This is a genomic window from Embleya sp. NPDC059237, assembly GCF_042754105.1.
Classification (GTDB): domain Bacteria; phylum Actinomycetota; class Actinomycetes; order Streptomycetales; family Streptomycetaceae; genus Embleya.
Genome location: NZ_JBHZAE010000010.1, coordinates 194,683 through 296,449, shown reverse-complemented (window position 1 = coordinate 296,449; position 101,767 = coordinate 194,683). Strand labels below are relative to the sequence as shown.

Here is a 101,767-nt window from a genome sequence, read left to right as displayed (position 1 = left end):
GGACGTCCACGCCGCGTTCGTCGCGGGCGGCGGTGACGTTGGACGGCTGGAGGTCGTAGCCCCAGGTGGCGTGGGGTTGCGTGTAGTCGCGGAGCAGGCTGAGGAGCCCGCCGTCACCCGCGCCCAGGTCCACGGCCGTGTCGAGGCGGAGTTCGATGGCGGAGGCGACTACGGAGCGGGCCGCCAGCCACAGGCGGTCGCGGTGTGCGGGTTGCTCGAGGTGGGGTGCGCGGTCGCGGTCGGCGTACCAGTCCGGCCGGGTGTACTCGGGGATGGTGCCCTCGGGGAACAGGCGGTGCTCGGTCACGGGTTCGCCGCCCGGATGGCGGTGGCGTCGCGGTCGAGGCCGCCGGCGGCGACGAACGCCTCGTAGGTGGCCTGGTCGGCGTCGTAGACGGCCGGTGCGTTGACCTCGTCGTAGCGGTCGTCCCATGCGGCTTTGCCTGCGGAGGGGTGGACGTGTTCGACGATCACGTTGGGCATCCAGGTGATGGCGTCGAGGGCGTGGCCGAGGTCGAGCCAGTAGTTGTCCAGGTACAGGTGGATCAGCCCGGTGGGGACCATGCGGCCGAGGGTGGTGACGATGTTGCTCGTGAGGGCGACGGCGGTGGGTAGGCGCTGCCGCATGAGGAGGTCGTCGCCGTAGACCAGGCCGGCGCCGTGTTCGGCGCGCAGGCGGTCGAGTTCGGCGAGGAACGCGGTGTCCCAGCCGATGGTGCGGGGGCGGTGGTCGTCGCCCATGAATGCGATCGCCCGGTAGTGGGTGGCGTGTTCGGTGGCGAGGGCGTTGAGGGTGCCGCCGAGGCGCAGCCGGGGTCCGGTCTGGAGGATGACGGCCGGTTCGTTGTGGGCGTCGACCAGGGCGCGGTAGGTGGGGAGTTCGGGGTCGTCGTCGTCGACGCCGAGGAGGAGGTCGGTGGACGGTCCGCAGTGCCAGGTGTCGAGGAGTTCGGCAACGGCGTGGGGTCGGCCGCGGGTGGGGACGAGGACGAGGAGGTCGCGGGTCACTGCTGCTCCGTCGGGTGGCGGGCGCCGGGGGTGGCGGGGTGGGTCAGCGTTCGGTGGGCGTCAGCCGTGTTCCGTCGGCGCGGTACCAGCCGACGCCGGTGAGGAACACCTGTCTCGGCTCCGCCATGACGGCGAAGTGGGGGGTCATGGATTCCGCGTCCTCGGGGACGTTGTGTGCGAGGAGCCGGACGTGGACGGTGCCGTCGTCGTCGACGCGCGCGTGGAAGGCGACGGCGTCGAGGAGCGGGAGGATGGTCAGGACTTCCGGGAGCACGTCGCGGTGGACCGTCATGGTGATCGGCTTCTCGGGAAGGCGCTTCACGGCCGGTCCGCAGTGTCCGTTGCGTACTCCACGACGTGGGCGCCCAGGCCCTCGTGGGTGCATCCGAGGAACATGATCGCAAGCTCGTCCTCGTCGGCGGTGTGGACCTCGAGGTCGGGGTGTTCGGGGAGGGCGACGCCGGAGCGGGCGAAGGATTTGCGGGCCAGGTCCTCGATGAGGGCGGCGGGCATGCCGTCCGGGTAGAGGTGGACGGCGTAGGGGATCCGGCAGCGGATGCGGCGGGTGGCGGTGTCGGTCACGGTGCTCCGTCAGGTGATGTCGAGGATGCCGACGGGTTCGACGACGAGTTCCGGTGCGGCGGTGATGCGCAGCCAGACGGTGTGGCTGCCGACGGCGGGCGCGGCGGTGCCGCCGGGGCCGACGAGGATCTGGGCGCGGGGCCCATCCCACTCCCCCGCGATCCAGTCCGTGTCGCCGGGGCGTGTGTCGCGGTCGACGAACGCGAACTCGACGCCCCAGGCCGGGTCGGGTGCGGTGCCGGCTCGGGCGACCGGGACGGCGAGGTGTTTGCGGGTAAGGCGGTTGCGACGAACTTCGACGAGGGTGATCACGGGGTGCCTCTCATGCGAGGGCGCCGAGGGTCCACGGGTCGGTGAGCGCGCCCAGGCTGATGTCGTGGCTGTGGTCGCCGGCCGTGAGAATCACGGGGTTGCCGACGCGCTCGGCACTCGGGATCGCCGCCGGCCGCAGGGTGACGGACCCGGGCGCCACGCCGGGCGCGCCGACGGTGGTCGTGGGCGGGACCGTGTCGGGACGCAGGATCGCCGCGCCGGGGTCGACGGTGGGCGTGCCCAGGGTCGTGGTGGGTGCGATGGTGGTCGGGCCGAGGGTGATCGGAGCCGGTGTGACGGCTGGCGCTCCGACCGTTGCCGATGCGGGGATGCCCTCGGGACTCAACGTGATGGCCCCGGGGGTGAGCGTGGGCGTGCCGAGGGCAACCGTGGACGGGATGGCGTCCGGGCGCAGTGTCGCGATCGCGTCCAGGGTCGGGGAGCCGACGACCGCGGTGGGCGCGATGCCTTGCAGGCTCAGGGTGACGGGCTCCGGGCCGACGGTCGGGGTGCCGAACGCCGCGGTGGAGGGAATGCCGGCGGGTGCCAGTGTGACCGGGGCCGGGGTGATCGTCGGAGTGCCGAGCGCCGCGGTGCTCGGGATGCCGGTCGGGCCGAGGATCGTGCCGCCGGGGTCGACGTCGGTGACGGTGATGTCCGACAGGTAGGCGTTGGCGTTGAACGTCTGCCGGGGGGCGACGCGGGTGGGTCCGTATTCGTAGCGGCCCTGGCCGTTGGGTGAGGTGATCGCGGCGGAGGCGGGCGCGGTGATGATGCCGTTGGTGATGCCCGAACCGCCGGGGCCGGTGGAGAAGTACGCGGCGATGCCGGTGGCGTAGCGGTCCGGGTGATGGATGGACACGATGTAGCGGGTGGCCGCTTCCAGGCGGACGGGCGCGGCAAGGGCGACCGTCTGCCAGCCGACGCCGGAGACCGCGAACGTTGCTGCGGTGCCGACAACTTCGGCGTCGGTGTCGACGACGTAGACGGAGCCGGTGATCGTGCCGAGTTCGGCGACCGTCCCGCGCCAGAAGTGGAGGTGGGTGGCCCAGCCGGTCGCGGACAGTACGAACTCGGTGCCCAGGCTGACGGGCGTCTGCTCCGAGGAGCTGGTGGTGAGGCCGTCGGTGGCGGGCCAGATACGCGAGGCGGTCACGGGCGGGTCACCCCCGGCAGGCTCGGGCTCGAGGTCTACAGGGCGAAGATCTTGGATGCCGAGTTGTCCCAGGCGATGTCGACCTGGGCCGAGTTGGGGGTATACGGGAGTCCGCTGCCCGTGTCGATGTAGGCAACGAGGCTGGACGTCGAGGCGGTTCCGGTGTCCTTGTAGATCACGATCGCCTCGACGGTGGCCCCGACGACGTTCGGGATGCTGACGTCGGCCGCGTCGAACACGCCGTTCGCGACGGTCTTGGAGGCGAGCGCGCCGGAGGTGGCGATGCGCGCGGGCGCGGGGATGTCGGAGAGGTTGGCGTGGCTCGCGCTGTAGGTGTAGGCGCCGGTGTCGACCAGGACGGCCTTGAGGGTAACGGAGGTGAGGTCGAGGCCGGCGGAGAGAAACGCCTGCTTGGCCAAGGGGTAGACAACGTTGGCCATGGGGCCCTCCGTCGGTGCGTGCCACCCGGATTTCGGGGGCGGGGTTCGATGATCAACGCCTGCCGCGGCGTTGCCGCCGCTAGCCTGGCGACCTTGTCGCGCGTCGAGGGGTGGGGACCGTGCTGGGCAGGGCAATGGCGGCCGTGATCGTGGTGGGGCTGACGACCGCGGGCTGTGCGGACGGTGGCGACACCGATCCGAGGCATCCGTTCGCGAACGCGCCGATCGCAACGACGTCTCCCCCGCGCATCCTCGTGGTCCCCACCACAGCGGCGCCGACCGCGCCGGCGGAGAGCCCGCTCCCGCCGTTGCCGACCGCGCCGGGCATCCCGACCGAGGTGGACTCGACGGGCCGGGTCGGCGAATGGCTGCGCGTCCAGGGCGCAGCGGTGCGCGTGCGGCGCGTGACCTATGACCCGTGCCTGTCCGACCTGTTCCCTGCCGGGCCGGGTCGGACCTACGCGCTGGTGGAGGTCGACGTCCGCAACGACACGTACCCGGGCACTCCGATGTACGGGGCGTTCGACTGGGAGTTGCAGTACCGCAGCCAAGGCGCCCAGCAGAAGGCCAACGTGGGGGTCGTCGGCTGCCGGGAGTTCGAGCACACCGGCGGGGTCCTCACGCAGGGCACGTCGGCGTCGACGATCCTGCCGATCGAGATCCCGGGGGACGCGCGGGACATGGTCCTGGCCTACGACGGCATGACGTTCTTCGGCACGGGCCCCAGGGTGCGTATCAGCCTGGGGCGGTGAACTCGTGGGCGGGCGCGGCTCGACACGGTACCCGGGCCGCCACAGCCTCCAGGTCGGGAGCGCGGGCGCCCGCCCACGAGATCGATCGACGCCCCGCCTCGGGGGTTACGGGGCGCCGGGTTCAAGGTCGCGGTCAGGCCGCGGTGGCGAGTTGTTCGGGTAGCGGCGGGGCCTTCATGGGCCCGTTAGCGGCCGTCCGGGGTTGCAGCTCGCGAAGGTCGTAGCGGACGGCTCCGCGCCCGTTCCCGTGCTTGGTGATGCGCCCTTCGAGGCCCCAGCGGCGGATGGTCGATGCCGGCCGGCCGGTCCAGGCCGCGGCGGCCTTGTCGTCGACGAGGTACTGCTCCAGGGACACGAGTTCACCCCCGGACATGCGAAAGGGCCGCCCTTGCGGACGGCCCCGTGAGTGCAAGATCACCAGTAGAGCAGAGACTATGTTCACTCGCTCTCGGGCGCAAGTCTGCGGACGAAGCCGCCTGGGCTAGGCTCGCCCTTCAGATACTGCCAACGAGGCGGTGACCACGTCTCGCGCTCGCCCTGTTCGTCAGCATCCATGCGCATCAGCAGTGCGTCGGATTGCGCAGCCTGAATAGCCGCCTCGATGACGAACAACCGCCCGAATTGATAGTCCTGGAAGTTGAGTTGCCCAGGGACAACACGGCCTGCGTCGAAGTAGATCTGTCCCTCTGTACCTCTCTCCAGGCGAGGCGCTAGGAAGCGGAGGCGCGCGAACCTGCGATAGTCAATGCCCAAACTCATCAAGCGCATGGCGTTCTGCAACTCCAAGGTGGCCTGCGCCTGGCCGTATTCCCGGTGAGTGGGTTGGACCATGTCATACCCGCGCCCGGTGGAACGCGGGACCCGTGCGGGTCCCGGCAACGGCAGGGTGGGGCCGAACCAGAAGGGCGACTGTCCCGCCGGACGCCAACGGGTGTAGTGCCAGACGAGTTCCTCGACAGCGGCCAGAAGCGTTGCCATCGCTGCCGGTAGATCTCCGGCGTCGGCGTAGCCACCGGCCTCGGCCAGGTGGGCTACCGTTTCCGGGCGTTGAACAAGGTCACTCAGGTCGACGCTCGCGAAATCGACGTCCAGGGCGAGTGAGCAGGCGTCGGTAAGGAACGTGGTCACGTCCGCCTGCACTTGCGGGATGGCCCTCGGCGATGGGTGCGTCCCATCGTGCTTGAGACTGTTGCGCATCGTGTTGAGACGCCCCATGGCGTTCTTGCTGGGAAGGACGTCCGGCGCCAGGACGCGATCGAGTTCCGTCCAGTACTCGGCAAGTGCCGCCTTTGTCTTCATGTTGACGCCGAGATGATCCGCTGCAAGTTTGACAAACAACTCGACGGCATCATGGAACGACAGAATGGCCGTTGCCGACAATGCCTCCGGGCGGGAGGCTTGTTCGACGCCCTGTTCGTATAGGTGCCTAATGAAGGCCAATCGCTGTATCGAATGGCTGTCAAGCGGAGGCCCGTTCACGGTGGCACCTTTCGTTGGAGCGTTGGGGAACCCGATCGACCTCAGCCTGCCGGCCCGAGGTCGATCGAGCACCGAATTCACCGTGTGATGCACTCCGCTATGACACTCACGAGGCTGTGCGCTGCTCCCACGGCCAGGTCGCGCTTCGGCCGGACTCCAGGAGCGGGATCATCCGGAAGGCCGCGTCGGTCAGGCCGCCGAAGGTGTGCCGGTTCGCCGCCCCCGACGGGGCGTGCCCGGTCCGATACCCGGCGAGGTTCCAGGTGTAGACGGGGACGTGGGCAGGCACGATCGAGTCGACCGTGAGCCCGGTCCGCGTCCACATGTTGCCGGTCTGCTCGTCGGTGACGATGAGGACGCGGTCGTGGTCCTTGTAGTGGTCGCGGACGGCGGCCGGGGTGTCGGTGCCGTCCTCCATGCGGAAGCGACCCATGACGGTCAGGACGGCGTCGCTCCGGTGGAACGGCACGGTGTAGTTCTCGATTCCGTAGCCGACCAGGTCGGCGTCGGCCGCGCGCAGCGCCAGCGCCGAGCCGAACAGCTTCGCCTGGTCGGCGAGCGTGATGTCGCTCGTGTTCGCCGTCGAGAAGGGGTAGCCGGGGAACATCGACGGCGACTGGTCGACCAGAACGAGGGTGCGGCCGGGAAGGGCCGGCACGTTCGCCAGCGAAGCCCGGAGCGCCTTCTCCAGGGCGTGACCCCACCGCAGGGACTGCACGGCGGTGTGCGCCGCGTAGAACCGGAAGGGGAACTGACGGGACCGAGCAACCTCTTCCGGGTCCGCCAGACGGGCCGCGACGGCCTCCGCAGCGTCGTCCGATACCCCGGCGCGGTCCATGTTCCGCAGGTTCCGCAGGAGCGCCATGTAGCGCATCGACGGGATCAGCGCCTCCCACAGCCGGCCCTTGTCCACCTTGTCGCCCGCGAGCGACAGCGCGGCCTCCCAGGTCACGCCCGCGCGCCGCAGTTCCTCGGAGTCGAGCAGGATGCTCGGATCCTGCGCGGCGAACTCCTGGAAGGCGGCGTTGCGGGCGAGCGTCGGCAGCACGTCGGGGTCGGGGACCGAGCCACGCTCGTGGCGCCGGTTCAGCGAGTGCGCGAATAGGTCGCCCTGCCACGGCCGGTCCGGCGCCGGTGCCGCGTGCACCAGGTTGAGCACGTCGCCGAAGCGGTAGCCCTTGCTTCCGGTGTCGTACTTGAGCAGCGAATGCTCGGTGTACAGGCGGCGAACGGCGTCGGCGATGCCGCGCTTGATCGGCTTGGGTACGGCGCGGCCGTAGCGCGCGGTCCAGTAGCCGAGGAGTTCCCCCGGCTCGTCGGCGCGAGCGAGCGCCGCGTCCACGACCTTGCGCGAGTGCCCGGTTCCGCCCGTCGCGGGCACTGTGCGGGTGCCGACCTCGGACATGGTGGCGGTGCGTGCCGACGTGGTCGGGGCACGGTCCAGGCCGGCGTCGAGACGAGCCTTGACGGTCTCGGCCGCAGCGACCAGCGCTGCGCTGCGCATGTTCGCCTCGTGGCGGAGCCAGCGCACGAACTCGACCATCCATGCCGGGTCTTCGACGGCGACGGTGCGCACGAGCGCGGTGTAGCGGTCGTCGCGGTCGCCGCCGGCTTCGTAGAACGTGTCGGTGCCGACGAAGTTGGCGACGGCAAGCAGGAACAACTCGCTGCGCGCGTCGCGGAGGTGGCCGACACTGCCCTGGTGATTCGTCGTGGTGCGCCCGGTGGTGGTCACGGGCGAGAGGACGGCGGGGCGTGCGGAACGGGTGTTGAAGCGGGTCATGGTGGCGGTCCCCAGGCGGGTGGGGGAAGGATCGGCGTGGGTGGGTGCCCGAGATCGAGGCGGCTGGGCTTTCAAGGCGCTCTAGGCCACTGAGCTACAGACGGCCTTGCGGTCGTCCGCCGGGATTCGAACCCGGGACCTCCCCGTTATCAGCGGAAGAACTCCCGGCCTGCGCACCGGGCACCCCCGACGCTGTCCTCCCGAGGTCGAAGCGGCGACGGAGGAAGGGCCCAATGCTCTACCACCTGAGCTACCGGCTGCCTGGGCAACCGGACGGGACTCGAACCCGCGACCGTTGGATTGAAGTATCCGTCGTCTGCGCACCGGGAGGTGCGTATGAAGTTGTTGTGCTTCCCGAGATCGAACGGGCGACGGTTTGCCCCTACCAGTGGGCAACCCTCCGCAAGCGGAGGGGTGGATTCGAACCACAACTCTGTTGAAGTACCCGTCGCCCACGCACCGGGTAGGCACGTGAAGCTGTCGAGGTCCAGAGATCAGTACGGCATTCGGTTCGTTTTCTACCAGAAGAAGTAACCGGTCGCCCTCGCACCTGAACGTCATCACTCTAACCCGACGCCGATCCGGTGGACACGCGGTTTTCCCCTCCCCCTCCGATGGCTGGTCCGGTTGAACTCGCGGCGTGTTCGGGCGGGTTCGCGCGCGTGCGCGGGGCGGGGGCTGGGGCCCGGGGCAGGGGAACGGGGATCGGGGAACGGGGAGACGCGCGTTACCCCTGACCCCCTTCGCACCCCCTTCCTGAGGGGGTTCCCGAGGGGGTTGCGGAAGGGGTTCCTTCGGAGGATTCGGAGCGTCCGGACCGAACCCTCCGAATGCCCCTGGCCTGCGAGTTCGTATGTCGGTGCGGGAATGGGTGCACGCGTGCCGCCGGTTGCGATGGCAAAAACGGGAGGGGGCACCGGAACCCCCTCCGGAGGGGGTTCCGCAGGGGGATGGGCAGGACGCTGCGGAACGCCTTCGCGGGGAGTGCGTCGAGCGCGCCCGGACCGACCGAGGCCAGGTCCGATCAGGGGGTGATGTCGCCGCGACCGACCACCTGGGCGGTGTAGTCGGCCGCCTGGACGACCTCGAACCGGCCGTGTGCGCCGGTCTCGTCGACGTGGAGATCACCGCGCGCACCGACCGGGGCGACGGCAGCCAGGGGGTACTCGGAGCTGATCGAGGCGGACCACCGCTCCGGGGCGCCCGCCGGGCGCTCGGCGCCGGGCGGATACCAGTCCCGGATGTCGGCCGTGCCGTCGACGGCCAGCCCATCCAGCACGATCAGGACGCCGACCTCGAACATGTCCATGATCATGAGTGTGTGGCGCAGCACCGAACGCCGCCACCGGGCAAACCCGGTCGGCGACGCTCGGGGCCGTGACGCCCTCAGTTGGTTGGCTCCAGGAACACAGCCAGAACGGATCCTTCGGGCGCCCCGTCGTCCTCGGACCAGCCGCTTCCGGGCCGCGCCATCTCGTCGGCGAGCTGTTCGTCGGTGAGATACCGCTCGCCCTGGTAGGTGCTTTCGGCGAAGTACATCCCGTCGGAGATCCGCGCAAGGGGGCTGTACCCGTTCCCTTCGCCGTCCTTGGCGAGGATCACGGGCGTGTCGTTCGGGAGGTCCGCCAGGGCGGCCACGGCCCGGCGGAGGGCCCCCAGCGTGCGTGCGTCGTCGCTGTGCATGTCTGTCCCTTCGAGGGGTGGGTGAAGTCAGCGGCGGCCGGGTCCGGCGACCACGGCCGCAGCGAGGGTGCACCAGCCCAGGTGCCAGGACTGGTCCATGGCGGCGGCACCGGTCCCGAGGCAGCCGTGGCCAGCACCAACCTTGTAGAACTCGCCCTTCCCGATGCCGTTGGCGATCGCCTCGAGGGGCGACCGCCGATCGACCAGGTAGTGGGTCGCGGCCGATACGGCAAGGCCGGCCGCGGCCCGACGCCAATGGACGCCGAGGCCGAGGTAGCGGTCGGCGGCGGCGAGCGCGGCGGCCTGGCCGAGGGTGTAGGTGACGACATGGGCGGCGCACGCGCGATGGCCTTCGGCGCCGGGCCGGCCCTTGGTGAGGGCTTGGCGGTGGGTCTGGGTCCAGTAGTCGCCGACATGGTGGGCGCAGACCAGGACGGCCGCGACGGCGCCGAAGCGGGCTGCTGCTGTCGTCATTCGAACTCCTCGGACGAGTGGGCGTAGGCGTCCACACTGGCTGCTCCGATCGGGGCCGGCCCAGCGATCCGCATTTGTGCGGGATGCGTGCCGAGACGACCGAGCCGTGCTACGTGGATGCCGGCCGTGCAGGGGCGAGTTCCTGATGGGTCCCGGCGTTCACGACGACGCCTCGACCCGCCTTGGCCACGCCCTCGCAGTAGCAGCAGAGCATGTCGACGACGACGAACCGCCCGCGCGCCCGGTCCGGCAGTCGGCCTTTGCAGTCGAAGCACGCGTATCCGCCGCCCGGGGTCTCTCGAATGTCGGAGGCGTACATGCGCGGGCCGCAGGGGCAGTGCATCTCCCGGCCGTTGTGGGCGACCCAGTGAACGCGCCACAGCGCCGCGTCGGGGTCGTGCGGGCAGTCGCAGACCTCTTGCAGGTACCAACTCGCGGGGTCGTAGCGGACTCGGGACTTGATCCGCTGCGGCCGGGGGCAGTGCGGAACGCGGACGACCGGCATGGGGTCGGGTCGGGGCGGCGCGGTTCCGGGGCAGGACTCCCCGCTCCACCAGGAGTGCGGAAGCTCGCAGTGGACACAGAGCTGGCGGCGGTCGTCCGTGTATCGGAAGTCGTGCTCGATCGGGGCGTCGGTCACGCGTGCCCGCTCGGCGTGGACGGGCCGGCCGCGCGATGCGCCGGGGCGTCCGGAGGGAGTGCGTCGCGCAGGCGGCCCCGGATCGCGGCGTCCGGCAGGCTGGGGCCGTCCTCCAGGCGGGCGATTTCGCGCTCGTCGACGCCTGCGTGCTCGGCGAACTCCGCGCGGCTCATGCCGAGTTCCGTGCGCCGGTCGTGGACCGCCTGGGCGAGGGCGTCCGCCGATTCGATCTCGGCGCGGCACCGGAGCCGTTCGGGCGGTGCACCGTTGAAGTGTCCCGGTTCCCAGCGTGCGTGTCCGCTCACGATGCCTCGCAGTCTCGTCCCGGCAGGTGCACGCTCCCAGCGTGGCACGGCCGTCGGACGTGCCCACCCGTTCGGGCGCACGGTCCGGCTCCCCTGTGGCCGCCCGGCGCCGGCCGGGCTGTGCTGGGGGGATGGACGAGCATCCGATCGTGCGACTGACGGAACGGGTCATGCAGGCCACCGACCTGGACCAGGCCGAGGCCGAGGCGTTGGTCCGGCAGGTGTGGGACGAGGGCGTCGCCGAGGGTACGCGGCGGATGATGGCCGACCTGGCGGCGGCGCAGCGGGAGGCGGCGGATCTGCGGGCGCAGCTGGGCGAGGGGTGAACGGCCGTGCCCCCGGTCCACTGTCGGGGCCGGGGGCACGGTGTCGGGGCATTCGGTCGGGGAGGAGCCTCGCGGTGCGGTCTATCCCGCGCGGGTGCGGCCGACGTCGGGGGGCTCGGCGAGGTCTGCGGTTGCGGGCACGATCGGCCGGGCCAGCGCGCGTTCGAATTCGTCCCACCGGGTGACCTCGAGGGCGATCACGGTGCGGTCGAGGCCCGCGGCCCCGGTTGCTGCGGCGACCAGGTCCAGCGCGGTCTCGGTGGCCCGGCGCGCGGTCGCGGCTTCGACGGCGATGCGCACGGTGAGGTTGCCGTCGGTTGTGGTGCCGACGGCCGGCGAATGTTCGGCGAGCCTTTCGAGGACGACGTCTACGTCGTCATCGGTCGGCGCGGCCTCGATGTCGAGGCGGGCCGACCAGGCGGTCGCGGTCATGGTCGTGTCCTTCCGTGTGTCGGGTTCGGGAGGGGCGGAGTCCCCCGGGGAGCGGCGACCCCCGGGGGACGTGGTGTGTCAGCCGACGAAGCCGGCGCGGCGCAGGACCGCGATGCAGTTGAGGATGCTCCGGTGGTCGGACGGGGTGAATGGCAGCGTGGTGATCAGCCGGCCCCCCTTGTAGACCTTGTAGTGGTTGCCCTTGGTCCGCACGACGGTGAAGCCTTGCGCTTCCAGCGCCTTGATGAGCTTCTTGATGTCCTTGGCGCTCACTGTGTGCCCCTTTCGAGTTGTCGACCATCCCTGCCGGTGGGGCTTGCGACCCCTTCCGACCTCTCAAGTATGACACACTCATTTAGGGAAGTGCAACAACATCCGAGGGGAATCCCGCCCGCCTTGCCCGGCGCCGTCGCGGTGATGCTCAGCGGCGGCGGCGGGCGTGGATCTTCTCCAACCTCGCGCCGTACCAGCGATCCACGCCGCCCTTGTCGTCGTCGGCAGGCTCGTACAGGGGCTTGTTGCGGGACTTGTGCGATCGCAGTGCGCCGTAGGTCGTACCGAGGGCGTCGGCAGCCTCCTGGAGGGTGTAGAGCCCGCCCGGGACCAGGCCCTTCACCGACCTCCCGAAGTGCTCGCGCACGACCCGGTCGACCTCCTCGGCGTCGTACAGGAACCACTTGCCGCGCTTGCCGACGGGCTCGGGCCAGCGAGGGTCCTGCGTCCACTCCGTCTGCACGGTGTGAATCGAGCGGCCGTACTTCGTGGCGATCTCCGTCGTGGTGAGGCGGCCGTTGTCTACCATGGTGGTGCTGCCTTTCGTCAGTGGTCTCCGCGACTGCCCCGAAGTCAGCCATCCCGAGCCGGTGGGGGCTTGCAACGGACCTCGGTCCGTGGGCCTCGGCCCACCCCCGCCGGCTCATCGCGTTCGTGGGCCGGCGCCGCCCCGGCTCGTGGCCGGGGCGGCGCGGCGTTCGTGTCAGCTGTCGTCGTCCTCCTCGTCGAAGTCGATGCCGAACGCCTCACCCAGGTTCAGGGCGGCCATTCCGGCATAGTGGATGTTCGTCAGGATCGCGGTGATCCTCCACAGCTCGTCCCGGTGGTGCAGGAAGCCGGAGAGCTGTTCGTGGGCGACCAGCCAGTGCGCGATGCCCGTCTGTGCGAGCGCCTTGGCGCCGTTCTCCACGGGCTGGTCGGCGACCAGGTCCCAGGCGCGTCCGAGCGCGGTGTGCCACGCGTTCACGAAGTGCGGTTCCGCGCGGGGCAGCACGATCGGGATCGGCAGTGCGGCCATGACCGTGATCCACAGGATGTAGACGCGGCGCAGGCGCTTCGCCGCGTCGGCCTCCAGTTCACCGAATCCGTTGTCGTCCACGGTGTTCCCCTCTCGAGTTGTCAACCATCCCTGTCGGTGGGGCTTGCGACCCCTTTCGACTCCTCAAGTATGACACGCTCATTTAGGGAAGTGCAACACTCTGGGATGGGTGGATCCCGGGAGGGTTCGCCGCCCCGACCGGCTGCCGGGGCGGCGAGTGGACTACTCGTCAGCCAGGTCCGTCAGGATCTGCCCCGCGACATCCAGGGCCCTTTCGGCGGCTCCGAGATTGAGCAGCACGCCCGCGACCGCCCACCTGTCACCGGTGTGGGTGAACCTGGCGAGCAGGTCCATCGACACCAGCCAGTGGGTGATTGCGGTCTGCAATGCCGCCCGGACGATCTCCGGGGCCAACACCTGCTCCGGAACGATGGTCCACGCCCTCTGGGTCGCGGCCACCATGTCCTCGATACGAAGGTCCCCCGCCTCATGCTCCGCGAGGCTGGGCACCATGATCGGCAGGGGCAGCAGCCCCAGTACGGTGACGATGAGCTCGTACACCCGGAGGAGTTCGAGGCCCAGGTTCTGGGCCTCCTCCCCCATGTAGTCGTCGTTGTCCACGACTTCCCCTTTCGAGTTGTCAACCATCCCTGTCGGCGGGGCTTGCGACCCCCTCCGACTCCTCAAGTATGACACACTCATTTAGGGAAGTGCAACATTCGTTTGTAGGTGATTCCACGCGGACGTCACCGCCTACGGACGATCCAACCCCACCAGGTCCCCCTGCCGGTCGATCGACGCCACCAGCCTCACACCCGGCAGCGTCCGCGCATTCAGCCCCAGATGCTCCACCAGCGGCAGCACCTTCGCCAGCGGCTCCGCCATGGGATCCCTGTGATCACGATCGGGCGTGGTGAACTCCACCCGATCCCCCACCACCAACAACACCGTCACGGGCATACGCACCGTCTCGAACACGACTCCTCCGCCTCCGTCGATCCGACGCAACCGCCCTCGGCCACGCCGACCCATCCAGCACCGGCCGTCAACGCCCGGCGCCGGCCAACTCCAACTGCTCCCGCTTGCGCGGAAGACCGGGAAACTCCTTGCCCACCAGGGTCCGCTTCTTCTGGGCCTGCTGCCGACTCGCCCCCAGGCCAGCAGCGCGCAACGCGGCCTGGATCTCGCTCTCCTCCGGCCACCGCCCACCACCCACCCACAGGTCGTACACCACCCGCTCCGGCGTCCCCACCCGATACGGCCCCTCGTCCACCACCGGACGCGCCGCCGCCGCGGCCTCCGCGTGGCCGCGCGCCGCGGCAACCAACTGCTCGACCTCCCGGACCCACCCGGCACGAACCTCCGCCTCCTCCCGCCGCGCCACACCGACCTCCACCAGGTGCCCGGACACGCGATCGACCGCGCCCACTGCGGCATCCGCCGCCCGTCGCGCCTCCACCGTGGCATCCCGCCCGGCAGCCTCGGCCGCCTCCGCCACGGCCGCCACGGCGCCGTCGGCAATCCGCTCCGCCCGCGCCACGTGCTCGCCGACCTCCAACGCGCAGCGCTCCACCGACACAACACCGGCCGCCACGGCCTCCAGGTCCCGCGCCACGCACGTGGCGTCGCGCGCCACGTGCTTCGCCGCCGTGCCCACCCGATCGAGCACGTCAGCCGCCTCCGCATGCGCCCGCGCCACAACCTCGGCCGCCCGGTCCGCCGCCCCCATCGCGGTATCGGCCGCCCGCTCGGCGCGCTCCGCAACCGCGTCCACCTCCAGGGCCGCCACGCCGGCCGCCTCCTTCACCGCGACCCGCGCCGCCGCGCCGGCCTCCTCCCGGGCCTGCTCGACCAGGACGACGCTCCGGCCCGCACGATCGGCCGCCTCCACCGCCAAAGCCACCGCGCGCTCCACCGACGACACCTGCTCGGCAGTCGGCACCGCATCCGGCTCGGGCAACAACCGCACCAGCAACTCAGTCGCCACCAGCTGCGCAAGCGGCGGCGTCACCGCGATCGCCACCCCCAGGCCCGTCCCGTCGCTGTGCGCACAGTTGAACGCCAAACTCACCCCCGCCGAACCCGCCACCACACACCAGTACGGGCCCACACGGCGCCCGGACCGCTTCGCCATCACCACCCCCACCGTGCCGGTCACCGCACCCCCGTCCACCATCACAGCGAACATCCACGCGATATCGGCCTGGACACCGTGCTCCACCGCGATCACGGTCAACGCCGCGAACGACAGCCGGAACGCGAGGAACCCGAGGAACGCATCCGCGGCACACGCCGCGGCAACCGGAAGCCACCCCCCGGGGCGCCCCCGCGCCACAGGCGTGGCGCCCGCGCCACCCACCCGACTAGGGTTCGAAATCTGGGACATCGGAGTGCACACTCCCGTGTCTCTGGGGCCCCGGACGGCGACCTCTAATTCGACCGTCCCGGGGCCCTACTCATGTCTGAGGTCCGCCCACGCGCCCACGCCACGACACGTGGCGCAGCCGCCACATCAACGATCAGGCGGGGCGCGTGTCCAGCCACTCGACCGGCGGTTCGTCGGGGATCCACAACCAGGTGAAGTCCCCGTCCGTGCATGCGATCAGGTGCGGCGACACGGCCACCGTGCGCCCTTCGTGCCCGACGAGATAGCGGACCATGTCGACCACCTCCGCCGCCTCGAAGCGCTCCTGGACGAACGGATGACAGGCGAACATGTGGCACCACCAAACCCGCGCGGGCAGTGCCCGCAAGGCCGCCGCCGCCTCAATCGCGCGATCGAACACCCGCCCGAAGGGGGCAACCGGCGTCACCGTGAGGATCGGCTCACCCCGATGGCGGGTCCTGACCTGCTCCACCGGCGGAGAGTCGGACTCCAACAGCCGGCACACAGCCTGCTCCGACTCGATCGCAACGAACCGGCGGTTGCCATGCTGCTCACCGAGCGTGTGGTAAGCGACGGCGTACAACCTGCCGAAGTCCGAAATCGCAACGGCTCTCTTCCTCACGTTCCCCTCCCATAGGGTCGTCGGCGTCGAAGTCGGCCCGAACCTCAGACTCGGCGCGCCGGCCGGATGGACGCCCGGCGCACGCACCGGAGCTGCGCCGACTCGCCCCACGGGTCCACCAGCTCGTACCGCACGTCGTTGCGGCCCCGCGCGAAGTCGTGGATGCAGTGCCGGCAGAAGCACGGCACCGCCTCGTAGAAGCCGTGGAACTCCGACTTCGAACCCGCGTACACAACCAGGTCGTAAGGCTCGATCAGTTCGGCGGAGCGAAACAGGGTGTCGGACATGGCTGGCCCCTTCGGTCGGAATCACCGGGTGCTTCTGGCTCAACTTTAGGCCAGATCATTTGGCCAAACAAGACTGACCAAGTCGTCTTGACCAAATGATTTGCCCTGACTAGGGTCGGGGTAGGGCAATCGCAATGGCCAAACCGGTTGTGCGAGCATGCCGCTATGGCCAAGGACACCTACAGACCGAGCGCTCAGTTGCTCGCGGCACTTGAGGACTTCGAGGCGGCTCAGGCCGCGCTCGGGATCGCGGAGGCCAAGCTGCGCGAGGCCGCCGCCGAGGACATGCGACACCCGGACGCGAGCCCCAAGAAGCTCTCCGAGGTCGTGCCGTGGTCTCACGAGAAACTGCGAGGCATCGCCCGCGAGTACGGCGTCCCACTAAAGCGACCGCCCACCGTTCGATCCATCAGGGACACGACAGATTCGCCCGGAGGTTCCGCCTCCGGCTGATCCGGAGGCATGCATGGCCGTGCACAAGGGCCGCACCGCGGTCTACCGCTTCTTCGACAGGGGCGACGCGCTCATCTACGTCGGCATCGCCGCCAACCCCCGCCGGCGTTGGGCGGATCACGTGAGTCAGTCGCCGTGGTGGGACCAGGTCGTCACCCGCGAAGTCGAGTGGTTCGACACACGCGACGGCGCGGAGGCCGCCGAGGCGCTGACGATCGCCCACGATCGACCCCGATGGAACGTGGCGCCCGGCGTCCTCGGCGCCGAGGTCGCCCGTCCTCCTCGCCGGAGCACCTGGATCCCTCCCGTTCGCTTCACGAGTCGCAGGGCCGAGTACCAACTCGCCGAGGAAGCGCTGACGGCCGCCCGCACCCGCCTCGAGGAGGTCATCCTCGACGAGATGCGAGCGGGTGTCTCCGCCACCAAGATCGCTCCACACACCCCGTGGACCTACGAATCGCTGCGCACTCTGGCGCGCGAACACCGCGTCCCGCGCCTGCGGCAGCCGCGAGTACGGAGCCTTCGCACGCCCCTGGAACGGGCATCATGACCCGCACCCACACCCCCGGCAACCCGGCCCTGGTGGCCGCCCGGCGGGCGAAAGGCTGGTACTCGCAGGCCGAGTTCGCCGCGGCGATTGACGATGCTTCGCGTGTCCTCGGTTTCCCCACCGTGTGCTCGGTGCGGAACGTGCGCCGTTGGGAGTCAGCCGATCCGCCGCGGCCGAGCGCAGTGTACGAGCACATCCTGGTGGCGATGTTCGGCTGCGGGATCGAACGGCTCGGCTTCCCTCCGCTGGGCTTCGGGCCGGAGGCCGAGGATGGCGAGCACGGCGAGGGCATGCGGGACCTCCTGAGTGGCGTGCCGGAGCGGCTGCGCCGGCTCATGCGCCTGGAGGAGAGCGCGTTGAGTGTGTTCGGCTACGAGACGCTTCGCTGGCCGGGCGTGCTCCAGTCGCCGCAGTGCGCGCTGGCGACGATCTACATGCACGAACCGGGCCTGAGCCCGGCGGTCGCCTCGGAGCGGCTGCGGATCCGTCTGGCGCGGGCGCAGGACTTCGCGGACCGCGGGGTGCCGGCGTGGTTCGTGGTGTCGGAGGCGGCGCTGTATCACCCGATCGGCGGTCTGCCGGTGTTGGCGGACCAGCTCGGGCACGTGTTGTCGATGGCGTCGCGGTGGCCGTTGCTCCGCTTCCAGGTGTTGCCTTTGACGTCGCCGTTCACGGTGTCGTCGCCGATGGTGATGATGGAGACTGAGCCGGGGCGTTTCGCGGCGTGGCTGGAGCAGTTGACGGGGTCTCAGTTGGTTGACGGGCCGGACGATATCGGCGTGTTCCGGGGGACGTTCGATCGACTGGTGGAGGCCGCGTTGTCGCCGGAGGCGTCGTTGGAGCTGGTCGATGTGCGGAGGCGGGACGTATGTACGGCACTGGAGTTGAGCGCGTACCGGGGTGGCGGAAGTCGAGCCACAGCGGGAACGACGCCTGTGTAGAGGTCGCTCGCCTGGGGGCTGCGGTGGGTGTGCGGGACAGCAAGGACGTGCGGTTGTCGGTGATCACGGTGCCGGCGGGTGCGTGGGCGATGCTTGCCGATCGCCTGGGTTGAGCGGGTTCGAAGGGGGCGTTCGCTACGGCGGGCGCCCCCTTCGGGCTGTGTAGGCAACGGATGGTGGCGCTCGGATCGTGACGTTTGCTGATCTATTCGGATCGAAGCCGATGTCTTCGGATAGTTATTCATGATCGATTGCATATATTTCGAAGTTGTTAGGGGAAACCGCTACAACTTGCCGTGCCGGCCTCTAACGTGACGCTCCTGCTGAGGGCGAGAGCCGAGGAGGTCGCAGTGCAGCTGGATATGAGGCAAATCGCGAGGGAGTGCCGCGCCAACCATGGTCTGACCAAGGTCTCGCTGGGAGAACTGAGGGCGGAAATCGGGTACGCCAAGCTCGGCAACTGGGTTCTGAAGTACATCGCCGAAGGGCTCCAGGAGCAGGAACTGGGATTCTTTCCCGTTGGCCTGTTGGACCCCAGGGTCAACGAGAAGCCCCGCCAGTCGCAGTCATTGTGGATCTACGATGCCGCCGCCGAGGACAGTCTCTTGGCGCAGGTCGCCGAAATCATCAGCGGGTCGAGCAATTACCGCGATGAGGATGTCTTCTCCATCATGACCGGCCTCGGGAGCAGCGACTCGCATACGCTGCGGCTCATTCGCGAACTGGTGTTGCCCAAGCCCTGAACGAGTCTCGCGAGCGGCCGGCCGGTGAATCCGGACGGCCGCACACACATGCACGGCCCCGGCGACTGGGCGACCATCGGAGAATGAGTCACGACGGCGCACTACCGCTGCTGAAGCCGATACTGGCCTCCCCCGGTCGTCTGCCGTCTGCGGCCGTCGACGACCGCTATGGCTACGAGGTGAAGTGGGACGGCGCCCGGCTGCTGGTCTACTGCGCGGGTGACGGCACGGCGCGCCTGGTGACGCGTACCGGCCGGAATGCGTCGGGCACGTACCCCGAGTTGGTTCCGCTGGGCGCGTCGCTGCGCTGGCCCGCGATTCTCGACGGTGAGGTCGTCGTCCTGGACGAGCGGGGCCGCCCCGACTTCGGCGTGCTCCAGACGCGCATGACGGTACGCGACGGCGCCCGTGCGAACCGGCTCGCGCGGACGACGCCGGTGCATCTGATGCTGTTCGACATCCTGCACTTGGACGGGCGCAGTCTCCTGGCCGAGCCGTACTCGGCGCGCCGCGGCGAGCTGCTGGGCCTGGGCTTGGCCGGTGCCCGGTGGTCGACGCCGGCGCACACGGTGGGGCACGCCCGTCGGGCGTTCGAGTTGACGCGGGAGCAGGGTTTCGAGGGGATCGTCTGCAAGCTGTTGACGTCGCCGTATCGGCCCGGGGTCCGCTCGGACGAGTGGATCAAGATCAAGCACCAGTTGGTGATCGACGTGGTGATCGGTGGTTGGCTGCCGATCCGCGGCCGGGCCGGTGGTGTGCCGGGGGCGCTCCTGGTCGGTGTGGTGGAGCCCGGTGGGTTGCGGTACGTCGGCGCGGTCGGGTCGGGCCTGTCGGGTGTGGAGCAGCGGCAGTTGGCGGAACTGTTCGCGGTTGTGCCCCGCGAGGTGTCGCCGTTCGCGGGGCAGGTGGATGTGGGGGTTGGTGTGCGGTGGGTGGAGCCGCGTCTGGTTGCGAGGGTGTCGGCGACGGGGTGGACGTCGGGTGGGCATTTGAGGCATCCGGTGTTCGAACGCCTCGAGCCGCACCTGGCGCAGCCGGGGTGACTGCGTGGGTGCGGCTCGGGGGCTGGAAGGGTGACTACTCGGCCGGGTCGATCGCCGTCGCCTGCACCGTGCCGTCTCCGTCGACGTCGAGGGTCCATCGGGTGTCGTCGTCGCGGCGGACGATCGCGGCCTGACGTTCGGGGTGCGGGACCTCCTCGCTTTCGACGCTGAAGCCGAAGCCGAGGCGGCCGGCCTCCTCCATCCACTGGAGGGTCGCGGCCTCGGCCCAGTTCCAGTCGCCCGCGTCGGCGCCGGTGCGGTCGAGGGTGATGTGGATGTCGGTGGGTTGCATGCTCGTCATGATCACTCCTGTGGCGGTTTGGCTACGAACAGTATTTGGCACGGGTCGTCGCTCATGCCTTGTTCTCCGGTTCGTTGCGGTGGCTGACGAACTTTCGGGCTACCAAGATGATCCGGAACATTCCGAGCACGAGCACGGTGATGGGCCAGAAGAGTCCATAGACGAGTGCTTCGTCGACCAGATCGTCGGAGTCGTGCCAGGGTTGGTTTGTTCGCTGGCGCCACAGGCGCGCCAGGCCGAGCGCCACGAGGATGTACAGGGCGACCGAGCCCACCACCACGGCTGCGGTCGTGAGGCCGCTCATGCGCGTTCTGTGCTGCGGGGTTCGGCAATGGTCGACGGGCTGTGGAAGTAGACGCGGCTCACCGCTCCTCGCCTCCGACGGTCAGTTCCGATGCGTCGTTCGGCACGGTGGCGGGGTCGGCGAACCCGCCGACCCATGCCTCGCCCGATACGATGCCGACGCCGGGTGTGCCGACGAACGACGGTGCCCAGCCGTCCGCCACGAATCGTCGTGCGACGTCGCGCGAGAGCCGCTTTCGGCCGCGCTCGGGAAGGGTCATCCATTCGGCGAGTTCGTCCGCCGAGGTGAACACGGGCGATACGGGGGAGCCTTCGGACACGGTTTCCCACAGCTGCCAGCCGTCGCCTACGGGTGGTTGGGTCCACTCCCATGCCTCGGCTTCGGCGCGCTGGCCGGGGTACTTCTCGATGGTGGCGTGGCCTTCGCAGGTGCGGCAGGTGTCGTCGACGCCCTCGTGCGCGCAGCGGGCGCTGATGACGAGGTGTGCGTTGATGCAGTCGTGCCCCCAACCGGACAGAGACCATATGTTGACCTCCTCGGCAGTCGGCCTCACGGGGGGTTCGGTCTTCCTGCGCTGGCGCGCCTCGGGGTCCCACGTGTGCGTGAGTTCCGTGAGCCGGCCGTTGTCGATCAGCACGTCGACGTCGGCCTGGGAGAGGTGGTGGCTCCACATGCCGTTCCACAGGTCCGCGAGTCGTTGTGCCTCGCGCACGACGGCGGCGTCGTCGTTGCCGTAGTAGGAGGGCGAGTGGGCGATGTTGCGTTCGGCGAATGCCCGTACCGCGGGGGTGTCGTGGCGCAGCGGGGTGGAGCCGGTGCTTGCCGGGCCGAACGAAGCGTTGCCGTACCACAGGGCGTACAGGTACTCGGCGCGCGGCGAGCGACCGCGCTCGCAATCCGGGCAGGGGTCCTCCAGGAGCCTGTCGGGGGTGATGTATCCGTCCCAGACCTGTTCGAGCGGCCAGTCGAAGTCGAGGGGGACGCGACGTACTTCGCGGCTCATCAGGCGATCCTTTTCGTGGTGGGGGGTGTGCCGCCGTGCATGCGGATGCCGAGGCCGATCCATTCGGATCGGGGCCATTCGGTGCGGCAGCTGCGGCAGCGGATGAAGTCGAGCCAGGGGTCGGCGTACAGGCGCACGCCGCACTCCTGGTCGTCGTCGGGGCCGGGGCAGTCGCCGACGTATTTGGCGTCGCTGCGTTTGCCGCAGGCGGTCTTGCAGCGTGTGATGAGGTCGCCGATCTCTCCGGCGAACTCGCCGATGGCGGGGTGTTGCCGGCAGGCCCAGCCGAGGTTGTTGCGGAGGAACCGCACGGTGTTGTCCAGGGCCTCCTCGGCCCGGCCGCGGGGTCCGGCGGGTGACCAGCCGTAGAGGCGGCGCCAGTCGTCCTCCCATTCGCCGAGGATGGTGACGATGCCTCCGGGGGCGCGCAGGTTCAGCGCCTCCAGTTGGACGGGCAGGGGCGGGGTTCGCGTGCCGGACACGGGTGTTCCGTCGGCTTGGGTGCCGGGGAGGAGGGCTTCCGCGAGGGCGGCGTACTGGCCGGGGAGGGATTCGAGGTGCCCGTCGAGGCGTTCCTCGCAGCGGCGGCATGCGACACGGTCGACCTGGTCGCCGTGTAGGGCGTACCCGCATACGGCGCACAGTGGTCCGTCCGAAGGTGCGGTTGTGTTCTCGTTCACTGGGCGGTCCGTTCAGCCGTGTCGTTGCTCACCTGGGTCATTCGTGTTCGTATGTCTCGACTTCGATGCCGTCCTTGCGGACCGTGATCTCCGCGTGGTCGCCGAAAGCCTGGAGCAGGACGTTTTCGAAGGCGGTGTTCTCGATGGCTGACGCAAGGTCGTGGCAGCGCCGGTAGCGTGCTTCGTCGGGGCCTTCGTAGGGTCGGTCGACGTATGTCCTCGTGGCGTTATCCCAGGAGCGGGGTTGGTCGCCGAGGCTGGGGTGGTCGTACATTTCCAGGTCCCATGTGGAGGCGTCTTCGTCGTCGGTGTCGGTGCGGAACCACGGGGCGTGGGCGCTGAATTCGCAGGGTTCGCCGTCGTTGAAGTAGGGGGTGTACTGCCGCCACCCGAATTCGACGATGGTCGGGTCGTCGAGGACGGCCTGGAGGAGCGGCTGGAGTTCTTCGAGGGGCCGTTGATCCACTCGGTTGCGACCGCGGATGATGTCGCCTTTGACGGGGAGCCCGAGGAATGAGCGGTGTTCGTTGGTCACTTGGTGCCTCCGGGTTGGGCGAGGAGCAGGTGGGACAGGGGCACGGACTTGCGCCGGCTGCCGGACATCCAAGGCTTGATGGGCATGCCGTCGAGGTAGTCGGCGGGGCTGGGGAGCCAGCCGAGGTCTTCGAGGACGTGCTGTTCGGCGACCAGGCGGACGGGTATCCGGGCAACGCCGTGTTGCTTGGGGACCTCGATGGTCGTGCCGAAGATCTGTTGGCACAGCCAGACGCCTTCGGTGTGGTGGTAGAGGGAGCGGTGGCGGGGGTCGCCGATGATGCGCTTTGAGCTGTCGATGAATTCGTGGATGGGCAGGTACAGCTCGGGCGTGCCGCCCCATCTGCGGGCCGAGGTTTGGGCGTGGTACCAGGAGTTCACTCGTCCACCTGCCGGTCCCGATACGACCGCAATCCGCGGCGGGCCGGGTCGTGCGGGCTCACTGGCCTACCTCCGTCTCATGCATCGGTGTACCGACTTCGAGGCGCGGAGCCTCGGGAATGATCCCGGCCAGGAAGCCGCCCTGCTCGGTGGTGAAGTGCGGTGCGGGAGTCGTCTCCCACCAGGAGCGCAGCGCCGTCTCGGTGTGGGTTTCGCCGGTGCGCCGGTGTGTCCACGTGGCTTCGCGTTCTCCTGTGCGGCGGCGGGTCAACCGGCCGCGTTTCGCGCCGTCGGGGTAGTCGTTCCAGTTGATGCGGTGGGCGGACCACAGGAGTTCCTGCATGCCGTTGGCGTTGACGCCGTGGAGCTGCTTGTGCGGGATGTAGGCCTGGGCGGCCATGGAGATGCTGTTGCGGACGGCGTCGCGCTGACGCCAGATCAGATAGTTCGCGACCTCGACCGAGTTCGGCAGGGTGAACACGCGGGCGTCGAACAGGGCCCGTTTGCCGGGGCGGGCGGCGTTGAGGGTCGCGGTGGCCACGGAGGCGGCTATGGAGATCTGCTTGGCGACGACCCCGCCGAACCAGGGTTGTGTGCCCGCCGCTTGGAAGTCGGTGCACAGCACGGAGACTTCATCGGACTGGGTGTAGGCGAGGACCGTGCCGGAGATCTCCGCGCACAGGGCTTCGGCGACCAGGTTCATGTCGGCCATGAACCGCTCGTCGAACGGTTTGGCGCAGCCGCGCAGGTAGTTGTGGAAGCTGCGGCCGTCGACGCGGATCACGGTGTACGTGCGGGCCGGCAGGACGGCGCGGGTGGCCTGCTCGTGGCGTTTCATGCGGTCGCCCAGGGCGGTGGTATCGCTCACGTCAGCACGTCCAGGACCGTGTCGATCGCGTCGACCAGCAGGCGCCACGACCAGATCACGCAGGCGACGGCGAGGCCCACGACGATTGCGAGACTCGGCCGTTCGGTGGCGTGGACGACCACGGCCCCGGTCGCGGTACCGGCCAGGGTGCCGAGTGCGAAGCGCAGCACGGGATTTCCTCGTTTCGATCGATGCGTCGGGTTGGGGGCGTACCGTGGTTCACGGCCCGTCTCGTCCCAGTCGAGACGGGCCGCCGTTGTCTCGTGCGCGGTTATGGGCTGCGGTGCGGCGGTGCATCGCCCGGGTGATCTTCAGGGCCGCGTTGCGTTCGGGGATCGACACCCAACCCCCGGTGCCCATGCGCTCCGCCACGCCGTCCAGCCACGCCCCCACCGCGGCGTCGACCGGGTCGCCGCCCTCGACCAGCGCTGCCGCGGCGCGGCGCAGGTCGGCGATGGGGTCACGATTCATGGGGTGCGTCCAGGACGGCGTGTTCCAGTTCGACGCCGCGGTCGTGCCGGTCCGCCAGGCAACCGGGAGCGACGCAGTCCTCGACCTTGCATCGGCGCTTGATCTGGCCCTCAGCCGGGCGGGTTCGGTGCACGAGGAACGAGACCTGGCGACCGCTCAGTTTCCGGCCCCACCACGCGATCCTGGCGTTCTGTTCGTTCTTCCATACGAGGTGGCCGTCCACGTCTTCGGTGTGGTCGGCAAGGATGTCCGCGAGCATCGGGGATGAGATCGTCGAGCGTCCGGTCCCGCCGGACGTGTAGGCGGACGTCGGGCCGGGGCGGGTGGCCTGCGGTGCACAGCGGCGGACCGCACCGACGACGGCCGTCACCAGGAGCGACGTTTCGCCTGCGGTGATGTTCAGTCGGTGTTCGAGGATCACGGCGAAGACAGCGCCGCGGACTTCGGCGGCGAGGTCGGGTTCGCCGTTCATTCGAATTCCGTCCCGCCCTTGCGTGTCAGGTACGCCTCGGAGACGATCTTCCCGATCGTCCGGCCGCCGAGGATCGGGCTGTGCCGCTCGTAGTACGGCCGGACGACAATGCCCTCCCGCACGTGCGCCCAGGTGCCCGAGATCGTCTCGGCGCCTTCGGCGAGCTTCAGCAGGACAGCCTCGTCGTAGGGTCCGTCGTACAGGCGTGGTACCACCGGGAGTTCGCCGTTCCAGCGCAGTGCCGAGGGCAGGATGCCGGCGCTGAGCCACTGCGCCGGGCCCTCTGCGTGGGCAAGCGCGAGATCGAACACGGCGTAGCCGGGCGTCGTTTTCTTCGCGTCGGTGGCGTAGGCCAGGTCCTGGACGCCGGCCCCGTACACCTCGCCGAAGATACCCACGCGCTCGGCGCCGAATGCCTTCGCGAGGTGGGCGGCGGCTTCGGGTACGCCGTGGGCCAGGACGGTCCGCCAGTACAGGTTGTCGTCGTTGCGGACCAGGGCCAGGGACTTGGAGCCGAAGCCCTTGGAGGACACGAAGCTCTCGCCCGTGGTGGCCACGTAGGTGTACAGGCAGGCGGTGCCGTGGATCTTTTCGGTAGCGATCACGTGCTCGCCGGGGGTGAACAGGTCGGGGTGGCGGCGGATGTTCTCGATCTCGATCCACGGCAGGAGCTGCGCTGCGGGGACGACTTCGCCGCTCATGTGCACGGGGATCGGCGGAACCCACTTGGTGATCCCCAACCGCTCGGCGAAGTCGGTGCCCTCGGCCGCCGCGGCCTCCAGGTCGACGTCGGCCAGCGCGGCCGGGCGGCAGACGATGCCCTGGGAGAGTTCGCCGCGGAGCCGGATGGCCCGGACGCGGTTGTGGTCGGGGCCTGCGAGCCGCCCGGTGAGGCCGAGTTCCGCGATCAGAGGGTCGGGAACGACGGCCTGTTCGGGGATGTACAGGGCCATGTCGCCGGTGGTGTAGGCGCCCTTGGGTACGACGGCCCGGTAGAGGCCGACCTGGGCCAGTTCCAGGGCGTCGGCGTTGGGGTGCGGGTGGATCGTCAGACGCTCGGGGGTGACACGGAGAGTGGACAAGGCGAGGCCCTTCGAAGGCTCAGCGGGAAGCGGGAGACGCCGGATCGGGGGCGGCGACGATGTCGTCGTGGCCGCCCCCGCCGCCGCCCTTGTTGCAGCTGGGGCACCAGGCCCGGACGGGACGATGGAAGGGCACCGTGCACGCGGGGAGGGCCTGGGCGCCCATCCACAGCAGCCACGTCACGCCGAAGTGACCGGGCAGCAGCCAGATCAAGACCAGCGGGCTCACCAGCACACCCAGGTGGTAGCCGGGGTGGTACAGCACGTGATGCGCGCGGAGCATGCCCCTCAGCTCGTGCGCCTGCCAGGCCCCGTTGTCCGGCTCGGAGCGTCGACAGGAGAGACATGGCCTCTCCGGCCCGTGAGAGAAGCCGTACACGTCGGCGGCGACGGTCACGACGAGGCCGAGGCACATCAGGGTGACCAACAGGGCGAACGAGTCGATCGTGACGTAGCTCGCGACGATGATGCCGAGGCCGAGGATGGAAAGCTTCCAAGCATGGTGCCCGACACGGGTGGTGATCGAGTCGTGCTCGATGTTGGTCATCGCAGAATGCCTGCGGCACGCGCGACGACGAGCCACTGGGGGAACTCGGCCATGAGCCGGTCGTACAGGTCCGTGTCCGACATGGCGCGCGGGTCCGGCCCGGCCGCGAAGAAGCCCGCGTTGTCCACGGCGCGGTGGCGAAGAGTGTCGAGGCGACGCAGGAAATCGAACTGCGAGTGGTGACCGAATCCGATGAACTGCCAGAAGATCGGCAGCTTCGACGCATGCCGGAGCGCGCTCTCGGTATCGGCCTCCGAGTTCGGGGCACCGTCGGTCTGGAAGACGACGAAAGCGGGGTCCGTTGCGCCGGACGCCTGGTAGTGCCGGACCACGGCCTCGATGGCGCATGCGTAGTCGGTGCCGCCCCACGGGCACGTTGCGTGGAGTTCGGCGATGCGGCCGTCGTGGGAGCCGAGGACGATCGGCTCCGGCTCGTGGGCGCGGGACTCGAACAGGACCGCGGGCACGATGCCGTCGTCGTCGAAGTGTGCCGCCGCAGCCAGTACCCGCTCCGCGAGGGCCTGCACGGTGCCGTTGCCGTAGTAGCCGCTCATGCTGCCGGAGTGATCCAGGACGAGGTACACGGCGGCCCGGGTTCCCCGGAGTCCGCGCTTCTCCAGCGAGACGCCGGCCTTCTTGTACAGGTCGACCAGGCCGGGGGCGGTCGCGGTGAACTTCGTGAGGTCGATGGCGGAACCGACCCCCTGGGGCCGGTCGTCGGTGGGTGTTGCGGGGGCGTCGGAGGTGCGCTTTCTGCTGCCGAGGAACATGGGGTCTCCCGAGTGTGATGGTGTGTTGGGTGTTGGGTCAGGCGGCGGCGCGCGCCGGGCCGGTGGCCTCGGCGTCGTCGTCGGCGGCGAGGTTGTCGCGGGTGACGGCTTCGGCCAGCTCGACGAGGTCGAGGTCGCCCATGACGAGACCGAGCACGACGGCCTGGTAGCGGTTGGTGGCGCCGAGCACCCGGTACAGCTCGGTTCCGTACTTGCGGACGGTGCTCTCGCTCAGGCCCATCTCGGCGCCGATGGCCGCATACGTGAGGCCACGGGCCAAGCCGACCAGGACCTCCACTTCGCGTCCGTGGAGGCGGTCTTCGCGCGGTTCGCTCATGTGGTTGACGGCGCGGTTGACCATGGCGGCGAGGACGTCCATCTCGCGCACAGTGATGTTCAGATGATGCAGATCCGCGCCGTCGAAAAGCGCGTCGCGGACGCGGGCGTAGGTGGTGGCCGTGTCGATGGCCATGGGGGTGCCTCCGAGGCGGTGGGGGTGCGTGGTCACGCGCACCCGATGAGGGCGGCGATACGCCGCGGGAACCTGCGCCGGACGTGGTCGTATCGGGCGTCGACGGTGGTCAACGGTCGGGTCCGGCCTCGGGCTTCGCCTGTTCGCGTTCGTCGTCGGTGAAGGTGTACAGGCCCGTCTCGGTGCCTCGGGCGACCATCGTGCCCGCACGGCGCAGGGATTCGGTCGTGTTCCGGCCGCTGTAACTCAGCGTCGTATCGGACCGGAAGCCCATTCGCTCCCCGGCCGCGAACGCGTCCTGGTTCGCGCCCAGGAAAACGAACGTCCAGCCGGGATTCGGCTGTTGCATGCGCTCGATCAGGGCGCGGACGCCGTCGAGCGTGTACTCGCGGGACCAGTTCTCGTGACCGTCGGTCTGAACGACGACGACGACATGGTCGGGGCGCTCGGCTGCGGGGGCGGTCCGAATACGGCCGGCTTCCCGGGAGACGGTGATGCCGATTGCGTCGAGCAGCGCCGTGGAGCCGCGCGGTTCGAGGACGAAATCGGGCACCTCGGTCAGGGGCCGGCGTTCGTAGACCGTCTCGATCCGGCTGTCGAACTGGACCAGGGTGACGACGTCTTCGGTCGACGCGGTCGCCTGTTCGGCCAGGAAGGCGCGCAGGCCGCCCTCGGCGTCCGCGCGGACGCTTTCCATCGAGCCGGAGCGGTCGAGGACGATGAGGATGTGGCGGGTGGGCGGATTGCTCATGGGGTTCCCATCGACGGGGGCACCGTTGCGGACATGACGGACCCCGGGCGCGGGGCGCGGGGTTGGGTCGGCGAGCAATCTCGTGGCGTAGGCGGCGAGGGGCCGGCGATGTGCCGGCCCTCGACCTCGGCTCGCTCCACCATTAGAGAGCGAAGGGGCGGCTCACCACAAGTATTTGAGCACGTTTTTCGACATCTTTTTTGGCATCTATTTTGACACGCACTGCTGTCGCGGGGCTCAGGGGCGCGGCCGTGCGCAGCGGATCAGCGCCTCCGCGATCCACACGGCCGGCCACGCGACGGCGGTGACGGCGCCCGCGAGCGCGACGGCGCGCGGGTTGACCTGCGCCAGCGTGCCGATCCACGGGTCGGTGCGTGTCAGGTGCAGGAGCAGGGCCACGTGGCCGCACACGCCGAGCCCGTAGACGGCGGCCAGGATCAGGACACCGGTCACGTCCGGGCCCCCGCGAACTCCTCCACCCGGATGCCGGCGGCTCGCGCCAAGCGCATGCAGTTGCGTGTGCCCCGCGAGGTCGCCAAGGGGTAGGCGTGCGCGACGTCGGCGCCGGCCGCGACCATCCGCGCGTTCCTTCGCGGTCCGGCCCCCGGGCAGTAGGTGGGGAGCACACCCGGGTGCACGACGTCCCCGGGGAGGCGAGGCACGCGGTGTGGGTACGGCGGGCAGTCGTCGCCGCACGAGTCCCAGTCCGCCGCGAACGGATCGCCCTCCACGTCCCAGCCGAATCGGGCGCGGGCCTGCGTCACGAACGTGCGGGCGCAGCGGTCCGCCCCGGTGGGGCACTCCCCCTGTACGACGACCAACCTCGCCCTGGGGTGGGCGTATCGCAGGCGCACGAGGCCGCGGATTACCGTGTCGCAGTCCTCGTATTCGCGGCTCCCCATCACGATCACGCGGACCACCTCCAGGGAGGTCACGACCCCACCGGGCAGTCCGGACCGCACGGCCACTCCGCCTCCACCAGGTCGACGCACACGACGCACTCGATGTCGTCCTCGTCCGCGGCCCAGGACGAACCGCTCAGGTCCTCGCCGCACAGGCCCACATCCGGGTCGCAGCAGCACGCGTGGACCAGTTCGCTCGCCGACGTCGTATCGGAGCCGGCTTCCGGCGCGTTCACGAGCAGCGGCACGACGAACCTCCGCCCGGATTCGGACGGGGCGGCGCCGCAGGCTCGCGGGGCAGCAACTCTTCCTGGCCGGCCATCACCGGAACGGGGCGCAGCTCGTCCGCGCGCTCGCTGCGCTGTTCGCTGCACACGTACTGGGTCGCCCTGGCGTACAACCCCTCCGGCGTGCGCGGCCCGTCGGCCCACTGTCGGGGCCGTTTGCCGATCAGGGCGATCAGTATCAGGGGGCAGCCGTCGCCGTCCCGGCCCTCGCGCGTCGGCTGCTCGTGCACGCAGGTCGCGCAGTTCGCGTCGATCCAGGCGTAGCCCTCGTCGGCGTTCGAGAACGTCGGCACGTCAACGGCCTCCACCTCCAAGGTGTCATAGTCCTCGGGCGTCATGCCGTGCCCGCCCCGGTGGCCGTGCACGACGCGCTGTCGACGCACATCCACGCGCCCGGAGCCAACGGCCGGCCGTCGCGCTCGCAGCCGTCGCAGGTGCCGACAACCGTCCCGGAGGTGCGGGACGCACGCTCGGCCTCCAGCGCGGACCGCAACCGGTCGACCTCGGCCAGGAGCTCGGCCACCAGCGTCGGCGACTGCTCGGTGAACCGCACGACCGGGTTCGACTTGAACGCTGCGCCCAACTCCCGCGACGAGCGCATCAGCGGGGCCTGCGGAGGCTTCGCGCCCGGGAACTCGGTCCGGACCACGATGTCCGTCTGCGGCTCCCCGTCCTCCCGGACGGTCGCCTCCGACTCGAGGAGGTACAACCAGCCGGAGTGCTGCGTCATCAGGTCCGGCGAACCGCAGTCGAGCCGCCACCACCACGGGCCGGCGGGCACCGACTCCAGCACGGCGCGAACCTCGGCCAAGCGCTCGTCGGACATGGGCTCGCTCATGGCATGACCGCTCGGAGCGTCGAGGCCGCAGCCGCGACGGATTGCCGCAATCACCTTGGCGGCACGCGCAGGGCGCACGTAGACACCGTCCTCGCAAGCGAAGATCGCGACGCCGCGCTCACCTGCCTCGTCGATGGGGTTGATGGTGAGTCCACAGCCGGTTTCGTCGGCCATGTGGAATACGTCCGGGCTGAGTTCGTCGGTCACGTCGTGTTCCTGGTTGTAGTCGGGACGCCGGGCGCCCGAGACGGGACGCCCGGCGGGTCGATGGGGCGGGTCAGGACCCAAGCGGGCTGACATCGGCGGACTGCCGTGCGCTTTCGACAGCAAGCGCGGCGTCTTCCGGTGTGCCATAGGTCCCGAGGTGTCGCACTTTGCGGTGCCGTTTGATTGCAGCGGCAAACCGACCGGCAGGCGTTCGGTAAACGCCGCGCGGAAGTTCGCGGCTGGAGATGCCCCGATTGAGGTTCGACTCGGTGGCGGTAACAATGCGCAGGTTCGCGCGACGGCAGTCGAGCGGATTGCGGTTGATGTGGTCGACGATCGCCCGGTATTGGGTGCCGACGGGGACGCCCATGATCCAGCGGTGCAGCAGGATGACGCCGGGGCGGTTCCACATTTGGGCGTACCCGTGTGAACCGATGGACAGGACGCGGCCGTCGAGCTTGTCGAAGTCGTCGAGGTCCAACAGGACGGTAGCGAAGCTGTCACCTTGCGAGGCGGACGCCTCGACCCAGGCACGCATCAGAATGGTGCCTCGTCCGAGTAGCCGCCCGGCGGGGGACCCCAGCCCCCCGCGCCGCCGCCGCCCTGCTGCTGGCCGCCCCCTGCGGGAGTGGCCCACGGGTCGTCGGCGGGTGCGCCACCGCCCTGCTGGGGACGACCGCCGTGGCCGCCGCCCTGCTGACCGCCGCCGTAGCCACCCTGGCCGCCGCCTCCGCGGCTCGCCTTGGTGACCTTGGCGGTCGCCCACTTCAGGGTCGGGCCGATCTCGTCGACCTCGAGCTCCACGACGGTGCGCTTCTCGCCCTCTTTGGTCTCGTAGGACCGCTGCTTCAGCCGGCCCTGGACGATGACGCCCGTGCCGCGCTGGAGGGATTCCGCCACGTTCTCGGCCAGCTGCTTCCAGGCCGAACAGCGGAGGAACAGCGCTTCGCCGTCCTTCCACTCGTTCGTCTGACGGTCGAACGTGCGCGGCGTGGACGCCACGGTGAAGTTCGCGACGGCGGCACCGCTGGGCGTGAAGCGCAGCTCAGGATCGGCGGTCAGATTCCCCACAACGGTGATCACTACTTCGCCTGCCATCAGGCGTCCTCCTCGTACTGCTCTGGGTCGGTATCCGACCGGTTTCGTTCGGAACTCAAGACGATCTATGTATGGAAATCGGGACGGATCAGGCGTACCGTCCCTGTTCCGGCCCCCCCAGGCCGGTGATGGGCCCGTGCTCCCGGCTCCCCACGGTCGAGCGCGGGCCCTCGGCGCGTCAGGTGACCTTCGGCGTCGTGATGTAGGTGGGCAGGTCGTCCGGCCCGAACTGCATAGGGATCGCGTCGAGTCCGCACGCGTCGAGCACGATCAGCAGCGCCTGCCACTCGGGCTCGCGCAGGAGCACCTGGCGGACGCCGTGGCGCGCCGCCTCGGCCTCGGGGATGACGTGGGGGTAGGTCGGCTCGCTCATGCGTGCTCCCGGTCGTTGAGGGTGGCGTCCCACACCTTCTGCGCGAGTTGCTTGGTCATCGCCTCAATGCCGGCGTACTCCTCGGCGGTCATCGGCTGCGGGATGTTGATCGCGCCGAACAGGCCGACGGTGCCGAGGGCGTCGGGTCGCGGCCGGAGTTGGTCGAGGGTCTTGTCGGTGTCGAGGGCTTTGCGGATGCGGTCGGCGTAGTTGACGCCGATGTCGCGTGGGGTGTGCCAGGTCCGCATGTCGTCGGCGAGGTCCCGCACGCGCTGCACGGCGGCGGCCAGCCGGTCGCGTTCGACGACAAGTGCGTGGATGGGGGCGACGATGTCCGGCCAGGCGTCGCCGTGGCCGCCCTGCTCCTCGAGGGCGTCGCGCGCTTCGGTGAGGAGCGCTTCGCGCTGGGAGGCCCCGGCCTGGCTGAGGGCGAGTTGTCGGCGGAGGTTGGCGATCCCCGCGCGGAGCCCCTCGACTTCGGCCGGGGTGAGGCGGCGCCGGTGGACGTGGTCGATCAGGTTGTCGAGCTGCTCGGCGGTGGGCTCGGTCATGCCTGGGGCTCCCTCATGTCGGGGCCGATCTCCTCGTGGTCGGCGCCCATGGTGGGGTTCCATACGACGCGGTACGTCCAGCCGACGGCCATCGGTTCTCGGAGGATCCAGTCGCCGCAGCGGGCGGTGGCCGGGCCGAAGGGGGTGCCGACGGTGATGACGGGATCGGTCCAGTCGCCGCCAACACTGCCGTGGCACCAGCGAGCAATGGCCCGGCCGAGGTCTCCGGTTTCGTCGCCAACGACCTGAACGGCCTGGACCTCTACGGGTAGACGGCGGAACCAGCGAACGGTGGCCTCGGTCATCGCCGCGGTTCCTCGTCGAACAGCGGCCACAAACGCTCCAGCCATTCGTCGGCCTCGGCGTAGGCAGCCCGGGTCTCGGTCGAGGTGACGGGTCCGAGCCGCCGGAGCCGGACCTTGCCGCCGCCATCCCGGGGGTGGGTGGGGATGGTGACGTCGATGGCGTCGCCGGGAGCCGCGTGGGTCGCGTCGTCACCGAGGACAGTCAGGTCGAAGTCGGCGAGGACCGGACGGCCGGGCATGCTCGTCGGGTGCAGTTCGGCGGTAAACGTGTCGCCGTTCAGGTCGAGGATCCTCCCTTCCCACGTGTGGACAGTGTGGACGGTGGGTTCGGTCACTTCTGCGACTCCTTGACGGTGAACCGGACGATCAGCTCGTCATCGCCGGGGAACATCGGGAGGGCGCCGTCCGCGATGGACACCTCGGCGCCGAGGCCGTGCAGCTTCCGAAACTCGGTCTCGGCGGACCGAAGGGCTTTGCTGATCTCGCTGAACGTCGCCCCCCAAGGCGGGTGGGCTGCGACGGTGTGCTCGATGGTGCGGACGGTGTACTCGCGGCGGTGGCTCACTGCGGCGGCCCCTGGGGTGTGTCCCACGCGTCGGTGACGGGCACTTCGACCAGACCGAGGTCTTCGGCGACGAGGACGCGGTGATGCCCGTCGATGACGCGCCGCTCGAATGGGCAAAGCAGGACGGGCTCGCGAATGCCGTGTTGGGCAATCGAAATGCGGAGTTCGGCAAGGTGGTCGGCGTGGATCTTCTCCAACTCGGCTCGTTCGCCGGGCCAGTCGGCGCCGTCGCCGGTGGTGTAGTCGCGGAAGAGGTCCGCAATGGGCATCGTCCGGCGGGTCATCGCTGTGGCTCCTCGGTTGCTCGGCCGACAGACACGTCGAGGCTCGTCAGGCTCAGGCTGGGGATGTCGTATTCGCGGCTCTCCGGCCAGTCGGTCGGCACCGGCGTGGCAGGGAGGGTGAGGTAGGCGCGGGGACCGGTCTGGAGGGTGATCAGGGTCTGGCCGGGGTGCTCGGTGATGCGGATGTGCACGGTGGTCTCCGATGGTGGGGCCGGTGCGCGTGGCCCCGGCGGGGCAGGTGGGTCAGGCTCGATCGCGAGCTGCGAGTTGCCGCTCCAGGTCGGCGACGCGTTCGCGCAGCTCGTCGTTCTCGGCGCGGGCGGCGACGAGTTCGGCCTCCGGGTCGACGGGGAGCGTCACGCCCCGGTCGGCGAACGCCGCGACGACGTCGGGGTCGTCGAGGAATTCCTCCAGCGACTCGTCCTCGGTGTCCCAGTCGCCGTCCTGGAGGCGGCCGATCAGGTCGCCGAGGACTTTGCGCTTGGTGGGTCCGTCAACTCCGGCGTCGATGAGCGCGCGGGCGACGGGGTCGAAGATGTGGCCTGCGGAAGACCAGCCCATTGGTTGCTCCTTGTGGTGGGTACGGTCGGGATGGCCCGCCCCGGCTGAGTCCCGGGCGGGCCGCTGCGTGGGTCAGGCGCTGACGCGGACGGCGTGCTCGGGGCAGTAGTCGCCGCGCCGCTCGACACCACAGGCGTCGCAGTAGACGCCGATCTGGCAGGGGTAGTGCTGGCCGGTGGGGGTGTCGTCGTCCACGTCGCTCCGGTGCTGGTCGGCGGGTTCGCGGGCCTCTATGTGGCCGAGGCTGATGCCGCCTGCGTAGCCGTCGACGGAGACGACGGCGGTGCCGTGCCCGAGGGTCCAGGCGGGTGTGCGGGTGCGGGTGGTCACGGGCTCGGTGTCGCGGCTGCCAGGCCAGGCGTGTACGAGGGCGCCGACGGGGTGGTGCGCGTTCCAGCGGTCGGCATCGGGTCGGTCGTCGGTCATGGCGCTCCTGGTGTGGTTACGGTGGTGGAGGCCCGCCCCGGCTGAGTCCCGGGGCGGGCCTTGCGGTCAGCAGAATTCGAGGGGTTCACCGGCCGCCGCTGCGGCTTCCATGCCGTCGGCGAGGAGGAGTCCGTGGCGCCGGTCGAACGAGTCCTCGGGCGACAGTGCAATGACGACCTGGCGGAGCCGGGGGCGACGACGGCGCACTCCTCGGGAGTGAGGTGGCCGTCGCAGTCGGAGTGGTTGAGCAGGGCCTTCAGCGGACTGGTGACGGTGGACCAGGAGATCGCGTCCGGGCCGGAGTTGAAGCCCTGCATCTGCCAGAGGTCGATGCCTTCGTGGGCGGCGATGGCTTCGCGAAAGCGCATGAAGCCGCTGTAGCTCCAGTGCGCGTCGGTGTGGCTGAAGTCGAGTCCCATGAGTTGCTTCTCCTGTCGGTGGGGCTGGTCGGTGGCCCGCCGTTGCCTCACGGCGGGCCGTGGCGGGGGCTAGGACCGATCGGGGGCGGGCGCCGGTCCCTTACTGGGGGTGTCTGCGGGGCTCTCAGGGGCGCCTGTGGCGTCGCGGTCCTCGATGGCGGCGACCGACCACACCTGCTGCCGCCGCCGGATCTCCAGCGGCGGCGAGTCCGGGCGCCGCCTCCGCCACGTGGCCATCTGCCGCTCGGCCTCTGCCAACGTGTTCACGGTCGAGTCGACCGGAGCGGGCCGACCGCGGGCCACGACCCGGTAGTCCTCGGTCGTCGGGTACGGCGGCGGGCCGGCCGCGTCCAGGCTGACCGTCACCACCTCCGGCGCGGTCGGCTCGTCGTCCGGCCACTCCGCCGCTTCGGCCCGCTCATGCCGCTCCCGGACCCGGTCGGCCCGCAGCCGCTCGATCTCGGCCCGCGCCTCCACCAGCTCGGCCTCCAGCTCGGCGTTGATCCGCCGATTGCTGCCGTTCGCCGCCCGCAGGTGCACCAGCTCGGCCTCCAGGCGCTCGGCCTCGTGCTCGGCCGCCCGCGTCCGGTCCCGCGCCAGCCGCCAGTCGTTCCGCGAGGGCATGCACCGCCCGGGGTCGGCCTCCGCGTCGTCCCGCCGCTGGATCTCCGCCGCCGTCCGCCCGGCGAGGTCCGCCGCCAGGGCGCCCAGGCCGGGGCCGATCGCCACGGCGGTGGTCCGCAGGCGGGCGATCTCGGCCCGCGCCTCCAGCAGGTCGGCATCCCGCCGCTGCCTTGCTGCCCGCGCCTCGTTCACCACGGCACCCGCGCGGAGCGTCCCGACGTTGGCCTCGTTGATGGCGCTGCGCGCATCGGTGAGTCCTGCCCGCAGCTGCACGGCCCGCCGTCGGGCCGACTCCCACGCCAGTCCGCGCCGTTCGGCCCGCTCCGTCGCCCGCGCCAGGTGCGGCCGGACGATCTCGACGACCCGGTCGACCAGCCACTGTGGCGGCCGGTCGTCGCCGTCCCAGTCGGCCGCCCCGCACAGGCCGTCGCCGACGATGCCCTCCAGGTCGACGTCGAGGTCGTAGTCGTCCCGGCGGGCGAGGCGCTGCGCGAGGGCGACGCGGTGCTCGGCGTCGTCCCGTTCGGCCACCGTCTGCCGGTGTGCGGCCTCCTCCAGCCGCCGGGCGGTCGCGACCCGTCGCGCCTCGGCCTCCAGCCGATCCCGCTCGGCGTCGGTCGCCGCGATCGTGGCGGCCTGCTCGGCGACCAGGGCCAGCAGCGCGGGCACGTCGCTCCGAGCCGTCGTGATGAACGCGGCGTTCGCCGCGACCCGGGCCTCGCTCTCTTCCTCGGCCTCGGTGTCGTCGTCGCCGGGTTCCATGCAGGCGATCGCGGTGCTGTAGGCGGTGTGGTCGGCGTTGATGGCCTCCGGGTCGGCGGCGATCAGGCCGAACCGGTCGATGTAGCCCCAGGGTCCGGGTGTGGCGGCGTCGCAGCGGGCCCGGATCGCGTCGAGGTCGAGCGGCGCGGCCGAGGTCTCGTCAGCCTGCTGCGGCTCGGACTTCGCCAAGTGGGTGTGGGGGAAGTCCTCGATCCCGCAGGTCGCGCAGAACAACGGCGATGTCGGATCGGGCTGACGGCGAACAAACGGGTCGAAGCGCACAGGCTCGGTCACGGCGTCGGCTCCTCAATGGCGGCCTGGATGGCGTCGGCGATGGCGTAGGGGACGGTGGTCTCGGTGGTCATCGCGGGGTCTCCGTCTGGTCGGTAGGCCGGTCGGGGCGTTGGGTTCTGCACTCGGCGGCGGCTTGGATGAACCGGACGGACTCTCGGACGTCGTCGGCGACCTCGTCGTGCTCGTGGGCGAGCCGAGCCCTAATGACGTCGCACTCGGCGGTGACCATGGCAAGTGCGGCCTGGAGTTGGCGGATCTCGCCGGTCGCGACGGCCAGGACCTCGCTCGCGGTCGATGTGGTGCGGCCGGGGTGGGCCTCGGCCAGGTGGTCCTCGGCGGTCTCGCGGGCTTCGAGTTCGACCACCAGCGTCCGCAACTCCTCAATCGCACGCCGCTCCTGACCGCACGAACCGCACGTCCGAGCCCCCGGCGCCAAGCCCGACGCCACGCGCGGCAACGACCTCAACCAGCGCCGGTGCCTCGTCGCCGCGCTCTTCGCGCTGGACCTGTGCGGCGTCTCCACGAGCCCGTGACACCCGTCTCCACATCGCTCGTCACAACACGCGGCCTCCCACAGGCCGTCAACTCGCTGCGTCACGAACACGAAGTCCGGCACAGTCCCCTCCCTCCTTCGCGAGCCGCGCTCGGGCCCGCTCGATCGCCTTCTGCGTGGACTTGAGATCCAGGTCCAGGCCGCGAGCCACCAGCAGGGGCCGGACGCCTTCGCGCGCTGCGGCCTCGACCACCGCGCGCTGCTCAAGGGGCGTCGCCACCGCGAACTCGCCCCCGAGCGACCGCTCCAGGACCTGCGGATCGATCAACTCGGCGTCATCCGGCGGTTCTTCATCGGGAAGCTGTGCAACGTCGCGAATCCTCCGCGTGTCCGCCAGGCCCAGCGCGCCGGGGTCGGCGCGCTCGTCCCACGTCACCCACCCCAACGCCGCGCCCAACGACCTGTCCGGGTTGACCATCGCAGCCAAGACCACGAGCAACGCCCAACGCTCATCGTCGGAAAGGCCCTCCAGGAACTCCCCTATGTCCGAGCGTCCGCCGTCGCCGTGCACGAGCACGATCAACTGCGCGGCCAACGGGAGCAGCGACTCGATCAAGCTCTCCGGCTTCTCCGACATCAGGCCGCCTCCCGCTCCGCAACCTGCACCCGCTCGGAGTGCGCCACCTGCCGCAACGACTCACCTGGCTCCTTGCGGCACACGGACCCCGGCACGGCCGAACAGGCCGGGCACGTCACCCGCCCCACCGCCCACGCCGCCACCCGCTCCGAATGCGCCCCAGTAGGCACGACACGACGATCCGAGTAGTGGCACGAGAACCCCTCCCGGGCGCCACACAACGGACACCGCACACTCCGCGCCGGATGCCGCAGCGCGGCGACCACCGCCTCGACTTCCCGAGGCAACGCACGAAGCCCCGTCTCGCCGGACACGAGTTGCAGCCGCGGGCCCGACGCCGGCGCAATCTCCGGCACACTGCGCCCGGACGCCACCGCAGCCGCCTGCGCCCGACGCCGCTCGAAATACCCCTCCACGTCCTCGCCCGGGGCCGGCTCATACACCCACGACCCCAACCGCTCCGCACGCACCCGCCGCACCTCGGCGATGATCTCCGCAGGCGCCACGAAAGGCTTTTCGCGCGCGCACGCGGTCGCCGCGGCCTTGCACTCCTCGAAGTCGAACGGCTCCAACACGTCGAACCAGGCTTCGCCCGTCAACCGGTCGATGTGCTGCTGCGGGCACAACGCCTGCACCCACCGCACCAGATCCACCGCCTCCACCTCATCCATCAACCACCACCCCCAGCCCGGGACTCCGCCGCCAACCGCTCCGCCCGACGCCGCTCCGCATCCCGCCGCGCCTGCTCAAACTGGTCGTCCACCTGCGCCTGACGGGAGTTGGAACGTCGAGAACCCATCTGGATCACAGGCGCCACCGACGCCACCTGAAGGGCGTGCCAACGGGGATAGAACCAACGACTGGAGAACGGCCTCTCACTCGCCCCCGCGAACGCGTCCGCCGCCTCCACGCACATCGCCCGCAAACCCACACGCTCCATGTCCGCGTGCAGCAACTCGAGGTCGTTGTCCTTGAACTTCCACGGCACCACGATCCCCGCCTGCGCCATCGCACCCGCCAACGGCGCAAGCCAATCCGGGACACCCGGAACCGAAGGCGCAATCGGGTACCGCAGCTCCAAGTCCGCTTCGAAAGCTGGCGCGTCCACCCCGGGCGGCTCCGGATCCACCGGCGGCGCCTCGCCACCAACACCCGCCGAAGCAACCGGCTCGCCGAACGACTCCCGAAGCTCCGCGATCAGCCCCTCCACCTGGACGCGAATCGACAAGTGCGGCGCCTTTTTCGTCGGCTCCGTACTCAACTCGTCCAGCGGGATCCGTGCGACCTCTTCCAACAGCGTCCGGCGCAACGCAGGCGACTCGATCTGCTGCGCCGAGGCCACCATCGACCCCATCACCCGCGGCATCTTGTACACCTTGTCGCCGACGACGAACGTCCGGATCATCACCTCCTCCGTCGCCCGGTCCAACACCACGAACCGGCGCTCGTGCAGCAACTCCAGGTCCGCCAAGAGCCCCTGCTCCGTCGCGTCCGCCGAGCAGGCCGCCCACCGCCCCAACGTCAACGGCAGCACACCCGCATGCGTCAGATTCGCCTGACTCGCCAGGAAGAAGTACATGCGCTGCGCGCCCCCCGGCAGTGCGCGAAAATCCGGGTCCCGCCAGATGGTCGTGTAGAAGCGGGCGTGAGTACGTGCCATGGAGAAGATCCGTTCTGCCGTGCACAAAGAAGAAGAGAGAGGATCGAAGTCCGCGCCGGAGGCCGCGAAGACGTCTGTCGGCGCCGCGCGTCATCAAACGAGCCGGGAAGCCGGCTTCCCAAAGCTTACTTTAAAGTTTGGTCACTTTGGCAAGCTTGGCCATGTCTTACACTCTGGTCATGAGCGCACAGCGGAGTCCTGCCGAGTTGGTGAAGATCGCCCCAGACGGCGTTCAAGAGGCCCCTCTGACGGCCGCGCGCCCGTTGCTGACCCGCCTGATCGAGCAGGTCCGCGAGGACGGCTTGATCACGGCGTTCACCGTCCGCGGCCGACGGCGCGCCTACGTCGTCGCCCCCGATTGGTACGACAAAGCCAAGGCCGCCCTCGATGCGCAGGGCTGACGCACCGCGCGCTGCGCCTCGCTCCCTCATCCGAGCGTCACCTTCGCGAGCATCTGAAGGTGGCTGGCGAACGCCTCCAGGCACCCGGCCCGGTTCTCTTCGGGGATCTCGTGGGCGAACGCGAAGTGGATGCGGATGAGGGGGCGCCCGTCCGCAGCGGTGTACGCGAGGGTGCGTTCATGGGGTTCGAGCTGGTCCGCGCCGGCGTCGATGGCCCATCGGGACATGTCGGCAGCGTCGTTGACGAGTTCGTCGATGCCGGTACGCGCGAAGTCGAATTCCTCTTCGTCGAGACGGCCCCACGTGGTGTCGCTGTCGCCGATGGTCTTGTCGGCCATGCGCTCGCCGACGCCCATGTAGTCGGGGTTCCGGGTGGCTTCGTGGTGTTGGCGGGCGGCTTCGCGGTACAGGTCGTCGTCGTTCCAGTGCGTGGTCATGTCCGGGTCCCGAGGGTTGTGGGCGGGGTTGGCTGTCGGGGTTATGCGAGGACTGCGGCGACGCGTTTGCCGATCCATTGGGCGACGTTGGCGGAGACCGCGTTGCCGGCCTGCATGGTTTGTTCGCCTTGGTTGCCGCGGACGATGTAGTCCGCAGGGAAGCGTTGGGCGAGGAGTTGTTCGCGGGGTTGGACCATCCGGTAGTAGCAGTCCTCCAGGCGCGGGCCACCGCGCAGCAGCCCCGCCGAGTCCTTGGTGCTGATCGTGTGGATCGGCTCCGCGGTGGTTTTGGGGAGGGCTTTGCGGTAGGGAATCACCAGGCCGTGGTTGCGTGGTGGGGTTGTCGGGTGGCGCTGGAGTGGGATGTTGGGTGGGGCGAACAGGGCCTCGTAGCCCTTCGGGTTGGCCATGCGAGTGCGCATGGGATCGGCGGTGGAGGTCGGTGAGTCGTTCCATCCGCCGCCGCAGGGAACGAGGAGCCCGTCGTCGGTGGTCGAGTACGCGGCGAGGCCGGCTCGGATGCGCGCGAGCGTGCTCTCGACCAGGGGACGTCTCCGGTCGCCGATCCTGCGGCCGGGGTCCGTCCAGTCGATGATGTCGGCGGCCGGGCGGATATACGGCTCGACGAAGGCGTGACGGCACGCGGTGTTGGGGCAGCGGTAGTCGTACTGCTGCCGGTACTTGCCGATGGTTCGGCCGTTGCGCCAGGACTGTACGGCGGCGACGTCCTGGTCACACTTGTCACAGTGGGCGAGCGGGGTGGGGCGCAGGTCGGGCAGTGGGATGCCGGTGCGGGTGAAGACGATGTATATGCGGTCACGCCATTGCGGCGCGTGCAGGTTGTCGGAGTCGCCGATGTGGGCGGAGGAGACGGACGTGATCTGCGAGTTGTAGCCGAGGAGTTCCATGCCGGTGCGCCACCAGGTGAAGAGTTCCCAGTCGGTGGCGAACTCGACGACGTTCTCGCACAGGATGGCCTTATACCTGTGGACCTCGGTTGCGCGGATGATGTCGTATGCGGTGGCGCGGGTGCGTTCCCAGGCGGCGTCGGCAACGGATCCGTGTTTGAGTAGGGCGAGTTGGCCGCGTGTCGGTGGGCGTTTCTTGCCTCCGGCGGGGGTGGATTCGGTGCAGATCGGCGAGCCCCACAGGAGGTCGGTGGTGGGGAGCCTGCGCATGTCGTAGTTGTTGATGTCGGCACAGACGTGCTCGGCATTGGGGTGGTTGGCCGCGTGGGTTTCGATGGCCTTGGCCCAGTGGTTCGCGGCAAGTTTGAGTTCCATGCCGGCGGCGACCAGGCCGGTGCTGCTGCCGCCGGCGCCGCAGAAGATGTCGGTGAACGTCAGGCTCATGTGGGGCGGGGTCTCTCGGTGAGTGCGGGGCGGTCAGCTCTGGTCGGGGACGACGAACCAGCCGGGGTCGGGGATGTTGGTGTGGCCGAGCTCCGCGGCGGCGGCGCGGATGCTCTGGTCCCATGCGGTGGTTCGGCCGCGGTCGAATGCCTGGGGTGTGACGCGCTCGTACTTGCCGAGGTCGGCTTCGACGCACTCGGTGACCAGGAAGGTCATGTCGCGGTCGTATGTGCCGGCGCGGAGGTAGCCGACGCGGTTGGGTTCGATTTCGGGGCGGGCCTGGAGGACTTCCTCGAGCAGTTCCTCTCCGGTGGTGGGGATGGGACTGCCGTAGGCGAAGTAGGCGCTGTTGAAGATGCCCATGGATGTCAGTCCTTGAATTCGGCGTTGATCTCGGTGGGTGTCGTGGTGCCGTCGGCGACGCGTTTGATGGCGTCGGCGAGGTGCCAGCTGTCGCCGACGAGGCAGTCCTTCAGGGCGTCCGCGAGGCGAGCAATGGCGTCGAAGCGGGCGTCAGGGTCGACGTCGCGCCCGGTGGCCCTTCCTGCGCTGGTCTCTTCGGCGTCCCACAGGTCCGCTGCGTGGCGCAGGATGTAGGCGCCTTCGCCCTTGTCGAGGCCGGTGGCTCCGGCTTCGAGGGAGATGGATCCGGGTCCGCTGCTGCCGGGTCGGATGATGACGAAGCCGAGGGCATCGGTGCCGTCGACGGCGACGATGCGTGTGTTGTTGTCGGTCATGCGTGGGGGCCGCCTGTCCGGGGTGTGGGTTTCAGCTGTAGGTGATCGAAAAGGCCGCGCCGGCGTTGCGGCCCTCTTGGGCAAGGGCGTCGCGCAGGGCTTGGTCGACTTCGTCGTGGCGTCCGACTTGGACGGCGAGTCCGAGAGTGTCGATGGAGCCGACCCAGTCGCCGTCGATGCGTCGGATGGTAACGGCGTACTCGTCGGGCTCCGGCTCAGGTGCCGGGGGCTCATCCGGTTCGTCGTCGAAGGGGTCCCAGCATTCGAGGACGTCGCGCTGGGTGGTGGCCCAGGTGTAGGTGGGGCACGGCCAGGGCTGGCCGCACTCGGTGCAGTCGCCGGAGGTCATGCCGTGTTCTGTGACGTGTTTGCTGTGGCCGCCGCCGATGCGCGCGAGGCGCCCGAGTGCTTCGTCGCGTTCCTTTCGCAGCCGAATGAGGAGTGCGCGTTGGTGTTCGTTGAAGCGCTGTTGGCGGTCGTGGCGGTCGGCGGGGCGGACTTCGATGCCGGTGCCGGGGTCCTGGCCGGGGGCGATGAAGTCGGCCTGGCGGGTGCCGTCGGGCCAGGGGTCGTGCCAGTCGAGGCTTCCGCCGAAGGTCAGGGCCCAGGCAGCGGCGCGGGCCTGGACGGTGGGTTCGTTGGGCCCGTAGCCGAGGTGGAGGTAGCGGCCGTCGTCGTGTTCGAAGACGGCTTCCCAGGCGCCGCCGTGGTGAACGCGGAGGTCGTCGGCGAGGGCGTGGAGTTCGTCGGCTTCGCGGTGGTGGCCGGCTGCGGCGAGGGTGTCGGAGATGGTTTCGAGGGAATCGGCTACGGCTCCTCGTTCGAGCTGGAGGTGGGTGGGTTCCGTGGTGTTCATCGAGGGCCTTCCGGGAGGGCGCGCATCAGGGATACGGCGAGGCCGAGGGTGGCGAGGACGGCTTGGGGGAAGCGGTCGTTGTCGGGGTGTTCGGTTTCGGCGCGCAGGAGTGCGAGTGCGTTGTCGGTCAGGCCGTTGGCGGTGGCAACGATGTAGCGGGCCGCGAACAGGTCTGCGGGGTTGGCGGTTTCGATGTCGGGGACGAGGGAGTGGATCCCCCACATCTCGCCGGGTCGCAGGGGGCGGAGACGCTTGAGGGCGTGGACGGCGACCACGGCGAAGGCCGCGGGTGCGCCGATGAGTGCGGCGTCGCCGTGTTCGTCGACGATGGCCTGGAGGGTCGCGAGAGTGCGGTCGATGTCCCGGTTGTAGGCGTGTTCGAGGGCGTTCATGACGAGGGTTGCGGGGTCGGTCATCGGCTGTTCCGGGGGATGTGGGGGTTACCTGGGCATGGGCATGGGGTCGTCGGCGGCGTGGACGAGGCGGGACATGGTGCGGTCTTCGCGGACGGCGTTCCAGGTGCGGATGAGGTAGGCGGTGGAGCGGGGTTCGGGGATGCGGAAGCCGCCGGCGGCGTCCCTCATGGCGCGGTTGCGGAGGGTGAGGATGGGGTGGTGGATGGGGAGTTCGGCGCCGTCGCCGAGGCGGGCGAAGAATTCGGGGCTTTCCTCGGGTGAGATGGCGGAGAAGAGGTGGTGGGCGAGGCCGACGGTGGCGGGGGGCAGGTAGCGGAAGGAGCGCGCCACGCGTGCGCTGATCTCGGCGGAGCGCCGGAGTTGGGGCCTGTCGGCGAGGAGTTGGGAGCACTCGGCGACGGTGGGTTTGCTGGTGCCCGTGAATTTGTGGTTGCCGGCTTCCCACATCCACACGCGCTTGACGATGGCCGCGAGGGCGTGGGTGCCGACTTCGCCGCGGAGTGTGAGGACGTCGGCCATGGTGCGGCGTTTGCCGGTGTCCATGGTTTCCTGCGTCTCTGCGGGCAGGCCGGTGACGACGAGCATGGGGACGGCTGTGCCGGAGGTGACGACGGCGGCCAGTCGGTGTTGCCCGTCGAGGAGGGAGCCGTCGGTGGCGAACTTGATGGCTTCGCCGTTGAGGCCCCAGTGGCCCGCGAGCATGTCGCGGGCGTAGTCGGCGACGGTTCGTTCGCGGAGGTTGCGGTTGCGCGGGTTGTGCTTGTCGAGGACGGTCTTGGCGAGTTGGGGCGTGACGAGCATGTTCCCGGCGTGGAACGTGCTCGAGATGATGCCCTGTAGCGTGAGTGCCGGTGGCGTGAGCGTCACTGTGATCGGCTCTTTCTGGATCGGTGGCGACGCGGTTCGGGCGTCGCTTGTCGTGGGGCTCGTCGCGGTTGCGGCGGGCCCTTCGTCTTGTGATGGGTTGGTCAGGCTGCGGCGCGGCGCTTGGAGCCGCGCCGCTTCATGCGGCGGCGTTCGTTCTCGGTGAGGCCACCCCAGATGCCGGCTTCGCATCCGGGTCGGGCAAGTGCCCAGTTACCGCACGCGAGTTGGACGGGGCATCGGGCACATATGGCTTTGGCTCGGGCGATCTGGGCCAGGTGGTGCGGGCTGGTTTCGCCGTCGGGGAAGAAGAGTTCGGGGTGGACGTCGGTGTTGCGGCAGCGGGCGTGGTGGCGCCAGTCGGTCATTGGAGTTCTTTGCGTTCGTCTTCGGTGAGGCCGCCCCAGACGCCTTGTTCGTGGTGTGCGAGGGCGTGGGCGAGGCACGGGTCCCGGACCGGGCAGGTTCCGCAGACCCTCTTGGCCTCGGAGATGTTGGCTGCGTAGTCCCGGCGGGCGGATCCCGGGAGGTTGGTTTCGGGGCGGTCGGGGCCGCCGTACCACAGGTCGGGGCTGTGGCCGCGGCAGGCAGCGCTCTCTCGCCATGCGAGGGGCGGGGCGGGCGGTTGCCGGGGCTTGGGCGGGCGTTCGGGTTCAGGGGTGATCGGTTCCGGATCGGGTTCGTGGGCTTCCTCGGGTCGGAGTGTGGCCCTCTGAGGCTTCAGAACGACGTCGGGATCCCGCTTCAGTTTCTGCCGCCAGAGGCGGGCGGTCTCCCAGTGGACTCCGAGTTCTCGGGCTGCGTCGGTGTTGCGGGGGAAGCGCTCGAGGACTTCCCGGATGCGGGCGTTGGATCGGGCGAGGGATTGCGCCGTCTTGGCGGCGCGTCGTTCGTTCGCGCCTTTGTTGCGGCAGGTGTTGCAGTCGCGGCGTCGACGTTCGTAGCCGGCATTGAGACGAGCGAAGTGCCGGAGCGGCTTGACCTCGTCGCACTTGCTGCATCGACGCCCCTGGTCCATGACCGGTGTGGGTTGTGAGCGTGTGAGGGTGGCGGTGCTCATGGGGTTGCCGCCTTGGGCCAGGTGATCTTGTCGAGCATGGCGCGTTGCGCGGCCGGGAGTTTGACGTCGGGGTGGTCGAGGTGGTCCAGGCCCATGTGGCGCAGCCACCAGGCGTCGACTTCGTTGTTGTCGCGCAGGTCGATGCCGGTGCGCTGATACAGGGCCATGCGCATGTCGGCCTTGTCGGCGTTGCCGTTGCCCGTGGCGTACTTCTTCAGTGCGGCCGGTGGCACGAGGGCGTAGGGGGCGCGCAGCCGAACTAGGGCGACGCGGGCGGCTCCCTGGGCCATGCCGGTCGCCCCTGCGCCGCGGGCGTTGCGGGGCAGGTCTTCGACGACCGTGAGGTCGGCGGTGGGGTTGCCGTGGGTGAGGGGTGGGACGGCGCCGGTGTTGGGGTCGACGCAGCGGATGGCGTCTTCGACGGCCCGGGCGATGGCGACCAGACGCGCATCGCCTTGCAGGGTCGGGCTCTTGACGCATGTGGTGGTGCCGTCGTAGCGGGCCACGCCCGTCCCGGTGAGCGACAGGTCGAGGCCGACGACGCGGGGCGGGTTCACGCGGCAGCTCCGTGGTGCTCGTTGGCGGGGCGGGGTCGGTTCCGGACATGGGTGGCCAGGCCGGGCGGGTGGCCGAGGTGCCAGCAGGTGCAGAACCGGCACCGGTACGGCTGGAGGCGGCGGTCGATGTTGAGGCGACGCAGCCGGGAGGCGACGCGTTTGGCCGCGCGGCGGCTGAAGTAGGGGACCTTGCCGTCGTGGGAGGTGATGCGGAGGTAGTCGCTCACGGTGCTCCCTCCCTGCGGGCGGCGTTGCGGAGGATGGCTTCGGCGGCTTCGACCGGGCCGGGTCGGGCCTCGATCGTTTCGTCGACGCAGTGGGATCGGCGGGTGAGGGCGAAGCGGGCCGCGAGGGTGATGAGCGCGCCGATGAACATGCCGGTGCCGATGCCGGCGAGGAACGTGAGGATGCCTGTGGTGTTCATGCGGCTGCCTGCCCGGTGCCGACCCAGAGGTGGACGAGGGATTTGGCGACGGAGGGTCGGCGGCCTGCGACGGCGCCGGCGTTGGTGATGACGCCGTCGCGGTGGAGGGCGCCGGCGAGGACGCCCCACATGTTGGGGTGGTGGGGCTCACCAACGTGGGCGTCGTGTGCGACGTCGTAGATGGTGAACGTGCCGCCGAGTTGGGCGCGTTCGGCTACGGCGGCGTAGGCGGCGTTCCACCAGGCGGTTTGTTCGTCGGGGTCGGTGGCGCGTTCGGGCAGGGGCATGCCGTCGATGGGCAGCTGGGTCACGGCGCTTCCCTTCGTTCGGGCGCCCCGGGGATGTGCGCGACCTGCGGCCATGTCGGGGCGGGGTGAGGCGGTTGTTCGTCGTCGACGAGTTCGGCGTCGATCGGCTCGTCGTCGTCCTGGTCGGCCTTCTTTGCCTCGGCGTTGATCTCGGCGGCGCGGTTGATCAGGACGGCTTTGAGTTCTTCGGTGAGGTCGCCGGCTTCGAGGGCCTCGTACCAGACGTTGTGGACGTCGTCGATGGCGAGCGCAGCGGCAGCATCGGCTTCGTAGTCGGGGCGTTCGCGTGCGGCTTCGATCGCGGTGCGGTCGAGCGAGGCGGGGTCCAGTGCGGCCTGCGCGGTGAGGGGGCCGTTGAGGGCGTGTCGCAGGCGCGGGAGGCTGGGGATCACGCGCACGACGGGGAAGCGTTTGGTGAGTCCTTCGCGGACGACCTGGCGCTCCTGGATGATGAGGCGCACGGGAACGGTGCCCTGTCCGCCGGTGCCCTCGCGGACGGCGTCGACCTGTCCGGCGAGTTCGGCCGCCGCGTAGAAACTGTGGGATTCGGCGCGCCAGATGCCGAAGTCGGGCATGTCGGGGAGGTACAGGCGCAGCCGGGATGTGGGCTTGCAGACCTGCCCGGAGGGTGCCTTGTGCCACTCGGGGCCGAACTGGCGCAGGCAAAGGCAGGGTTGACGCCGGGTCAGTTCGGTCTCGCCGTCGCAGCGGCGTTGGATGCCGCCGCGGTCCCACAGTTCGTTGTAGGCGGACAGCGGGTCGCCGGACGGCAGGAGCGCGTCCAGGGATGCGGCGTCGGTGACGACGCGCCACTGGGTGATCTTGGAGCGTTGGGGTTGCCACGGCTCGGGAGTCCCACCCCACTTGGCTGCTGCGGCGCGAATGTAGGTCTCGCTGTCGGAGGTGAGGATCCACGTCGACGAGCGCTCCGCGCGGCGCTTGTCGCCCTTGCCGGTGGGGACGCTGGTTCCGGTGCGGAGGCGGCCGAGTTCGGCCTGCTGCGCCTGGATGGTTTTGATGCGTGCGCTCATGTGTCAGGCCGCCTCTCCGGTGGTGGGCTCGTCCGCCCAGGGCGGGGGTTTGAGCGCGGGGTGGGTGGTGGGTGCGTCGTGGAGCCAGCGGGCGACGGGGACGAGGTTGCGGAACGCGTTCCAGGTGGCGTCGTCGGCGGGCATGGGGACGAAGGCGTGGCTGCGGACGCGGAGGTTGAGAATCCCGGCGCGCTGCACGCGCGGCATGGGAAGTTCGGTGCCGTCGGGCAGCAGGACGGTCTCGCCGTTGCGAAGCGCCCCGAGCTGGAGGTCGTACTCGGGGTAGACGCTGCTCGCCGGTCGGGTTGCGGACGATTTGTAGTCGATGAGCCAGAGTTGGCGTCGGCGAAGGCGGCCGGTGCGCAGCCATACGAGGAGGTCGCCGGTGCCGGCGTAGCCGACGGTGCGGTTGATGACGGTGAGTTCGGCGGCCTCGATGTCGCGGTCGGGGTTGACGCGCCAGGCGGCGAACCACTTGTCGAGTTGGCGCAGGTAGGGGGCGGCTTCGGGGTCGTCGGGGAGGGGTGCGCCGAGGACTTTGGCTTCGGCGCCGGCGTGGACGCGGGTGCCGAGGTCCATGGCGTGGTCGGTGATGGCGACGTGGGCGCCGGTCATGGCGCGGATGAGGGCGGCGCGGTCGGCGCCGACGTGTTCCCGGATCTCGTCCGGGTGGTCGGCGGCCCATTCGGCGGTGATCCGCGCCGCCCAGGGGACGAGCCGTTCCTTGGCGACACAGGTCCCGATGACGTTGGTGACGGACGGCAGGAGTTCACCGCTCGCCGGGTCCAGGTAGTAGCGACCGTGATCGGTGTGGCGCGACCAGAACGGATCGGTCATGCATCCCTCCCGGCGGAACCCAGGAGCCCGGTGCGCGCCTGGTTGTAATTGGTTCGGGCCTGCGCGATGCGATCCTGGATGGTGGTCCGATCCCGGGTGCGCAGTCGCTCGATCTCGTCGTCGACGAAGCGCGCGGCCGTGTCCAGGAACTCGTCGAGACCCGTGGGCCCGCCGTCGGCGTTCGAGAACTCCCCCGTGTGGCGCCCGAAGGCGATGCGCTCCAGCTTCGCGATGCCCTTGGGGTCATTGCGGGCGAGGTGGACGGCGGCGGCGTATCCGGGGAAGGCCGCGGCGAGTCGGCGGCGGTTCTCGTAACCGGCCATGTCGATGAGGGTGATCAACCCTTGTGCGAATGGACCCGGTTTGAGGCCGGGCGGCCGGTAGAACCAGACGACGTGGCCGGCTTCGGTCGACGTGATGGTGACGTCCTCGTCGTGGGTCATCGGTTGCCCGCGCATCGGGGGTCGTTGGGGACGACAGCGATGGCCGCGTAGGTGTGGTCGCCGTGGTAGGCGACGTAGACGCGGTTGGGGCCGTCGCATTTGCCGGCCACGTTCGAGAACCCGTCGGGGTTGGTGATGATCTCGGCAGGGGCGTTGTTGGTGCCCGCTCGGGGTGCGTCCTTGAACGGTTCGGTGGCCTTGTCGGTGCACGCCGTGAGGCCGACGAGCAATGCCGCGCACACGAGCAGGCCGCCGTAGCTGCGCATGGGGGTGGGAATGATGGTCTTCACGCGTTCACATCCGAGGAAATGCCGGCGGGGTCGGTGGGGTCGAACATCGGTGCCTGCTGGGCGGGTTCGGGAATCTGCCCGTGGGTGCAGCGGACTTCCCAGGCCCGGACGGCGTCGTCGATCGTCATCAGGGCGATCGTGTGACCCTGCTCGCGGGCGGCGGCGATGGCCCTGCGGCGCTTGTCGGCGCGCGGAATTTCGCAGTAGAACTCGTGCCACGCCTCGTCTTCGGAGGTCAGCGCCATCAGGGACGTCACCGCGTGCATCATGGACGCGACGCAGCCGCAGGGCTGGCGCAGGACCCAGTCGCACTCGTGCAACGGGACGGAGACTCCGTCGAGGTCGACGCTCAGTCGGAGGGTGGTCACGATGCCGCTCCCCTGGTCTTGGCCGTGCACCGGTTCGGGTGCCGGACGTCGGCGAGCTGCCGTTCCTTGTGCTCCACGACGCGCTGAAGGCGCAGGACCTCGTCGGCAATCTCGAAGACCATGTCGCGCAACGTCTCGACCTCGCCGACGCTGCCGCGATTGCGGCGCCGGCAGTTGGCGAAGATCTCGTCGGCGCGTGCGGCTGCGGCACCGATCCATCCGCGTGTGCGTTTCTCGCTCATCGCGAACCCCCGCTACCACAGGCGTTGCAAGAGAAGCCGAGGGGCGGGGAGCCTTCGCAGGTCGGGCACGATCCCGGGTCGGGGAGCAGGTCGGCCACGCGGGTGTGCAGCGCGACGGCGGCGGCCACGATCAGCCGTATCGGGAGGTCGCGCCGGTAGCCCTTCTCAATGTCGCAGATGCCGGTGTGCGACATGGGGTATCCGGCTTCGGTCATGGCGGCGGCCTGGTCCACGAGCGTCATCTGGATGGCTTTGCGTCGTGCACGCATGCGGCGGGCGACTTCGGCCGTGATCGGGCACTGGCGGAGGGACGGCTGCCTGGTCACGATGCCACCGCCGTGGTCAGGACCAGTTCGCCGGGGATGGTCCGCAGGGTCCGGTCCACGGGCCTCGGGTGACGCGGTCGGACGAGGCGGGTGACCTGTCCCTCCAGGACGCGGATGCGTTCGATGCCGGTGTCGAGGTCGGCGGCAAGGGCGTTGCGGTCACGGGTCAGGCCAGCGTGTGCGGCCTCGACGATGTCCAGTCGGCGGGCACAGTCGCGCAGAGCGGTGTCGAGTCCCGCGTTGTGCTGCTTGAGACGGTGGTTCTCGCCGGTGATGGCGGCGTTCTCTGCTTCGAGGAGCCGGATTCGGGTGGCGGCGTCGGCCAGGCGGTGCGGGCATGCGCGGTGCTCGGTGACGAGGTCGCGGAGCTTCTTCTCTGTGGCGGCCAGGCGCTGCCGGAGGCGAAAGGGCTTCATGCGACCTTGCCTCCGCTCCGTGCGAGCGCGGCCTCTGCGACGATCCGCGTGCGGGTGTCCTCGACGGCCATCCGCCACGTCTCGGCGTCGATGCCGATGGGCGGGTAGGTGTTCTCGTTGGCGCGCTGCAACTCGGCGAGTCTGGCGGCCTGTTCGTGGGCGAGGCGTTCGAGGGCGTACATGCGCGCGGTGCAGTCGCCACCGTGCGCGGCGTTCGTGCGCGCGAGATCGCGGCACAGTTCGCGCAATTGGGCCATGCGGGCCCCGAGAGCCGTGATCCGCGCCTTGGCGTCCTTCTCGGTGCGCTGTTCACGCGCATGGGAGTGGTCGAGTGCGGCCTGCAAGTCGTCCGCGCGCTTCTCGGCTTCCTGGGTGCGGCGGTCCGCATCGAGGATCCACGTTTCGGCGATGGCCTGGGCGCGTTCGTCGGCGGATGCCTCGGCTGCGGCCATGGCGGCGGCGACGAATCGCCGCCGGCCGACCGTGAAGGGATTCCTCACGAGACACCGCCATCGGACGGCGCGAACCGGTTCGCGATCGCGCGGAACTGCCGGAGTTCCCCGTCGTATTCGCGGGCAAGATCGGCTTCGTTGTCGCGGCGGGCGGTACGCACCCAGCGAGCGCGCTGCTCCGCGCCGGTGGTTGCGGCCAGGTGCAGGGCTTCAGGGGTGGCCCATGTGTCGTCGGTGACCGGCTGAACGTGCTGTTCGACGCACTGGTTCACGTAGGCGGCGACGCTCACCAAGGACATGGAGGCTTCGCGGTCGTAGAACGCGGCCTTGTAAAAGACGCTGACGCGCCGACGCCAGTGCTCGTCGACGACGTAGCTGTACATGTCGTGGGTTCCGGCCGCGCACGACCAGCCGTCGGGCAGGGTCGCGGGGCGGAACAGCGGGTCGTCCGACAGGGGGGCGCCGAACGCGAACCCGAGGGCTTCCAGGGCCGTGTCGTCGTCGCATTCGGTCGGCAGCAGGTCAGAGCCGACGATCTGACGCTGGCCCTCGGCTTCCATGCGGGTGATGAAGGCGGTGGAGGCGTCGCTGCCCGCGTTCATCAGGACGGTGACGGCCAGGAACGGGTCGAGATTGGATGTGTTGTCGATGCTCATGCGATGCCCTCCGCGGGCGAGGTGTGGTGGTCGGGGTGCCGGCGGCGGGGTGCCCCTGGGGGGGGTGGGGGCACGCGCGCCGCCGCCGGCGGTTCGAGGGCGCGGCCCGGGGCCGCGCGTCCGTCAGGTGATCGGGGAGAGCGTCCGGGCGTGGACGTCGTACTCGACGTCCGTCCACCCGCGCGGAAGCGCACGCTCCAGCTGACTGCGCAGCTCGTCCCGACCACCGAAAACGATGCTCGTGCCGTCGAGTTCGCGGCCGTGCTGGTCGATCGCGGTGACCTCGCGGCGCGCCCCCAGGAAGGGGTTCCGCGAGGACACGGGTCGGCTCAGCTGGACACGCACCGCCTGCGGAACGATGACCTGCACGCGTTCGTGCAGGATGTCCGGGGCGTCGACGGCCTCGTCGCTGCGCCCGATTCCGAAGATCACGCCGCGTCTCCTTCCCAGCATTCGTCCTCGAGGTGGCCGGCGAGGTCGGCGAGGGATCCCACGTCGATCCGCGCCGTGCTCCCGCAGCAAACGCACTCACGGATCAGCCGGAACGCCGTCCGTTCCGTGTCGTGGTCGTACTCGAACCTCAGGCGGGTCCGGTCGCCGAGCCATGCGTCCGCCGCCTCGATGCCCCCGACGGTGGACTCGTCGTACTCCCAGGTGAGGGCGCCCGTGGCCACGACGCCCAGGACCCTCGTGGAGTGCGCGTCGGCGTGCTTCACGAAGTCCGCGCGCTCCTGCGCGAAGAGTTCGGCTTCGCGGTTCCCGGCGGCGTCGGCCTCCTCGGCCGCAGCCTCGGCGAGTTCGGGCAAGTGGCTCATGACGCTCACGTCCGTGCCTCCTCGCGGACGACGGTGCGGGCCGGCCGGGCTTCAGCGGCTTCGACGAGTGCGGGATCCGGGGCGGGGGAGGGCCCGCCGCGTCGCCTGTTCGAAGTAGTGTGGGTCATGCCTGCCACCTCTCTGCTTGGGTGTGGTGGTGGGTTGCGGGCGGCCCGGGTTTCGACGGCACGGGTCGCCCATTTCGTTGCGCGCCTGCGGGTTCGGGCATGGCTGTTGCCGGTGCCGACCCTGCGGGGCGGGCATTTGGTGATCGGGTCGTGCGGACGGGTTGCGCCCGTGTGGATCAGCGTGCTCGGCGGGCGTCGACCGTGTAGCGGGTCGGGCCGCCGTGGTGGTCCGGGTGCCGCCGGATCTGCGGCTTCTCGGCGCGGAGGTCGGCGATCGTGGTCCCGTAGAAGTCGGCGAGAGTGGCGAGCGTCGCGGGGCGTACACCACGCGTACCGCGCTCGATCCTCGACAGGTTGCCGTTGTCGAGTCCGGTGGCTGCGGCAAGGTCGCGCAGGGTCATCCCCCGTGCCGTTCTCAGGGCTTTGATCTTCGTCCCGTTCGGCGTCACGTCGTCAATTACATGCGCAAGGCGGCCCGAACACAAGATTTTTGAGCATCTTTTTTGGCAGCTTTTTTGGCTCAAGATCGCTCTCGGAGTGCGGGGGAGGCTCGCAGAGGGTCGCAGCTGCCCAAAAACGCGCCAACAGCCGTCGGTTTCCCGGCCAAATCACACGTGAAAACTCGTGCTTGATGCCAAAAGTTAGGCATCATGTGGCCATGACTCTCGCCTGGGCGCCTGTAGCCGACGCCATCCGCAAGGCACGCGAGCACATGAAGCTCACGCAGGACGAACTCGCCGTGAGAGCCGATGTGCAGCGCGCGACCATCACGAACCTCGAGGGCGGGTACACCTACACCCGCATCCCGACGACGATCGAGGACGTCGGCGCGGTACTCGGCTGGCCGGATCCGATGAACACCGCCCGCCGCATCGCGAACGGCGAGCCGCCACCGCCCCTGCGAACGACCCCGGTGACCATCCAGGCGAGCCGGCGCAAGAAGAAAGCGCAGGGGCATGAACCGTCCGACGCACGCCCTGCGTTGGCCCGCGGCATGCCGCTGCGCGTGAAACGACAACTCGGTCATGACAACCAAGTAGTCGACAGCAAGATCATAGAGATCGACGGCCTCAAGGTCGTCGTGCTGTTGATGGCCCCCGAAGACGCGGAGGTGTCCGACGGCCAGCTCGCATCGGGGGCCGCTCTGTGGTCCGAACTGGAGGCCCGCGAGCGCAACATGAACCTAACCGGTAGTGATCAAGACGATTCGTAACGTGTTTTTGGCTTGTTTTCGACTTGAATGACCAACAACTGTCTCCCCCGTATGTTCTGATGAACGTTCCCAGTAGCGGCGGCACCGTTCGGGTTTGGGGGGGCGCACGCAAAGTGTGGGTACGTGTCGGAGAGGTAAAGAGGTTCCCCACGACCGCAGCCGCGGCAGGTATCGACGTCATCGTCGACACCACGCACCCCATCTATGTGGTTTGGGTCCTCGAATCTAGGATCGGCGCCAACGCACCAGCAGTGGAACGACAGCTCAACTCGCAGACGCCGGTCCACGACGTCGCCGAGATCGTGCGGCGCGTTGCCGCGGCCCTCTCGACGATGGCCGTGCGGTAGCGGGACTGCTCGTGACGCGTGCCCCCCTCGGGGGAGGGGGCGGGCGTCGCGCCGCGCGCTGGCGACCTCTTCGAGTCCCCGGCGCACGCCGGACCTTCTGACGATCTCCTCCACTGGCCGGCCTCGGCCGTCTCACGTTCGTCTCACGAACCTGGCCCGAGGGCCCGCCCCGACGGGGTCGATCGGTTCGAACCCGCCGGGGCGTCCCGTCTCACATCCTTCTCACGATCTGTGTGGACGCTGGGCGTTCGTGGCTCCTGCTCCTGGACGTTCACCGCTCCGTCTGGAACGTGTGGACACTCCGGATCGTGATTCCTTCTCTCCGTGGGAAGGGCGGGGAACGAGGGCGGGAAGGGCGGTCCTAGCGCCGCAGCAGGATGCCCCGGACGAACGCCGCCTGCCCCGCGTGCTGGAGGTCGTCGCCGATCACGCTGACCAGCCGTACACCCAGGGTGACCGCCGGTGTCCATGCCTCGTCCACGACCCGATCCAGGTCGGCGGGCGTCAGATCGCGGACGTACCCGACGGTCTGCTCGTGTACCGCGTCGTAGTAGCCGGTGAGCAGGTCCGCCGAGTCCACCCGCACCGCGGCCACCGCCTTCGTGTCCTGCCCGTAGCCGATCGCCCGGACCGGGAAGGGCAGTTCGAAACGTTTGTGCCAGTCCTGCGCGGTCCACACCTGCTCCAGGCCCGCGACGTCGGCGACGTGGTCGTCCTGGACCCGGGCCAGATGCCAGATCAGCCACGCGATCGAATTCGCGTCGTCGTCCAGTCGCTCGGCCAGTTGGTCGGGCGTCAGATCGGCGACCGCCTGGTGCACGACCTCCTGCACTCGGCCGAATGCGTCGACCAGTAGCTCCGCGCTGTTCATCGAACCCCTCGCTCCACTCGTTCCGCCGATGTGGCGACTGCCTCGTCCGTGTCGTCCGCGTCGTCCCGCTCGTCTGCTACTCCTGCCCCGTCCGCTCCCGGTCGTACACCTGCCGCGCGGCCTCGACGGCGGCGATCGCGGCGCGGGCGGCCCGCTACAGGTCGCGCAAGGCCGGGCCGAGGCGGGCCCACTGCGCGTGCGGCAGGCCGGTGTGACCCGGATCGGTCGGCAGGACCTGGATGCTCACGTGGTCCGCGCCCGCGTCGAAGTGTTCGCCGACCCGGGCCGCGATGGCCTCCTCGTCGCCCCATACGACCAGGGTGTCGATCAGCCGGTCGCTGCCGCCGTCGGCCAGGTCGGCGTCGGTGAAGCCGAGCCGACGCAGGTTGCGGACGTAGTTGTCGAGCCCGAGGTACAGCGCCGCCTCCTTGCGGATCACCGCGCGGGCGACATCCGGGTCGCCCGACAGGACCACCTTCTGATGGGGGGCCAAAAGCACCCCCTCACCCAGTGCCTCGCGGGCCTCGCGGGTGTGCGCGGGCGTGGTGAAGTAGGGGTGCGCGCCGTGCGCACGATCGCGCGCCAGGCGCACCATGCGCGGGCCGAGCGCGGCCAGCACGCGCGGCACCCCCGAGTCGCCGGCGGCGTCCAGGGCGTCCAGGTAGGTGTTCATGGTGGCCAGTGGCGGGGTGTACTCGACGCCGAGCCGCTCGGCGAACTCGACGTGGCTCACGCCCAGTCCGAGGACGAAGCGGCCGGGATGGGCCCGCTCCAGCGCGGCCACGCGGGCGGCGGTCTCGGCGGCGGGGAAGACGCGGACGTTGAGGATCCCGGACGCGACCCCGAGCCGGTCGGAGCCGGCGAGCAGTTGCTCGGCGAGCCCGAACAGGCCGTCGGCGGGGGCGCCGCCGAACCAGGCGGCGGTGAAGCCGAGTTCGGCCAGTTCGGCCGCAGCGGCTCGCGGGTCCGGGTCGGCCGCGTAGGTGCCGTAGCGCTCCCAGACGCCGATGCGCCCCAGTCGTGCGGTGACCTGCTGCGCGTGCATGTGGTCGGTCCTCTCGTCTCGTCGCCGTGCCTCGTGGGCGTCCCCGCGTCGTCGGGGCGAGGATCCCTCAGGGGAAAGGCTCCGGTGGGGCCGTGTCTTCCCGGGTGGGGGCGGCAATCGCAATTCGTCGGCTCACTCGGGGTTTCCGTTCGGGTGTTGCGACTGCTGCGATGGGGTGAAGTCGGCGACGAGGGAGCGGAAGGCCGCGCGGTAGACGCTCGGCGTGGTGCCGGTCGCGCGCAGGAAGTGGGCGCGCAGATTCGCGGGGGTGCCCAGGCCGGTCTGCGCCGCGATGCGTTCGACCGGGTCCTCGGTGCGCTCCAGCAGCCACTGGGCGCGCTGGATCCGGATGCGGAGCAGGTATTGGAGCGGGGAGAGCCCGGTCTCGGCGCGAAATCGCCGAGTGAGGCTGCGTACGCCCAATCCCGCGCGGCCGGCGATGTCGGCGAGCGCGATCGGGTGGTGCAGGTTGGCCGCCAGCCACGCGGTGGTCGGTTCGAGGCTGCTGCCGGGTGGTGTGTACGCGCTGTGCGCGGCGTCGTCCGGGCCGTCGGCGTCGACGTCCTCGGCGGGGGCGTGCAGTTGCAGGAACAGTTGCCGCTCGGTCTCGATGGCCACACCCAGGCCGTAGTCGAGTGTGATCAGGTCGAGGTACAGATCGACGCCGCCGAGCACCCCGGCGGCGGAGTGGAAACCGCCGTCGGCGACCACCTCGCCCTCGGGGTCGACCTCGATCCGGGGGTGACGCCGGGCCAGTTCCCGGGTGTACCGCCGGGCGGTGGCGGCGCGCCGGCCGTCCAGGAGGCCGGTGGCCGCGAGGGTGAACGTCCCGGTGCCGACGGCGCCGATCCGGCCGCCGCGCGCGGCCACGCCTCGAAGCGCGGCTACGATCTCCGGCGCGGGTTCGTCGCGAAAGGCCGCGTGCCCCGGGATCAGGACCGTGTCGGCCTCTTTCAGAACGGCCGGGTCCCAGGGCGCCTCCACCCGAAAGCACCCGGGTTCACCGGTCGCCGTGAAGCCCGGGGCGGTACAGATCCGTAGGTCGTAGGCGACCGGTGGGTGATGCCGGGCGGCGGTGCCGAAGACCAGTCCGGGGGCGGTGAGCTGATGCCCGGGGATTCCGTCGAGCGCGAGCACGGCGATCACTGGCATGTCCGGAATCTAACCGAGGACGACATCGAGACGCCTGTTTCGAGCCGGTTGCCGCGCCGAGGATGAACAGCACGAGGTCGGATGCGGGAGACATCCGGCCCCGGGTACGGCCGCCGCACCCCTGTGCGGCCGATACTCCCTCCACGAAAGGTCACCACATGCGCGCAACCACCTCGCGTTCCACCGCCGACGCCGGCGCCGCCCCGCGCCGTAGGCGCGGCCTGGTCGCCAAGGCGCTCACGGCCACGGGAGCGGCACTGGTGCTCGGCACCACGGCCTTCGCCGGCAGCGCCGGGGCGATCGTCAACGGTCAGGACTCGACCGAGAAGTACCAGTTCATGGCCTACGTCCCGATGAAGGCGGCGGGCGTGGACGCCGGATGCGGGGCCACCTTGATCGACAAGCAGTGGGTGCTCACCGCGGCGCACTGTGTCGACCGTGACCTGCCGATCGAACTGGCCGGTACGGTGCGGATCGGCAGCGAGAACCGCACACAGGGCGGCACTGTTCGCAAGATCGACAAGATCGTGATGCACCCCGGCTACTCGCAGCCCGCCGAAGAGGGTGGCTACAACGTGAACGACCTCGCGTTGATCCGCCTGGACCGGCCGGTCAAGGAGAAGCCGATCAAGCTCGCCAAGCAGGCCGGGCCGGTGGGCACGCCGACTCGACTCCTCGGCTTCGGCACGATCGTCGACCCGGACAGCCTGGACAACGCCGTCTTCCCGAACCGGCTCCAGGAGTTGGACACCCGCCTGGGCACCAGCGCCGAGTGCAACGGCCGCACCGACGGCACGCGCCTGTGCACGGTCAGCCGAAAGCTCAACGCCATGGCCTGCTTCGGCGACTCCGGCGGCCCGCAGATCCAAAAGAACCGCGCCGGCCGGTGGGAGCTGATCGGCACCACGTCCGGCGACGGCGACGGCAAGCCGGGCTGCGCGACGGGCCCGGGCCTGTACACGAACGACACCGCGTACAAGAGCTGGATCCACACCACGCTCCGCAACAACAAGTAGGCCGACCCGCTGCCCCCAGCCCCCGGCTCGCCCGACGTGGACACCTCCGCGTCGGGCGGGCCGGGGGTCGGGTGGGTGGCGAGTCGATGTGGTGTGCGGCTTCGAGGGGCCGCGGGTGGTTGGATTCGGTCATGTCCGTTATTGCCGTGCTCGCCCTCGACGGGGTTCCCGGGCACCAGCTCACCACCCCCGGGCTGGTGTTCGGGGTCGCCGGGCGCGAACATCGCGGCGTCGCATACGAGATCAGGATCTGTTCGGGGCCCGGTCCGCGGGTGACCGGCGGGCCGGCCGGGTTGCGGATCGGCGCGCCGTACGGACTCGATGCCCTCGCGGACGCGGACGTCGTGCTGGTCCCGGGCCACGACGGCTTCCGCGACGCGCCGCCGGCCGGTGTCCTCGCGGCACTGCGCGCCGCGGCGTCGCGCGGCGGCCGGATCGCCGCCGTCGACACCGGGACCTTCACCCTCGCCGCCACCGGACTCCTGAGCGGACGCCGAGCCACCACCAACCGACGCCACACCGACGAACTGGCCGAACTGCACCCCGACATCGACGTCGACCCCCTCGGCGTCGCGATCGAGGACGGCCCCTTCCTCACCGCCGCGGGCGTCTTCGGTGGCATGGACGTATGCCTGCGGCTCCTGGCGCACGACCACGGCCGGCGGGTGGCCGAGGCGACGAGCCGGGAACTCATCACCCCGCTGCACGTGTACGCCGACGACGTCCAGGAGACGATCGCCCGGGAGGTCGCCGAAAGCGTCGGCCTGGACCCGACGCTGCGCTGGATGCGGGAGCACCTCCACGAACCGCTCACCGTCGCCGGCCTCGCCGCCCACGCCCGGACCAGCGTCAGCAGCCTCACCCGCCGCTTCCACGCGCACACGGGTCTGAGCCCGCTCCAATACCTGCTCCGCATCCGTCTGGAAGAGGCCCAACGCCTGCTCCGGGAAACCGACTTCCCCGTCGAACTGATCGCGGACCGCACGGGCTTCGGCACACCGGCCGCCATGCGCCGACACTTTCGCGCCCTCACCGACACCACCCCGAGCGCCTACCGCCGGGCCCACCGGGCCGCCGAGCACCGATCCCGCCCCCGACCCGACTCCGGCTGAGGCCGACGCGCGTGGGCATCGTGCGCGGCCGGGTGCGCTACTTGGCCTCGGCGTAGGTCCGGGTCGCCGTCGGGACCAGGGGCAGCAGGACGGGCGTGTCGCCGAAGACCAGGGTCCGGGCCTCCTCCGCCGCCTCGGTGATCGCGGCGGATACCGCCTCGGTCAGGTCGGCGGGGCTGTGCACGATGAACTCGTCGTGTTGGAAGAAGACCAGATGCGGGCGACCCGACGGGGACGCGTCGTAGCGGGCGAGCCGGCGGCGCAGCGCGGCGAGCAGGGCCAGCGCCCAGTCGGCGGCACTGGCCTGGATGACGAAGTTGCGGGTGAAGCGGCCCCGGGCACGCGTGGATCGGGCGCCCGCATCGTCGGTGCGGTCGGCGCCCGGCTCGCCGCTCGCGCCGCCCTCGGCGAGGTCGAGCCACGCGGAGGAGGGCGGCGGGCAGGTACGCCCGAGGCGCGACCGGACGATGCCGCCCTCCTCGCCGGTGCGCGCGGCGGCCTCGACGTAGCCCATCGCGTCGGGATATCGCCGCCGCAGCGTGGTCAACAGCGGGCCGATGTCGCCACTGGTCTGCCCGTACATCGCGCCGAGCAGGCCGAGTTTGGCCTTGGCCCGATCGCCCTGGAAGGCGGCCTTGGCCAACGCCTCGTACAGGTCGCCGGCGGCGGCGGACCGGGCCAGCCCGGCGTCGCCCGACATCGCGGCCAGCACGCGCGGCTCCAACTGCGCCGCGTCGGCGACCACCAGCCGCCACCCGGGGTCGGCCACGACCGCGCCGCGCAGGACGCGCGGGATCTGCAGCGCGCCGCCGCCGCGACCGGCCCAGCGGCCGGTGACGACGCCGCCGACGACGTACTCGGGGCGGAATCGGCCGCCGCGTACCCAGGTGTCCTGCCACGCCCACCCGTGCGCGGCGTGCAGGCGGGCGAGTTCCTTGTACTTGATCAACAGGGCGGCGGCCGGGTGGGCCACGTCGCGCAGGTACCAGGTGCGGGTCGAGGTGAGCCGTACGCCCTGCTCGGCGAACGCCTTCAGCACCTGCGGATGCGAATCGGGGTTGAACGCCCGTCCGCCGAGCGCCGCGCGCAGTTGCTCGGCCAGTTCGGCCAGGTGTTGCGGCGGCGCGCCCGCGACCCGGGGCCGGGCGCCGAGCAGTTCGGTGAGCAGCGCGTCGTGTACGTCGACCCGCCAGGGCAGCCCGTCGGCGGCCATCTCGGCCGCGGCCAGCCCGCCGGCCGACTCGGCGGCGACCAGGAGCCGAAAGCGGGAGCGGCGGGCGGCGTCCTCGATCGCGTCGATGCGGCGCACCTGGTCGGCGTGCACCGCCACCACGGCCTCCAGCGCGTCGACGCCGGCGGGCAGCCGCAGCCGATCGGGGACGAACAGGCTGTCCTGCGCGTCGGCGGCACCGATCGGCAGGTCCTCGGGCACCGGCAGGCCCTTCAGCCGGGCCCAGGCCGCGCCCAGCGAGCGGGGTTCGCCGACCCGCTCCTCGTGCGCGAGCAGCAGCGACTCGACCAGCGCGAGGTCGTGGCAGCGACTCACCCGGGAGGGCAACAACGGCGCGTACGCACTCTCCGCCGAGGCCCACACCCACCGCGGCGGTACCGGCGCGGCCTCGAAGTCGGCCACCGCCGCGACCAGATCGGCCACGTGGACGGCCGCCCCGAGCGGCACTCCGTCGTCCCCCAGCGGGCGCAGCCATCCCCCGTGCCCATAGGCGTCGGCCGCCACGGCCACACGAGGCGCCCTCACCCGCGCCACACCCCCGGCCGGACCCGGTCGACCGAGGCACGGCGCACCCCGCACCGAGTCGCATCCACGGCCCACCTCCTCCCGCCGCACCGAATGCGCACGAACCACTCACAACCGACAACATCACCGACCGACGAACACTACCCGCCGCCCCCGACAGAGGCGGCGCCGACGCGAGACGGTCAGGGGGAGGTCGTGTAGCGGGTCGCGGCCGCCATGGCGCGCTCGTGCAGGGACGTGCGCAACGACCGGGGCGCCAGCGCCTCGGCGTCCGGGTCGAGTTGCCACAGGGCCCATTCGGCGTGACGGGCGTCCTGGAAGGTCACTTCGAGGCGCAGTCGGCCGTCCGCCTCGGGCTCTTCGGCGCGCACGGCCAGCGCGGCGGCCAACAGCTCCTCCCGCCGTGCCGGGTTCACCCGTACCAGTACGGCGAATTGTTCGTCGGCCAGGAACTGCGCGCAGCGTTCGCGCCAGACCCGGTCCAGGTCGACCCGGTTCGGCCGCCGGGCCGGTTCGGGAAGTTCCTCGGCGGCCAGCACCCGGGACAGCCGGTAGGTGCGGTCCTCGCCGGACCGGGTGGCCAGCAGATAGCCCCGATCGCGCACGGTGACCAGGCCGATCGGGTCCACCGTGCGCCACTGCGGTTCCCGGCCGACGGCGGCGTAGTGGATCCGGAGCCGGTGTCCGGCCAGCACCGCGCGCCGGACCTCGACCATCGCCGTACGGGGCACCTCCTCGGCCGGCGACCGGCGCGAGAGCAGGTCGGTCTCCGGCTCGACGAGAAACCGCTGCGCGGCGTCGTTCGCGGTGGCCCGATGGCTTTCGGGCAGCGCGTCGACCACCTTGCGCATCGCGGAGGCGAGCGCCGACCCGAGGCCGAAGACCTGCTCGCCGCGCCCCGATCCGGCGGCGAGGAGGGCAAGGGCCTCGTCGTGGTTCAGCCCGGTCAGCTCGGTCCGGAAACCGGGCGACAACACGAACCCGCCGTGCCGGCCGCGCTCGGCGTAGACCGGGACACCGGCCGCGGACAGCGCCTCGATGTCGCGCAGCACGGTGCGCGTGGACACCTCCAGTTCGTCGGCCAGCGTGGCGGCGGTCAGCCGACCGCGCTGACGCAGCAACAACACCAGCGAAACCAACCGATCGGCGCGCACCTCGAGAATTTTATCGGAATACCTGACCAAGGATGTCGTGATTCATTGCGAGGCTCTTCCCACGACGTCAGGGGCGGCCGTCGGGCCGCCGGACGTACGTACTTCCGACACCTGCGAATGGAGCCGACGTGGCGATGGAACGAACGGCAGTCAACCCGGTGACGTGGTCGACGGAGCTGGGGTTCAACCAGGGAGAGGTCGTCTCCGGGCACACCCGGACCCTGTACTGCTCCGGGCAGACCGCGATGAGCGCCGAGGGCAAGCCCGAGCACGACGGCGACATGGCGGCGCAGTTGGCGCTGACCCTCGACAACCTGGAGGCCGTTCTCGGCGAGGCCGGCATGGCCCTGGCGAACCTGATCCGACTCAACGTCTACACGACCGACGTCGACCTGCTCTTTCGGCACTACGGCGTGCTGGCGTCCCGATTGGGCGCCGCCGGGGTGGCGCCGACCACCACGATGCTCGGGGTGACCCGGCTGGCAGTCCCGACCCTGATGGTCGAGCTGGAGGGGACCGCGGTCGCCTGACGCGACCTCGGCGCCGGGCGGGGGGCGGCGGCGAATCGCGGGGGGTTAGGTTCGTGGGCGAAGCGGTCGATCGGTCGCCGCCGTGCCTCGGTGGTACTGATCGACCGCGGTTTCGTCGTCGTTGTGAGGAGTACGTTCCATGGCTCGTGTGCCTTCCGCCGCCGTTGCCGCCGCCGGGTTGATCGGCGGGTACGCGGTTGCCCGCTATACCAAGCGGCGACCGCTCGGCGGCGTGGTGTTGGCCGCGGCGGGTGCGGTGGCGGCCAAGGGGTGGCGGGAGCGGGCCGGTACGCCGACCGCCGCCGCGCTGACCGGTCTGTACACGGTCGCGTTCGGCGCCTCGCACCCGCTCGCGAAGAAGATCGGCGCCTGGCCCTCGGTATTCGCGGTGGCCGCGACGGTGGCCGCCGCGTCGTACGCACTCGCGGACCGCTAGCGGCAGCCACCCCCGGGCCGCGAGGTCGGCGCCGACCGGGCCGGGACCGGCGCCGGTCCCGGCCGCCTGCGCACGGCCTCACCCGGTGGCGGCCCTCGCGACCAGTTCGCCGATCTCCTCGACCGCGGCGGAGGGGCCGGGGAAGAACCGGTTCTTGGTCAGCGCGAAGGAGATGCCGGTCTCGGTGTCGGCGTACGCCGCGCTGCCTCCCATGCCGGGCATGCCGAAAACGCCGGGCGTCTGCTCCGGGGCGGCGCCCGGCCGGCCGAGGTTGTAGCCCAGCGCGCGCGGCACGGGGAAGCCGACCATCCGGTCGACGTCGGCCGTAGCCAGGGCCGAGATCTCGCGCAGTCGCGCGGCCGAGACCAGCCGCACACCGTCCACTTCGCCGAGCAGCGCGGCGTACATCCTGGCCACCGCGCGGGCGGACATCGTGCCGCCCGAGGGAATGTCCGACGTAAGCACGACGGGGTTGTTGCCGTACTCGGCGCTGGGGGTCACCGCGAGCGGCGTGGCCTTGAACATCGGCATGTCGGCGGGCAGCGCCGCCATCATCGCGGCGGAGCCGGGCGCGTCCTCGAGTCGGGCGAGCCGGCCCAGCTCGGACTCCGGGACGCCGAAGAACAGTTCGTCGGCGATGCCCAGCGGAGCCGCCACCTCCTGCCGCAGTACCTGCGAAATCGGCGCGCCGGCGGCCCGGCGCACGATCTCGCCCATCACGAAACCCCAGGTCATCGCGTGGTAGCCGGTTTTGGTCCCGGGCTCCCACCAGGGCTTTGAGCCGGCGATCAGGGCACACATCCCCTCCCAGTCGGCCAGGTCCCGCACGGTGAGATCGGCCGGCACCGCCGGGACGCCGACGGAGTGGGTCAGCGCATGGCGGATGGTCGCCTCGTCCTTGCCGTGGGCGCCGAACTCCGGCCAGAACTCGACGATCGGCGTGTCGTAGTCGAGGGCACCTCGATCCGCGAGGACGTGCACCACCGTCGCGGTCACCCCCTTGCCCGTGGAGGCGCTGTAGAACGGCATGTCCGAGGTGACCGGACGATCGCCGTCCGGATCGGCGACGCCCGCCACCGCGTCCACGACCAGTTCGCCGTGCCGGTAGACCGCGACCTGGATGCCCAGCTCGGCGCCCGACTCCACCAACCGGTCGATGGCCTGTTGCACAACCTTCTGCATGCTGTTCCCGCCCTCTCGATCCTTGCCAACGGTGTTTGGGGCCACCGTTCGCCCCGAGGTCGGAACCGACGACGCGGTCTCGACATCCGCGCGGCGCGAATCCGCGCCGGGGGCGGTGGACCGTCGCGCGCACGGGGCCGGGAAGTGCCGTCCGCCATCCGAGGGCACGCCACGATCACACGGCGTGCCCTCGGGTGGTGGGTCGGGTCAGCCGGCTTTGCGGTGTGGGGCGGGATGGGGTTCCGGGGAGTCGTAGCCGGCTTGGTCGGCCTCGCGCAGGAGCGCGATCAGGTCGCTTCGGGCTCTGGCGACGCGCGAGCGTACGGTGCCGATCGGGCAGCCGGCGATGACGGCCGCCTCGGCGTAGCCGAAGTCGAGCACCTGGGTCAGTACGAATGCCTCGCGTCGGGCCGGATGCAGCGCGCCGAAAAGGTCGTCGAGGGCCAGGCCCTCGTCGAAGCCGGGACGGGTGATGTCCTGGCGGTGCTCGGCGACTTCCACCCAGTCGTCGACGGCGGCGGTACGGGGCCGCGCGGCCGCCGCACGATACCGGTCGACGACGGTGCGTCGGGCGATGGACAACAACCAGGTCCGGACCGAGGACGCCCCCGTGAAACGCGGCAGCGCCGTCCAGGCTCGCAGGTACGTCTCCTGGGTGAGGTCGTCCGCGCTCTGCACATCGGTCAGGTAGGCGACGAAGCGCCACACGTCGCGATGCGTGCCGCGGACGAAGTCGTCCACGGCCTCCGGGTCACCGGCCGCACCGGCGAGGGCCCGCGCGGTCAGGTCGAGGTCGGGCGTGCAATCCCCCGAGCGACGGGAGTCGAGCGGGGTCACCGAGGCGGTGTGGTCGCTGCGGGAGGCTTCGCACGCGCGGGACGGGTCGGGCGTGGGGTGTGCGGTACGGCGCGCCGGGGGGCGGAGCAGCACGGTGGTCGCGAGGCCCGGCAGTGGGTGCTCGGGCCGGTGCTCGGGCCGGTGTTCCGGTCGGGTGACAGGGTGGAGAGCAGACATGGTCCACGTCCTCGTCATGCGGGCGGCGATCGATCGGCGCCGGGCGGATCGATGCCGAGCGGGTGCAGGGGCGCGCACCGGGAGCCGAGTGCGGCGGTGCCTGCGACTCGGACTCGACGACGGTGCGGTGGAACACCCGAGGACACACCGGGCCGGACGCGAACATTTCGGCGATGGCGTGAAGTACCGCACCGTGGCCGCGAGAACCGGGGAACGTTTCCCGGTCACGACACCGGTGTCACTCGGGTGATCGGTACGCCTGAATCCACCGACCGCGATGCGACGACGACCGAAGGCGCCGCCGCGCCCGGGGCATGCCCGGATCGGGCGAGGTCACCGCGCCGCAGGCACGACGGACCCGGCCGTCCCGCGCGGGCGTGCGTGGGCCGGAGCGGCACATCCGTGGACGTCAGGCGTACAGCGCCGCCGGCGGCCCTCGACCCGGTAGTGGCCGGGTGACCCACTTGGGGACGGCCCGTACCCGACGCCGGCTCGCCCTCGGCATCGCGGGGCGGCCGGTGGTGATCGGCGACGTCCAGGCGCCGACCAGCGCGAGCACCACGGTGCCCGCCATCGTGGCGAGCAGGCGCAGCAGTCGGAAGACCGCCTTCTCGCCGTGCCGCAACCACAGGCCGCATCCGAGCGCGGCGAGCACGTGTGCGGCGAACATCCCGGTACCGCCGTGTCCCAGAAGGGACATCAGCGCACCGTCGTGGTTCATCCCGCCCATCGCGGAACCGGATCCGGATCCCGAACCGGCACCGGCCATGTGGTGCCCACCGGAGCCGGTCGCGGGTCCGCCGAAGCCGGCCGCCGCCGGGGACTGTCGGGCCAGGTCCGGGTCGAGCCGCATCCGGGTCAGCAGTTCGGCCACCGAGTGGGTCGGCGCGTCACCGGGGCGGTCGTCGTTGCACAGCAGCACCTGGAGCCACTGGGATCGAAAGCGGGCCGCGCCGGTCGGCTCGGCGACCGGTTGTCGGGCCAGCGTGAACAATGTGTGCAAACCGGCCTGGGCGGCCAGTACGGCGGCCGTGATCGCGCCCAGTCCACGTTCGCGATCGGCCACGGCCCAGGCCAGTACACCGATCCCGACCCCGGCCCCGACCGGGGCGACCCAGTGCACCGGGGCGTCGGACATCAGTGTGTGCCCGAACAGCGCGAGCAACACACAGACCACCGCGAACATCGCGGCGCGAACGGCTCGAAGCACGGACCGGGCAGGCATGGTGAGCCTCATGTTCCCATCCGTGGGCGCCGATCGGACCCGGGGGTGGCCGCCCACTTCCCGAACTTCTCCCGAACCCCGCCGAAACCCGGACCGAACTCGACCCCGAATCCCGAGCGTCCACCGCAGTTCGCGCGAATCGTGTCGTCCGGGAACCAGGCATGATCGCCGGCCGACTACCGGGATGCCCTCGCCCGCCGACCGATCCCTGGAGCCCGATTCATGCCCGTGTTCGCCGGTGGACCCGACCCCCGGGATCGCCCCTGGCACCTGCGCCTGCGCCCGCCGTTCCGGCTGCGGACCGGCGGGGTCGCCGGAGATGCCGGAAATGCCGAAGTCGCCGGAATCACCCCGGATTCGCTGCCGCGCCCCACGCCGACGTCGCGTCGGGCCGGTTCGGCGCCCGGAACGGTGTTCGCCTTCCTCGGTCTGCTCCTGGTGTTGTTCGTCGTCGCGTTCACGATCGGCCGTCAGGCCGGCCCGGTGGCGCCCGACCTGCGCGAGCCGGGTCCGCCCGGGGCGCCGGTCAAGATGGGCGACGAGGGTGGCGGCCACGGCCGGATGGGCCTGGGCGAGCCCGACGGCCGCCTCCGCACCTCGGGCGTTGCCCTGTGACCACCTCCACCCGACCGATCACCACCGACGTGGCCGTCTCCGGCATGACCTGCGGCGCCTGCGTGAATCGGGTCGAGCGTCGGCTGGCCCGGCTCGACGGCGTCACCGCCACGGTCAACCTCGCCACCGGCCGGGCCCGCGTCGTACACCCCGCGTCCCTGCCGGTGATCGACCTCCTCGCGGCCATCACCGCCGCCGGCTACGAGGCGACCGTGGCCGGCCCGAACCCCGCCGGTGCCGCCGCGACCGGCCCGGCCGCCGAGGCGATCGACCCGGGTCGGCGCAACCTCCTGATCGTGGCCGCGCTGGCGCTGCCCGTACTGGCCTTGTCGATGGTGCCCGCGTGGCAGTTCACCAACTGGCAGTGGTTGTGCCTGACGCTGGCCGCGCCGGTGGCCACGTGGGGTGCCTGGCCGTTCCATCGTCGAGCCCTGCACGGACTGCGCTACGCGGGCGCGACCATGGACACGCTGGTCAGCCTCGGCGTGCTCGCCGCGTTCGGCTGGTCGCTGTGGGCCCTGTTCGGCGGCGGCGCCGGCGAGCCGGGGATGCGAATGCCGTTCACCCTGCTGCCGCCCGCCGCCGGCGACGAGGCGCACATGTACCTCGAAGTCGCCGTCGCCGTGCCGCTGTTCGTCCTGCTCGGCCGCCGGTTGGAGGACCGGGCCCGGACCCGGACCGGCTCCGCGCTGCGCGAGTTGGCCGCGCTCGTCCCGGACCGGGCGGCCGTCCTGCACCCGGGGCCCGGCGGGAAGACGGTCGAGGTGACCGTGCCGACCGCGTCCCTGACGGTCGGTCAGGTGTTCGTGGTCCGGCCCGGCGACCGGGTGCCCGCCGACGGCGTCGTGGTCGACGGCCGCTCCGCGCTCGACGTGTCCCACCTGACCGGGGAAAGCCGCCCGATGGAGGTCGGCCCCGAGGACCAGGTGCCCGGCGGCAGCGTCAACGAGGGCGGCCGGATCACCGCGCGGGCGACCGCCGTCGGTGCGGACACCCGCCTCGCCCGGATCACCGCCGCGGTGGAGGAGGCCCAGGCCGGCAAGACCGGCGCGCAGCGACTCGCCGACCGCATCGCGGGCGTGTTCGTCCCGTCCGTACTGGCCACCGCCGTGACCGTGCTCGGCTTCTGGCTCGGCGCCGGCGGCGACCCGCAGGCCGCGGCCGGCGCGACCATGGCCGTCCTGGTGGTGGCCTGCCCGTGCGCCCTCGGCCTGGCCACACCCACCGCGATCCTGGCCGCCACCGGGCGCGGCGCGCGGCTCGGCGTACTGATCCGCGAACCCGCCGCGCTGGAACGCCTGCGCCGTGTGGGCACCGTCGTGGTCGACAAGACCGGCACGCTGACCACCGGCGGCATGAGTCTGCTGCGCTGCATGGCCGCGCCCGACGTCGACCCGGGCGAACTGCTGGCCCGGGTGGGTGCGGTCGAGTCCGCGTCCGGGCACCCGATCGGCCGGGCCCTCACCCGCGCCGCCACCGAGCGCGCGGGCGCCCTGTCGCCGGTCGCCGATTTCGCCTCGGAGCCCGGAATCGGCGTCCGCGGCCTGGTGGACGGCTCGCGGGTGGCCGTCCTGCGCCCGGGCGTCGAGGACGTCACGGCGCTGCCCGCGGGCCTGCGCGCGGCGCTGTCCGAGGCGGACGCCGCCGGGGACACCGCGGTCGTCGCGACGGTCAACGGCGTGCCGGCGGGGGTGCTGGTGCTGGGCGACTCGGTACGCCCGGAGGCCGCCGCCGCGATCCGGGCGCTCGATCGGCTCGGCGTGACGGTGATCCTGGCCACGGGCGATCGTGCGGGGCCGGCCCGGGCGGTGGCCGACGCGGTCGGGATCGACGAGGTGCTGAGCGAGTTGGACCCGCACGACAAGGCCGAACTCGTCCGCGGCCTGCGGCAGGACCAGCCCGGACGGGCCGTCGCGGTGGTCGGCGACGGCATCAACGACACGATCGCGCTCGGCGAGGCGGACCTGGGCATCGGCATGGGCGGCGGCACGGCGGCGGCGATCGGCGTCGCCGACGTGACGCTGGTGCGTGACGACCTGGGCGCGCTGGCCGACGCGATCCGGCTCTCCCGGCGTACGACCGGGACGATCCGGGCCAACCTCGGCTGGGCGTTCGGCTACAACGTGGTGCTGATCCCGATCGCGGTGACCGGGCTGCTCAATCCCATGCTCGCCGCCGCCGCGATGTCGGTCAGTTCGCTCGCGGTGGTCACCAACAGCCTCCGGCTGACCCGATTCCGGGCCGGCCACCCCGACGACGCGAAGCGGGACCGGACATGAAACCCCCGACTGCACCGAAGCCCCCGGCCGTACCGAAGCCCCCGATCGCACCGAGGGCCCTGGCCGCGTCGAAGTCCGTCGCCGGCCCCGTCCTGGCCGCCGCCCTCGCGCTGACCCTGCTCACCGTTTGGACCGCGACCGGCCGCGCCGGTACCGCACCCAGGCTCTCCATCAGCGACGGTCGGGTACACCTGGCCACCAACGCCGACGCCACCTCCGCCTACTTCACCATCCGCAACACCGGCGACGCCAACGACGAACTCGTCTCCGTCAGCACCCCCATCACCACCGACGTCGGCTTCAGCTTCCACACCTACACGGGCTACGCCGGCCGCATGTGGATGACCAAGGCCCTGCCGATCCCGGCCAACGGCCTGCTCGGCATGACCGCGAGCGGCGCGAACATCATGCTCGGCACACCCCCGAAACTCACCCCCGGCCAAACCATCCCCTTCACCCTCCACTTCCGCCACAGCCACCCGATCCACACCACAGCCGTAGTGATCCGCCCAGGCACCTGGACCCCCGCCCGCACCTCCTGACCCGAGAAAATCGGTCGGTCATCCCCGATGAGATGGCCAAACTCGCCCAATGACCGACGAAGCCGAAGCCGAAGCCACAACCGCGACCCAAGCCCGAGCCGACCACGAATCCGCGATCCGAGCCGCCGTCACCGGCGAGCTGCGACTGCTCGATCCCGCCTTACGACGCTCCCGAAAAGCCGTGTCCGCACTGCTCGACCCCGACTTCGTGGAATTCGGACGCTCCGGACGCCGCTGCGACCGCGACAGCACCCTCGACGCCCTGGCCACCGAGGAGCCGATCCGAACGACCGTGTCCGCGGTGTCCGGTACCCTCCTGGCCCCGAACCTGGTCCACCTGACCTTCCGAACCGAGTCCACCGACCGGCACACCCTCCGCAGTTCCCTGTGGCGCCACTCCCCGGAGGGCCGGCGAATGTACTTCCACCAGGCCACGCCCACCTCCGCCGACACCCCCACTGGCGCGTGCCCCGCCGGCCGCGGCCGCGACACGGTCACCGAGGCCGATCGGGGACAATGGACGGATCGCCCCGAGCCGACCGCGCCCCCTCGCCCGCCTCCCCCACCCCGTCAGGAGTCCCCGCACCGTGCCCGAGCAGCGCGAACCCGCAGCACCCGGCCCCGACCCGGTCCTCGTCGACGCGCGTGCCCGGGCCCTGCGCGCCGACTGCGCGAACTGCTTCGCGCTGTGCTGCGTCGCGCCCGCCTTCGCCAAGTCCGCCGACTTCGCCATCGACAAGCCCGCCAGCCGCCCCTGCCCCAACCTGCGCACCGACGACTTCGGCTGCGGCGTACACACCCGCCTGCGCACGATCGGCTTCACGGGCTGCACCGTCTACGACTGCTTCGGCGCGGGCCAGAAGGTCGCCCAGGTCACCTACGCCGGCCAGGACTGGCGCCGGGCGCCGCACACCGCGCAGCAGATGTTCCGCGTCTTCCCGGTCATGCGTGACCTGCACGAACTGCTCCGCTACCTGAACGAGGCGCTGTCCCTGCCGGCCGCACACCCGGTACACGCCGACCTCGGCGCCGCCTACGACGAGACCGAGCAGCTGACCCTGGGCAGCCCCGCCGACCTGCTGCGGGTCGACATCATGGCGCTGCGGCAGCGGTACAACCCGCTGCTCCTGCGCGCGAGCGAACTGACCCGCGCGGCCGTCCCGGGCCGCAGGAAGGACCGCCGGGGCGCGGACCTGATCGGGGCCCGCCTGGGGGGCGCCGACCTGCGCGGCGCGAACCTGCGCGGGGCGTACCTGATCGGCGCGGACCTGCGCGGAGCCGACCTGCGCCTGGCCGACGTGATCGGCGCCGACTTCCGCGACGCGGACCTGCGCGACGCCGACCTGCGCGACGCCCTCTACCTGACCCAGTCCCAACTCGACGCCGCCAAGGGCAACCCCCGAACCAAACTGCCCGCCGCCTACACCCACCCCGCCCACTGGATGCAGACCCGGTGAAACACCCTCACCCGCCGGCGTGTGCTCAGAGGTAGGTCCTGCGGATCCGGTAGACGCCCGGCGCCACCCGGTTGGAGTGGGAGCGGGTCAGCGGGGCCAGGGTCTTTGGCCAGACGGTGGTGCGGGACCAGATGACGCCCGCCAGCAGGGGGAGGTCCAGGTGGTCGACGTGGGACAGGTCGGTGTCGGAGGCGTCGATGGGCTCGGCGCGGACCTCCTCCTCCAGGCACGTGGCGAGGCGAGCCGCGGAGCCCGCCGCCGCAAGGGCCGCCGCGGCCGGGATCGTTCGGCCCGGCGCGGCCGATTCGCAAAGGCGTTGCTGGGCGGCGTCCAGGGCTCGGGCGCTGTCGGCCAGTGCGGTGCCCAGGGCCTCGGCGAGTGCGCCCGGCCGCGAGGGGACGAGGGTCGGCAGCCGGGTGAGGCGGCTGCCCAGGCAGCGGGCCTGACCGGCGGCCAGCGACAGGGCGATCAACGCCTCCGTCCGGCGATGCCGGCCGTCGCCCCGGCACGACGACTCCAGCACCCGCAACGCCCGGCCCACGGCCGCCCGATGCCCGAGGACCCGCTCGCGGATGTCCCGGGTCCGCGCCCGCAGCACGATCGCGTTTCGCACCGGGCAGCGGTCCGGCGGTACAAGGGACTCCGCGTGCGCGCTCGGCCCGTGCTCGTACCGGTCGCACAGGGCCCGGCCCAACTCGTCGCCCAGGTGCGCCCAGGCCAGGCGTTCGGCGGCCGGGTCGGCATCCGGGTCCGCGGTCGACAACACGCGCAGATCGTGCTCGGTGAAGGCACGTCGTTGCTCGTCGGAAATGTTCATCGAGCCGCCTCCCGCTGTCGCAAGTCGAACCGCCACGCCGAACCGCCACGTCGAACCGCACGTCGAGCCAGAGGGCCGAACAGAAAGGGGCAGGAGGAAACGAACCGAAGCACGAGCCGGCGGAATCTCGGGGACGAGAAAGGCGCTTTATTAATAAAGCTGCACCTTGTCCGCGTGCTTCAAGGTATCAGCCGACCCCCGGTTTGCTCCATGGATGCGACACCCTCGGTTACCCCATGGATCTTCCGCGTCACCGTTTCCCGCCGGGCGCACGCATGGCGCACGTCGAGCGCACGTCGCGCACGCCCCCGGGTCACGGCGCCCGCAACACCTCCGCCAGCGCGTCCAGCGTGCCCGGCCAGGCGTGTCCGGGCGAGGCCGCGAACCCGACGAGGATGCCCTCCTCGGGAGCCGGTCCGTGCCACAACTCCCGTACGCCGCGCAGCGCCATCCCGCACGCCGCGGCGCGCGCGAGCACCAAGTCCTCGTCCGGGCCGCCCGGCGGCAGCGTCATCAGTACATGCAGCCCGGCCGGCACACCGCGGAACTTGGGCCCGGAAGCCGCCCATTCCGTGCCGAAGCGGCGCACGAGCAGCTCCCGTCGACGGCGATAGCTCAGCCGGGCCGCGCGCACGTGCCGCTCGTAGTCGTGCCGGTTCAGCAGATCAGCCAGCACCGACTGGCCCAGCCCCTGGGTGTGCCAGTCGGCCCGGTGCTTGGCCCGCACCACCGGTTCGACCAGGTGTGCGGGCAGGGCCAGCCAGGCCAGCCGCAGCCCCGGCCCCAACGTCTTGGACACCGACCCGCAATAGGCCACATGCTCCGGCGCCATGCCCTGCAACGCGCCGACGGGCTGCCGGTCGTAGCGGAACTCGCCGTCGTAGTCGTCCTCGACGATCAACGCGCCGTTCGCCCGCGCCCACGCGCACACCCGGTGTCGGCGTCCGGGGCGCAGCGGCACACCCGTCGGATACTGGTGCGCCGGCGTCAACACCACCGCGCCCAGCGCCGGATCGGCCAGCCGCTCGAAGCGCGCGCCCTCGGCGTCCACGGGCAGTGGCACCACCGCCGGCCCGGCGCGGCGGATCACGTCCCGATACACGTTGTGCCCGGGGTCCTCCATCCCCACCGCACGCACCCCGGCCTCGGCCAGGACGCTCGCGAGCAGCCCGATCGACTGGTAGAAGCCCGTGGTGATCACGATGCGATCGGGCGTGGTGAGCACGCCTCGGGTACGGCCGAGGTGTTCGGCCAGCGCGGTGCGCAGTTCGAGGCGGCCCTGCGGATCGCCGACGCCGTGCACCGCGAGCGGCGCGGCGGTGGTGAGCACCCGGCGGGTGGCGCGCAACCACGCGGCGGTCGGGAAGGCCGATACGTCCGGCAGGCCGGGGCGCAGGTCGAACCGGGGCGCGCCGGCCTCCGGCGCGCCGTGTGAGGCCTCCGGTCCGGCCGGCCCGGGCAGGTCGGCGACCCGGGTGGCGGCTCCCTGACGGGCGATCAGGAACCCTTCGGCGATCAGCTGGTCGTAGGCCGCGGTGACCGTCCCGCGCGCGAAGCCAAGGTCGGCGGCGAGCCCGCGCGTGGACGGCAGCGCGGCACCGGGCGCCAGTCGCCCGCCGCGGATCGCCGCCCGCAGGGCCCGCTCCAGACCGACTCGGCGGCCCTCGGCGGTGTCCACGTCGACGTGCAGGTCGATCGCGGCGGCCACACCGCCCGTGCCGGGCCCACCGGCCGCCGCGCCCGCACCGGCCGCCTCACCCACAGCGTCCCCCGCGCCCACCGCACCCACGAAACTGGACCAATCCTTCGGCATTTCACTGGATCTTAACCCTGGTCCGGTGGCCCGCGTAGCGTCTACGTCATCACGACCGGTTACACCGGAACAACGTTTCCCCTCGCGCTCAAGGACCCGCCCGATGATCGTGTTCGCGCATCTCAGTGACACCCACCTCGACGGCAGCCGGCGGGCCGCCAAGCGCACCCGCGCAACGATGGAGCACCTGAACACGCTCCCCTTCGACCTGGACGCGGTCCTGGTCACCGGCGACATCGTGGACCACGGCCTGCCGGCCGAATACGACGAGGCCCGCGCGGTGTTGGCGTCCCGACACCCGCTGCTGATCCTGCCCGGCAACCACGACGTACGCGGACCCTTCCGGAAGGGGCTGCTCGACGAGCCCGCCGACGACGCCCCGATCAACCGGGTGCATCGCACGGAGCGCGCGGTGTACGCGCTGTGCGACTCGTCGATCCCGGGCCGCGACGACGGCCTGATCGCCGACGAGACGCTGACCTGGTTGACCGGGGTGCTGGACGAAACCCCGTCCTCCGTACCGGTGTTCGTGGCCTTCCACCACCCGCCGGTGGAGTTGGGCATCCCGACCCTCGACGCGATCCGCCAGTTCGGTGCGGATCGCCTCGCCGCCGTGGTCGCCGACCGGCCCAACGTGGCCGGGCTGCTGTGCGGGCATGCGCACACGCCCGCGGCCACCACGTTCGCCGGCAAGCCGTTGATCGTCGCCCCGGGCGTGGTCTCCACCGTCAACCTGCCGTGGGAGCGCGTCGACGAGGACGCGCCGTTCGTCGACGTGGACATCCCGCCCGCGCTCGCGTTCCACGTCCTGGACGACGCCGGCCGGCTCACCACACATTTCCGCACCGTGGTCTGATCGCCCGATAGCGTGCCACGGTACGCCAATCGGAGCGAAGGGGGCCGCTCATGTTCGAACGACGCCGGCAGGACCCGGGGGCCGCGGGCGGGGTCGGTTTCACGGCGGGCCCGGTGCGGGTGCTCGCGGCGGCGGGCAGCGTGGTCGGCACCCGGTATCGGGCCAACTTCGACGTGTTCGGCCTGGACCCGGACCTGCGCCTGGCCGCCGTGGTCGACGGCATGGGCGACGGCCCCGGGAGCACGGCGGCCGGACGGATCACGATGACGGGGTTCACCGAGGCCGTCCGCCGCGCCGTGCACGGGGGCGGCGCGGCGGACCCGGCGGCGTTGCGAGCGGGCGTGGCCGCCGTCCAGGACCGGGTGCTGGCCGCGGCCCGCGACCTGGAGGGGGTCACCGGTTGCACGCTCGCCGCGCTGGTCGCCGACGCGGGCGCGGCGAGCGACCCCCAGGGCGCCGCGTGGCTGGTCCAGATCGGCGATTCGCGCGTGTATCGCCTGCGGGCCGGATACCTCGAGTTGCTGACGGTGGATCACACCGAGGCGTGGTTGGGCGCCGTCTACGGCTGGTACCCGGCCGACTCGCCGCAGGCCGCCGCCGCGCGCTATCGGCTGGGCCGCTATCTCGGGCACCCGGGTCGGCCCGAACCGGACGTGCTGAACGTGACGTTGCGGCCGGGCGACGTATACCTGCTGTGCACCGACGGCGTCGCCGAACAGGTGGACTACCGCACGCTCGGCCGACTGCTCGCCGCGTCGGGGGCGCCCGCGGGCATCGTCGACCGCCTGCTCACCGCGACCCTGGACGCGGGCGGCCACGACAATGCGACCGCGATCGTGCTCCGCGTGGAGGAGTCGGCGGCGGGGTCGACGCACTGACCGCGCGAGGGTCGCCGTCGGCACCGAACACGGCCCACATTCGTGCGAGGATTCCCGGACATGCGGTAGTCGCCCCCCGAGCAAAGGACGAACTCCCATGCGGGACGAGAAGATCGGCGAATACCTGGCCCGGCTCGCCGACCGGGTGCCGGCGCCCGGCGGCGGCGCGGCGGCCGCGCTGCACGTCGCGCAGGCCACCGCGCTGCTCGGGATGGTGGCCCGTTACACCACGGGCGAGCAGTACACCGAGCACGCCACGTCGATCGCCGAGGTGATCTCGCTGACCGACGAACTGCGGGCCATGGCACTGCGGTTGGCCGAGGCGGACGCGGCCGCGTTCACCGCGGTGACGGAGGCGTACAAGCTGCCCCGGGAGACCGCCAGGGAAGTCTCCGACCGGTCGGCGACCGTGGCCGTCGCGCTGGTCGGCGCGGCCAAGCCGCCGGCCGAGGTGATCGTCCTGGCCTCGGCGTGTGTCGAACTGGCCGAGAAACTGCTGCCGATCGCCAATCGGACGGTGATCACCGACGTGGCCGCGGCGGTCGAGGCGGCGCGGGCGGCGGCGACCACGTCCAGGGTGAACATCGAGGTCAACCTCAACAGCATCAGGGACGAGCAGGTCCGCGCCGAACTCGCCGCACAGACCGCCCGCGTGGACGACATCACCACCCGCGCCGACGAGGTCACCAAGGCGGTGCGGGCGGTGGTGACCGGCTGAGCCGGCGCGCGGGGCGGGGCCGGTTCCGGCGCCGCCCCGCGCACCTCACCACCTCGCGACGCGGCGTCCCTCGTGCTCGTGCCAGCGGCCCGGGAGGTCGATGATCTGGGCGCCGGCGGTGATGAACCGGTCCGCGATGGCACGGGCGCGCTCGGGGTCGAGCGAGAAGACCCACAGGCCGGGGATCAGGACGATCCGGACCGCGCCGGCCAGTACATGGGCCAGCAGTTGTTCGAGGGCGGGTCGTTCCTCGCGCGAGGAGACGCCGTTGTCCAGACACACCACCGGCCGACTCAGCCCGATGCCCTGCGCGTACGCCGTCAGCGCGTTGCGGTGGGCGGCCATCTCCCACGGGTCACGCGGGTAGCACCGCAGGTAGGCGACCGGCGCGCCGACGTGCGGAGGGGAGACGGTCGTCATGGCGACTGATTCCTTTCCGGCGATCGGCACGGACCCGCGGTCCCGCCTGAACGCAAGTGAACACCTTCCCCACCCCAGAGGTCTATACCAATATTGTCATTCGTGGGTAACTCCCGGGCATCGGCCCATCATGGCGGCCGTCACGGCGTCCCCGTCGTCTTGCCGCGACAAGTCGTACCGTGAAGGCATGAGCACCAACGACCCGGACGGCCCGGGTCCCGGGGGTGCCACCCCCAACGGGCCGGTCCCGTCCCAGCGCCGCCGCCGCAAGCGCTACTTCGTGATGATGGGCGTGTGCCTGGTGCTGTTCCTGCTCGCCGGCACCGTGGTCTACCGCTGGTCGTTCCCGGCCGCCGCCGGCATGACGATCGTCGCGATGGCGATCCCCCCGTTCGCCGTCATCGTGGCCAATCGCCGCGAGCGGGGCGACCGCTGGTGGGACGAGTGACGCGCCCCGTCGGTCACGGATCGGTTCCGACGCGGTGACAACCCGGAAGGCGACGAACCATCACCCCCTCCCGGTCCGTCCCTCCCGACGACCCGCGAACGCGCGGGGTGTGGGGGGAAGGGCGGACATGGCCGGCAACGCGGGCATACAGGCGGTACGACGGGGCGCGACGACGCTCCGGGACGACCCGCTCGACCGAACGATCCCCGGCGACCACACGATCCCGGGTGAGCGCATCGACCCGGGCGGGGTGCGCCGAGTCGGCCGGGCCGCCCGGCAGGGGCTGCTCCTGCTGCTCCTCGTCGTGGTCGCGGCGTGCCTCGCCGCCGTGTACCCGGACCAGGCGCAGCAGGCGTTCGACCGATCCCGCCCGGTCCTGGACCTGATGCTCGGCCCGCTCGGCGACGTGCGCTGAACCGGGCGCGCCCGATGGGCGTGGTTCGGCGGGAGAGCGGCAACCGCGCAGTAGGGTCGGTGGCCGAGCGGCCGGGCCGGGCCCGATCGCACGAGTCGGAAAGGGACGCAGTCATGGCACCAGTCATCGCGGTCACCGGAGCGAGCGGGCAGATCGGCGGCCGGGTCGCCCGGCGGCTCGCCGAGGCCGGCGCGACGCAACGATTGGTGGGACGTGATCCGTCCCGACTGCCCGAACTGAGCGGCGCGACCCCGGCGCCGCCGGCGACCTACGCCGACGGCGAGGCGATGCGCCGGGCGCTGGACGGCGCGAGCGTACTGTTCCTGGTCTCCGCCCGGGAGAGCGCCGATCGGGTCCGCGAGCACATCTCGGTCGTGGACGCCGCGGTCGCGGCCGGGGTCCACCGCATCGTCTACGTGTCCTTCCTGAGCGCCGCCCCCGACGCCACCTTCACCTTCGCCCGCGACCACTGGCACACCGAGCAGCACATCCGCGACTCGGGACTGCGGCACACCTTCCTGCGCGACAGCCTGTACCTGGCCGGGCTGCCCGCCATGGTCGGCCCCGACGGGATCATCCGCGGCCCGGCCGGCGACGGTCGGGTCTCGGCGGTGGCGCACGCGGACATCGCGGACGCCGCGGCGGCGGTCCTGCTCGGCGGCGACGCGCACGACGACCTCACCTACGACCTCACCGGCCCCGAGGCGATCACCCTGACCGAGGCCGCGGCGGTGCTCACCCGCTTCGCCGGCCGACCGATCGGCTACGTGGCCGAGACCCGCGACGAGGCGTACGCCTCACGCGCGCGCTACAACGCGCCGGCGTGGGAGATGGCCGGCTGGGTGAGCTCCTACGAGGCGATCGCGACCGGCGAGATGAGCAAGGTCTCCAACGCGGTACCGATGCTCACCGGCCGCCCGGCGCAGAACCTGGCCGGCTGGCTGACCACCCACCCGCAGTCCTGGAGCCACCTCAAGCCCTGAGCCCGCCCCGGCCGGCGCGTCGGGTCGCTCCCCCGACCGGCCGCGCCCGGGTGCGGGGCGCCGACAGGACGGGTCTGCTGGGGCTATGCACCCCAAACACCCGATCATCGAGCTGACCGAGCTACTGATGCGCGAGACCGATCTGCCCCAGGATCGCGCGAACGCTCTCGTACGCCGCATCTGGGACGCGGGCGTGGCCGAGGGCACCCGGCGGATGATGGACGACCTCGCCGCCGCCAACCGCGAGAGCGAGGAACTGCGCCGCGCCCTGGACGACGAGTGAGCCCGCCGCGTCCGAGGGCGTGGTGTCCCCGCTCGGGGCCGGACCGGGACACCACGCCCGCCCGTGACGCGGACGACGCGCCTACAGGGGCAGCGCGCCCGCGAGCTGGTTGACGTGGTTCAGGTTGTTGAGGCCGTCGGGATAAACCGAACTGGGCACCCCGGCGACCTGGCCGGTGTTCGGAGTGGGCTCCTGCGCCGAGGCGGCGGACGCGCCGAAGGTCACGACGAGGGCGGTGCCGGCCAGAGCGGCGGCGGTGATGCGCTTGATCATGTCCCACCCAACGAGGGCCCGCCCGCTTGGTCACCGCGCCGCGCACCGGCAGCCCCCGGTTCACCTGATCGGCGTCGGTAGCCCGTTCCCGAGGGGGAACCGGAGCACCGACACGGAGGAGGAGGGCCGATGCCGGCCACGCACACCACCCACCCGCAACTGGCCGGATGGTGGCAGGACACCATGATCCGCGAGGGCCGGCTGCCGATGGCGCTGGCGTTCGCGTCGCTGCTGCTCACCTTCCTGATCACGCGCACCATCACCCGGCTGATCCGGGCCGGGCGCGGCCCGTTCCACAACCTCGACAGCGGCGGGGTGCACATCCACCACGTGGTCCCGGGCATCGTGCTCGCCCTGATCGGCGGGTTCGTCGGCGTCGGGACCGGCGAATACCTGGTCGGCCGCGCGGTCGCGGGGGTGCTGCTCGGGATCGGCACGGGGCTGGTCCTGGACGAGTTCGGGATGATCGTGCACCTGGCCGACGTGTACTGGTCCGAGCAGGGCCGGATCTCGATCGAGGCCACCGTGCTGACGATCGCCGCGATCGGCCTGGCGGCGAGCGGATTCGTGCCCTTCGACGCGAAGCCCGAGGGCGGCAGCGTCGGCGATCGGGTGGCGTGGCTGATCGTGCTGCTCCTGGACATCGCCATGGCCGCGATCACCTTCGCCAAGGGCAAGGTCGGTACCGGCGTGATCGGCGTGTTCATCCCGATCGTCAACATCGTCGCGGCGATCCGGCTGGCCCGCCCCGGCTCGCCGTGGGCAACGCGGCGCTACCGCGACCACCCGCGAAAGTTGCGCCGCGCCCAGGCCCGGGCCGCGCGCCACGAGGCGCGCTGGGGCCCGATCCGCCGCCGCTTCGAGGACACCATCGCGGGCAGCCTGATCCCGACCCCGCCCGCCCCGACGCCGCCCCGAAAAGCCCGCCGGCGGGTCACGGTGACCGGCACCCGGCACACCTGGACCCGCCCGGCCGCCGACCCGAACTGACGCCCGGAGCGCACCGGTTGCGGCGGGCCGGGTCAGCCGCGCCAGGCCGATCCGCCCGGGGCCGCCGGGCGTCGTCGGGCGGCCAGGACCGCGATGTCGTCCTCCGGCTTGTCGGTGATCATCCGGGCGATCACCGTGTCCACCAGCCGCACCAGCGGGGTCTCCGCGGTCAGTCCCACCCGGGTCAGCCGTTGCAACGACTCGCCGATGTCCTCGCCCCGGCGCTCGACCAGACCGTCGGTGTACATCACCAGGACCCGGTCCGGATCGCTGCGGCGCCGTACCGAGCCGTAGCCGCCGAAGCCGGTGCCCAGCGGCGGTCCGACCGGCACGTCGACCAGTTCGGCCGCATCGCCCGGGCCGACCAGGAGCGGCGGCAGGTGGCCGGCGCTGGCGAAGGTGACCGTGTCCGTCGCCGGGTCGACCAGGACCAGCAGGCAGCTGGCCACCCGTTCGATGCCCGCCTTGGTGCTGGTGCGGTCCACCGCGGCCAGGATCTCGTGCGGTTCCAGGTCGGAGCGGGCCTGTACCCGCAGCAGCGCCCGGAACTGGCTCATCTCCACGGCGGCCTGCACGCCGTGTCCCATCACGTCGCCGACCGCGAGCAGTGTGCGGCCCCCGCTCAGCGCGACCGCGTCGTACCAGTCGCCGCCCACCTCCACGCTGCTGCCCGCGGGCCGATAGCGCGAGGCCAGCTCGATGTCGGGGTGCGGCGCGTCGGGCGCGGCGAGCAGCGCGTGTTGCAGGGCCAGCGCGATGTCGTGCTCGTGCGCGTAGCGGCGGGCGTTGTCCACGCTGATCGCCCCGCGCCGGGCCAGGTCGCGGGCCAGGATCACGTCCTCGGGGGAGAACTCGTCGGCGGCGCCGTGCCGGGACATGGTGACCATGCCGATCGCACTGCCCCGGGCGACCAGCGGCAGCGCCACCACCGAGTGCAGGCCCACCGAGCGGAACACGGCGAGCCGGTCGGGGCTGGACACCTGCCGGGCCATCTCCTCGTCGGCCGCCCGGTTGACCACCACGGGGCTGCGTTCGCTGAGCGCGCGCGGCACCATCGAGCCCTGCTGGTAGTCCACGTTCTCGCCGGGTTGGCGCAGGATCGCGGCCTGTTCGGCCATGCCGGGCCGGTGCGAGAGCGCGGCGCGCCACATCCGGACCAGGGCCGGCGGCTGGTGCGGGGTGCCGTTGGCGCCCTCGACGGCGAACACGTCCACCGTGGCCACGTCGCTCAGCTCGGCGACGAACAGCTCGGCCAACTCCTCGCAGGTCTCGACCAGATCGAGGGTGGTGCCGACCCGGGTGGCGGCGGCGTCCAGGACCGCGAGCCGGCGCCGGGCCGCGTCCAGCTCCAGCTGGGTGCGCCGGGACTCGGACACCTCCAGGAGCACGGCCGCCAGACCGACCACCTCGCCCTCGTGCTCCAGGCGGTGGTAGGCGCCGTGCCACCAGCGGCGGCCGGGCGGGCCCGCGTGCGTGGTCCCGGAGGAGGTGGCCTCGCGGGGCACGCCGTCGCGCAACACCGCCCGAAGCACGTCCTCCTTCGCGTCCATGTCGGGCAGCACCTCGCCGATGGTGCGGCCCAGGTGCGCCTCGGCAGGCAGGCCGTTCATCCGGGCCAGCGCCGGATTGACATAGAGGTAGCGCATGGTCGGGCTCATCACCCCCACCGCCGCCGGCGTGCCGTCGAGCAGGCCCTGCAACACCGCGTAGGCGCCGACATCGCGCACATCCCCCGCGCGTGTACCCACCAGTCGTGCCACCGCGCCGGTCACGGCGTCGACCTCCGGCACCATCATCGGCGGGTCCGCGTACTCGTCCAGCGCCACGCCTGTCCTCTCCGGCCCCGAGGCCGATCGGGCGCCCGGCCCCCGAAGCCGTCCCATCGGCTTCCAGTCTGGGCCACGGCGACCCGAACGCGCGAGCGGCAGGCCGCACTGCGTTACCTCATCGTGGCCAGGATCTCCTCGACCATCGCCATCGTGGTGTCCGGGTGCAGGAACGCGAAGCGGGCCACGGTCTCCCCCTCCCAACCGGTCGGGGTGACGAAACCGACCTGGCCGGCCAGCAGGCGGCGGGACCAGTCGAGGTAGTCGGCTGGGCCCCAACCGGTGCGCCGGAACAACACCGCGGACAGCTCCGGGTCGCGAATCAGCTCCAGACCGGGGGTGGCCCGGATCAGCTCGGCGGTGTCCCGGGCCAGGGTCAGCGCGGTCTCGATGGCCTCGGTGTACGCGTCGGTGCCATGCACGGCGAGGGAGAACCACAGCGGCAGGCCGCGGGCGCGCCGGGTGAGGTGGTACGCGTAGTCGGTCGGGTTCCACTCCTCGGGCGCGTCGGTGTGCAGGACGTCGAGGTAGGACGCGTCCTGGGTGTGCACGCCGCGGGCCGGGCCCGGGTTGCGGTAGATCAGCGCCGCGCAGTCGAACGGCGCGAAGAGCCACTTGTGCGGGTCGACGACGAACGAGTCGGCGAGTTCGATCCCGTCGTAGCGGGCCCGCACGCTCGGCGCGAGCAGCCCGGCGCCGCCGTACGCGCCGTCCACGTGGAACCACAGGTCGCGCTCGCGGGCCACCGCGCCGATCCCGGCCAGGTCGTCGATGATGCCCGCGTTGGTGGTGCCGGCGGTGGCCACCACGCCGACCACGTCGTGCGCCTCGGGGTCGGCGGCCAGCGCGGCGCGCAACGCCTCGCCGGTGAGGCGGTGGTCGGTGGTCCGCACCACGAGCGCGTCCATGCCGATGATGCGCAGCGTGTTGCCGATCGAGGAGTGCGCCTGGTCGCTGACCGCGATCCGCAGCCGGTCCCGCGCGCCGGTCCCGGTCCGGCGCCGGCCCATGTCCCGGGCCACCACGAGCGCGGACAGGTTGCCCGCCGAGCCGCCGCTGACGAAGCAGCCGCCGGCGCTCGCGGGCAGCCCGGCCAGGTCGGCGATCAGCCGCAACACCTGGTTCTCCGCGGCCACCGCGCCGGCCGCCTCCAGCCACGAGATGCCCTGGAGCGACGCGCACGAGACGACCATGTCGAACAGCAGCGCGGCCTTGGTCGGCGCGGCCGGGATGAAGGAGAGGAAGCGCGGGCTGTCGCAGGAGATGACCGCCGGGGCGAGCTGGTCGGCGTAGATCGCCAGCACCTCGCCGGGGTCGTTGCCCCGCGCGCCGATCAGGCCGTCGAGCGCGTGGTCGAGCTTGTCCTTGCGGCCGGGGTGGTCGAGCGGGACCGGGTCCAGGGCGAGCCGTTCGCGCATGTAGTCGAAGACCAGGTCGGCGAGCGCGGGGTCGTACCGGTGCATGGACATGGGCGTGGGGGTGCTCGGTGTCGGCATGGCGATGCTCGGCATTCTCTCGGCGCGGTCGCGCGGCGCCCCCGCCCGGGGGCGGCGGGGTCGTGACGACGGAATTCGGGGCGCCGGGGGTCCACACCGGCAGCTCAAACCCTACGTACGGGTGTGCGATCCGGCCAAGAGCGTGATCATGCGCGTTCGTGGCGATCTATTGCGTCTCCACTCCCTGCCACGTCGTTCCATTGCGCCTGACCAGCCGGGAAAGCACGACACAGCTCTTCGAGCGCACCACGAAGGGCTCCGCGGCGATCCGCTCCAGGACCTGCTCGAAGTGTTGTACGTCGGCCGCGAGCAGGTGGATCACCGCATCCGCGTCGCCGGTGACGGTGCTGGCCGAGACCACCTCGGGGAACTTGGCCAGCGCGCGCCCGATCTCGCTGGGCGAGGTACGCCCCACGCAGTACAGCTCGACGAACGCCTCGGTGGTCCAGCCGAGCGCGGCGGGTTCGACCGACGCGGAGAAGCCGGTGATCACGCCGGTGGCGAGGAGGCGGTCCACCCGGCGCTTGACCGCGGACGCGGACAGGCCGACCCGGGTGCCGATCTCGGCATAGGTCGAACGCGCGTCCTCGATGAGCGCGGTGATGATCCGGCTGTCCAGCGGGTCCAACGCCATCGGTGGCTCTCCTCGGTGCGGTCGGCGGGCGGGGTCGGGGTCCGGTGGGCCGGGCACAGTGACGGTAGCCCACGCGGGTGCCCGGATCCGATTCGTTCGGCTGCCCGCCCCCTCGGCGGTCGGCGGACACAAAAGCCCGGGGGTGGCGTGGGGAGTCCGCTTCGTGGCGTGAACGGCCATCAGCACGACGGTGTGCCCGCGCCTAGCGTGAAGTGGCCGGCACGACGTACGGATGCCGGTTGATCATGAACTGGCCGGCAGATCGGGAAGGCACCGGCTTTTCCGGACATCCGCTACGGGGAGACGACATGAGCATCAAGGTCACCGTGATCTATCACGACACCGACACGTGCGTACGCGCGATGGCCGACGCGGTCGCCGCGGTCGCCTGGAACACCGGTGCCGACATCCGGCTGCGCAGACTGCCCGAGGCCGAACCGGCCGCACCACGGGACGGGACCAAGGCCGACCCACTCGCCACGGTGGGCGACCTGACCTGGCCCGACGTGGTGATCCTGGGCGCACCGGCACGCGATGGCGACATCGTCGCCCTGCTGCACCGCCTCACCCGCTCGGCGACCGCGTCGGCGAGCGACGCGGCCGCCCGGGACATGCGCGACTCCTGGCAACGGCGCTCCTGCGAGCAGGTCTTCGGCGTCTTCGTCACCTCGCCGGCCCCCGACACCCGCCACGGCGGCCTGATGCGCAGCTTCGCGATCATCCGCCCCCGGTTCCCGACGGACGACGACCCCCACCCGCGCCGGTCGATCGCCACCCTCACCGAACCGACCACCCGCGCCTCCACCACGGACGACCCGACCCTGCTGTCCCTCGACCTGGCCCGCATCCAAACCCGCCGCTGCGTCGAACTGGCCGCCCTGCTCCGAGCCGACCGCGTCCTGGTGGCCTGAGGAGCGAACGGGTGGCCCCCGGCGCTCGGTTCGACCCGCGCGCGACCGCCGGACGGCCCGGTCTTCGGTGTGGGACCGGGCCGCCTGCCCGCCTCCCTGCGGCGGGCTCGACCGGTCGCAGACTACGGCCGCCTCACATGATGGCCGATCGCTCCGACATCCGCGCCGGCGGGCCTGCGAAGTGGGGTTCAGGCGCCGAAGAGTGAGGGCAGATTGTCGGGTGGTTGTGGGGAAGTGACGTGGTAGCGGCCGCAGTTCATGGACCAGTCGAGGTTGCCGCGGATCCACGCGCCCATGCCGCGCACGTATCGCGCCAGGCGGGCGTCGCCCGACTCCAGGAGGGGGCGGGCCAGTCGCTCGAAGCGGCGCATCTGGTCCTCGTACATGTACACCGCCCTGCGCAGTGCCTCGTCGAGGGGGCAGTGGAAGTGGTGGGCGAGCACGGTGATCAGGTTGGTGTGGCCGGGCCAGTACAACTCGCGCATCCCGGAGAGGATGTCGTGGGTGTACGCGATGGCCCGGGCGGCGGCCTGTTCGCAGCGCCGGACCTCGCGGCCGGCCCAGATCGGGCCCGGCAGGTAGCAGTCGTCGGCCAGTTCGATGACGACGAAGCACATGCCGCGCATCAGGATCGTGGACTCGCGCAGTCGCACGTACTGCCCCAGGCTGGGGGTGATGCCGCGGGCCCGATAGATCGCCTCCGCCGCCACCGCGCCCAGGTAGCGGTTGAAGCCGTCGGCGAAGCGCTCCACCTGTTCCGCGTCCACGGCCATGCGGGCGACCCTGGTGCGCAGGTCGATCAGGGCTTCCAGATACGGCTCGGGCACCGCCCTGGTCCGGCCGTGCAGGACGCGCTGGGACCACAGGATGTGCTCGGCCAGGTCCTCGATCCGGCCCTGTGCGGGCGCCAGTTCGGAGAAGCGGTCGTCCTGGAGGAAGAGCCACACCATCAACTGTGCGGCCAGCACCGCCCCTTCCGGGTCGCCGTGGGGATAGGTCAGCGCCCCCAGTTCGCCGAACTGCGCGGCGCGCGCCGCGACTTCCTCGCCACGTGTGGTGATGTAGCCGAACCGGCGCATCCACGCCACCGTACGCTCGGTCACCTCGCGCTCGTCGGGGTGGCGGGCGGGCTCGATCGGGCACCACAGGTGCGGCGCGGTGAGCCGGGCCGCCGGGTGCGCCGGGTCAGTCGCCGTCGGGGGATGTGGCGTCGGCGCCGGCGGCGGGGTGGACGGGGCAGCGGAGCGTCGCGGATTCGTCGGTCGGTGCATCGGCCGCCTCCTCGGGTGCCTGGCTCCACGTACCGCGTGGCTCCACCGTCAACTCCAGGGGAACCGGGGAGAGCGTCATGCGCAGCAGGGGCCTCGGCGTCGGGGCGCCGGGTATCCGGGCCAGCGAGACCCGGGACATGATGCCCGCGGCGGCCAGGGTGGCCTCGGTGATGCCGTAGGAGTCGCCGATGCACTTGCGGGTGCCGGATCCGAACGGGATGAACGCCTCGCGCTGGGCCTGGGTCACCGCGCCCGGCAACCAGCGGTCCGGGTCGAAGCGTTCGGGGTCGGGGAACACGCTCGCGTCCCGGTGCAGGCAGTAGGGACTGAACATCACCTCGTCGCCCGGGACCAGTTGCGTGCCGTCGAGGGTGATGTAGTCGGTGACCCGGCGGCTGAGCACCGACACCGACGGGTACAGACGCAGCGTTTCGGTCAGCACCCGGCCCAGCAGGGGCAGGCGCGGGATGTCGGCGTAGCCGGGCGTGCGGCCGGCCAGTACGGAGTCCACCTCCTCGTGCAGGCTCTGCTCCAAGGGGCCGTTGTGCGCCAGGACGCCGAAGGTCCAGGCCAACAGGTCGGCGGTGGCCGGGATTCCGCCGATCATCAAGGTGGCGATCTGGTCGCACACCTCGTCGTCGGTGAACGCGCGACCGCGTTCGTCCTCGGCGGCCATGATCGTGGACAGGCCGTCGGCCGGGTCGGCGCCGCGCACGCGGTACGCCTCGACCATACGCTTGATCAGCGAACGGGCCTGGATCCGGGCGTTTTCGAAGCGGCGGTTGGCCGGGATCGGCGCCTTGTGGACGAGGGCGACGGGGATCACCATCTGCCACCACATGCCGGGCATCAGGACGGTGTACGCCGCTTCGATCCGGGTGGTCAGATGCGCCTGGGCCGGATCGGAGAACAGCGTGCGGGTCAGCGCCCGGCACGCGAGCAGGCGCATCTCCCGGCATACGTCGACGACTTGGCCCGGTTGCCACCCGTCGAGCACGTCCTGCACACATTCGGTCATGGCGTGGGTGTAGGAGACGATGCTCGGTTGGCGAAACGCCTGGTTCATCAGCGGCCGCTGGTAGCGGTGGTCGGCGGCGGAGCACGTGCCGAGGCCGTCGCCGATCAGGGTGCGGGCGGTGTCGACGAAGGGGCCGCCCTTGTCGAACCGGTGCTGCTCGGTGACCAGCGCCTTGCGGACCAGGTCGGGCCGGGTGACGAGGTAGGCGACCTTCGGGCCGAGCCGCACCCGTACGACCGGGGCGACGGCGTGCTGCTCCAGCAGGAACGCCATCGGGTCGCGCCACATGGGCAGGGTGTGTCCGAGGATCGGGAGCACTCCGCCGGCCATGGGCGGGACGCCGGGTGGGGTGAGGGTGGTCATGTGGCCCTCCTTGGTGATTGCCGGGTGTCGGGGCAGGCGAGGGCGGCGGTGTGCGCGGGGGTTCGGGAGCGATCCGCGTACTCGCCGGTTCATGCTTAGCGTTCACCCGGCACGGCCGGTAAGGGCGTGCGAGGTAGCGAATGCACGGCGCGAGAAGGCCGGTCGGGTGCACCCTGCCGAACCGGCGATCACCTCGGCACAGTGGTGGGGGTCACCGGCAGCCTGGCCCGACGTGAAGGGATGGCGTGTGCATTCCATCGAGGACGTACCCACCGCACCGGGCGCTCTGCCCGGCGTAGGACACCTCCACCGCCTGGCCGGTCAGCGGCTGCGCTTCCTCGAATCCCTGCCCCGGGTGGGGCCGTTGGTGCGGATCAGACTGGGCACCGCGCCGGTGTACGTGGCCACCGACCCGGTTCTGGTCCATCAGGTGCAGTCGTCCAAGGGCCGCAGTTTCGGCCGCGGCAAACAGTTCGAACGGATGATCCCGCTCCTGGGGCACGGCGTGATCACCTCCGATGGGGAGCTGTACCACCGCCAACGCCGCGTCATCCAGAAGGCGTTCACCCCGGCGCACATCGAGCGCCACCTGGTCTCGATCCATCGGCGCACGCGGGAGTTGTGCGCCCACTGGCAGCCGGGTCGGCCGGTGGACGTCCTGGAGGCGATGAAGGGCCTCTCGGTGGCCGTGACGGCCGAGACCCTGTTCTCCAACCGTATGCCCGACGGCGTCCTGGCCCAGTTGCACCGGGTGTTGCCGGTGATCGAACGGGCGGCGGTGGAGCGGCCGATGTTGCCGAAGGTGGTGGATCGGCTGCCGCTGCCGTATGTCCGGCGCGGCGACGAGGCCATGGCCCGGATGCGCGCGTCGGTGGGCGAGGCCGTCGCGGCGTGCCGTGCGCGGTCCCCGGAGGCCGCCGGCGACGTGGTGGCGTGCCTGCTCGCCGCCCGCGACCCGGACACGGGACGGCCGTTGGCCGACGACCTGATCTGCGACGAGGTCATCGCCATGCTGATCGGCGGGGTGGCGAACGTCCCGACCACGCTGTCCTGGGCGTGGTATCACCTGGCCCTGCGCCCGGGAGCGGAGCGGCGGATGCTCGCCGAGATCGCCGGGATCACCAAAAACGCCGAGTCCGCCGCGGCGGGCGACGCCGTGGCGACGGCGGCCGATCCGCAGGCGCTGCCGTACACGCGGGCGGTGATGTACGAGACGATGCGCCTGCACTCGGTGCAGCTGGTGACCCAACGCACCACGGCGGCGGTGGAGTTGGGCGACGTCATGCTGCCGAGCGGCACCGATACCGCGTACAGCCAGCACTCCCTGCACACCGATCCGCGCTTCTGCCGGCGCCCGGAGGCCTTCTCCCCGGAGCGCTGGCTCCCCGACAGCGGCTGGAAGCCGCCGCGGCACTCCTTCGTGCCGTTCGGCGGCGGCCGGTTCAAGTGCGTCGGCGACAACTTCGCCATCGCCGAGATGATGGCCACGCTGGTGGCGGTGGGCAGTTCGTGGCGCCTGACCCGGCAACCGGACGCACGGGTGCGCACGTCCGTGCGCGAACCCATCCCCGGCCCGAGGGGACTAATGTTGATTCCGCAACCCGTCTGACCCGCCCGACGCCCGGCCGGCATCGGGCGACCCCGGAGCGCCACCGGGGTCGTACCATTCCCGAGCGGAGAGTCCGGGTCGGCTTCGGGCTTGGCGGCGGCGGGGGTTGCGGGTGCGGGTGTTGGCGGGTCGGTACGAGCTGGTCCGGTTCGTCGGGCGAGGCGGCATGGGGGAGGTGTGGGAGGGACGGGACCGGCTGATCGAGCGGCGGGTCGCGGTCAAGCTGCTCCCGCACGCGAAGTCCGACGCCGCCGGTGCCGCGTTGTTCTTCCGCGAGGCGCGGACGGCGGGGGCGCTGCACCACCCGGGTGTGGTCACCGTGCACGACCTCGGCCAGGACGAGGGGGACGGTTCGCTGTTCCTGGTGATGGAGTTCGTGGAAGGCCGTGACCTGGCCGCGGTGCTCGACAAGGAGGGGCCTCCGCCGGTGGGCACCGCCGTGGAGTGGGCGGCGCAGGCCGCCGCGGCGCTGGCCCGGGCGCACACCGCGGGGATCGTGCACCGGGACCTGAAGCCGGCGAACCTGATGCTCACCGTCGAGGACCGGATCAAGATCCTGGACTTCGGGATCGCCCGGTTCGTGACGTCCACGAACCGGTCCAGCCAAGTGATGGGCACGCTCGCCTACATGCCGCCCGAGCGCTTCCACGAGCAGCCCGGGGACGCCCGCTCGGACCTGTATTCGTTCGGCTGCGTCCTGCACGAACTCCTCACCGGCGACGTGCCGTTCCCCGCCACCGGCCCGGTCGCGATGATGAACGCCCACCTGCGGACCACACCCACGAGACCCGGCGAACGGCGCCGCGGCGTGCCCACCGCACTCGACGACCTCGTCCTCGTGTTGCTCGCCAAGGATCCCCGGGACCGACCCGACTCCGCCGACGAGGTGCACCGACTCCTGCGCGCCGCCGTCGACCCCGCCCCGGCGGCCGTGACCCGGCGAATGGTCCGGGACGTGCATGCGATCGACCCCGTGCCGACCATCGCCCCCGAACGCAAGCCCGCCGCAGCCGGCACACCGCGAAGGAGTGCCGACAGCACCCCGCCCGAGACCCCGACCCCCACGCGCCGCCGGCTTCTGCAACTCGTCGGCGGCGGCGCGACCGCCGCTCTGGGCATCATCGTGTTTCTCGATCTGGTCGACCGGCCCGACGACCGGCAAAAGCCGCAGTACGCCGCCGGCAACAAGGTCTCGTCGTCCCCGCCCGCGCCGGCCCGCACCGACACCACGGTGCGCTGGGCCTACTCCACCGGGGCCGAGGTCGACTCCACGCCGGCCGTGGTGGACGGGGTGGTGTACATCGGCGGCCACGACAAGAACGTGTACGCGCTCGACGCCGCCACCGGTACCAAGATGTGGGCCTACACCACGGGCCATGTGGTCGCCTCCTCCCCGGCGGTGGTGAAGGGAGTGGTGTACGTCGGCAGCCGCGACAAGAACGTGTACGCGCTCGACGCCGCCACGGGTACCAAGCAGTGGAGCCACGCCACCGGAGCCGAGGTCGACTCGTCGCCCGTGGTGGTCGACGGAGTGGTGTACATCGGCTGCCGCGACAAGAACCTGTACGCGCTGGACGCGGCCACGGGCGCCAGGAAGTGGGCCTATGCCACCGGGGCCGAGATCAGCTCGGTTCCGGCGGTAGTGGACGGGGTGGTCTACGTCGGCAGCGCCGACACGAAGGTCTACGCGCTCGACGCCGCCACCGGCACCAAGAAGTGGGCCTACGCGACAGGCGCCGAGGTCTTTTCGTCGCCTGTGGTGGCGGGCGGGGTGGTGTACGTCGGCAGCGCCGACACGAAGGTGTACGCGCTCGACGCCGCCACCGGTACGAAGAAGTGGGACTACGCCACCGGCGCCAAGGTCGCCTCCTCGCCGGTCGTCGCGGGCAGGATGGTGTTCATCGGCAGCGCCGACATGAACGTGTACGCGCTCGACGCCGCCACCGGTACGAAGAAGTGGACCTTCACCACGGAAGGCGGTGTCTGGCAGTCGCCGGCGGTGGTGGGTGGAGTCGTCTATGTCCCCAGCCACGACAAGAACGTGTACGCGCTCGACGCCGCCAACGGTGCCAGGAAGTGGGCCTACTCCATCGGGGGCTACAACAGCTCGAATCCGGTGGTGGCGGGCGGCGTGGTCTACATCGGCAGCGGCGACAAGAACGTGTACGCGCTCGACGCGGTTCCCGGCACCGGCCCGTCTCGGAAGCCCTGACCGCGCTCACCCTCCCGACGCCCGGCCGCCCGCGTGGGCCAGCGCGCTGGGGGTGCGGCAGCCGACGATCGCCGGGGCCTCCCGGACGAGTTCGTCGTCGGTGAGCGCCGCCACCATGAACAGCGCGAAGTCCACCCGGCGGGTGCGGTCACTGGCCAGCACCGGGTCGCCCACGTGCCGGCTCCACACGGGCAGGCCCTCGCTGTCCCCCTCCCTCAGGGTGCTGCCGCGCACCACCGTCCATCGGGTGTCGCTGTCGAACACCCGCCGGCACGCCTCGACCTGGTCGTCGATCTCCACCGCCCGCACGAGCCTGCCCAGCACGGCGGCGATCCGCACGCCCAGGGTGAACAGCCGCGAGTATCGATCCTTGCCGTCGCGCGTGATGTGCCAACCGCAGGAGAAGACCAGCCGCGCACCCGGTCGGGCGTGGTCGAGCACCGCCTGCGCCGTGCCGGACGCGTACTGCCGCACACCCCACGGCACCAGCACCGTCAACACCCCGTCGCACCCGTCGACCGCCCGCCGAATCACGTCCGGGTCGTTCGTGGGCCCGGGAACGACGGTGATCCGGCCCTCGAACGCGGCCAGTTTCGGCACGCTCTGCTCCCGGCACACGCCGACCACCTCGTAGCCGCGTTCCAGGCACTGCCGAACCATGTACTGCCCGAGCTTGCCCGAGGCCCCGATGACGCAGACCTTCCTCATGCCTTCCGCACTCATGGCGCAGCCCTTCTCCGGAATGGCAACCTTATCTTGTAAGGCACGTTAGCCTTATGTCATAAGGTGGTCAACGGCAACGAACAAGGAAACAAGGAGGGGTGCGTGAGCGAGGCAGCCAAACGTCGCCGCGACCGGTCGACCCGCACGCCGCTCAGTCGCGAGCGGGTGATCGCCACGGCGATGGCGGTGGCGGACGAGAAGGGCACGGCCGCCCTGACCATGCGGGCCATCGCCGAACCCCTGGGCGTGGAGGCGATGTCCCTCTACCACCACGTCGCCGGCCGGGAGGAGGTCCTGGACGGCATGGTGGACGCGGTCTTCGCCGAGATCGAGCTACCGCCGCCCGGCGCCGACTGGAAAACCGCGATGCACCACCGAGCCGCCTCGGCCCGCACGGCGCTGCGCCGCCACCCCTGGGCGGTGGCCCTCCTCGACTCGCGCGCCCACCCGGGCCCCGCGACGCTGCGCCATCACGACGCCGTCGTCGGCGCGCTGCGTACGGCGGGCTTTTCCGTCCCGATGACCGCGCACGCCGTGTCCTTGATCGACAGCTACGTCTACGGCTACGTCATCCAGGAACTGAGCCTGCCGTTCACGGGCACGGCGGACCTGACCGAGATCACCGACGAATTCCTGCACGACCTCCCCGCCGACAGTTACCCGCACCTGACCGAACTGGCCACGGAACTGGCCCGAACCCCCGACTACGACCCGACCGCGGAATTCACTTTCGGCCTGACCCTGATCCTCGACGCCCTACACCCGACCGGCGCGTGCCCGGCCGTCGGCGTCGCCGATCAGTAGGGGGAGGAAGATCTCGTCGACGATCTCCTCCAGGGCCCGGTCGGGGGCGGCGGCGAAGGTGGTCAGGAATTCGTGGCGCAGCAGGTCGAACGGTAGGGACTTGATCCGCTCGGTGAGGCGGGCCGGGTCGATCTCGCCGCGTTCCACTGCCCGGTCGAAGAGCACGTCGACGGCCTCCTTGCGGCCGGTCACGAGCGGGTCGGTGATGTCGCCGGGGCGGATTCCGGTCGCCTGGTAGTGGGCGGCCAGGTGTGCGATCACGATGGTGGCCAACTCGGCCCGGGTCTCGTTGATCTCGCGCATCAGGGTCAGTACGTCCTCGCGCAGGCTTCCCGTGTCGGGGATGGCCAGGCGGGCCTGCTTCATGGTGTGCGCGATGGCGGCCCGGACCAGTTCGTCGCGGTCCGACCAGCGGCGATACAGCACCGGCGGACTGGTACCGGCCCGCTTGACGACGGCATCCATGGTGAATTTGGCGTAGCCGTGGAGGGTGAGTTCCGCCCAGGCCGCGTCCAGGAGCGCCTTCTCCAGTGCCGCCCCGCGGCGCCGCTCGGTCATCCGCGACCTCCTGTTCTTCCTCATTGGATAGGTTGCCTATCTTATCGCGGCGCCCTACTCTGGCGGTCGTAAGATAGAGACCCTTTCTTAAGGAGTCGTCCATGACCGTCTCGGGCGCTCAGTCGCCACCCGCCGCCGCAGATCCCACCGGCCCCGCCGGCCCCACCGACCCCGCGGACCCCGCGGACCCCGACCGCATCGACCCCGCGCTGCGGCGCCTGACCTTCACCCTGATCATCGGCGCGCTCGCGGTCATGTTCGACGCCACGATCATGAGCGTCGCCATCGACGACCTCGCCGGGCGCATGCACGCCTCGGTGGCCACCGTCCAGTGGGTGAGCACCGCCTACCTGCTGGCCCTGGCCACCGTGATGCCGGCCGTCGGCTGGCTCCAGGCGGTCCTGGGCGGCAAACGCCTGTGGATCGCGGCGCTGGGCGTGTTCCTCGTCGGCTCGCTGCTGTGCGCCGCGGCCTGGAACGCGCCGAGCCTGATCACCTTCCGGGTGGTCCAAGGCTTCGGCGGCGGCATCATGATGGTGCTGATGACCACGCTGATCATGCAGGCCGCCAAGGGCCGCAACATCGGCCGGGTCATGGCTCTGATCACCGTGCCCACCGCGCTCGGGCCGATACTGGGCCCGGTCCTCGGCGGCGTGATCCTGCATCTGGGCGACTGGCGGTGGATCTTCCTGTTCAACGTGCCCTTCTGCGTCGTCGGCGCCTACCTCGCCGCCCGCAACCTGCCGCGGGACCGGCCCGTTTCCCGTCCCCGGCTCGACGTCGTCGGCATGCTGCTGCTCTCGCCCGGCGTCGCCGCCGTCATCTACGGCCTGTCCCGGATCGGCGGCTCGCAGGGGCCGGGCGACCCCACGGTATGGCTGCCCCTCGCCGCCGGCCTCGCCCTCCTGCTCGGCTACCTCGGCTGGGCGCTGCGGCGCGGATCGCGCGCCCTGGTCGACGTCGGACTGTTCCGTCACCGCGCCCTGGCCTCGTCGTCGGTACTGGTGTTCCTGTCCGGCGCATCCCTGTACGGCACGATGTTGCTGCTGCCGCTGTACTGGCAGCAGGTACGCGGCGCGGACGCGCTCGACGCCGCGCTGCTCCTGATCCCGCAGGGTGTGGGCACCCTCGTCTCGCGCACGCTCGCCGGGCGGTACATGGACCGCTTCGGCGCGCGCCCCGTCGCGGTCGTCGCGTGCGCCCTCGCCTGCGCGGCGACCGTGCCGTTCGCCTTCGTCACCGCTTCCACCAGCAATATCGTGCTGATGGCCGTGCTGTTCGTGCGCGGCGTCGGCCTCGGTGGCGCGATGACCACGATCCTGGGCGCCGCCTACATCGGACTCGCGCCCGAGGAGATCCCGCAGGGCTCCGGCATCAGCCGCCTCGCCCAGCAGATCGGCGGCTCGGCCGGCACCGCGCTGCTCGCGATGATCCTGCAGCGCGCCTCCGCCGACGCCCACACGCCGGCCGCCCTGGCCTCGGGATTCGGCGAAGCCTTCTGGTGGGCCACCGCGTTCACCGCCGCCGCCATCCCCCTGTGCCTGCTCCTCCCCGGCCGCCCCACCGACCCGCCCTCGCCCGAGCGGGACACCGCGCCCGCCGGCAAGACCGCCCCGGTCTGAGCGATCCGTCCCCACCGACGAGCCCGTCCGGAGCCCGAGTTCGGGCTCGGAGCGGGCTCGGAGAGGTCGGTCGGCCGGTGCCGGCCCAGCGGAGTCCGGCCGTGGCGAATCGCTTTGCGGCGGCGGCCGGTTCGTCCGCCTCGTGCGCGGCCCGGATGACGATGCCGTCGGGACGTACCAGCAGGCTCGGTCGGTCCGGGTCCGCGGTCGGGTCGGCGACCTGCACGATCCGGTCGTCGAGCAGTCGGACCGCGTCCGCGAAGCGGCCGTCGGCGGTGCGGTCGATCAGGACGAAGCGGCCGTCGTGCGCGTAGTCGGCCAGGCGGCGGCCGGACGCCAAGGGAACGTCGCCCACGATGGAGCCGACGGGCGCATTCGCCGCGCACCTCGAACGACTCGACCAGGCGTTCGACGCGATCGAACACGGGATCACGCCCGGCTGACCCCGGCCGACGTCGGGTACTACAGCAGCAGCGCGATCGCTACCCGGCCCGCCGCGCCAGCAGATACCCGCGCCGGGTCTCGGCCTCCTGCGGATAGTGCGAGCGCTCCAGCTGTGCCTCCAGGGTGAAGCCGGCCGCGCTCAACTGCTCGACCACCGCCTCGATTTCGAGGTAGTGGAAGTCCACGTCGACCTCCCTCCCCCACCACTCCGCCAGGTGCCGCACCTCGACGCCCAGGTGAAACGCCAGGAGCAGCTGCGCCCCGGGACGCAACACGCGGTGCAACTCGACGAAGGCGGGCCGCAGTTCACCGGCATCGAGGTGGATGATCGAATAGAACGCGATCGCGGCGCCGAACTCGCCGTCGGGCGCGGGCAGATGCAGGAAGTCGCCCTCGCGGAACTCCGCCTTCGGGTGCTCGCGCTCGGCGATGGCCACCATGGCCGGCGAGAGGTCGATCCCGACCGCCCGCACACCGCGCTCGGCGAGCCATCCGGTGATGTGCCCGGGACCGCAACCCACGTCCGCTATCGGCGCGTCGGAATCACTCTGCTCGATCAGCGCGCTCAACAGCGCGCGATCCAGCGGCTTGTGGGCGAGTTCGTCGCCGATCCGCTCTCGATACTCCTGCGCCACGACGTCGTAGCTCCGCCGTATCCGACCGTGATCATTCGTAGGGGACATGCCCGTCAGCATTCCACGCCGGCGGAACCCCACGAACCGGTTTACCGGCCCACCACGCGCTCGTCACCGCCGGTGGGACGCGATGTCCCGGTGGCCCGGCCGGCCCCGCACCGACGCGATAATTCGGGTGGCCGGGACACACGTACCAAGGGGGAATCGTGACCGACGACGAGCACGGCGGCCCGCCCGCCACCGACCGCATCCCGACCCGACACGCGGCGCTGTTGTCCCGCCTGTTGCCCACCGACCCCCCGGCCGCGTTGACGGTGCGTCAGGGCCAGTTCCACGACGTGGTGATGGGCGCGTCGCGGGTGGTCTGCTTCGCCCGCACCGAGGCCGCCGAACGGCGGCTGCCCCGGCGCGCCGCGCTGATCCGACTACTGGGCGGGTTGTCGCTCGGCGTACGCACTCCGCGGCTGCTCGGCACAGGCGTCGATCCGGGATACCTGCTGCTGGACCGGCTCCCGGGCGTTCCGCTCGCCCCGAACGCGGCCGTGCCCTCCGGCGCCGCCGCGCAGTACGCGGCCCTGCTCACCGCCCTGACCCGAGCCGCCGCGAATCCCGAAGTACGCGCGGCATTTCCGACCGACAAGACCGAAGTGCCCGCGCTCATCGACGAGTCCGCTTCCGCCGAAGTGCCCGGGCCCACCGCGTGGACCGTCTTCGCCGGCGACGTCCGCGCCGAGCTGTACCCCCTCATGTCGCCGACCGGCCGCAGCCGCGCCGACGCCGAACTCGCCGCCGTGCAGACCCTGTCCCCCGTGGTCTCCGCCCTGGTCCACGGCGACCTCGGCGGCGACAACCTGCTGTGGACGACCGTCGACGGCACGCCGCGGCTGAGCGGGGTCCTGGACTGGGACGAGGTCTCGCTCGGCGATCCGGCCGAGGACCTGGCCGCGATCGCCGCCACCCACGGCGACGCGCTCGTCGCCGACATCCTCGACCGAATGGGCCTGCGCGACGCCGCCATCCCGGCCCGAATCGCCGCGATCCGGGGCACGTTCGCGTTGCAGCAGGCGCTGTCCGCACTCCGCGACGGCGATCGTGCCGAATTGGCCGACGGATTGAGCGCGTATCGCTGACGCCCCACCGAGCCGCAACCGCCGCGAAACCACGCGATGGTGGGGACTGGAAGCACACGATCCCCGTTCGGGGTGGACGCACGCCGCAGTGATGCTTCCGCACTCGACTGTCGGCGACCGGTCGAGGTCTGTTGGGTTGATCCGGGCGCCGTCGAGCGTCCGCATCATGCGTCGCCCCCACCGCGCCTCGGCGTCGCGAGGCGGCGTCCCGGGGGCGACACAGGGGGTTCGCAAGCCGTGACCGAGACGACACCGCAGGTTTCCTCGACAACGCAGGCAACGCAGACGACGCAGATGACGCACGCAACGCAGAAACCGCACCCGGCGCAGTCACAGTCACCGCAAGCGGCGCACAAACGTCGCCCGAGCCAACGGGCGCGCACGGCAGGCGCATCCGCACCCGCACCCACCCCGTACGAGCTGTCCGATCGCCCGATGGTGGACGTACCGACCGTGCTGGCCGCCGAGTTCGCCCGACGCTGGCCGAGCAACGCGGACGGGATGCACGCGGTGCACCGCTACGCGCTGCTGCCCACGGGGAAGTTGCTGCGGCCCGCGCTGGTGATGTACGCGGCGCTGGCGGTGGGCGGCGAGGTCGAGCACGCGTTGCCCGCCGCGGTCGGCATGGAGTGCGTACACACCGGGAGCCTGGTCCACGACGACATCATCGATGCCGACGAGGAGCGGCGCGGGCGGCCGGCGGTACACCGGGCGTACGGCCCCGAGCGGGCCATCATCGCGGGCAGCAGCCTGTACTTCATCTGGTTCCGCACCCTCGCCGAGTGTGCCCGCAACGGGGTGTCGCCCGAGCGGATCGCACGGGCCATGGCAGCCCAGGCCGAGGGCGGATACGCGATGTGCCAGGGCGTGTTCGACGAGTTGGGCTTCGCCGGGGACCTGGACTGCCCCGTCGAGGACTATCTCACGATGGCCGGCGGCAAGACCGGGGCACTCCTGGCCACGTCGTGCCGGGTGGGGGCGATCCTGGGCGGCGGGGACGACGCGGCGGTGGAGGCGTTGAACGCGTTCGGGCGCCACGTCGGCCTTGCCTTCCAGATCCGCGACGACCTGCTCCCCTACGCGGACGCGTCGGCCGCGGCGATGGGCAAGCCCGCCGACAGCGACGTGTGCAACCACCGGCCGACCCTTCCGGTACTGCTCGCCCACGAGCGCGGCACCCTCGACCAGCGCGCCGCGATCCGACACGCGCTGCTGCACGAGCGCAACCCGGAGATCGCGCTGAGCCGCATGCGCACGCTGGTCGAGGCGACCGGCGCGGCGGCCGACGCGCGGGCACTCGCCGAAAGCTACGAACAAAGCGCCCGGGACGCGATCTCCTGGCTTCCGGTCAACCCGTACACGGAGGTATTGCGCCGCTGGTCCCGGCGCGACCCGACGCCGTCCACCGACGGCTGACCCCGTCCCGCGCACCGTGCGCGTCTGCCTCGCGTCGCTGCGTCACCGAAAGTCCGCCCCGGCATGGCGAAAGCGGAGTCGCGAACGCCCCTTCCCGGGTAGGTTGTACGGCGCCGGCCGGGGTACGGACCGGCCCGAACAGGGCAATCGGGCGCACATCGCCCGAACTACCGTGATCGGCGCGGGAGTCGAAAGGTTGACCTACGTGACGAACCGGCCCGAGCCGACAGCGCACCCGATCGCCGGCGCGCCGAGGCGACCACCGGTCGCGGATCCGGGCGGCGGTCCGGACCCGAGCCGACTGCGGTCGCGGACCCGGATCCTGATCCGGGTCGCCGACGACCGGCCGTCCGTGCGCGAGCGCCTGGCCGCGCTGATCGGCGCGTGCGGCGACATGGAGGTGATGGTCGACGGCGACGGGCGCGCACCGCACGTGGTGTTGGCGGACGGGCGCGCACTCGACCCGGACGGCGGCCCCGAGGGCCCCGCCGACGTGCTCGCCCGGCATCCGGGCGCCGCGCTGCTCGTGGTGTCCGCCGCCGTCTCCGATCCGGCCGCGCCCACCGGCGGGTTCGGCCGCCTGGCCGAGGACGCGAGCGGCGAGCAGATCGCGACCGCGATCCGGGACGCCGCACGCGGGCGGGCCGCGATCGACCCGGCGACCGTGGGACGCCCACGCCGGCGCACCGGGCACCCGGATCGGCTCACCGATCGGGAGGTGGAGGTGTTGTGCCTGATCGCGTCCGGCCTGAACAACGCGGAGATCGCCGCAACCCTGCGGATCGGCGCGGCGACGGTCAAGACGCACATCAACAACACGTTCGCCAAGATCAACGCCCGCAACCGCGTCGACGCGGTGCACTACGTCGACCGCCAGGGCCTGTCGCGCGGCTGAGCCGGGCCGAAGGGCCGGCGGCGCCGCGGGGCAGCGGGCGACGACGGCGGGCCGACGGCGGCGCCTGCCGGAGTCCGGCGCCTATGCGGCCAGCGGCGCGAACACCGGCGACTCCGGCCGATCCGGGTCGTCGGCCACCGCGAGCAGGGGCGAGGTGATCACGAAGTCGGCGGTAGCCCGGTTGCAGGCCACCGGGATGTCCGCGAGCACCGCGAGGCGCAGCAGCGCCCGTACGTCGGGCTCGTGCGGCTGGGGGCTGAGCGGGTCCCAGAAGAACACCAGCAGGTCCACGTCGCCCTCCGCGATCCGCGAGCCGATCTGCTGGTCGCCGCCCAGGGGGCCGCTGCGGAACCGGATGATCTCCAGGTCGAGTTCGTCCGCGAGGATGCCGCCGGTGGTTCCGGTCGCGTACAGGCGGTGCCGGGTCAGCGTCTCGCGGTGGGTCCGGGCCCAGGCGAGCATTTCCGGCTTGCAGCGGTCGTGCGCCACCAGGGCGATGCCGCGCTCGCGGGGCTCCTGGGGGTCGTGGGGCTTCGGGTCGAGCAGGTCGTTCGGTCGGGTCACAGGCATCTCCGAGTTGTCCGTGTTTCGCATGCCCTCAGTGTGACCGGCCCGTGTTGCGGCGGTATGGCCGCGACATGACGACCACGAGAAGTCGCATGGATCATGCGTCGAGGGCGTCGACGCACTCCCGACGCGACCAAAACGGACCCAAGCCTCACAGGGCGACTGAACGTCGCATGTGCCTCACTCGTCTGCCGCACATCCGTTGCTCGCACCGCCGCAACGACTTCGGAAATCGCCTGCGCGCCCGCCGTTTCGCCGGCCAGGATGGATGGGCGGCGCCGGGGCGGGTGGGGCGCGTACCGGCCGCCGGGGGAAGGCGGCCGCGTGCGTCGCGGCGGCGGGGGCGGGGCCCGCGGTCGGTGGGAGCGCGGGACCGCGAGGTGCGCGACGAAGGGGCCCGACGGCCCGTTCCGTACGTGCACGGGACGGCTTCGGCCGGGGGTTGGGGGCGACGATGAACGACGCGGTGATCGTGCTGCCGGGGATGATGGGCAGCGAACTGGTGGAGGTGTCCACCGGGCGAACCCTGTGGGGGCCCACCGACGCGAGTTGGTACGCCGGGGCCTGGACCACCGGCGGCGCACTGGACACACTGGCCGTCACCGACGCGGAACGCTCCGGGCGCGTGGGGCGGATCCGCGCCACCCGGCTGCTGCACACCCCCGCGTGGGCTCCGCTGCTGTGCGGCTTCGAGCCGTACACCGAACTGGTCCTGGCGCTGCGCCGAGCCGCCGCCGATCCGGCCG

The 101,767-nt window shown here is 71.2% G+C and carries 146 protein-coding genes, 1 tRNA gene and 1 pseudogene (2 of these 148 running past the window's edge); 38 read left to right on the top strand and 110 right to left on the bottom strand.

The genetic code is table 11. The features are described 5' to 3' along the window. The 7 genes in view from ACFXKZ_RS30090 to ACFXKZ_RS30060 are tightly spaced (at most 43 nt apart) and all read right to left on the bottom strand, a layout consistent with a single transcriptional unit that may run on beyond the window. Positions 1 to 307, bottom strand: the 5' portion of a protein-coding gene (locus ACFXKZ_RS30090; RefSeq protein WP_380004226.1) for a class I SAM-dependent methyltransferase. Its footprint begins 302 nt before the window's first position; the window shows 307 of its 609 coding nt (coding positions 1–307); the start codon lies at positions 305 to 307; the stop codon falls past the left edge of the window. Continuing rightward, positions 304 to 1,008, bottom strand: a complete 705-nt coding sequence (locus ACFXKZ_RS30085) for a hypothetical protein (RefSeq protein ID WP_380004225.1) — start codon at positions 1,006 to 1,008, stop codon at positions 304 to 306. The genes ACFXKZ_RS30090 and ACFXKZ_RS30085 overlap by 4 nt, the downstream gene beginning before the upstream one ends. Before the next feature lie 43 nt (positions 1,009 to 1,051). Continuing rightward, positions 1,052 to 1,330 carry a hypothetical protein gene (locus ACFXKZ_RS30080; RefSeq protein WP_380004224.1) on the bottom strand — a complete coding sequence of 93 codons (279 nt, stop codon included), beginning with the start codon at positions 1,328 to 1,330 and terminating at the stop codon, positions 1,052 to 1,054. Further along, entirely contained in the window at positions 1,327 to 1,590 is a 264-nt protein-coding gene (locus tag ACFXKZ_RS30075) for a hypothetical protein (RefSeq protein WP_380004223.1), read from the bottom strand. The genes ACFXKZ_RS30080 and ACFXKZ_RS30075 overlap by 4 nt, the downstream gene beginning before the upstream one ends. 9 nt (positions 1,591 to 1,599) lie before the next feature. Next, a complete protein-coding gene (locus tag ACFXKZ_RS30070; protein WP_380004222.1) occupies positions 1,600 to 1,902 on the bottom strand; it encodes a hypothetical protein in 303 nt (100 codons plus the stop codon). A 10-nt stretch (positions 1,903 to 1,912) separates the two neighbouring features. After that, positions 1,913 to 3,058, bottom strand: a complete 1,146-nt coding sequence (locus ACFXKZ_RS30065) for a DUF4082 domain-containing protein (RefSeq protein ID WP_380004221.1) — start codon at positions 3,056 to 3,058, stop codon at positions 1,913 to 1,915. 35 nt (positions 3,059 to 3,093) lie between these two features. Continuing rightward, the gene (locus ACFXKZ_RS30060) at positions 3,094 to 3,498 is read right to left on the bottom strand and encodes a hypothetical protein (protein ID WP_380004220.1); all 405 of its coding nucleotides are present in this window, start codon (positions 3,496 to 3,498) and stop codon (positions 3,094 to 3,096) included. Positions 3,499 to 3,617: 119 nt separating this feature from the next. Between ACFXKZ_RS30060 and ACFXKZ_RS30055 the strand changes: the two genes are divergently transcribed. Beyond that, the gene (locus tag ACFXKZ_RS30055; RefSeq protein WP_380004218.1) at positions 3,618 to 4,250 is read left to right on the top strand and encodes a hypothetical protein; all 633 of its coding nucleotides are present in this window, start codon (positions 3,618 to 3,620) and stop codon (positions 4,248 to 4,250) included. Positions 4,251 to 4,383: 133 nt separating this feature from the next. On the opposite strand, the gene ACFXKZ_RS30050 is transcribed toward ACFXKZ_RS30055, so the two are convergent. The 9 genes from ACFXKZ_RS30050 to ACFXKZ_RS30010 form a co-directional block, all read right to left on the bottom strand. Next, positions 4,384 to 4,605 (bottom strand): DNA-binding protein, encoded by a 222-nt coding sequence (locus ACFXKZ_RS30050; protein WP_380004217.1) that lies wholly within the window; start codon positions 4,603 to 4,605, stop codon positions 4,384 to 4,386. Between the two features lie 83 nt (positions 4,606 to 4,688). After that, positions 4,689 to 5,729: a hypothetical protein gene (locus ACFXKZ_RS30045; RefSeq protein WP_380004216.1), complete on the bottom strand. Its 1,041-nt coding sequence runs from the start codon at positions 5,727 to 5,729 to the stop codon at positions 4,689 to 4,691. Between the two features lie 106 nt (positions 5,730 to 5,835). After that, a complete protein-coding gene (locus tag ACFXKZ_RS30040) occupies positions 5,836 to 7,512 on the bottom strand; it encodes a TROVE domain-containing protein (RefSeq protein ID WP_380004215.1) in 1,677 nt (558 codons plus the stop codon). Between the two features lie 111 nt (positions 7,513 to 7,623). Beyond that, a tRNA-Ile gene (locus tag ACFXKZ_RS30035) sits at positions 7,624 to 7,769 on the bottom strand. Positions 7,770 to 8,536: 767 nt separating this feature from the next. Continuing rightward, positions 8,537 to 8,821: a hypothetical protein gene (locus tag ACFXKZ_RS30030; protein ID WP_380004214.1), complete on the bottom strand. Its 285-nt coding sequence runs from the start codon at positions 8,819 to 8,821 to the stop codon at positions 8,537 to 8,539. Positions 8,822 to 8,898: 77 nt separating this feature from the next. After that, positions 8,899 to 9,195, bottom strand: a complete 297-nt coding sequence (locus ACFXKZ_RS30025) for a hypothetical protein (RefSeq protein ID WP_380004213.1) — start codon at positions 9,193 to 9,195, stop codon at positions 8,899 to 8,901. Between the two features lie 27 nt (positions 9,196 to 9,222). Further along, on the bottom strand, positions 9,223 to 9,669 hold the full coding sequence (locus ACFXKZ_RS30020; protein WP_380004212.1) for a hypothetical protein: 447 nt from the start codon (positions 9,667 to 9,669) through the stop codon (positions 9,223 to 9,225). A 109-nt stretch (positions 9,670 to 9,778) separates the two neighbouring features. Beyond that, positions 9,779 to 10,309 (bottom strand): hypothetical protein, encoded by a 531-nt coding sequence (locus ACFXKZ_RS30015; RefSeq protein WP_380004211.1) that lies wholly within the window; start codon positions 10,307 to 10,309, stop codon positions 9,779 to 9,781. Then, positions 10,306 to 10,614, bottom strand: coding sequence for a helix-turn-helix domain-containing protein (locus tag ACFXKZ_RS30010; RefSeq protein WP_380004210.1), 309 nt, complete (start codon positions 10,612 to 10,614; stop codon positions 10,306 to 10,308). Before ACFXKZ_RS30010 ends, ACFXKZ_RS30015 begins: the two co-directional genes overlap by 4 nt. Positions 10,615 to 10,745: 131 nt before the next feature. Here ACFXKZ_RS30010 and ACFXKZ_RS30005 point away from each other — a divergent pair, with 131 nt between their 5' ends. Further along, on the top strand, positions 10,746 to 10,940 hold the full coding sequence (locus ACFXKZ_RS30005) for a hypothetical protein (protein WP_380004209.1): 195 nt from the start codon (positions 10,746 to 10,748) through the stop codon (positions 10,938 to 10,940). 81 nt (positions 10,941 to 11,021) lie between these two features. Here ACFXKZ_RS30005 and ACFXKZ_RS30000 read toward each other — a convergent pair whose 3' ends face one another. The 9 genes from ACFXKZ_RS30000 to ACFXKZ_RS29960 all read right to left on the bottom strand — a co-directional run bounded on the left by ACFXKZ_RS30000 (position 11,022) and on the right by ACFXKZ_RS29960 (position 15,979). Then, the gene (locus tag ACFXKZ_RS30000) at positions 11,022 to 11,372 is read right to left on the bottom strand and encodes a hypothetical protein (RefSeq protein WP_380004208.1); all 351 of its coding nucleotides are present in this window, start codon (positions 11,370 to 11,372) and stop codon (positions 11,022 to 11,024) included. A 78-nt stretch (positions 11,373 to 11,450) separates the two neighbouring features. Then, complete coding sequence (locus ACFXKZ_RS29995) at positions 11,451 to 11,645, bottom strand: type II toxin-antitoxin system HicA family toxin (protein WP_380004207.1); 195 nt, start codon at positions 11,643 to 11,645, stop codon at positions 11,451 to 11,453. A 148-nt stretch (positions 11,646 to 11,793) separates the two neighbouring features. Further along, positions 11,794 to 12,174, bottom strand: coding sequence for a hypothetical protein (locus tag ACFXKZ_RS29990; RefSeq protein WP_380004206.1), 381 nt, complete (start codon positions 12,172 to 12,174; stop codon positions 11,794 to 11,796). Positions 12,175 to 12,348: 174 nt separating this feature from the next. Beyond that, positions 12,349 to 12,744, bottom strand: coding sequence for a hypothetical protein (locus ACFXKZ_RS29985; protein ID WP_380004205.1), 396 nt, complete (start codon positions 12,742 to 12,744; stop codon positions 12,349 to 12,351). Between the two features lie 162 nt (positions 12,745 to 12,906). Next, the gene (locus ACFXKZ_RS29980) at positions 12,907 to 13,305 is read right to left on the bottom strand and encodes a hypothetical protein (RefSeq protein ID WP_380004203.1); all 399 of its coding nucleotides are present in this window, start codon (positions 13,303 to 13,305) and stop codon (positions 12,907 to 12,909) included. 132 nt (positions 13,306 to 13,437) lie between these two features. Then, positions 13,438 to 13,662, bottom strand: a complete 225-nt coding sequence (locus tag ACFXKZ_RS29975) for a hypothetical protein (protein WP_380004202.1) — start codon at positions 13,660 to 13,662, stop codon at positions 13,438 to 13,440. Between the two features lie 67 nt (positions 13,663 to 13,729). Continuing rightward, positions 13,730 to 15,070, bottom strand: a complete 1,341-nt coding sequence (locus ACFXKZ_RS29970) for a DUF2637 domain-containing protein (RefSeq protein ID WP_380004201.1) — start codon at positions 15,068 to 15,070, stop codon at positions 13,730 to 13,732. Between the two features lie 133 nt (positions 15,071 to 15,203). Next, positions 15,204 to 15,542: a hypothetical protein gene (locus ACFXKZ_RS29965; RefSeq protein WP_380004200.1), complete on the bottom strand. Its 339-nt coding sequence runs from the start codon at positions 15,540 to 15,542 to the stop codon at positions 15,204 to 15,206. A gap of 194 nt (positions 15,543 to 15,736) precedes the next feature. Further along, on the bottom strand, positions 15,737 to 15,979 hold the full coding sequence (locus ACFXKZ_RS29960; RefSeq protein WP_380004199.1) for a hypothetical protein: 243 nt from the start codon (positions 15,977 to 15,979) through the stop codon (positions 15,737 to 15,739). 165 nt (positions 15,980 to 16,144) lie between these two features. Between ACFXKZ_RS29960 and ACFXKZ_RS29955 the strand changes: the two genes are divergently transcribed. The 6 genes from ACFXKZ_RS29955 to ligD all read left to right on the top strand — a co-directional run bounded on the left by ACFXKZ_RS29955 (position 16,145) and on the right by ligD (position 19,709). Beyond that, positions 16,145 to 16,432, top strand: coding sequence for a hypothetical protein (locus tag ACFXKZ_RS29955; RefSeq protein ID WP_380004198.1), 288 nt, complete (start codon positions 16,145 to 16,147; stop codon positions 16,430 to 16,432). Between the two features lie 13 nt (positions 16,433 to 16,445). Continuing rightward, entirely contained in the window at positions 16,446 to 16,982 is a 537-nt protein-coding gene (locus ACFXKZ_RS29950; RefSeq protein ID WP_380004197.1) for a GIY-YIG nuclease family protein, read from the top strand. Then, complete coding sequence (locus ACFXKZ_RS29945; protein ID WP_380004196.1) at positions 16,979 to 17,923, top strand: DUF5753 domain-containing protein; 945 nt, start codon at positions 16,979 to 16,981, stop codon at positions 17,921 to 17,923. The genes ACFXKZ_RS29950 and ACFXKZ_RS29945 overlap by 4 nt, the downstream gene beginning before the upstream one ends. Continuing rightward, positions 17,851 to 18,036 carry a DUF397 domain-containing protein gene (locus tag ACFXKZ_RS29940; protein ID WP_380004195.1) on the top strand — a complete coding sequence of 62 codons (186 nt, stop codon included), beginning with the start codon at positions 17,851 to 17,853 and terminating at the stop codon, positions 18,034 to 18,036. Before ACFXKZ_RS29945 ends, ACFXKZ_RS29940 begins: the two co-directional genes overlap by 73 nt. Before the next feature lie 237 nt (positions 18,037 to 18,273). After that, on the top strand, positions 18,274 to 18,666 hold the full coding sequence (locus ACFXKZ_RS29935; protein WP_380004194.1) for a hypothetical protein: 393 nt from the start codon (positions 18,274 to 18,276) through the stop codon (positions 18,664 to 18,666). Positions 18,667 to 18,749: 83 nt separating this feature from the next. After that, positions 18,750 to 19,709, top strand: coding sequence for a non-homologous end-joining DNA ligase (gene ligD, locus ACFXKZ_RS29930; RefSeq protein WP_380004193.1), 960 nt, complete (start codon positions 18,750 to 18,752; stop codon positions 19,707 to 19,709). A gap of 34 nt (positions 19,710 to 19,743) precedes the next feature. On the opposite strand, the gene ACFXKZ_RS29925 is transcribed toward ligD, so the two are convergent. Genes ACFXKZ_RS29925 through ACFXKZ_RS29910 form a run of 4 tightly spaced genes read right to left on the bottom strand, consistent with a single transcriptional unit; the run spans position 19,744 to position 21,799 of the window. Further along, positions 19,744 to 20,010 (bottom strand): hypothetical protein, encoded by a 267-nt coding sequence (locus ACFXKZ_RS29925; protein WP_380004191.1) that lies wholly within the window; start codon positions 20,008 to 20,010, stop codon positions 19,744 to 19,746. Positions 20,011 to 20,062: 52 nt separating this feature from the next. Beyond that, on the bottom strand, positions 20,063 to 20,314 hold the full coding sequence (locus tag ACFXKZ_RS29920) for a hypothetical protein (RefSeq protein WP_380004190.1): 252 nt from the start codon (positions 20,312 to 20,314) through the stop codon (positions 20,063 to 20,065). Between the two features lie 58 nt (positions 20,315 to 20,372). Further along, positions 20,373 to 21,317, bottom strand: coding sequence for a hypothetical protein (locus tag ACFXKZ_RS29915; RefSeq protein ID WP_380004188.1), 945 nt, complete (start codon positions 21,315 to 21,317; stop codon positions 20,373 to 20,375). Further along, positions 21,317 to 21,799: a hypothetical protein gene (locus ACFXKZ_RS29910; protein WP_380004187.1), complete on the bottom strand. Its 483-nt coding sequence runs from the start codon at positions 21,797 to 21,799 to the stop codon at positions 21,317 to 21,319. The genes ACFXKZ_RS29915 and ACFXKZ_RS29910 overlap by 1 nt, the downstream gene beginning before the upstream one ends. A gap of 15 nt (positions 21,800 to 21,814) precedes the next feature. Between ACFXKZ_RS29910 and ACFXKZ_RS29905 the strand changes: the two genes are divergently transcribed. Then, entirely contained in the window at positions 21,815 to 21,937 is a 123-nt protein-coding gene (locus ACFXKZ_RS29905) for a hypothetical protein (RefSeq protein ID WP_380004186.1), read from the top strand. Between the two features lie 97 nt (positions 21,938 to 22,034). Here ACFXKZ_RS29905 and ACFXKZ_RS29900 read toward each other — a convergent pair whose 3' ends face one another. The 33 genes from ACFXKZ_RS29900 to ACFXKZ_RS29740 form a co-directional block, all read right to left on the bottom strand. Next, positions 22,035 to 22,532, bottom strand: a complete 498-nt coding sequence (locus ACFXKZ_RS29900) for a hypothetical protein (protein ID WP_380004184.1) — start codon at positions 22,530 to 22,532, stop codon at positions 22,035 to 22,037. Then, positions 22,529 to 22,912: a DUF6915 family protein gene (locus ACFXKZ_RS29895; protein ID WP_380004183.1), complete on the bottom strand. Its 384-nt coding sequence runs from the start codon at positions 22,910 to 22,912 to the stop codon at positions 22,529 to 22,531. Before ACFXKZ_RS29895 ends, ACFXKZ_RS29900 begins: the two co-directional genes overlap by 4 nt. Positions 22,913 to 22,970: 58 nt before the next feature. After that, positions 22,971 to 23,780, bottom strand: a complete 810-nt coding sequence (locus ACFXKZ_RS29890; protein WP_380004182.1) for a tRNA(His) guanylyltransferase Thg1 family protein — start codon at positions 23,778 to 23,780, stop codon at positions 22,971 to 22,973. After that, on the bottom strand, positions 23,777 to 23,950 hold the full coding sequence (locus ACFXKZ_RS29885) for a hypothetical protein (protein WP_380004181.1): 174 nt from the start codon (positions 23,948 to 23,950) through the stop codon (positions 23,777 to 23,779). The genes ACFXKZ_RS29890 and ACFXKZ_RS29885 overlap by 4 nt, the downstream gene beginning before the upstream one ends. 49 nt (positions 23,951 to 23,999) lie before the next feature. Next, positions 24,000 to 24,251 (bottom strand): hypothetical protein, encoded by a 252-nt coding sequence (locus ACFXKZ_RS29880; protein WP_380004180.1) that lies wholly within the window; start codon positions 24,249 to 24,251, stop codon positions 24,000 to 24,002. Next, entirely contained in the window at positions 24,241 to 24,723 is a 483-nt protein-coding gene (locus tag ACFXKZ_RS29875) for a hypothetical protein (RefSeq protein ID WP_380004179.1), read from the bottom strand. Before ACFXKZ_RS29875 ends, ACFXKZ_RS29880 begins: the two co-directional genes overlap by 11 nt. After that, positions 24,720 to 25,805, bottom strand: a complete 1,086-nt coding sequence (locus ACFXKZ_RS29870; RefSeq protein ID WP_380004178.1) for an RNA ligase (ATP) — start codon at positions 25,803 to 25,805, stop codon at positions 24,720 to 24,722. Before ACFXKZ_RS29870 ends, ACFXKZ_RS29875 begins: the two co-directional genes overlap by 4 nt. A gap of 19 nt (positions 25,806 to 25,824) precedes the next feature. Next, entirely contained in the window at positions 25,825 to 26,352 is a 528-nt protein-coding gene (locus ACFXKZ_RS29865; RefSeq protein WP_380004177.1) for a hypothetical protein, read from the bottom strand. Further along, positions 26,349 to 27,122 carry a VWA domain-containing protein gene (locus ACFXKZ_RS29860; RefSeq protein WP_380004176.1) on the bottom strand — a complete coding sequence of 258 codons (774 nt, stop codon included), beginning with the start codon at positions 27,120 to 27,122 and terminating at the stop codon, positions 26,349 to 26,351. The genes ACFXKZ_RS29865 and ACFXKZ_RS29860 overlap by 4 nt, the downstream gene beginning before the upstream one ends. Positions 27,123 to 27,159: 37 nt before the next feature. Next, the gene (locus ACFXKZ_RS29855) at positions 27,160 to 27,594 is read right to left on the bottom strand and encodes a helix-turn-helix transcriptional regulator (protein WP_380004175.1); all 435 of its coding nucleotides are present in this window, start codon (positions 27,592 to 27,594) and stop codon (positions 27,160 to 27,162) included. A 109-nt stretch (positions 27,595 to 27,703) separates the two neighbouring features. Continuing rightward, positions 27,704 to 28,345, bottom strand: coding sequence for a VWA domain-containing protein (locus tag ACFXKZ_RS29850; protein ID WP_380004174.1), 642 nt, complete (start codon positions 28,343 to 28,345; stop codon positions 27,704 to 27,706). 237 nt (positions 28,346 to 28,582) lie between these two features. Continuing rightward, on the bottom strand, positions 28,583 to 28,798 hold the full coding sequence (locus ACFXKZ_RS29845; RefSeq protein ID WP_380004173.1) for a hypothetical protein: 216 nt from the start codon (positions 28,796 to 28,798) through the stop codon (positions 28,583 to 28,585). Beyond that, the gene (locus tag ACFXKZ_RS29840) at positions 28,795 to 29,280 is read right to left on the bottom strand and encodes an SLOG family protein (protein ID WP_380004172.1); all 486 of its coding nucleotides are present in this window, start codon (positions 29,278 to 29,280) and stop codon (positions 28,795 to 28,797) included. The genes ACFXKZ_RS29845 and ACFXKZ_RS29840 overlap by 4 nt, the downstream gene beginning before the upstream one ends. Beyond that, positions 29,277 to 29,495: a hypothetical protein gene (locus ACFXKZ_RS29835; protein WP_380004171.1), complete on the bottom strand. Its 219-nt coding sequence runs from the start codon at positions 29,493 to 29,495 to the stop codon at positions 29,277 to 29,279. The genes ACFXKZ_RS29840 and ACFXKZ_RS29835 overlap by 4 nt, the downstream gene beginning before the upstream one ends. Beyond that, on the bottom strand, positions 29,480 to 29,872 hold the full coding sequence (locus tag ACFXKZ_RS29830; protein WP_380004170.1) for a hypothetical protein: 393 nt from the start codon (positions 29,870 to 29,872) through the stop codon (positions 29,480 to 29,482). The genes ACFXKZ_RS29835 and ACFXKZ_RS29830 overlap by 16 nt, the downstream gene beginning before the upstream one ends. Then, complete coding sequence (locus tag ACFXKZ_RS29825) at positions 29,869 to 30,579, bottom strand: hypothetical protein (RefSeq protein ID WP_380004169.1); 711 nt, start codon at positions 30,577 to 30,579, stop codon at positions 29,869 to 29,871. Before ACFXKZ_RS29825 ends, ACFXKZ_RS29830 begins: the two co-directional genes overlap by 4 nt. A gap of 70 nt (positions 30,580 to 30,649) precedes the next feature. Then, a complete protein-coding gene (locus tag ACFXKZ_RS29820) occupies positions 30,650 to 31,117 on the bottom strand; it encodes an HNH endonuclease (protein WP_380004167.1) in 468 nt (155 codons plus the stop codon). Then, complete coding sequence (locus ACFXKZ_RS29815; protein WP_380004166.1) at positions 31,117 to 31,677, bottom strand: single-stranded DNA-binding protein; 561 nt, start codon at positions 31,675 to 31,677, stop codon at positions 31,117 to 31,119. Before ACFXKZ_RS29815 ends, ACFXKZ_RS29820 begins: the two co-directional genes overlap by 1 nt. Positions 31,678 to 31,855: 178 nt before the next feature. Continuing rightward, the gene (locus ACFXKZ_RS29810) at positions 31,856 to 32,050 is read right to left on the bottom strand and encodes a hypothetical protein (protein ID WP_380004165.1); all 195 of its coding nucleotides are present in this window, start codon (positions 32,048 to 32,050) and stop codon (positions 31,856 to 31,858) included. Then, the gene (locus tag ACFXKZ_RS29805) at positions 32,047 to 32,601 is read right to left on the bottom strand and encodes a hypothetical protein (RefSeq protein ID WP_380004164.1); all 555 of its coding nucleotides are present in this window, start codon (positions 32,599 to 32,601) and stop codon (positions 32,047 to 32,049) included. The genes ACFXKZ_RS29810 and ACFXKZ_RS29805 overlap by 4 nt, the downstream gene beginning before the upstream one ends. Beyond that, positions 32,598 to 32,906, bottom strand: coding sequence for a hypothetical protein (locus ACFXKZ_RS29800; protein ID WP_380004163.1), 309 nt, complete (start codon positions 32,904 to 32,906; stop codon positions 32,598 to 32,600). Before ACFXKZ_RS29800 ends, ACFXKZ_RS29805 begins: the two co-directional genes overlap by 4 nt. Next, positions 32,903 to 33,241, bottom strand: a complete 339-nt coding sequence (locus tag ACFXKZ_RS29795; RefSeq protein ID WP_380004161.1) for a hypothetical protein — start codon at positions 33,239 to 33,241, stop codon at positions 32,903 to 32,905. Before ACFXKZ_RS29795 ends, ACFXKZ_RS29800 begins: the two co-directional genes overlap by 4 nt. Next, positions 33,238 to 33,471, bottom strand: a complete 234-nt coding sequence (locus ACFXKZ_RS29790; protein ID WP_380004160.1) for a hypothetical protein — start codon at positions 33,469 to 33,471, stop codon at positions 33,238 to 33,240. Before ACFXKZ_RS29790 ends, ACFXKZ_RS29795 begins: the two co-directional genes overlap by 4 nt. Beyond that, on the bottom strand, positions 33,468 to 33,755 hold the full coding sequence (locus ACFXKZ_RS29785) for a ParB/Srx family N-terminal domain-containing protein (RefSeq protein WP_380004159.1): 288 nt from the start codon (positions 33,753 to 33,755) through the stop codon (positions 33,468 to 33,470). The genes ACFXKZ_RS29790 and ACFXKZ_RS29785 overlap by 4 nt, the downstream gene beginning before the upstream one ends. Then, positions 33,752 to 33,946 carry a hypothetical protein gene (locus tag ACFXKZ_RS29780; RefSeq protein WP_380004158.1) on the bottom strand — a complete coding sequence of 65 codons (195 nt, stop codon included), beginning with the start codon at positions 33,944 to 33,946 and terminating at the stop codon, positions 33,752 to 33,754. The genes ACFXKZ_RS29785 and ACFXKZ_RS29780 overlap by 4 nt, the downstream gene beginning before the upstream one ends. A gap of 52 nt (positions 33,947 to 33,998) precedes the next feature. Next, positions 33,999 to 34,316 (bottom strand): hypothetical protein, encoded by a 318-nt coding sequence (locus tag ACFXKZ_RS29775; protein ID WP_380004157.1) that lies wholly within the window; start codon positions 34,314 to 34,316, stop codon positions 33,999 to 34,001. 72 nt (positions 34,317 to 34,388) lie between these two features. After that, the gene (locus ACFXKZ_RS29770; protein WP_380004156.1) at positions 34,389 to 34,742 is read right to left on the bottom strand and encodes a hypothetical protein; all 354 of its coding nucleotides are present in this window, start codon (positions 34,740 to 34,742) and stop codon (positions 34,389 to 34,391) included. Next, entirely contained in the window at positions 34,739 to 35,161 is a 423-nt protein-coding gene (locus ACFXKZ_RS29765) for a hypothetical protein (RefSeq protein ID WP_380004155.1), read from the bottom strand. Before ACFXKZ_RS29765 ends, ACFXKZ_RS29770 begins: the two co-directional genes overlap by 4 nt. A 69-nt stretch (positions 35,162 to 35,230) precedes the next feature. Then, positions 35,231 to 36,841 (bottom strand): hypothetical protein, encoded by a 1,611-nt coding sequence (locus tag ACFXKZ_RS29760; RefSeq protein WP_380004154.1) that lies wholly within the window; start codon positions 36,839 to 36,841, stop codon positions 35,231 to 35,233. 67 nt (positions 36,842 to 36,908) lie between these two features. Next, positions 36,909 to 37,205 (bottom strand): hypothetical protein, encoded by a 297-nt coding sequence (locus tag ACFXKZ_RS29755; RefSeq protein WP_380004153.1) that lies wholly within the window; start codon positions 37,203 to 37,205, stop codon positions 36,909 to 36,911. Between the two features lie 217 nt (positions 37,206 to 37,422). Further along, on the bottom strand, positions 37,423 to 37,971 hold the full coding sequence (locus ACFXKZ_RS29750; RefSeq protein WP_380004152.1) for a hypothetical protein: 549 nt from the start codon (positions 37,969 to 37,971) through the stop codon (positions 37,423 to 37,425). Next, positions 37,971 to 38,642 carry a hypothetical protein gene (locus ACFXKZ_RS29745; protein WP_380004151.1) on the bottom strand — a complete coding sequence of 224 codons (672 nt, stop codon included), beginning with the start codon at positions 38,640 to 38,642 and terminating at the stop codon, positions 37,971 to 37,973. The genes ACFXKZ_RS29750 and ACFXKZ_RS29745 overlap by 1 nt, the downstream gene beginning before the upstream one ends. Continuing rightward, positions 38,642 to 39,631 carry a hypothetical protein gene (locus ACFXKZ_RS29740; protein WP_380004149.1) on the bottom strand — a complete coding sequence of 330 codons (990 nt, stop codon included), beginning with the start codon at positions 39,629 to 39,631 and terminating at the stop codon, positions 38,642 to 38,644. Before ACFXKZ_RS29740 ends, ACFXKZ_RS29745 begins: the two co-directional genes overlap by 1 nt. Positions 39,632 to 39,810: 179 nt before the next feature. Between ACFXKZ_RS29740 and ACFXKZ_RS29735 the strand changes: the two genes are divergently transcribed. Then, positions 39,811 to 40,032 carry a hypothetical protein gene (locus ACFXKZ_RS29735; protein ID WP_380004148.1) on the top strand — a complete coding sequence of 74 codons (222 nt, stop codon included), beginning with the start codon at positions 39,811 to 39,813 and terminating at the stop codon, positions 40,030 to 40,032. Positions 40,033 to 40,058: 26 nt separating this feature from the next. Here the strand turns inward: ACFXKZ_RS29735 and ACFXKZ_RS29730 are convergent, their stop codons facing one another. The 26 genes from ACFXKZ_RS29730 to ACFXKZ_RS29605 form a co-directional block, all read right to left on the bottom strand. Next, positions 40,059 to 40,469: a hypothetical protein gene (locus tag ACFXKZ_RS29730; RefSeq protein ID WP_380004147.1), complete on the bottom strand. Its 411-nt coding sequence runs from the start codon at positions 40,467 to 40,469 to the stop codon at positions 40,059 to 40,061. Positions 40,470 to 40,510: 41 nt separating this feature from the next. Next, entirely contained in the window at positions 40,511 to 41,821 is a 1,311-nt protein-coding gene (locus ACFXKZ_RS29725; RefSeq protein ID WP_380004146.1) for a DNA cytosine methyltransferase, read from the bottom strand. Between the two features lie 33 nt (positions 41,822 to 41,854). Then, positions 41,855 to 42,184, bottom strand: a complete 330-nt coding sequence (locus ACFXKZ_RS29720; RefSeq protein WP_380004145.1) for a hypothetical protein — start codon at positions 42,182 to 42,184, stop codon at positions 41,855 to 41,857. Positions 42,185 to 42,189: 5 nt separating this feature from the next. Then, on the bottom strand, positions 42,190 to 42,558 hold the full coding sequence (locus ACFXKZ_RS29715; RefSeq protein WP_380004144.1) for a hypothetical protein: 369 nt from the start codon (positions 42,556 to 42,558) through the stop codon (positions 42,190 to 42,192). A 31-nt stretch (positions 42,559 to 42,589) separates the two neighbouring features. Further along, a complete protein-coding gene (locus tag ACFXKZ_RS29710) occupies positions 42,590 to 43,414 on the bottom strand; it encodes a hypothetical protein (protein ID WP_380004143.1) in 825 nt (274 codons plus the stop codon). After that, positions 43,411 to 43,830, bottom strand: coding sequence for a hypothetical protein (locus tag ACFXKZ_RS29705; protein WP_380004142.1), 420 nt, complete (start codon positions 43,828 to 43,830; stop codon positions 43,411 to 43,413). The genes ACFXKZ_RS29710 and ACFXKZ_RS29705 overlap by 4 nt, the downstream gene beginning before the upstream one ends. Before the next feature lie 24 nt (positions 43,831 to 43,854). Beyond that, positions 43,855 to 44,697: a hypothetical protein gene (locus ACFXKZ_RS29700; protein ID WP_380004141.1), complete on the bottom strand. Its 843-nt coding sequence runs from the start codon at positions 44,695 to 44,697 to the stop codon at positions 43,855 to 43,857. 101 nt (positions 44,698 to 44,798) lie between these two features. Then, entirely contained in the window at positions 44,799 to 45,062 is a 264-nt protein-coding gene (locus tag ACFXKZ_RS29695; RefSeq protein ID WP_380004140.1) for a WhiB family transcriptional regulator, read from the bottom strand. Continuing rightward, positions 45,059 to 45,754: a WhiB family transcriptional regulator gene (locus ACFXKZ_RS29690; protein ID WP_380004139.1), complete on the bottom strand. Its 696-nt coding sequence runs from the start codon at positions 45,752 to 45,754 to the stop codon at positions 45,059 to 45,061. Before ACFXKZ_RS29690 ends, ACFXKZ_RS29695 begins: the two co-directional genes overlap by 4 nt. After that, on the bottom strand, positions 45,751 to 46,311 hold the full coding sequence (locus tag ACFXKZ_RS29685) for a Holliday junction endonuclease (protein WP_380004138.1): 561 nt from the start codon (positions 46,309 to 46,311) through the stop codon (positions 45,751 to 45,753). Before ACFXKZ_RS29685 ends, ACFXKZ_RS29690 begins: the two co-directional genes overlap by 4 nt. Beyond that, positions 46,308 to 46,538: a hypothetical protein gene (locus ACFXKZ_RS29680; RefSeq protein WP_380004137.1), complete on the bottom strand. Its 231-nt coding sequence runs from the start codon at positions 46,536 to 46,538 to the stop codon at positions 46,308 to 46,310. The genes ACFXKZ_RS29685 and ACFXKZ_RS29680 overlap by 4 nt, the downstream gene beginning before the upstream one ends. Next, positions 46,535 to 46,735, bottom strand: coding sequence for a hypothetical protein (locus tag ACFXKZ_RS29675; RefSeq protein ID WP_380004136.1), 201 nt, complete (start codon positions 46,733 to 46,735; stop codon positions 46,535 to 46,537). Before ACFXKZ_RS29675 ends, ACFXKZ_RS29680 begins: the two co-directional genes overlap by 4 nt. Beyond that, complete coding sequence (locus ACFXKZ_RS29670) at positions 46,732 to 47,046, bottom strand: hypothetical protein (protein WP_380004135.1); 315 nt, start codon at positions 47,044 to 47,046, stop codon at positions 46,732 to 46,734. Before ACFXKZ_RS29670 ends, ACFXKZ_RS29675 begins: the two co-directional genes overlap by 4 nt. Then, complete coding sequence (locus ACFXKZ_RS29665) at positions 47,043 to 48,074, bottom strand: hypothetical protein (protein WP_380004134.1); 1,032 nt, start codon at positions 48,072 to 48,074, stop codon at positions 47,043 to 47,045. The genes ACFXKZ_RS29670 and ACFXKZ_RS29665 overlap by 4 nt, the downstream gene beginning before the upstream one ends. A 3-nt stretch (positions 48,075 to 48,077) precedes the next feature. Then, a complete protein-coding gene (locus ACFXKZ_RS29660; RefSeq protein ID WP_380004132.1) occupies positions 48,078 to 48,911 on the bottom strand; it encodes a hypothetical protein in 834 nt (277 codons plus the stop codon). Further along, on the bottom strand, positions 48,908 to 49,369 hold the full coding sequence (locus ACFXKZ_RS29655) for a hypothetical protein (RefSeq protein ID WP_380004131.1): 462 nt from the start codon (positions 49,367 to 49,369) through the stop codon (positions 48,908 to 48,910). Before ACFXKZ_RS29655 ends, ACFXKZ_RS29660 begins: the two co-directional genes overlap by 4 nt. Then, a complete protein-coding gene (locus ACFXKZ_RS29650; RefSeq protein WP_380004130.1) occupies positions 49,351 to 49,644 on the bottom strand; it encodes a hypothetical protein in 294 nt (97 codons plus the stop codon). The genes ACFXKZ_RS29655 and ACFXKZ_RS29650 overlap by 19 nt, the downstream gene beginning before the upstream one ends. After that, complete coding sequence (locus ACFXKZ_RS29645) at positions 49,641 to 50,012, bottom strand: hypothetical protein (RefSeq protein ID WP_380004128.1); 372 nt, start codon at positions 50,010 to 50,012, stop codon at positions 49,641 to 49,643. The genes ACFXKZ_RS29650 and ACFXKZ_RS29645 overlap by 4 nt, the downstream gene beginning before the upstream one ends. Further along, the gene (locus ACFXKZ_RS29640; RefSeq protein WP_380004127.1) at positions 50,009 to 50,254 is read right to left on the bottom strand and encodes a hypothetical protein; all 246 of its coding nucleotides are present in this window, start codon (positions 50,252 to 50,254) and stop codon (positions 50,009 to 50,011) included. Before ACFXKZ_RS29640 ends, ACFXKZ_RS29645 begins: the two co-directional genes overlap by 4 nt. After that, positions 50,251 to 50,580 carry a hypothetical protein gene (locus tag ACFXKZ_RS29635; protein WP_380004126.1) on the bottom strand — a complete coding sequence of 110 codons (330 nt, stop codon included), beginning with the start codon at positions 50,578 to 50,580 and terminating at the stop codon, positions 50,251 to 50,253. The genes ACFXKZ_RS29640 and ACFXKZ_RS29635 overlap by 4 nt, the downstream gene beginning before the upstream one ends. Further along, positions 50,577 to 50,996 carry a hypothetical protein gene (locus ACFXKZ_RS29630; protein WP_380004125.1) on the bottom strand — a complete coding sequence of 140 codons (420 nt, stop codon included), beginning with the start codon at positions 50,994 to 50,996 and terminating at the stop codon, positions 50,577 to 50,579. Before ACFXKZ_RS29630 ends, ACFXKZ_RS29635 begins: the two co-directional genes overlap by 4 nt. Beyond that, positions 50,993 to 51,496, bottom strand: a complete 504-nt coding sequence (locus tag ACFXKZ_RS29625; RefSeq protein WP_380004124.1) for a hypothetical protein — start codon at positions 51,494 to 51,496, stop codon at positions 50,993 to 50,995. The genes ACFXKZ_RS29630 and ACFXKZ_RS29625 overlap by 4 nt, the downstream gene beginning before the upstream one ends. Further along, positions 51,493 to 52,104 carry a hypothetical protein gene (locus tag ACFXKZ_RS29620; protein WP_380004123.1) on the bottom strand — a complete coding sequence of 204 codons (612 nt, stop codon included), beginning with the start codon at positions 52,102 to 52,104 and terminating at the stop codon, positions 51,493 to 51,495. The genes ACFXKZ_RS29625 and ACFXKZ_RS29620 overlap by 4 nt, the downstream gene beginning before the upstream one ends. 123 nt (positions 52,105 to 52,227) lie before the next feature. Further along, positions 52,228 to 52,536, bottom strand: a complete 309-nt coding sequence (locus tag ACFXKZ_RS29615) for a hypothetical protein (RefSeq protein ID WP_380004122.1) — start codon at positions 52,534 to 52,536, stop codon at positions 52,228 to 52,230. Next, positions 52,533 to 52,928, bottom strand: coding sequence for a hypothetical protein (locus tag ACFXKZ_RS29610; protein ID WP_380004121.1), 396 nt, complete (start codon positions 52,926 to 52,928; stop codon positions 52,533 to 52,535). The genes ACFXKZ_RS29615 and ACFXKZ_RS29610 overlap by 4 nt, the downstream gene beginning before the upstream one ends. Positions 52,929 to 53,223: 295 nt before the next feature. Continuing rightward, positions 53,224 to 53,496 (bottom strand): helix-turn-helix domain-containing protein, encoded by a 273-nt coding sequence (locus ACFXKZ_RS29605; protein ID WP_380004120.1) that lies wholly within the window; start codon positions 53,494 to 53,496, stop codon positions 53,224 to 53,226. Positions 53,497 to 53,705: 209 nt separating this feature from the next. Between ACFXKZ_RS29605 and ACFXKZ_RS29600 the strand changes: the two genes are divergently transcribed. Both ACFXKZ_RS29600 and ACFXKZ_RS29595 read left to right on the top strand, forming a co-directional pair. Next, positions 53,706 to 54,260 carry a helix-turn-helix domain-containing protein gene (locus ACFXKZ_RS29600; protein ID WP_380004119.1) on the top strand — a complete coding sequence of 185 codons (555 nt, stop codon included), beginning with the start codon at positions 53,706 to 53,708 and terminating at the stop codon, positions 54,258 to 54,260. A gap of 59 nt (positions 54,261 to 54,319) precedes the next feature. After that, positions 54,320 to 54,607, top strand: coding sequence for a hypothetical protein (locus ACFXKZ_RS29595; protein ID WP_380004118.1), 288 nt, complete (start codon positions 54,320 to 54,322; stop codon positions 54,605 to 54,607). A 361-nt stretch (positions 54,608 to 54,968) separates the two neighbouring features. Here the strand turns inward: ACFXKZ_RS29595 and ACFXKZ_RS29590 are convergent, their stop codons facing one another. The 3 genes from ACFXKZ_RS29590 to ACFXKZ_RS29580 form a co-directional block, all read right to left on the bottom strand. Then, entirely contained in the window at positions 54,969 to 55,478 is a 510-nt protein-coding gene (locus ACFXKZ_RS29590; RefSeq protein ID WP_380004117.1) for a DinB family protein, read from the bottom strand. 154 nt (positions 55,479 to 55,632) lie between these two features. Next, on the bottom strand, positions 55,633 to 56,523 hold the full coding sequence (locus ACFXKZ_RS29585) for a TIGR03620 family F420-dependent LLM class oxidoreductase (protein WP_380004116.1): 891 nt from the start codon (positions 56,521 to 56,523) through the stop codon (positions 55,633 to 55,635). Between the two features lie 132 nt (positions 56,524 to 56,655). Continuing rightward, on the bottom strand, positions 56,656 to 57,675 hold the full coding sequence (locus ACFXKZ_RS29580; RefSeq protein ID WP_380004115.1) for a GlxA family transcriptional regulator: 1,020 nt from the start codon (positions 57,673 to 57,675) through the stop codon (positions 56,656 to 56,658). A 158-nt stretch (positions 57,676 to 57,833) separates the two neighbouring features. Here ACFXKZ_RS29580 and ACFXKZ_RS29575 point away from each other — a divergent pair, with 158 nt between their 5' ends. Both ACFXKZ_RS29575 and ACFXKZ_RS29570 read left to right on the top strand, forming a co-directional pair. Beyond that, positions 57,834 to 58,691 carry a S1 family peptidase gene (locus ACFXKZ_RS29575; protein WP_380004114.1) on the top strand — a complete coding sequence of 286 codons (858 nt, stop codon included), beginning with the start codon at positions 57,834 to 57,836 and terminating at the stop codon, positions 58,689 to 58,691. Positions 58,692 to 58,822: 131 nt separating this feature from the next. Next, on the top strand, positions 58,823 to 59,803 hold the full coding sequence (locus tag ACFXKZ_RS29570; protein WP_380004113.1) for a GlxA family transcriptional regulator: 981 nt from the start codon (positions 58,823 to 58,825) through the stop codon (positions 59,801 to 59,803). Between the two features lie 37 nt (positions 59,804 to 59,840). On the opposite strand, the gene ACFXKZ_RS29565 is transcribed toward ACFXKZ_RS29570, so the two are convergent. Both ACFXKZ_RS29565 and ACFXKZ_RS29560 read right to left on the bottom strand, forming a co-directional pair. After that, positions 59,841 to 61,559 (bottom strand): bifunctional 3'-5' exonuclease/DNA polymerase, encoded by a 1,719-nt coding sequence (locus ACFXKZ_RS29565; RefSeq protein ID WP_380004112.1) that lies wholly within the window; start codon positions 61,557 to 61,559, stop codon positions 59,841 to 59,843. A 182-nt stretch (positions 61,560 to 61,741) separates the two neighbouring features. Then, the gene (locus ACFXKZ_RS29560; RefSeq protein ID WP_380004111.1) at positions 61,742 to 62,713 is read right to left on the bottom strand and encodes a helix-turn-helix transcriptional regulator; all 972 of its coding nucleotides are present in this window, start codon (positions 62,711 to 62,713) and stop codon (positions 61,742 to 61,744) included. Positions 62,714 to 62,847: 134 nt separating this feature from the next. On the opposite strand from ACFXKZ_RS29560, the gene ACFXKZ_RS29555 reads away from it, so the two are divergent. Then, on the top strand, positions 62,848 to 63,243 hold the full coding sequence (locus tag ACFXKZ_RS29555) for a RidA family protein (protein ID WP_380004110.1): 396 nt from the start codon (positions 62,848 to 62,850) through the stop codon (positions 63,241 to 63,243). A gap of 139 nt (positions 63,244 to 63,382) precedes the next feature. Beyond that, positions 63,383 to 63,679 carry a hypothetical protein gene (locus ACFXKZ_RS29550; protein ID WP_380004109.1) on the top strand — a complete coding sequence of 99 codons (297 nt, stop codon included), beginning with the start codon at positions 63,383 to 63,385 and terminating at the stop codon, positions 63,677 to 63,679. Between the two features lie 78 nt (positions 63,680 to 63,757). Here ACFXKZ_RS29550 and ACFXKZ_RS29545 read toward each other — a convergent pair whose 3' ends face one another. From ACFXKZ_RS29545 to ACFXKZ_RS29535, 3 genes are all read right to left on the bottom strand, one after another. Continuing rightward, positions 63,758 to 64,861: a serine hydrolase domain-containing protein gene (locus ACFXKZ_RS29545; protein WP_380004108.1), complete on the bottom strand. Its 1,104-nt coding sequence runs from the start codon at positions 64,859 to 64,861 to the stop codon at positions 63,758 to 63,760. Between the two features lie 207 nt (positions 64,862 to 65,068). Beyond that, positions 65,069 to 65,875, bottom strand: a complete 807-nt coding sequence (locus ACFXKZ_RS29540) for a sigma-70 family RNA polymerase sigma factor (protein WP_380004107.1) — start codon at positions 65,873 to 65,875, stop codon at positions 65,069 to 65,071. Between the two features lie 409 nt (positions 65,876 to 66,284). Next, positions 66,285 to 67,112 carry a hypothetical protein gene (locus ACFXKZ_RS29535; RefSeq protein WP_380004106.1) on the bottom strand — a complete coding sequence of 276 codons (828 nt, stop codon included), beginning with the start codon at positions 67,110 to 67,112 and terminating at the stop codon, positions 66,285 to 66,287. Between the two features lie 210 nt (positions 67,113 to 67,322). On the opposite strand from ACFXKZ_RS29535, the gene ACFXKZ_RS29530 reads away from it, so the two are divergent. The 5 genes and pseudogenes from ACFXKZ_RS29530 (at position 67,323) to ACFXKZ_RS29510 (ending at position 71,993) form a co-directional block, all read left to right on the top strand. Continuing rightward, a complete protein-coding gene (locus tag ACFXKZ_RS29530; protein ID WP_380004105.1) occupies positions 67,323 to 67,715 on the top strand; it encodes a hypothetical protein in 393 nt (130 codons plus the stop codon). Further along, positions 67,712 to 69,994, top strand: a complete 2,283-nt coding sequence (locus ACFXKZ_RS29525; RefSeq protein WP_380004104.1) for a heavy metal translocating P-type ATPase — start codon at positions 67,712 to 67,714, stop codon at positions 69,992 to 69,994. Before ACFXKZ_RS29530 ends, ACFXKZ_RS29525 begins: the two co-directional genes overlap by 4 nt. Beyond that, positions 69,991 to 70,536 carry a copper chaperone PCu(A)C gene (locus ACFXKZ_RS29520; RefSeq protein WP_380004103.1) on the top strand — a complete coding sequence of 182 codons (546 nt, stop codon included), beginning with the start codon at positions 69,991 to 69,993 and terminating at the stop codon, positions 70,534 to 70,536. The genes ACFXKZ_RS29525 and ACFXKZ_RS29520 overlap by 4 nt, the downstream gene beginning before the upstream one ends. A gap of 49 nt (positions 70,537 to 70,585) precedes the next feature. Next, a pseudogene (locus ACFXKZ_RS29515) lies at positions 70,586 to 70,924 on the top strand (DUF4440 domain-containing protein); the annotation flags it as partial. A gap of 199 nt (positions 70,925 to 71,123) precedes the next feature. Further along, positions 71,124 to 71,993: a pentapeptide repeat-containing protein gene (locus tag ACFXKZ_RS29510; protein ID WP_380004102.1), complete on the top strand. Its 870-nt coding sequence runs from the start codon at positions 71,124 to 71,126 to the stop codon at positions 71,991 to 71,993. 25 nt (positions 71,994 to 72,018) lie between these two features. Here ACFXKZ_RS29510 and ACFXKZ_RS29505 read toward each other — a convergent pair whose 3' ends face one another. Further along, complete coding sequence (locus ACFXKZ_RS29505) at positions 72,019 to 72,810, bottom strand: hypothetical protein (protein ID WP_380004101.1); 792 nt, start codon at positions 72,808 to 72,810, stop codon at positions 72,019 to 72,021. Between the two features lie 313 nt (positions 72,811 to 73,123). Next, positions 73,124 to 74,506, bottom strand: coding sequence for a PLP-dependent aminotransferase family protein (locus tag ACFXKZ_RS29500; RefSeq protein WP_380004408.1), 1,383 nt, complete (start codon positions 74,504 to 74,506; stop codon positions 73,124 to 73,126). Positions 74,507 to 74,726: 220 nt separating this feature from the next. Here ACFXKZ_RS29500 and ACFXKZ_RS29495 point away from each other — a divergent pair, with 220 nt between their 5' ends. The 3 genes from ACFXKZ_RS29495 to ACFXKZ_RS29485 all read left to right on the top strand — a co-directional run bounded on the left by ACFXKZ_RS29495 (position 74,727) and on the right by ACFXKZ_RS29485 (position 77,075). Continuing rightward, the gene (locus tag ACFXKZ_RS29495; protein WP_380004100.1) at positions 74,727 to 75,479 is read left to right on the top strand and encodes a metallophosphoesterase; all 753 of its coding nucleotides are present in this window, start codon (positions 74,727 to 74,729) and stop codon (positions 75,477 to 75,479) included. 50 nt (positions 75,480 to 75,529) lie between these two features. After that, positions 75,530 to 76,357 carry a PP2C family protein-serine/threonine phosphatase gene (locus tag ACFXKZ_RS29490; RefSeq protein WP_380004099.1) on the top strand — a complete coding sequence of 276 codons (828 nt, stop codon included), beginning with the start codon at positions 75,530 to 75,532 and terminating at the stop codon, positions 76,355 to 76,357. Between the two features lie 97 nt (positions 76,358 to 76,454). Beyond that, on the top strand, positions 76,455 to 77,075 hold the full coding sequence (locus ACFXKZ_RS29485) for a cyclodeaminase/cyclohydrolase family protein (protein WP_380004098.1): 621 nt from the start codon (positions 76,455 to 76,457) through the stop codon (positions 77,073 to 77,075). A gap of 45 nt (positions 77,076 to 77,120) precedes the next feature. Here ACFXKZ_RS29485 and ACFXKZ_RS29480 read toward each other — a convergent pair whose 3' ends face one another. Next, the gene (locus tag ACFXKZ_RS29480; RefSeq protein ID WP_380004097.1) at positions 77,121 to 77,495 is read right to left on the bottom strand and encodes a hypothetical protein; all 375 of its coding nucleotides are present in this window, start codon (positions 77,493 to 77,495) and stop codon (positions 77,121 to 77,123) included. Between the two features lie 187 nt (positions 77,496 to 77,682). On the opposite strand from ACFXKZ_RS29480, the gene ACFXKZ_RS29475 reads away from it, so the two are divergent. The 4 genes from ACFXKZ_RS29475 to ACFXKZ_RS29460 all read left to right on the top strand — a co-directional run bounded on the left by ACFXKZ_RS29475 (position 77,683) and on the right by ACFXKZ_RS29460 (position 79,624). Next, complete coding sequence (locus ACFXKZ_RS29475) at positions 77,683 to 77,943, top strand: DUF3099 domain-containing protein (RefSeq protein ID WP_380004096.1); 261 nt, start codon at positions 77,683 to 77,685, stop codon at positions 77,941 to 77,943. Positions 77,944 to 78,070: 127 nt separating this feature from the next. After that, positions 78,071 to 78,358: a hypothetical protein gene (locus ACFXKZ_RS29470; RefSeq protein ID WP_380004095.1), complete on the top strand. Its 288-nt coding sequence runs from the start codon at positions 78,071 to 78,073 to the stop codon at positions 78,356 to 78,358. Positions 78,359 to 78,471: 113 nt separating this feature from the next. Continuing rightward, positions 78,472 to 79,341 (top strand): NAD(P)H-binding protein, encoded by an 870-nt coding sequence (locus ACFXKZ_RS29465; protein WP_380004094.1) that lies wholly within the window; start codon positions 78,472 to 78,474, stop codon positions 79,339 to 79,341. An 85-nt stretch (positions 79,342 to 79,426) separates the two neighbouring features. Beyond that, positions 79,427 to 79,624, top strand: a complete 198-nt coding sequence (locus ACFXKZ_RS29460) for a hypothetical protein (protein ID WP_380004093.1) — start codon at positions 79,427 to 79,429, stop codon at positions 79,622 to 79,624. An 81-nt stretch (positions 79,625 to 79,705) separates the two neighbouring features. On the opposite strand, the gene ACFXKZ_RS29455 is transcribed toward ACFXKZ_RS29460, so the two are convergent. After that, entirely contained in the window at positions 79,706 to 79,897 is a 192-nt protein-coding gene (locus ACFXKZ_RS29455) for a hypothetical protein (RefSeq protein WP_380004092.1), read from the bottom strand. Between the two features lie 129 nt (positions 79,898 to 80,026). Here ACFXKZ_RS29455 and ACFXKZ_RS29450 point away from each other — a divergent pair, with 129 nt between their 5' ends. Then, positions 80,027 to 80,887 (top strand): hypothetical protein, encoded by an 861-nt coding sequence (locus tag ACFXKZ_RS29450; protein ID WP_380004091.1) that lies wholly within the window; start codon positions 80,027 to 80,029, stop codon positions 80,885 to 80,887. A gap of 32 nt (positions 80,888 to 80,919) precedes the next feature. On the opposite strand, the gene ACFXKZ_RS29445 is transcribed toward ACFXKZ_RS29450, so the two are convergent. From ACFXKZ_RS29445 to ACFXKZ_RS29435, 3 genes are all read right to left on the bottom strand, one after another. Continuing rightward, entirely contained in the window at positions 80,920 to 82,713 is a 1,794-nt protein-coding gene (locus ACFXKZ_RS29445) for a SpoIIE family protein phosphatase (protein ID WP_380004090.1), read from the bottom strand. A gap of 113 nt (positions 82,714 to 82,826) precedes the next feature. After that, positions 82,827 to 84,182, bottom strand: a complete 1,356-nt coding sequence (locus tag ACFXKZ_RS29440) for a pyridoxal phosphate-dependent decarboxylase family protein (protein ID WP_380004089.1) — start codon at positions 84,180 to 84,182, stop codon at positions 82,827 to 82,829. 193 nt (positions 84,183 to 84,375) lie between these two features. Beyond that, on the bottom strand, positions 84,376 to 84,843 hold the full coding sequence (locus tag ACFXKZ_RS29435; RefSeq protein WP_380004088.1) for an Lrp/AsnC family transcriptional regulator: 468 nt from the start codon (positions 84,841 to 84,843) through the stop codon (positions 84,376 to 84,378). Positions 84,844 to 85,151: 308 nt separating this feature from the next. Between ACFXKZ_RS29435 and ACFXKZ_RS29430 the strand changes: the two genes are divergently transcribed. Then, complete coding sequence (locus ACFXKZ_RS29430) at positions 85,152 to 85,754, top strand: hypothetical protein (protein ID WP_380004087.1); 603 nt, start codon at positions 85,152 to 85,154, stop codon at positions 85,752 to 85,754. A gap of 188 nt (positions 85,755 to 85,942) precedes the next feature. Here the strand turns inward: ACFXKZ_RS29430 and ACFXKZ_RS29425 are convergent, their stop codons facing one another. Together ACFXKZ_RS29425 and ACFXKZ_RS29420 are read right to left on the bottom strand one after the other, a co-directional pair. Further along, the gene (locus ACFXKZ_RS29425; RefSeq protein WP_380004086.1) at positions 85,943 to 86,857 is read right to left on the bottom strand and encodes a hypothetical protein; all 915 of its coding nucleotides are present in this window, start codon (positions 86,855 to 86,857) and stop codon (positions 85,943 to 85,945) included. 82 nt (positions 86,858 to 86,939) lie between these two features. After that, positions 86,940 to 88,406 (bottom strand): cytochrome P450, encoded by a 1,467-nt coding sequence (locus tag ACFXKZ_RS29420; protein ID WP_380004085.1) that lies wholly within the window; start codon positions 88,404 to 88,406, stop codon positions 86,940 to 86,942. A gap of 247 nt (positions 88,407 to 88,653) precedes the next feature. Between ACFXKZ_RS29420 and ACFXKZ_RS29415 the strand changes: the two genes are divergently transcribed. Together ACFXKZ_RS29415 and ACFXKZ_RS29410 are read left to right on the top strand one after the other, a co-directional pair. Next, entirely contained in the window at positions 88,654 to 90,015 is a 1,362-nt protein-coding gene (locus ACFXKZ_RS29415) for a cytochrome P450 (protein WP_380004084.1), read from the top strand. 112 nt (positions 90,016 to 90,127) lie between these two features. Further along, positions 90,128 to 92,227: a PQQ-binding-like beta-propeller repeat protein gene (locus tag ACFXKZ_RS29410; protein ID WP_380004083.1), complete on the top strand. Its 2,100-nt coding sequence runs from the start codon at positions 90,128 to 90,130 to the stop codon at positions 92,225 to 92,227. 6 nt (positions 92,228 to 92,233) lie between these two features. Here ACFXKZ_RS29410 and ACFXKZ_RS29405 read toward each other — a convergent pair whose 3' ends face one another. After that, the gene (locus ACFXKZ_RS29405) at positions 92,234 to 92,950 is read right to left on the bottom strand and encodes an NAD(P)-dependent oxidoreductase (RefSeq protein WP_380004082.1); all 717 of its coding nucleotides are present in this window, start codon (positions 92,948 to 92,950) and stop codon (positions 92,234 to 92,236) included. 180 nt (positions 92,951 to 93,130) lie between these two features. Between ACFXKZ_RS29405 and ACFXKZ_RS29400 the strand changes: the two genes are divergently transcribed. Continuing rightward, entirely contained in the window at positions 93,131 to 93,754 is a 624-nt protein-coding gene (locus ACFXKZ_RS29400; protein WP_380004406.1) for a TetR/AcrR family transcriptional regulator C-terminal domain-containing protein, read from the top strand. On the opposite strand, the gene ACFXKZ_RS29395 is transcribed toward ACFXKZ_RS29400, so the two are convergent. After that, positions 93,707 to 94,312, bottom strand: a complete 606-nt coding sequence (locus ACFXKZ_RS29395) for a TetR/AcrR family transcriptional regulator (protein WP_380004081.1) — start codon at positions 94,310 to 94,312, stop codon at positions 93,707 to 93,709. The genes ACFXKZ_RS29400 and ACFXKZ_RS29395 overlap by 48 nt on opposite strands. Before the next feature lie 101 nt (positions 94,313 to 94,413). Between ACFXKZ_RS29395 and ACFXKZ_RS29390 the strand changes: the two genes are divergently transcribed. Beyond that, positions 94,414 to 95,934 carry an MDR family MFS transporter gene (locus ACFXKZ_RS29390; RefSeq protein WP_380004080.1) on the top strand — a complete coding sequence of 507 codons (1,521 nt, stop codon included), beginning with the start codon at positions 94,414 to 94,416 and terminating at the stop codon, positions 95,932 to 95,934. On the opposite strand, the gene ACFXKZ_RS29385 is transcribed toward ACFXKZ_RS29390, so the two are convergent. Both ACFXKZ_RS29385 and ACFXKZ_RS29380 read right to left on the bottom strand, forming a co-directional pair. Beyond that, positions 95,828 to 96,289: a hypothetical protein gene (locus ACFXKZ_RS29385; protein ID WP_380004079.1), complete on the bottom strand. Its 462-nt coding sequence runs from the start codon at positions 96,287 to 96,289 to the stop codon at positions 95,828 to 95,830. The two genes, ACFXKZ_RS29390 and ACFXKZ_RS29385, sit on opposite strands and share 107 nt — an antisense overlap. A gap of 127 nt (positions 96,290 to 96,416) precedes the next feature. Beyond that, positions 96,417 to 97,061 carry a class I SAM-dependent methyltransferase gene (locus ACFXKZ_RS29380; protein WP_380004077.1) on the bottom strand — a complete coding sequence of 215 codons (645 nt, stop codon included), beginning with the start codon at positions 97,059 to 97,061 and terminating at the stop codon, positions 96,417 to 96,419. Positions 97,062 to 97,219: 158 nt separating this feature from the next. Here ACFXKZ_RS29380 and ACFXKZ_RS29375 point away from each other — a divergent pair, with 158 nt between their 5' ends. From ACFXKZ_RS29375 to ACFXKZ_RS29365, 3 genes are all read left to right on the top strand, one after another. After that, positions 97,220 to 98,143, top strand: a complete 924-nt coding sequence (locus ACFXKZ_RS29375; protein WP_380004076.1) for a phosphotransferase family protein — start codon at positions 97,220 to 97,222, stop codon at positions 98,141 to 98,143. Positions 98,144 to 98,578: 435 nt separating this feature from the next. Next, on the top strand, positions 98,579 to 99,559 hold the full coding sequence (locus ACFXKZ_RS29370; protein WP_380004075.1) for a polyprenyl synthetase family protein: 981 nt from the start codon (positions 98,579 to 98,581) through the stop codon (positions 99,557 to 99,559). A 205-nt stretch (positions 99,560 to 99,764) separates the two neighbouring features. Further along, positions 99,765 to 100,454, top strand: coding sequence for a LuxR family transcriptional regulator (locus ACFXKZ_RS29365; RefSeq protein WP_380004074.1), 690 nt, complete (start codon positions 99,765 to 99,767; stop codon positions 100,452 to 100,454). An 81-nt stretch (positions 100,455 to 100,535) separates the two neighbouring features. Here the strand turns inward: ACFXKZ_RS29365 and ACFXKZ_RS29360 are convergent, their stop codons facing one another. Beyond that, positions 100,536 to 101,048, bottom strand: a complete 513-nt coding sequence (locus ACFXKZ_RS29360; protein ID WP_380004073.1) for a methylglyoxal synthase — start codon at positions 101,046 to 101,048, stop codon at positions 100,536 to 100,538. A gap of 427 nt (positions 101,049 to 101,475) precedes the next feature. On the opposite strand from ACFXKZ_RS29360, the gene ACFXKZ_RS29355 reads away from it, so the two are divergent. After that, a protein-coding gene (locus tag ACFXKZ_RS29355; protein ID WP_380004072.1) for an esterase/lipase family protein crosses the window boundary here: on the top strand, positions 101,476 to 101,767 show its 5' end (the start). It continues 1,112 nt past the right edge of the window; the window shows 292 of its 1,404 coding nt (coding positions 1–292); it begins with the start codon at positions 101,476 to 101,478; its stop codon lies off the right edge, out of view.

Bases quoted from the DNA above. Each gene is read 5' to 3' on its own strand.
- ACFXKZ_RS30060 (WP_380004220.1), bottom strand. From the start codon at position 3,498: ATGGCCAACGTTGTCTACCCCTTGGCCAAGCAGGCGTTTCTCTCCGCC.
- ACFXKZ_RS30040 (WP_380004215.1), bottom strand. From the start codon at position 7,512: ATGACCCGCTTCAACACCCGTTCCGCACGCCCCGCCGTCCTCTCGCCC.
- ACFXKZ_RS30030 (WP_380004214.1), bottom strand. From the start codon at position 8,821: ATGGACATGTTCGAGGTCGGCGTCCTGATCGTGCTGGATGGGCTGGCC.
- ACFXKZ_RS30025 (WP_380004213.1), bottom strand. From the start codon at position 9,195: ATGCACAGCGACGACGCACGCACGCTGGGGGCCCTCCGCCGGGCCGTG.
- ACFXKZ_RS30020 (WP_380004212.1), bottom strand. From the start codon at position 9,669: ATGACGACAGCAGCAGCCCGCTTCGGCGCCGTCGCGGCCGTCCTGGTC.
- ACFXKZ_RS30005 (WP_380004209.1), top strand. From the start codon at position 10,746: ATGGACGAGCATCCGATCGTGCGACTGACGGAACGGGTCATGCAGGCC.
- ACFXKZ_RS30000 (WP_380004208.1), bottom strand. From the start codon at position 11,372: ATGACCGCGACCGCCTGGTCGGCCCGCCTCGACATCGAGGCCGCGCCG.
- ACFXKZ_RS29990 (WP_380004206.1), bottom strand. From the start codon at position 12,174: ATGGTAGACAACGGCCGCCTCACCACGACGGAGATCGCCACGAAGTAC.
- ACFXKZ_RS29970 (WP_380004201.1), bottom strand. From the start codon at position 15,070: ATGTCCCAGATTTCGAACCCTAGTCGGGTGGGTGGCGCGGGCGCCACG.
- ACFXKZ_RS29960 (WP_380004199.1), bottom strand. From the start codon at position 15,979: ATGTCCGACACCCTGTTTCGCTCCGCCGAACTGATCGAGCCTTACGAC.
- ACFXKZ_RS29955 (WP_380004198.1), top strand. From the start codon at position 16,145: ATGGCCAAGGACACCTACAGACCGAGCGCTCAGTTGCTCGCGGCACTT.
- ACFXKZ_RS29950 (WP_380004197.1), top strand. From the start codon at position 16,446: ATGGCCGTGCACAAGGGCCGCACCGCGGTCTACCGCTTCTTCGACAGG.
- ACFXKZ_RS29945 (WP_380004196.1), top strand. From the start codon at position 16,979: ATGACCCGCACCCACACCCCCGGCAACCCGGCCCTGGTGGCCGCCCGG.
- ACFXKZ_RS29940 (WP_380004195.1), top strand. From the start codon at position 17,851: ATGTACGGCACTGGAGTTGAGCGCGTACCGGGGTGGCGGAAGTCGAGC.
- ligD (WP_380004193.1), top strand. From the start codon at position 18,750: ATGAGTCACGACGGCGCACTACCGCTGCTGAAGCCGATACTGGCCTCC.
- ACFXKZ_RS29925 (WP_380004191.1), bottom strand. From the start codon at position 20,010: ATGACGAGCATGCAACCCACCGACATCCACATCACCCTCGACCGCACC.
- ACFXKZ_RS29920 (WP_380004190.1), bottom strand. From the start codon at position 20,314: ATGAGCGGCCTCACGACCGCAGCCGTGGTGGTGGGCTCGGTCGCCCTG.
- ACFXKZ_RS29915 (WP_380004188.1), bottom strand. From the start codon at position 21,317: ATGAGCCGCGAAGTACGTCGCGTCCCCCTCGACTTCGACTGGCCGCTC.
- ACFXKZ_RS29880 (WP_380004180.1), bottom strand. From the start codon at position 24,251: ATGAATCGTGACCCCATCGCCGACCTGCGCCGCGCCGCGGCAGCGCTG.
- ACFXKZ_RS29875 (WP_380004179.1), bottom strand. From the start codon at position 24,723: ATGAACGGCGAACCCGACCTCGCCGCCGAAGTCCGCGGCGCTGTCTTC.
- ACFXKZ_RS29865 (WP_380004177.1), bottom strand. From the start codon at position 26,352: ATGACCAACATCGAGCACGACTCGATCACCACCCGTGTCGGGCACCAT.
- ACFXKZ_RS29860 (WP_380004176.1), bottom strand. From the start codon at position 27,122: ATGTTCCTCGGCAGCAGAAAGCGCACCTCCGACGCCCCCGCAACACCC.
- ACFXKZ_RS29855 (WP_380004175.1), bottom strand. From the start codon at position 27,594: ATGGCCATCGACACGGCCACCACCTACGCCCGCGTCCGCGACGCGCTT.
- ACFXKZ_RS29850 (WP_380004174.1), bottom strand. From the start codon at position 28,345: ATGAGCAATCCGCCCACCCGCCACATCCTCATCGTCCTCGACCGCTCC.
- ACFXKZ_RS29830 (WP_380004170.1), bottom strand. From the start codon at position 29,872: ATGACGCCCGAGGACTATGACACCTTGGAGGTGGAGGCCGTTGACGTG.
- ACFXKZ_RS29820 (WP_380004167.1), bottom strand. From the start codon at position 31,117: ATGCGTGCCTGGGTCGAGGCGTCCGCCTCGCAAGGTGACAGCTTCGCT.
- ACFXKZ_RS29815 (WP_380004166.1), bottom strand. From the start codon at position 31,677: ATGGCAGGCGAAGTAGTGATCACCGTTGTGGGGAATCTGACCGCCGAT.
- ACFXKZ_RS29810 (WP_380004165.1), bottom strand. From the start codon at position 32,050: ATGAGCGAGCCGACCTACCCCCACGTCATCCCCGAGGCCGAGGCGGCG.
- ACFXKZ_RS29805 (WP_380004164.1), bottom strand. From the start codon at position 32,601: ATGACCGAGCCCACCGCCGAGCAGCTCGACAACCTGATCGACCACGTC.
- ACFXKZ_RS29800 (WP_380004163.1), bottom strand. From the start codon at position 32,906: ATGACCGAGGCCACCGTTCGCTGGTTCCGCCGTCTACCCGTAGAGGTC.
- ACFXKZ_RS29785 (WP_380004159.1), bottom strand. From the start codon at position 33,755: ATGACCCGCCGGACGATGCCCATTGCGGACCTCTTCCGCGACTACACC.
- ACFXKZ_RS29775 (WP_380004157.1), bottom strand. From the start codon at position 34,316: ATGGGCTGGTCTTCCGCAGGCCACATCTTCGACCCCGTCGCCCGCGCG.
- ACFXKZ_RS29770 (WP_380004156.1), bottom strand. From the start codon at position 34,742: ATGACCGACGACCGACCCGATGCCGACCGCTGGAACGCGCACCACCCC.
- ACFXKZ_RS29765 (WP_380004155.1), bottom strand. From the start codon at position 35,161: ATGGGACTCGACTTCAGCCACACCGACGCGCACTGGAGCTACAGCGGC.
- ACFXKZ_RS29750 (WP_380004152.1), bottom strand. From the start codon at position 37,971: ATGTCGGAGAAGCCGGAGAGCTTGATCGAGTCGCTGCTCCCGTTGGCC.
- ACFXKZ_RS29745 (WP_380004151.1), bottom strand. From the start codon at position 38,642: ATGGATGAGGTGGAGGCGGTGGATCTGGTGCGGTGGGTGCAGGCGTTG.
- ACFXKZ_RS29740 (WP_380004149.1), bottom strand. From the start codon at position 39,631: ATGGCACGTACTCACGCCCGCTTCTACACGACCATCTGGCGGGACCCG.
- ACFXKZ_RS29735 (WP_380004148.1), top strand. From the start codon at position 39,811: ATGAGCGCACAGCGGAGTCCTGCCGAGTTGGTGAAGATCGCCCCAGAC.
- ACFXKZ_RS29730 (WP_380004147.1), bottom strand. From the start codon at position 40,469: ATGACCACGCACTGGAACGACGACGACCTGTACCGCGAAGCCGCCCGC.
- ACFXKZ_RS29725 (WP_380004146.1), bottom strand. From the start codon at position 41,821: ATGAGCCTGACGTTCACCGACATCTTCTGCGGCGCCGGCGGCAGCAGC.
- ACFXKZ_RS29720 (WP_380004145.1), bottom strand. From the start codon at position 42,184: ATGGGCATCTTCAACAGCGCCTACTTCGCCTACGGCAGTCCCATCCCC.
- ACFXKZ_RS29715 (WP_380004144.1), bottom strand. From the start codon at position 42,558: ATGACCGACAACAACACACGCATCGTCGCCGTCGACGGCACCGATGCC.
- ACFXKZ_RS29710 (WP_380004143.1), bottom strand. From the start codon at position 43,414: ATGAACACCACGGAACCCACCCACCTCCAGCTCGAACGAGGAGCCGTA.
- ACFXKZ_RS29705 (WP_380004142.1), bottom strand. From the start codon at position 43,830: ATGACCGACCCCGCAACCCTCGTCATGAACGCCCTCGAACACGCCTAC.
- ACFXKZ_RS29695 (WP_380004140.1), bottom strand. From the start codon at position 45,062: ATGACCGACTGGCGCCACCACGCCCGCTGCCGCAACACCGACGTCCAC.
- ACFXKZ_RS29690 (WP_380004139.1), bottom strand. From the start codon at position 45,754: ATGAGCACCGCCACCCTCACACGCTCACAACCCACACCGGTCATGGAC.
- ACFXKZ_RS29675 (WP_380004136.1), bottom strand. From the start codon at position 46,735: ATGAACACCACAGGCATCCTCACGTTCCTCGCCGGCATCGGCACCGGC.
- ACFXKZ_RS29665 (WP_380004134.1), bottom strand. From the start codon at position 48,074: ATGAGCGCACGCATCAAAACCATCCAGGCGCAGCAGGCCGAACTCGGC.
- ACFXKZ_RS29660 (WP_380004132.1), bottom strand. From the start codon at position 48,911: ATGACCGATCCGTTCTGGTCGCGCCACACCGATCACGGTCGCTACTAC.
- ACFXKZ_RS29655 (WP_380004131.1), bottom strand. From the start codon at position 49,369: ATGCGCGGGCAACCGATGACCCACGACGAGGACGTCACCATCACGTCG.
- ACFXKZ_RS29640 (WP_380004127.1), bottom strand. From the start codon at position 50,254: ATGAGCGAGAAACGCACACGCGGATGGATCGGTGCCGCAGCCGCACGC.
- ACFXKZ_RS29630 (WP_380004125.1), bottom strand. From the start codon at position 50,996: ATGAAGCCCTTTCGCCTCCGGCAGCGCCTGGCCGCCACAGAGAAGAAG.
- ACFXKZ_RS29620 (WP_380004123.1), bottom strand. From the start codon at position 52,104: ATGAGCATCGACAACACATCCAATCTCGACCCGTTCCTGGCCGTCACC.
- ACFXKZ_RS29600 (WP_380004119.1), top strand. From the start codon at position 53,706: ATGACTCTCGCCTGGGCGCCTGTAGCCGACGCCATCCGCAAGGCACGC.
- ACFXKZ_RS29595 (WP_380004118.1), top strand. From the start codon at position 54,320: ATGAACGTTCCCAGTAGCGGCGGCACCGTTCGGGTTTGGGGGGGCGCA.
- ACFXKZ_RS29590 (WP_380004117.1), bottom strand. From the start codon at position 55,478: ATGAACAGCGCGGAGCTACTGGTCGACGCATTCGGCCGAGTGCAGGAG.
- ACFXKZ_RS29585 (WP_380004116.1), bottom strand. From the start codon at position 56,523: ATGCACGCGCAGCAGGTCACCGCACGACTGGGGCGCATCGGCGTCTGG.
- ACFXKZ_RS29580 (WP_380004115.1), bottom strand. From the start codon at position 57,675: ATGCCAGTGATCGCCGTGCTCGCGCTCGACGGAATCCCCGGGCATCAG.
- ACFXKZ_RS29575 (WP_380004114.1), top strand. From the start codon at position 57,834: ATGCGCGCAACCACCTCGCGTTCCACCGCCGACGCCGGCGCCGCCCCG.
- ACFXKZ_RS29570 (WP_380004113.1), top strand. From the start codon at position 58,823: ATGTCCGTTATTGCCGTGCTCGCCCTCGACGGGGTTCCCGGGCACCAG.
- ACFXKZ_RS29555 (WP_380004110.1), top strand. From the start codon at position 62,848: ATGGAACGAACGGCAGTCAACCCGGTGACGTGGTCGACGGAGCTGGGG.
- ACFXKZ_RS29550 (WP_380004109.1), top strand. From the start codon at position 63,383: ATGGCTCGTGTGCCTTCCGCCGCCGTTGCCGCCGCCGGGTTGATCGGC.
- ACFXKZ_RS29545 (WP_380004108.1), bottom strand. From the start codon at position 64,861: ATGCAGAAGGTTGTGCAACAGGCCATCGACCGGTTGGTGGAGTCGGGC.
- ACFXKZ_RS29540 (WP_380004107.1), bottom strand. From the start codon at position 65,875: ATGTCTGCTCTCCACCCTGTCACCCGACCGGAACACCGGCCCGAGCAC.
- ACFXKZ_RS29535 (WP_380004106.1), bottom strand. From the start codon at position 67,112: ATGAGGCTCACCATGCCTGCCCGGTCCGTGCTTCGAGCCGTTCGCGCC.
- ACFXKZ_RS29530 (WP_380004105.1), top strand. From the start codon at position 67,323: ATGCCCGTGTTCGCCGGTGGACCCGACCCCCGGGATCGCCCCTGGCAC.
- ACFXKZ_RS29520 (WP_380004103.1), top strand. From the start codon at position 69,991: ATGAAACCCCCGACTGCACCGAAGCCCCCGGCCGTACCGAAGCCCCCG.
- ACFXKZ_RS29505 (WP_380004101.1), bottom strand. From the start codon at position 72,810: ATGAACATTTCCGACGAGCAACGACGTGCCTTCACCGAGCACGATCTG.
- ACFXKZ_RS29495 (WP_380004100.1), top strand. From the start codon at position 74,727: ATGATCGTGTTCGCGCATCTCAGTGACACCCACCTCGACGGCAGCCGG.
- ACFXKZ_RS29490 (WP_380004099.1), top strand. From the start codon at position 75,530: ATGTTCGAACGACGCCGGCAGGACCCGGGGGCCGCGGGCGGGGTCGGT.
- ACFXKZ_RS29485 (WP_380004098.1), top strand. From the start codon at position 76,455: ATGCGGGACGAGAAGATCGGCGAATACCTGGCCCGGCTCGCCGACCGG.
- ACFXKZ_RS29480 (WP_380004097.1), bottom strand. From the start codon at position 77,495: ATGACGACCGTCTCCCCTCCGCACGTCGGCGCGCCGGTCGCCTACCTG.
- ACFXKZ_RS29475 (WP_380004096.1), top strand. From the start codon at position 77,683: ATGAGCACCAACGACCCGGACGGCCCGGGTCCCGGGGGTGCCACCCCC.
- ACFXKZ_RS29470 (WP_380004095.1), top strand. From the start codon at position 78,071: ATGGCCGGCAACGCGGGCATACAGGCGGTACGACGGGGCGCGACGACG.
- ACFXKZ_RS29465 (WP_380004094.1), top strand. From the start codon at position 78,472: ATGGCACCAGTCATCGCGGTCACCGGAGCGAGCGGGCAGATCGGCGGC.
- ACFXKZ_RS29460 (WP_380004093.1), top strand. From the start codon at position 79,427: ATGCACCCCAAACACCCGATCATCGAGCTGACCGAGCTACTGATGCGC.
- ACFXKZ_RS29455 (WP_380004092.1), bottom strand. From the start codon at position 79,897: ATGATCAAGCGCATCACCGCCGCCGCTCTGGCCGGCACCGCCCTCGTC.
- ACFXKZ_RS29450 (WP_380004091.1), top strand. From the start codon at position 80,027: ATGCCGGCCACGCACACCACCCACCCGCAACTGGCCGGATGGTGGCAG.
- ACFXKZ_RS29440 (WP_380004089.1), bottom strand. From the start codon at position 84,182: ATGTCCATGCACCGGTACGACCCCGCGCTCGCCGACCTGGTCTTCGAC.
- ACFXKZ_RS29435 (WP_380004088.1), bottom strand. From the start codon at position 84,843: ATGGCGTTGGACCCGCTGGACAGCCGGATCATCACCGCGCTCATCGAG.
- ACFXKZ_RS29430 (WP_380004087.1), top strand. From the start codon at position 85,152: ATGAGCATCAAGGTCACCGTGATCTATCACGACACCGACACGTGCGTA.
- ACFXKZ_RS29420 (WP_380004085.1), bottom strand. From the start codon at position 88,406: ATGACCACCCTCACCCCACCCGGCGTCCCGCCCATGGCCGGCGGAGTG.
- ACFXKZ_RS29405 (WP_380004082.1), bottom strand. From the start codon at position 92,950: ATGAGTGCGGAAGGCATGAGGAAGGTCTGCGTCATCGGGGCCTCGGGC.
- ACFXKZ_RS29400 (WP_380004406.1), top strand. From the start codon at position 93,131: ATGGCGGTGGCGGACGAGAAGGGCACGGCCGCCCTGACCATGCGGGCC.
- ACFXKZ_RS29395 (WP_380004081.1), bottom strand. From the start codon at position 94,312: ATGACCGAGCGGCGCCGCGGGGCGGCACTGGAGAAGGCGCTCCTGGAC.
- ACFXKZ_RS29390 (WP_380004080.1), top strand. From the start codon at position 94,414: ATGACCGTCTCGGGCGCTCAGTCGCCACCCGCCGCCGCAGATCCCACC.
- ACFXKZ_RS29380 (WP_380004077.1), bottom strand. From the start codon at position 97,061: ATGTCCCCTACGAATGATCACGGTCGGATACGGCGGAGCTACGACGTC.
- ACFXKZ_RS29370 (WP_380004075.1), top strand. From the start codon at position 98,579: ATGGTGGACGTACCGACCGTGCTGGCCGCCGAGTTCGCCCGACGCTGG.
- ACFXKZ_RS29360 (WP_380004073.1), bottom strand. From the start codon at position 101,048: ATGCGAAACACGGACAACTCGGAGATGCCTGTGACCCGACCGAACGAC.